General features: G+C 51.1%; 103 protein-coding genes, 2 pseudogenes and 1 riboswitch (2 of these 106 only partly in view). Of the genes and pseudogenes, 55 read left to right on the top strand and 50 right to left on the bottom strand.

Going from position 1 to position 115,343, the window contains the following annotated elements; all coding sequences use genetic code 11:
* Together EO763_RS15815 and EO763_RS15810 are read left to right on the top strand one after the other, a co-directional pair.
* Positions 1–894, top strand: partial view of an AEC family transporter gene (locus tag EO763_RS15815; protein WP_161529538.1) — the 3' portion only. It extends 66 nt beyond the left edge of the window; the window shows 894 of its 960 coding nt (coding positions 67–960); its start codon lies beyond the left edge, outside the window; it ends in the stop codon at positions 892–894.
* A 44-nt stretch (positions 895–938) separates the two neighbouring features.
* On the top strand, positions 939–1,163 hold the full coding sequence (locus EO763_RS15810) for a zinc ribbon domain-containing protein (RefSeq protein ID WP_161529537.1): 225 nt from the start codon (positions 939–941) through the stop codon (positions 1,161–1,163).
* A 4-nt stretch (positions 1,164–1,167) separates the two neighbouring features.
* Here the strand turns inward: EO763_RS15810 and EO763_RS15805 are convergent, their stop codons facing one another.
* The 3 genes from EO763_RS15805 to xseA all read right to left on the bottom strand — a co-directional run bounded on the left by EO763_RS15805 (position 1,168) and on the right by xseA (position 4,190).
* The gene (locus EO763_RS15805) at positions 1,168–1,527 is read right to left on the bottom strand and encodes a protealysin inhibitor emfourin (protein ID WP_161529536.1); all 360 of its coding nucleotides are present in this window, start codon (positions 1,525–1,527) and stop codon (positions 1,168–1,170) included.
* A complete protein-coding gene (locus EO763_RS15800) occupies positions 1,524–2,567 on the bottom strand; it encodes a M4 family metallopeptidase (RefSeq protein WP_161529535.1) in 1,044 nt (347 codons plus the stop codon). The genes EO763_RS15805 and EO763_RS15800 overlap by 4 nt, the downstream gene beginning before the upstream one ends.
* 228 nt (positions 2,568–2,795) lie before the next feature.
* Positions 2,796–4,190 (bottom strand): exodeoxyribonuclease VII large subunit, encoded by a 1,395-nt coding sequence (gene xseA, locus EO763_RS15795; protein ID WP_161529534.1) that lies wholly within the window; start codon positions 4,188–4,190, stop codon positions 2,796–2,798.
* Between the two features lie 171 nt (positions 4,191–4,361).
* Here xseA and guaB point away from each other — a divergent pair, with 171 nt between their 5' ends.
* Together guaB and guaA are read left to right on the top strand one after the other, a co-directional pair.
* The gene (gene guaB / locus EO763_RS15790; protein ID WP_146043546.1) at positions 4,362–5,828 is read left to right on the top strand and encodes an IMP dehydrogenase; all 1,467 of its coding nucleotides are present in this window, start codon (positions 4,362–4,364) and stop codon (positions 5,826–5,828) included.
* A gap of 118 nt (positions 5,829–5,946) precedes the next feature.
* Complete coding sequence (gene guaA, locus EO763_RS15785) at positions 5,947–7,524, top strand: glutamine-hydrolyzing GMP synthase (RefSeq protein WP_039545443.1); 1,578 nt, start codon at positions 5,947–5,949, stop codon at positions 7,522–7,524.
* Positions 7,525–7,639: 115 nt separating this feature from the next.
* Here guaA and EO763_RS23660 read toward each other — a convergent pair.
* Positions 7,640–7,809: pseudogene (locus EO763_RS23660) on the bottom strand (helix-turn-helix domain-containing transcriptional regulator); the annotation flags it as partial.
* A 130-nt stretch (positions 7,810–7,939) separates the two neighbouring features.
* On the opposite strand from EO763_RS23660, the gene EO763_RS15775 reads away from it, so the two are divergent.
* From EO763_RS15775 to EO763_RS15765, 3 genes are all read left to right on the top strand, one after another.
* On the top strand, positions 7,940–8,209 hold the full coding sequence (locus EO763_RS15775; protein WP_161529533.1) for a type II toxin-antitoxin system TacA family antitoxin: 270 nt from the start codon (positions 7,940–7,942) through the stop codon (positions 8,207–8,209).
* A gap of 3 nt (positions 8,210–8,212) precedes the next feature.
* The gene (locus tag EO763_RS15770) at positions 8,213–8,704 is read left to right on the top strand and encodes a GNAT family N-acetyltransferase (protein WP_161529532.1); all 492 of its coding nucleotides are present in this window, start codon (positions 8,213–8,215) and stop codon (positions 8,702–8,704) included.
* Between the two features lie 236 nt (positions 8,705–8,940).
* Positions 8,941–9,156, top strand: coding sequence for a helix-turn-helix domain-containing protein (locus EO763_RS15765; RefSeq protein WP_161529531.1), 216 nt, complete (start codon positions 8,941–8,943; stop codon positions 9,154–9,156).
* Positions 9,157–9,254: 98 nt separating this feature from the next.
* Here EO763_RS15765 and EO763_RS15760 read toward each other — a convergent pair whose 3' ends face one another.
* Together EO763_RS15760 and EO763_RS15750 are read right to left on the bottom strand one after the other, a co-directional pair.
* Complete coding sequence (locus EO763_RS15760) at positions 9,255–9,818, bottom strand: YcxB family protein (protein WP_161529530.1); 564 nt, start codon at positions 9,816–9,818, stop codon at positions 9,255–9,257.
* Positions 9,819–9,892: 74 nt separating this feature from the next.
* A pseudogene (locus EO763_RS15750) lies at positions 9,893–11,043 on the bottom strand (IS630 family transposase).
* A gap of 310 nt (positions 11,044–11,353) precedes the next feature.
* Between EO763_RS15750 and EO763_RS15745 the strand changes: the two are divergent.
* Positions 11,354–12,127, top strand: a complete 774-nt coding sequence (locus EO763_RS15745) for a DUF3750 domain-containing protein (protein WP_161529529.1) — start codon at positions 11,354–11,356, stop codon at positions 12,125–12,127.
* Between the two features lie 16 nt (positions 12,128–12,143).
* Here EO763_RS15745 and EO763_RS15740 read toward each other — a convergent pair whose 3' ends face one another.
* The gene (locus EO763_RS15740) at positions 12,144–13,046 is read right to left on the bottom strand and encodes a LysR family transcriptional regulator (protein ID WP_039492394.1); all 903 of its coding nucleotides are present in this window, start codon (positions 13,044–13,046) and stop codon (positions 12,144–12,146) included.
* Positions 13,047–13,259: 213 nt separating this feature from the next.
* On the opposite strand from EO763_RS15740, the gene EO763_RS15735 reads away from it, so the two are divergent.
* From EO763_RS15735 to EO763_RS15725, 3 genes are all read left to right on the top strand, one after another.
* On the top strand, positions 13,260–13,646 hold the full coding sequence (locus EO763_RS15735) for a VOC family protein (RefSeq protein ID WP_161529528.1): 387 nt from the start codon (positions 13,260–13,262) through the stop codon (positions 13,644–13,646).
* Between the two features lie 73 nt (positions 13,647–13,719).
* A complete protein-coding gene (locus tag EO763_RS15730; RefSeq protein ID WP_167521846.1) occupies positions 13,720–14,487 on the top strand; it encodes a sulfite exporter TauE/SafE family protein in 768 nt (255 codons plus the stop codon).
* Between the two features lie 195 nt (positions 14,488–14,682).
* Positions 14,683–15,501, top strand: coding sequence for a hypothetical protein (locus tag EO763_RS15725; RefSeq protein ID WP_161529527.1), 819 nt, complete (start codon positions 14,683–14,685; stop codon positions 15,499–15,501).
* A gap of 254 nt (positions 15,502–15,755) precedes the next feature.
* Here the strand turns inward: EO763_RS15725 and adhP are convergent, their stop codons facing one another.
* From adhP to ahr, 3 genes are all read right to left on the bottom strand, one after another.
* On the bottom strand, positions 15,756–16,766 hold the full coding sequence (adhP, locus tag EO763_RS15720) for an alcohol dehydrogenase AdhP (protein WP_161529526.1): 1,011 nt from the start codon (positions 16,764–16,766) through the stop codon (positions 15,756–15,758).
* Between the two features lie 227 nt (positions 16,767–16,993).
* Positions 16,994–17,917, bottom strand: coding sequence for a GGDEF domain-containing protein (locus EO763_RS15715; RefSeq protein WP_161529525.1), 924 nt, complete (start codon positions 17,915–17,917; stop codon positions 16,994–16,996).
* Between the two features lie 153 nt (positions 17,918–18,070).
* Positions 18,071–19,090, bottom strand: coding sequence for an NADPH-dependent aldehyde reductase Ahr (gene ahr, locus EO763_RS15710; RefSeq protein ID WP_161529524.1), 1,020 nt, complete (start codon positions 19,088–19,090; stop codon positions 18,071–18,073).
* A gap of 305 nt (positions 19,091–19,395) precedes the next feature.
* A riboswitch (TPP riboswitch) is annotated at positions 19,396–19,492 on the top strand.
* A 36-nt stretch (positions 19,493–19,528) separates the two neighbouring features.
* On the opposite strand from ahr, the gene thiM reads away from it, so the two are divergent.
* The 3 genes from thiM (at position 19,529) to psiE (ending at position 21,710) form a co-directional block, all read left to right on the top strand.
* On the top strand, positions 19,529–20,323 hold the full coding sequence (thiM, locus tag EO763_RS15705) for a hydroxyethylthiazole kinase (protein WP_161529523.1): 795 nt from the start codon (positions 19,529–19,531) through the stop codon (positions 20,321–20,323).
* Complete coding sequence (gene thiD, locus EO763_RS15700; RefSeq protein WP_161529522.1) at positions 20,320–21,123, top strand: bifunctional hydroxymethylpyrimidine kinase/phosphomethylpyrimidine kinase; 804 nt, start codon at positions 20,320–20,322, stop codon at positions 21,121–21,123. The genes thiM and thiD overlap by 4 nt, the downstream gene beginning before the upstream one ends.
* Positions 21,124–21,302: 179 nt before the next feature.
* A complete protein-coding gene (gene psiE, locus EO763_RS15695; RefSeq protein WP_010305490.1) occupies positions 21,303–21,710 on the top strand; it encodes a phosphate-starvation-inducible protein PsiE in 408 nt (135 codons plus the stop codon).
* A gap of 28 nt (positions 21,711–21,738) precedes the next feature.
* Here the strand turns inward: psiE and yegS are convergent, their stop codons facing one another.
* The 8 genes from yegS to mdtD all read right to left on the bottom strand — a co-directional run bounded on the left by yegS (position 21,739) and on the right by mdtD (position 30,567).
* A complete protein-coding gene (yegS, locus tag EO763_RS15690; RefSeq protein WP_010305487.1) occupies positions 21,739–22,638 on the bottom strand; it encodes a lipid kinase YegS in 900 nt (299 codons plus the stop codon).
* Positions 22,639–23,052: 414 nt separating this feature from the next.
* Positions 23,053–24,414, bottom strand: coding sequence for a prephenate-dependent tRNA uridine(34) hydroxylase TrhP (gene trhP / locus EO763_RS15685; protein ID WP_039492358.1), 1,362 nt, complete (start codon positions 24,412–24,414; stop codon positions 23,053–23,055).
* Between the two features lie 211 nt (positions 24,415–24,625).
* On the bottom strand, positions 24,626–25,585 hold the full coding sequence (locus tag EO763_RS15680) for a glutathione S-transferase family protein (RefSeq protein ID WP_161529521.1): 960 nt from the start codon (positions 25,583–25,585) through the stop codon (positions 24,626–24,628).
* 171 nt (positions 25,586–25,756) lie between these two features.
* Entirely contained in the window at positions 25,757–26,308 is a 552-nt protein-coding gene (locus tag EO763_RS15675; protein WP_161529520.1) for a GNAT family N-acetyltransferase, read from the bottom strand.
* 54 nt (positions 26,309–26,362) lie between these two features.
* Positions 26,363–27,007, bottom strand: a complete 645-nt coding sequence (locus EO763_RS15670; RefSeq protein ID WP_425281349.1) for a Vat family streptogramin A O-acetyltransferase — start codon at positions 27,005–27,007, stop codon at positions 26,363–26,365.
* 30 nt (positions 27,008–27,037) lie between these two features.
* Complete coding sequence (gene baeR / locus EO763_RS15665; RefSeq protein WP_161529518.1) at positions 27,038–27,766, bottom strand: envelope stress response regulator BaeR; 729 nt, start codon at positions 27,764–27,766, stop codon at positions 27,038–27,040.
* Positions 27,767–27,791: 25 nt separating this feature from the next.
* Positions 27,792–29,159: an envelope stress sensor histidine kinase BaeS gene (gene baeS / locus EO763_RS15660; protein WP_161529517.1), complete on the bottom strand. Its 1,368-nt coding sequence runs from the start codon at positions 29,157–29,159 to the stop codon at positions 27,792–27,794.
* A 7-nt stretch (positions 29,160–29,166) separates the two neighbouring features.
* On the bottom strand, positions 29,167–30,567 hold the full coding sequence (gene mdtD, locus EO763_RS15655) for an MFS transporter (protein WP_161529516.1): 1,401 nt from the start codon (positions 30,565–30,567) through the stop codon (positions 29,167–29,169).
* A gap of 195 nt (positions 30,568–30,762) precedes the next feature.
* On the opposite strand from mdtD, the gene EO763_RS23310 reads away from it, so the two are divergent.
* Positions 30,763–31,122 (top strand): hypothetical protein, encoded by a 360-nt coding sequence (locus EO763_RS23310; protein WP_167521826.1) that lies wholly within the window; start codon positions 30,763–30,765, stop codon positions 31,120–31,122.
* Positions 31,123–31,385: 263 nt separating this feature from the next.
* On the opposite strand, the gene mdtC is transcribed toward EO763_RS23310, so the two are convergent.
* From mdtC to EO763_RS15635, 4 genes are all read right to left on the bottom strand, one after another.
* Positions 31,386–34,466 carry a multidrug efflux RND transporter permease subunit MdtC gene (gene mdtC, locus EO763_RS15650; RefSeq protein ID WP_161529515.1) on the bottom strand — a complete coding sequence of 1,027 codons (3,081 nt, stop codon included), beginning with the start codon at positions 34,464–34,466 and terminating at the stop codon, positions 31,386–31,388.
* Positions 34,463–37,585 (bottom strand): MdtB/MuxB family multidrug efflux RND transporter permease subunit, encoded by a 3,123-nt coding sequence (locus EO763_RS15645; protein ID WP_161529514.1) that lies wholly within the window; start codon positions 37,583–37,585, stop codon positions 34,463–34,465. The genes mdtC and EO763_RS15645 overlap by 4 nt, the downstream gene beginning before the upstream one ends.
* Positions 37,585–38,820 carry an MdtA/MuxA family multidrug efflux RND transporter periplasmic adaptor subunit gene (locus EO763_RS15640; RefSeq protein WP_161529513.1) on the bottom strand — a complete coding sequence of 412 codons (1,236 nt, stop codon included), beginning with the start codon at positions 38,818–38,820 and terminating at the stop codon, positions 37,585–37,587. Before EO763_RS15640 ends, EO763_RS15645 begins: the two co-directional genes overlap by 1 nt.
* A 246-nt stretch (positions 38,821–39,066) precedes the next feature.
* Positions 39,067–40,257, bottom strand: coding sequence for a NupC/NupG family nucleoside CNT transporter (locus tag EO763_RS15635; RefSeq protein WP_029368774.1), 1,191 nt, complete (start codon positions 40,255–40,257; stop codon positions 39,067–39,069).
* Between the two features lie 387 nt (positions 40,258–40,644).
* Between EO763_RS15635 and EO763_RS15630 the strand changes: the two genes are divergently transcribed.
* A complete protein-coding gene (locus tag EO763_RS15630) occupies positions 40,645–41,610 on the top strand; it encodes an aldo/keto reductase (RefSeq protein WP_161529512.1) in 966 nt (321 codons plus the stop codon).
* Positions 41,611–42,061: 451 nt separating this feature from the next.
* Here EO763_RS15630 and EO763_RS15625 read toward each other — a convergent pair whose 3' ends face one another.
* The 6 genes from EO763_RS15625 to EO763_RS15600 form a co-directional block, all read right to left on the bottom strand.
* Positions 42,062–42,403, bottom strand: coding sequence for a glucose PTS transporter subunit EIIB (locus EO763_RS15625; RefSeq protein ID WP_010301002.1), 342 nt, complete (start codon positions 42,401–42,403; stop codon positions 42,062–42,064).
* Positions 42,404–42,553: 150 nt separating this feature from the next.
* Positions 42,554–44,614, bottom strand: a complete 2,061-nt coding sequence (locus tag EO763_RS15620) for a beta-galactosidase (protein WP_161529511.1) — start codon at positions 44,612–44,614, stop codon at positions 42,554–42,556.
* A gap of 39 nt (positions 44,615–44,653) precedes the next feature.
* A complete protein-coding gene (locus EO763_RS15615; RefSeq protein ID WP_161529510.1) occupies positions 44,654–45,871 on the bottom strand; it encodes a glycoside hydrolase family 53 protein in 1,218 nt (405 codons plus the stop codon).
* Positions 45,872–45,906: 35 nt separating this feature from the next.
* A complete protein-coding gene (locus tag EO763_RS15610) occupies positions 45,907–46,755 on the bottom strand; it encodes a sugar ABC transporter permease (protein WP_161529509.1) in 849 nt (282 codons plus the stop codon).
* Positions 46,756–46,767: 12 nt separating this feature from the next.
* Complete coding sequence (locus EO763_RS15605) at positions 46,768–48,084, bottom strand: carbohydrate ABC transporter permease (RefSeq protein ID WP_161529508.1); 1,317 nt, start codon at positions 48,082–48,084, stop codon at positions 46,768–46,770.
* Positions 48,085–48,171: 87 nt separating this feature from the next.
* Positions 48,172–49,404: an extracellular solute-binding protein gene (locus EO763_RS15600; RefSeq protein ID WP_039492333.1), complete on the bottom strand. Its 1,233-nt coding sequence runs from the start codon at positions 49,402–49,404 to the stop codon at positions 48,172–48,174.
* Between the two features lie 492 nt (positions 49,405–49,896).
* Here EO763_RS15600 and EO763_RS15595 point away from each other — a divergent pair, with 492 nt between their 5' ends.
* Positions 49,897–50,979 carry an ABC transporter ATP-binding protein gene (locus EO763_RS15595; protein WP_161529507.1) on the top strand — a complete coding sequence of 361 codons (1,083 nt, stop codon included), beginning with the start codon at positions 49,897–49,899 and terminating at the stop codon, positions 50,977–50,979.
* 512 nt (positions 50,980–51,491) lie between these two features.
* Here EO763_RS15595 and EO763_RS15590 read toward each other — a convergent pair.
* Positions 51,492–52,799 (bottom strand): maltoporin, encoded by a 1,308-nt coding sequence (locus EO763_RS15590; RefSeq protein WP_161529506.1) that lies wholly within the window; start codon positions 52,797–52,799, stop codon positions 51,492–51,494.
* Positions 52,800–53,283: 484 nt separating this feature from the next.
* Positions 53,284–54,294, bottom strand: coding sequence for an HTH-type transcriptional regulator GalR (gene galR, locus EO763_RS15585; protein ID WP_029368336.1), 1,011 nt, complete (start codon positions 54,292–54,294; stop codon positions 53,284–53,286).
* A gap of 464 nt (positions 54,295–54,758) precedes the next feature.
* Here galR and galT point away from each other — a divergent pair, with 464 nt between their 5' ends.
* Both galT and galK read left to right on the top strand, forming a co-directional pair.
* Positions 54,759–55,799, top strand: coding sequence for a galactose-1-phosphate uridylyltransferase (gene galT, locus EO763_RS15580; RefSeq protein ID WP_161529505.1), 1,041 nt, complete (start codon positions 54,759–54,761; stop codon positions 55,797–55,799).
* A 9-nt stretch (positions 55,800–55,808) separates the two neighbouring features.
* Complete coding sequence (gene galK / locus EO763_RS15575) at positions 55,809–56,972, top strand: galactokinase (protein ID WP_161529504.1); 1,164 nt, start codon at positions 55,809–55,811, stop codon at positions 56,970–56,972.
* A gap of 79 nt (positions 56,973–57,051) precedes the next feature.
* Here the strand turns inward: galK and mgtE are convergent, their stop codons facing one another.
* Positions 57,052–58,530 carry a magnesium transporter gene (gene mgtE / locus EO763_RS15570; protein ID WP_161529503.1) on the bottom strand — a complete coding sequence of 493 codons (1,479 nt, stop codon included), beginning with the start codon at positions 58,528–58,530 and terminating at the stop codon, positions 57,052–57,054.
* Between the two features lie 220 nt (positions 58,531–58,750).
* Here mgtE and EO763_RS15565 point away from each other — a divergent pair, with 220 nt between their 5' ends.
* Positions 58,751–59,200, top strand: a complete 450-nt coding sequence (locus tag EO763_RS15565) for a MarR family winged helix-turn-helix transcriptional regulator (RefSeq protein ID WP_010300970.1) — start codon at positions 58,751–58,753, stop codon at positions 59,198–59,200.
* A 186-nt stretch (positions 59,201–59,386) separates the two neighbouring features.
* The gene (locus tag EO763_RS15560) at positions 59,387–59,812 is read left to right on the top strand and encodes an organic hydroperoxide resistance protein (protein ID WP_010285606.1); all 426 of its coding nucleotides are present in this window, start codon (positions 59,387–59,389) and stop codon (positions 59,810–59,812) included.
* Between the two features lie 272 nt (positions 59,813–60,084).
* Here the strand turns inward: EO763_RS15560 and EO763_RS15555 are convergent, their stop codons facing one another.
* The 4 genes from EO763_RS15555 to ppk1 form a co-directional block, all read right to left on the bottom strand.
* A complete protein-coding gene (locus tag EO763_RS15555; RefSeq protein ID WP_010300967.1) occupies positions 60,085–60,300 on the bottom strand; it encodes a YfgG family protein in 216 nt (71 codons plus the stop codon).
* Positions 60,301–60,534: 234 nt separating this feature from the next.
* Entirely contained in the window at positions 60,535–60,723 is a 189-nt protein-coding gene (locus tag EO763_RS15550; RefSeq protein WP_039492322.1) for a YjfB family protein, read from the bottom strand.
* 231 nt (positions 60,724–60,954) lie between these two features.
* Entirely contained in the window at positions 60,955–62,490 is a 1,536-nt protein-coding gene (ppx, locus tag EO763_RS15545) for an exopolyphosphatase (protein ID WP_039492320.1), read from the bottom strand.
* The gene (gene ppk1 / locus EO763_RS15540) at positions 62,490–64,562 is read right to left on the bottom strand and encodes a polyphosphate kinase 1 (protein WP_161529502.1); all 2,073 of its coding nucleotides are present in this window, start codon (positions 64,560–64,562) and stop codon (positions 62,490–62,492) included. The genes ppx and ppk1 overlap by 1 nt, the downstream gene beginning before the upstream one ends.
* A gap of 217 nt (positions 64,563–64,779) precedes the next feature.
* Here ppk1 and EO763_RS15535 point away from each other — a divergent pair, with 217 nt between their 5' ends.
* The 4 genes from EO763_RS15535 to EO763_RS15520 all read left to right on the top strand — a co-directional run bounded on the left by EO763_RS15535 (position 64,780) and on the right by EO763_RS15520 (position 70,218).
* Entirely contained in the window at positions 64,780–66,948 is a 2,169-nt protein-coding gene (locus EO763_RS15535) for an ABC transporter permease subunit (RefSeq protein WP_161529501.1), read from the top strand.
* Positions 66,945–68,591: a phosphate ABC transporter permease PstA gene (pstA, locus tag EO763_RS15530; protein WP_161529500.1), complete on the top strand. Its 1,647-nt coding sequence runs from the start codon at positions 66,945–66,947 to the stop codon at positions 68,589–68,591. Before EO763_RS15535 ends, pstA begins: the two co-directional genes overlap by 4 nt.
* Before the next feature lie 15 nt (positions 68,592–68,606).
* Entirely contained in the window at positions 68,607–69,422 is an 816-nt protein-coding gene (gene pstB, locus EO763_RS15525; RefSeq protein WP_161529499.1) for a phosphate ABC transporter ATP-binding protein PstB, read from the top strand.
* Between the two features lie 232 nt (positions 69,423–69,654).
* Positions 69,655–70,218, top strand: a complete 564-nt coding sequence (locus tag EO763_RS15520) for a YolA family protein (protein WP_161529498.1) — start codon at positions 69,655–69,657, stop codon at positions 70,216–70,218.
* Positions 70,219–70,263: 45 nt separating this feature from the next.
* Here EO763_RS15520 and EO763_RS15515 read toward each other — a convergent pair whose 3' ends face one another.
* Positions 70,264–70,731, bottom strand: coding sequence for a hypothetical protein (locus EO763_RS15515; protein WP_161529497.1), 468 nt, complete (start codon positions 70,729–70,731; stop codon positions 70,264–70,266).
* 381 nt (positions 70,732–71,112) lie between these two features.
* On the opposite strand from EO763_RS15515, the gene EO763_RS15510 reads away from it, so the two are divergent.
* Complete coding sequence (locus tag EO763_RS15510) at positions 71,113–71,550, top strand: helix-turn-helix domain-containing protein (RefSeq protein WP_010280336.1); 438 nt, start codon at positions 71,113–71,115, stop codon at positions 71,548–71,550.
* Between the two features lie 92 nt (positions 71,551–71,642).
* Here the strand turns inward: EO763_RS15510 and EO763_RS15505 are convergent, their stop codons facing one another.
* From EO763_RS15505 to ppiB, 6 genes are all read right to left on the bottom strand, one after another.
* Positions 71,643–73,010 carry an L-serine ammonia-lyase gene (locus EO763_RS15505; protein ID WP_010280332.1) on the bottom strand — a complete coding sequence of 456 codons (1,368 nt, stop codon included), beginning with the start codon at positions 73,008–73,010 and terminating at the stop codon, positions 71,643–71,645.
* 340 nt (positions 73,011–73,350) lie between these two features.
* Positions 73,351–74,640: an HAAAP family serine/threonine permease gene (locus tag EO763_RS15500; protein ID WP_161529496.1), complete on the bottom strand. Its 1,290-nt coding sequence runs from the start codon at positions 74,638–74,640 to the stop codon at positions 73,351–73,353.
* 513 nt (positions 74,641–75,153) lie between these two features.
* Positions 75,154–76,224 (bottom strand): 5-(carboxyamino)imidazole ribonucleotide synthase, encoded by a 1,071-nt coding sequence (gene purK / locus EO763_RS15495; RefSeq protein WP_161529495.1) that lies wholly within the window; start codon positions 76,222–76,224, stop codon positions 75,154–75,156.
* Entirely contained in the window at positions 76,221–76,730 is a 510-nt protein-coding gene (purE, locus tag EO763_RS15490; RefSeq protein WP_010300924.1) for a 5-(carboxyamino)imidazole ribonucleotide mutase, read from the bottom strand. The genes purK and purE overlap by 4 nt, the downstream gene beginning before the upstream one ends.
* 179 nt (positions 76,731–76,909) lie before the next feature.
* Complete coding sequence (lpxH, locus tag EO763_RS15485) at positions 76,910–77,632, bottom strand: UDP-2,3-diacylglucosamine diphosphatase (protein WP_161529494.1); 723 nt, start codon at positions 77,630–77,632, stop codon at positions 76,910–76,912.
* Between the two features lie 10 nt (positions 77,633–77,642).
* The gene (gene ppiB, locus EO763_RS15480) at positions 77,643–78,137 is read right to left on the bottom strand and encodes a peptidylprolyl isomerase B (RefSeq protein WP_010280320.1); all 495 of its coding nucleotides are present in this window, start codon (positions 78,135–78,137) and stop codon (positions 77,643–77,645) included.
* 421 nt (positions 78,138–78,558) lie between these two features.
* On the opposite strand from ppiB, the gene EO763_RS15475 reads away from it, so the two are divergent.
* Positions 78,559–78,990, top strand: coding sequence for a DoxX family protein (locus tag EO763_RS15475; protein ID WP_039492306.1), 432 nt, complete (start codon positions 78,559–78,561; stop codon positions 78,988–78,990).
* 306 nt (positions 78,991–79,296) lie between these two features.
* Entirely contained in the window at positions 79,297–80,682 is a 1,386-nt protein-coding gene (gene cysS, locus EO763_RS15470; protein WP_161529493.1) for a cysteine--tRNA ligase, read from the top strand.
* A 90-nt stretch (positions 80,683–80,772) separates the two neighbouring features.
* On the opposite strand, the gene ybcJ is transcribed toward cysS, so the two are convergent.
* The 3 genes from ybcJ to EO763_RS15455 form a co-directional block, all read right to left on the bottom strand.
* Entirely contained in the window at positions 80,773–80,985 is a 213-nt protein-coding gene (ybcJ, locus tag EO763_RS15465; RefSeq protein WP_010307422.1) for a ribosome-associated protein YbcJ, read from the bottom strand.
* A 36-nt stretch (positions 80,986–81,021) separates the two neighbouring features.
* Positions 81,022–81,885, bottom strand: coding sequence for a bifunctional methylenetetrahydrofolate dehydrogenase/methenyltetrahydrofolate cyclohydrolase FolD (gene folD / locus EO763_RS15460; RefSeq protein WP_161529492.1), 864 nt, complete (start codon positions 81,883–81,885; stop codon positions 81,022–81,024).
* 313 nt (positions 81,886–82,198) lie between these two features.
* Positions 82,199–83,746: a sensor domain-containing diguanylate cyclase gene (locus tag EO763_RS15455; RefSeq protein WP_161529491.1), complete on the bottom strand. Its 1,548-nt coding sequence runs from the start codon at positions 83,744–83,746 to the stop codon at positions 82,199–82,201.
* 551 nt (positions 83,747–84,297) lie between these two features.
* Between EO763_RS15455 and EO763_RS15450 the strand changes: the two genes are divergently transcribed.
* The 8 genes from EO763_RS15450 (at position 84,298) to arnF (ending at position 93,149) form a co-directional block, all read left to right on the top strand.
* Entirely contained in the window at positions 84,298–85,464 is a 1,167-nt protein-coding gene (locus EO763_RS15450) for a nucleotide sugar dehydrogenase (protein WP_161529490.1), read from the top strand.
* 219 nt (positions 85,465–85,683) lie between these two features.
* Positions 85,684–86,832 carry a UDP-4-amino-4-deoxy-L-arabinose aminotransferase gene (arnB, locus tag EO763_RS15445; protein ID WP_161529489.1) on the top strand — a complete coding sequence of 383 codons (1,149 nt, stop codon included), beginning with the start codon at positions 85,684–85,686 and terminating at the stop codon, positions 86,830–86,832.
* Positions 86,825–87,808: an undecaprenyl-phosphate 4-deoxy-4-formamido-L-arabinose transferase gene (gene arnC, locus EO763_RS15440; RefSeq protein WP_208851961.1), complete on the top strand. Its 984-nt coding sequence runs from the start codon at positions 86,825–86,827 to the stop codon at positions 87,806–87,808. The genes arnB and arnC overlap by 8 nt, the downstream gene beginning before the upstream one ends.
* Positions 87,805–89,805: a bifunctional UDP-4-amino-4-deoxy-L-arabinose formyltransferase/UDP-glucuronic acid oxidase ArnA gene (arnA, locus tag EO763_RS15435; RefSeq protein ID WP_161529488.1), complete on the top strand. Its 2,001-nt coding sequence runs from the start codon at positions 87,805–87,807 to the stop codon at positions 89,803–89,805. Before arnC ends, arnA begins: the two co-directional genes overlap by 4 nt.
* Positions 89,802–90,695: a 4-deoxy-4-formamido-L-arabinose-phosphoundecaprenol deformylase gene (gene arnD / locus EO763_RS15430; RefSeq protein ID WP_161529487.1), complete on the top strand. Its 894-nt coding sequence runs from the start codon at positions 89,802–89,804 to the stop codon at positions 90,693–90,695. Before arnA ends, arnD begins: the two co-directional genes overlap by 4 nt.
* 17 nt (positions 90,696–90,712) lie before the next feature.
* Positions 90,713–92,419 (top strand): 4-amino-4-deoxy-L-arabinose lipid A transferase, encoded by a 1,707-nt coding sequence (locus tag EO763_RS15425; protein WP_161529486.1) that lies wholly within the window; start codon positions 90,713–90,715, stop codon positions 92,417–92,419.
* Positions 92,416–92,757, top strand: coding sequence for a 4-amino-4-deoxy-L-arabinose-phosphoundecaprenol flippase subunit ArnE (gene arnE / locus EO763_RS15420; RefSeq protein ID WP_039492288.1), 342 nt, complete (start codon positions 92,416–92,418; stop codon positions 92,755–92,757). The genes EO763_RS15425 and arnE overlap by 4 nt, the downstream gene beginning before the upstream one ends.
* Positions 92,757–93,149, top strand: coding sequence for a 4-amino-4-deoxy-L-arabinose-phosphoundecaprenol flippase subunit ArnF (gene arnF, locus EO763_RS15415; RefSeq protein WP_161530417.1), 393 nt, complete (start codon positions 92,757–92,759; stop codon positions 93,147–93,149). The genes arnE and arnF overlap by 1 nt, the downstream gene beginning before the upstream one ends.
* A 17-nt stretch (positions 93,150–93,166) precedes the next feature.
* Here the strand turns inward: arnF and EO763_RS15410 are convergent, their stop codons facing one another.
* The 3 genes from EO763_RS15410 to EO763_RS15400 form a co-directional block, all read right to left on the bottom strand.
* Positions 93,167–94,237: an ABC transporter ATP-binding protein gene (locus EO763_RS15410; RefSeq protein WP_161529485.1), complete on the bottom strand. Its 1,071-nt coding sequence runs from the start codon at positions 94,235–94,237 to the stop codon at positions 93,167–93,169.
* A 2-nt stretch (positions 94,238–94,239) separates the two neighbouring features.
* Entirely contained in the window at positions 94,240–95,817 is a 1,578-nt protein-coding gene (locus EO763_RS15405) for an ABC transporter permease (protein WP_161529484.1), read from the bottom strand.
* A gap of 155 nt (positions 95,818–95,972) precedes the next feature.
* Positions 95,973–96,989 (bottom strand): iron ABC transporter substrate-binding protein, encoded by a 1,017-nt coding sequence (locus EO763_RS15400; RefSeq protein WP_161529483.1) that lies wholly within the window; start codon positions 96,987–96,989, stop codon positions 95,973–95,975.
* Between the two features lie 498 nt (positions 96,990–97,487).
* On the opposite strand from EO763_RS15400, the gene EO763_RS15395 reads away from it, so the two are divergent.
* Entirely contained in the window at positions 97,488–97,811 is a 324-nt protein-coding gene (locus EO763_RS15395; RefSeq protein ID WP_010280285.1) for a PTS sugar transporter subunit IIA, read from the top strand.
* Positions 97,812–97,900: 89 nt separating this feature from the next.
* On the opposite strand, the gene EO763_RS15390 is transcribed toward EO763_RS15395, so the two are convergent.
* Positions 97,901–98,341, bottom strand: a complete 441-nt coding sequence (locus EO763_RS15390; RefSeq protein ID WP_208852015.1) for a (R)-mandelonitrile lyase — start codon at positions 98,339–98,341, stop codon at positions 97,901–97,903.
* Positions 98,342–98,619: 278 nt separating this feature from the next.
* Between EO763_RS15390 and EO763_RS15385 the strand changes: the two genes are divergently transcribed.
* From EO763_RS15385 to EO763_RS15345, 10 genes are all read left to right on the top strand, one after another.
* The gene (locus EO763_RS15385) at positions 98,620–99,513 is read left to right on the top strand and encodes a LysR family transcriptional regulator (RefSeq protein WP_161529482.1); all 894 of its coding nucleotides are present in this window, start codon (positions 98,620–98,622) and stop codon (positions 99,511–99,513) included.
* Positions 99,514–99,654: 141 nt separating this feature from the next.
* Positions 99,655–100,128, top strand: coding sequence for a hypothetical protein (locus tag EO763_RS15380; protein ID WP_161529481.1), 474 nt, complete (start codon positions 99,655–99,657; stop codon positions 100,126–100,128).
* A gap of 40 nt (positions 100,129–100,168) precedes the next feature.
* Positions 100,169–100,558: a hypothetical protein gene (locus tag EO763_RS15375; RefSeq protein ID WP_161529480.1), complete on the top strand. Its 390-nt coding sequence runs from the start codon at positions 100,169–100,171 to the stop codon at positions 100,556–100,558.
* Between the two features lie 488 nt (positions 100,559–101,046).
* Positions 101,047–102,183: a D-alanyl-lipoteichoic acid biosynthesis protein DltD gene (locus EO763_RS15370; protein ID WP_161529479.1), complete on the top strand. Its 1,137-nt coding sequence runs from the start codon at positions 101,047–101,049 to the stop codon at positions 102,181–102,183.
* On the top strand, positions 102,180–102,302 hold the full coding sequence (locus EO763_RS23770) for a hypothetical protein (RefSeq protein ID WP_280117240.1): 123 nt from the start codon (positions 102,180–102,182) through the stop codon (positions 102,300–102,302). The genes EO763_RS15370 and EO763_RS23770 overlap by 4 nt, the downstream gene beginning before the upstream one ends.
* 10 nt (positions 102,303–102,312) lie before the next feature.
* The gene (locus tag EO763_RS15365) at positions 102,313–103,431 is read left to right on the top strand and encodes a membrane-bound O-acyltransferase family protein (RefSeq protein ID WP_039532454.1); all 1,119 of its coding nucleotides are present in this window, start codon (positions 102,313–102,315) and stop codon (positions 103,429–103,431) included.
* Positions 103,428–104,861 (top strand): AMP-binding protein, encoded by a 1,434-nt coding sequence (locus EO763_RS15360; protein ID WP_161529478.1) that lies wholly within the window; start codon positions 103,428–103,430, stop codon positions 104,859–104,861. The genes EO763_RS15365 and EO763_RS15360 overlap by 4 nt, the downstream gene beginning before the upstream one ends.
* A 16-nt stretch (positions 104,862–104,877) precedes the next feature.
* Positions 104,878–105,099, top strand: coding sequence for an acyl carrier protein (locus EO763_RS15355; protein WP_010300175.1), 222 nt, complete (start codon positions 104,878–104,880; stop codon positions 105,097–105,099).
* A gap of 230 nt (positions 105,100–105,329) precedes the next feature.
* Positions 105,330–106,208, top strand: coding sequence for a TauD/TfdA family dioxygenase (locus EO763_RS15350; protein WP_044206730.1), 879 nt, complete (start codon positions 105,330–105,332; stop codon positions 106,206–106,208).
* A 20-nt stretch (positions 106,209–106,228) separates the two neighbouring features.
* Positions 106,229–107,644 (top strand): FAD-binding protein, encoded by a 1,416-nt coding sequence (locus EO763_RS15345; RefSeq protein WP_244322004.1) that lies wholly within the window; start codon positions 106,229–106,231, stop codon positions 107,642–107,644.
* A 358-nt stretch (positions 107,645–108,002) separates the two neighbouring features.
* Here the strand turns inward: EO763_RS15345 and EO763_RS15340 are convergent, their stop codons facing one another.
* Positions 108,003–108,254, bottom strand: a complete 252-nt coding sequence (locus tag EO763_RS15340; RefSeq protein WP_244322003.1) for a hypothetical protein — start codon at positions 108,252–108,254, stop codon at positions 108,003–108,005.
* A gap of 350 nt (positions 108,255–108,604) precedes the next feature.
* Between EO763_RS15340 and EO763_RS15335 the strand changes: the two genes are divergently transcribed.
* The 8 genes from EO763_RS15335 to EO763_RS15300 form a co-directional block, all read left to right on the top strand.
* Complete coding sequence (locus EO763_RS15335; RefSeq protein WP_015841087.1) at positions 108,605–108,832, top strand: hypothetical protein; 228 nt, start codon at positions 108,605–108,607, stop codon at positions 108,830–108,832.
* Positions 108,833–108,884: 52 nt separating this feature from the next.
* Positions 108,885–109,703 (top strand): nucleotidyltransferase domain-containing protein, encoded by an 819-nt coding sequence (locus tag EO763_RS15330; protein ID WP_161529476.1) that lies wholly within the window; start codon positions 108,885–108,887, stop codon positions 109,701–109,703.
* A gap of 260 nt (positions 109,704–109,963) precedes the next feature.
* Positions 109,964–110,566, top strand: a complete 603-nt coding sequence (locus tag EO763_RS15325) for an HAD family hydrolase (protein WP_161529475.1) — start codon at positions 109,964–109,966, stop codon at positions 110,564–110,566.
* Between the two features lie 6 nt (positions 110,567–110,572).
* Positions 110,573–111,877 (top strand): nucleotide sugar dehydrogenase, encoded by a 1,305-nt coding sequence (locus tag EO763_RS15320; RefSeq protein WP_161529474.1) that lies wholly within the window; start codon positions 110,573–110,575, stop codon positions 111,875–111,877.
* A 193-nt stretch (positions 111,878–112,070) separates the two neighbouring features.
* On the top strand, positions 112,071–113,138 hold the full coding sequence (locus EO763_RS15315) for an SPASM domain-containing protein (protein ID WP_161529473.1): 1,068 nt from the start codon (positions 112,071–112,073) through the stop codon (positions 113,136–113,138).
* Positions 113,135–113,596 carry an NUDIX hydrolase gene (locus EO763_RS15310; protein WP_161529472.1) on the top strand — a complete coding sequence of 154 codons (462 nt, stop codon included), beginning with the start codon at positions 113,135–113,137 and terminating at the stop codon, positions 113,594–113,596. Before EO763_RS15315 ends, EO763_RS15310 begins: the two co-directional genes overlap by 4 nt.
* On the top strand, positions 113,593–114,771 hold the full coding sequence (locus tag EO763_RS15305; RefSeq protein WP_161529471.1) for a hypothetical protein: 1,179 nt from the start codon (positions 113,593–113,595) through the stop codon (positions 114,769–114,771). The genes EO763_RS15310 and EO763_RS15305 overlap by 4 nt, the downstream gene beginning before the upstream one ends.
* On the top strand, positions 114,764–115,343 hold the 5' portion of the coding sequence (locus EO763_RS15300) for a DegT/DnrJ/EryC1/StrS family aminotransferase (RefSeq protein ID WP_161529470.1). It continues 572 nt past the right edge of the window; only the first 580 of its 1,152 coding nucleotides appear in the window; the start codon lies at positions 114,764–114,766; its stop codon lies beyond the right edge, outside the window. The genes EO763_RS15305 and EO763_RS15300 overlap by 8 nt, the downstream gene beginning before the upstream one ends.

The following is a 115,343-nucleotide window of genomic DNA, read 5'->3' as shown; positions in this document are numbered from 1 at the left end:
GGTATCGCGTTACGCAAACTCAATCTGCTTAATGATGCGTTTTGTGATACCGCTATGCGGCTTGTATTCAATCTTTCTCTTCCCTGTCTGCTGTTTTTTAGCGTTGCAGGCAACCACCAATCTTTCGCAAGTCAGTGGCCGTTGGTGGTTTATGGAACGATAGGAACATTAGCGACATTTCTGTTACTGGAAATCGCGGCGGTGCGCTTAGTTAAAGACCCAAAGGAACGTGGCATTTTTGTACAAGGCGGGTTCCGTTCTAATACGGGTGTGATGGGGTTGGCTTTTGCGATGAGTGCTTATGGCGATGAAGGTGTCGCTATCGGTTCTCTGTATCTGATGGTGACGGTGATTATGTTCAACGCGCTGTCTGTTATTACGTTAACACGCAGCTTGCAGCGGCAATCGCCTGAACAGAAGATTCCGGTAAGCCAACTGCTGCGGGGTATTGTGACAAATCCGCTGATTATCGGTCTGCTTCTTGGCGCGGCCTATGGGCAAAGCCAACTGCCGATGCCTGGCGTCATTAAGCAGACCGGTGGCTTTATTTCCTCAATGGCGTTACCGCTGGCGCTATTGTGTGCCGGAGCCAGTCTGGAGTGGCGCAGTATGTTCCGTTCGTCCAATGTGGCTGTGCTGGCTTCGGTGGCGAAGATATTGGTTGTGCCGGGGTTGCTCACGTTGGGTGGATGGCTGGTTGGATTTCGCGGTGTTGAGCTGGGGATTATCTTTCTGTTTTCCTCAACGCCAACCGCAGCAGGTAGCTATGCAATGACTCGTGCGATGGGCGGAAACGCCACGCTGGCAGCGAATATTATCGGATTGACGACGGTTGGCGCGTTTTTCATGATTGCTATTGGGTTGTACGTGCTGCGTTCACTCGGTGTTATTTAATGTCTGACACCGCTTGTTATTGATAGCAAAATGGAGGAGAAAAGATGGATGTGCTTTGTCCTGATTGTCACCACGTGATGCTGTGGCAACCTGATGGTTCGTTCCGATGTGAAGAGTGCCAACAGCGTTATCTGCGTGAGGCCGCGTGCCCTGAGTGTAAGCACTCGCTTCAGGAACTGAAAGCCTGTGGTGCGGTGGATTATTTTTGCCAGCAGCACGGGATGGTTTCCAAACGGCGAGTCGTGTTCAGCTACGCGCTTGCCGATTGAATCATTACTTAATCAATGGTGACTCCTGTACGCCGTTGCGCCACAGTTCAGTCAGCTCCGGTGGCGCACGCTCTTCGGGGATCAGCAGGATGACATTGGTATATTGATTCTGTTGCGGTTGGCTGTAGCTGATGTGGATACGGTAATAGAACTGGTCGCCACGCCCAGGGCCGTCGGGTTCGCCGGGTTCGCGAGCCTGAGGAAAGGCATGACGGATCGCGTTACAAATACGCTCCCGTTCGGATGGCGGTACGCTGGCGAGCGCGAAGCGTCGCGGCCCCGCCAGCTTAGGGATAAAGGCAAATCCCCCTTCACGCGCTAGCTCGATGATTGCATCGTCGTTGAGCGCCGGCAGCGTCTTCATAGGAACTCCTGCCGAACCTCCACGCCCACGGTTTCCCACGACTGCTGGACGATGTCAGCAACAGTGTGGTTAAAACGCTTAGCGGCATGTTGAATGGTATGGCGCGCGAAAATTTCGAAATCCGCATTTTGCGGCAGCGTTTTATCACACAGCGTGTCGTACCAGATGCGACCCGCTTTTTCCCATGAATGGCCGCCTAGCGCGATGGCCGCCAGATAGAATGCCCGGTTGGGGATGCCTGAATTCAAGTGTACGCCGCCGTTGTCTTCACGGGTATTCACATACTCGTTCATGTGAGAGGGCTGAGGGTCAATACCAAGAAGCTCATCATCATACGCTGTGCCCGGATGAGACATCGACCGCAGCCCCATGCCGTGAATGCCATCAGCCAGAAGCTCGGCACCGATAAGCCAATCGGCCTGCTCAGCGGTTTGCCCCAAATGATACTGTTTGACCATGGAGCCAAAGACATCGGACAGCGATTCATTTAGCGCACCGGACTGGCGGAAATAGATCAGACCCGCTTCGTTTTCGGTTATGCCGTGAGTGAGTTCATGTGCGACCACATCAAGCGCAATCGTGAAGCGATTAAAGATTTTGCCGTCGCCATCGCCAAACACCATCTGCTGCCCGTTCCAGAAGGCATTCTGATAATCCTGACCGTAATGCACCGTGCCGGTTAGCGACAGCCCCTCGGCGTCCAGCGAGTTGCGTTGAAAAATCTTCCAGAAGAAGTCGTAAGTGACGCCCAGATAGCTGTAGGCCTCATCTACGGCGATATCGCCTTTGCTGGGTTGACCTTCTGCGCGCACCAGCTTGCCGGGCAGTTGTTGTTGCTGTTCGGCATCGTGAATGCTGCGATTTGCCTGTCCGGCGGGTAATTTCTCATGGGGTTCCGGGCGCGGATTGTGGCTGACCATTAATGACTGAACGTGCATCAGCGTTTGTTGCGCACAGTGGCGCTGCTCGTCTGTGCCGTTTGCGATAATACGATGCAAAATGTAAGGGGGGATCACGCTACAAATCGGTCTGGACTTCATACCTCATCTCCTTGAAAACGCTCATCAGGGGTAACACAGACGATCAACAAAGCTCACTATCTTTATCCACTTCTTTCGCCACGCGGAGGCTAGTAACCCATGCAGTGAAAACGGTGAATATGAATTAGTGAACTGGAAATGAGTATAGTTCAGATGCCAGGGGGTAAGAATGGGGGATCGCCGTTGTTTTAGGACAAATCCCCATTCATGCATTTTATGCTGTTCACGTTATTTTTGCGTCTGGGATGAGGATTTTCGCCGCTTTTTCGCGGAATTTGGATTCGGAACCAGCGTCGTGACCTGACTTTCTACCCAGCCGTCCTGTAAGCGAGTTTTCAGTGTTTCGCCGGGGGAAATTTGTGCGAGGTTTTTCAACACTTTACCGTCCGGATCTGTGGTGACGTTATAGCCGCGTGCCAGCGTCGCCAGCGGGCTAACGCCTTCCAGTCGTGAACAGGCGATGCCCAGCTTCTGCTTGTTCTGATTCAACTGACGTTCTACTGCGCTTTGCATCTGATAGCTAAGCTGCTGCAAACGCTGCTGCGCACGATGAATCCGGGTCTGCGGCTGCTGTTGCATCAGGCGCTGTTGTAAGCGTTCACTTCGGCGCGAGGTCTGCCGAAGCTGCTGCTGCATGGCGTCATCCAGCCGCTGACGCAGTTTAACTAACTGTGCCTGCTGGCGTGCCAGCCGCAGTTGCGGATGCTGCTGCTGTAAGCGGTGGTGCAGACGGGTAAAGTCCCGATTGCGCTGGGCAAGGTAATAATCCATCGCCATTTCCAGCCGCTGACGCTGGGACTGTATCTGACGCAATAGCTCAAGTTGGTTACGACTCACTAACTCGGCAGCAGCGGACGGCGTGGGCGCGCGCAGGTCGCCGACGAAATCGGCGATGGTGACATCGGTTTCGTGGCCGACGGCGCTGACGATAGGAATACGGCTGGCGAAAATCGCGCGGGCTACCCGTTCGTCATTAAAACTCCACAGATCTTCCAGTGAACCGCCACCGCGCCCGACGATTAACACGTCACATTCATCCCGCTGGTTAGCCAGCTCAATAGCGCGAACAATCTGTAGCGGCGCTTCCGTGCCTTGCACCGACGTGGGATACACGATCACCGGCAGCGACGGATCGCGGCGCTGTAACACCTGCAAGATATCGTGCAGGGCGGCACCGCTGGCTGACGTAATCACGCCGACCTGTTTGGCGGGAGAGGGAAGCACTTGCTTAAACTGTTGGTCGAACAGCCCTTCGGCGGCGAGACGCTGCTTGAGCTGCTCAAACTGCTGCTGTAGCAGGCCATCGCCAGCGGGCTGCATGCTTTCCGCCAGCAACTGATAGTCACCACGGGGTTCGTAGAGCGTAATGCTCGCCCGAATCAGCACTTGCTGACCGTTTTGCGGGCGGAACGTTACTTTACGGTTGCTGGTACGAAACATCGCGCAGCGCACCTGTGCACGTTCGTCTTTCAGCGTGAAATACCAATGGCCGGATGAGGGCTGAGAAAGGTTGGAGATTTCGCCGGAGAGCCAAATCTGGCCCATTTCCATTTCCAACAGTTGTCTAACCGTCTGATTCAGGCGGCTAACGGTAAAAATTGCAGAGGAGGGAAATTGAGACATTGTGAGCCAGATCAAATTTTAAAACAGTCACTTAATTGATCGATACTACCTACCTGAAACAGGTAATCAAGCATTTTAGTAAAATAATGCTGGAGGCAACCGATTACGCTCTGTATAATGCCACGGCAATATTTTATCTATTCTTACATCCACCTTGGTGAGATATTGCCCATGCTACGTATCGCTAAAGAAGCACTGACGTTTGATGACGTCCTCCTGGTTCCCGCTCATTCTACTGTTCTGCCTAACACTGCCGATCTGTCCACGCAGTTGACGAAAAACATCCGCCTGAATATTCCTATGCTGTCCGCAGCGATGGATACCGTTACCGAATCCGGCCTGGCCATTGCGCTGGCGCAGGAAGGCGGTCTGGGCTTTATTCACAAAAATATGTCCATTGAGCGTCAGGCTGAAGAAGTTAGCCGCGTGAAAAAACACGAAAGCGGCGTAGTGGTTGATCCACAAACCGTGACGCCAGAAACCACACTGCGTGAAATGAAAGAGCTGACCGAGCGCAACGGCTTCGCTGGCTATCCTGTTGTGGCAAAAGACAACGAACTGGTCGGTATCATCACCGGTCGTGACGTGCGCTTTGTTACCGATTTGGAAAAACCGGTTAGCGCGTTCATGACGCCGAAAGCGCGTCTGGTCACCGTCAAAGAAGGCGAAGCGCGTGACGTTGTGCTGCAAAAAATGCACGAAAAACGTGTTGAAAAAGCGCTGGTGATTGACGACCAATTCCACCTGATCGGCATGATCACGGTAAAAGATTTCCAGAAAGCAGAACGTAAACCGAACGCATGTAAAGACGAACACGGTCGTCTGCGCGTAGGCGCAGCGGTTGGCGCGGGTGCAGGTAACGAAGAGCGTGTTGATGCGCTGGTTGCCGCAGGCGTTGACGTCCTGCTGATCGACTCCTCACACGGCCATTCCGAAGGCGTATTGCAGCGTATTCGTGAAACGCGCGCTAAATACCCGAACCTTGAAATCATCGGCGGTAACGTGGCGACAGGCTCTGGTGCGAAAGCGCTGGTCGAAGCGGGCGTGAGCGCAGTGAAAGTCGGTATCGGCCCAGGCTCTATCTGTACGACGCGTATCGTGACTGGCGTGGGCGTACCGCAGATTACGGCTATCTCTGATGCGGTTGAAGCGCTGGAAGGCACGGGCATTCCGGTTATCGCCGACGGCGGTATCCGCTTCTCCGGCGACATCGCTAAAGCCATCGCGGCAGGCGCAGCCTGTGTCATGGTCGGTTCTATGCTGGCGGGTACGGAAGAATCCCCGGGTGAAATCGAACTGTATCAAGGCCGTTCATTCAAATCTTATCGCGGCATGGGTTCACTGGGCGCAATGTCCAAAGGCTCATCAGACCGTTACTTCCAGACCGATAACGCCGCCGACAAACTGGTGCCGGAAGGTATCGAAGGCCGCGTAGCCTATAAAGGCCGCCTGAAAGAGATCGTTCACCAGCAGATGGGCGGCTTGCGCTCTTGCATGGGCCTGACCGGTTGCGCCACTATCGACGCACTGCGCACGCAGGCTGAGTTTGTACGCATCAGCGGTGCGGGCATTCAGGAAAGCCACGTTCACGACGTTACCATTACTAAAGAGTCACCGAACTACCGTATGGGTTCATAAGGTGATTTAATGCCATAAACCCTGTACTATTTTGCGCCGCTCTGCCTTTGAATGAGGCGGAGCGGTTAGCTGGGTTTACTTTTCGCTTTTGTCTTTTGCTTTTTGGAACATGCTCCTCATGACTCAAAACATTCATCAACACCGCATTCTTATTCTGGATTTCGGCTCACAGTACACGCAACTGGTTGCACGTCGCGTGCGTGAACTGGGCGTTTACTGTGAACTGTGGGCATGGGATGTCACGGAAGCACAGATTCGTGGGTTTAATCCGAACGGGATCATCCTGTCCGGCGGCCCAGAAAGCACCACCGAGTTTGGCAGCCCGCGTGCGCCAGAATACGTTTTTAATGCTGGCGTACCAGTATTAGGCGTGTGCTATGGCATGCAGACGATGGCGATGCAGTTGGGTGGCCACGTTGAAGGTTCCAACGAGCGTGAGTTTGGTTATGCGCAGGTAGAAGTGAAAACGGATAGCGCGCTGGTGCGTGATATTCAGGATGCGTTGAGCGCCGCAGGCGCACCGCTGCTGGATGTCTGGATGAGCCACGGCGACAAAGTAACGGCGATCCCAGAAGGGTTTGAGACCGTTGCCAGCACCGATACCTGCCCGTTTGCCATCATGGCTAACGAAGAGAAGCGTTTTTACGGCGTGCAGTTCCACCCAGAAGTGACGCACACCCGTCAGGGCCAGCGTATGCTGGAGCGTTTTGTTCTTGATATCTGCCAGTGTGAAGCGTTGTGGACGCCAGCCAAGATTATCGACGATGCGGTGAACCGTATTCGAGAGCAGGTAGGCAACGATCACGTGATTTTGGGCCTGTCTGGCGGCGTGGATTCTTCTGTTACTGCAATGCTGCTGCACCGTGCGATTGGCGATCGTCTGACCTGCGTGTTTGTTGATAACGGCCTGCTGCGTCTGAACGAAGCCGATCAAGTTCTGGAAATGTTCGGCGATCAGTTCGGTCTGAACATTGTTCACGTGGCGGCGGAAGATCGCTTCCTGAGCGAACTGGCGGGTGAAGATGAGCCGGAAGCCAAGCGTAAAATTATCGGTCGCGTGTTCGTTGAAGTATTCGATGAAGAAGCCAGCAAGCAAGAACAAGTGAAATGGCTGGCGCAAGGCACCATCTACCCAGACGTAATCGAATCCGCGGCTTCTGCCACTGGCAAAGCGCACGTGATCAAGTCACACCACAACGTGGGTGGCCTGCCGAAAGAGATGAAACTGGGTCTGGTTGAGCCGCTGAAAGAGCTGTTCAAAGACGAAGTACGCAAGATCGGTTTGGAACTGGGGCTGCCATACAACATGCTGTATCGTCACCCGTTCCCGGGCCCAGGTCTGGGCGTGCGCGTGCTGGGTGAAGTGAAGAAAGAATACTGCGACCTGCTGCGTCGTGCGGATGCGATCTTTATCGAAGAGCTGCACAAAGCCGACCTGTACAACAAAGTCAGTCAGGCATTCACCGTCTTCCTGCCAGTTCGTTCCGTGGGCGTGATGGGCGATGGCCGTAAATACGATTGGGTTGTTGCGCTGCGTGCGGTAGAAACCATCGACTTTATGACCGCGCACTGGGCACATCTGCCATACGACTTCCTTGGCCGCGTCTCCAACCGCATCATCAACGAAGTCGACGGTATCTCCCGCGTTGTTTATGACGTATCGGGTAAGCCACCTGCGACGATCGAGTGGGAATAAGCCTGCGTCTGAAATAGCGTTGTGCTAAACAGTAAAAAATACATCTAAACCCGCGTAACTGCGGGTTTTTTTACGTCTGACTACGTATTTCTACGTGATCGAGCTACTGATATTTTTAATTATGATGAGTATGGGGAATAAGCCGAACGCCCGCGGCTCTGGTGATTTCGGTGAGTGTCGTCAGCGTTGGGTTGCCATTTGCAGACAATGTTCTGTATAGCTGTTGGCGAGACAGTCCCTATTTTTTGGCTATTTACCCACCCCATCACGCGCTTCAACGACACGGCTGCAAAGTAGTCTTCATGAGATGGATGTTTCGGGATTAGACAGATTTAAGTGGTGACAAATCATCCAACCACAAACGGTGGCGCAATCTTTTTCTGTACGGTAAAATTACGTACAAAAGGAGGCCACTATGACTACTACTGCTCGTTTAGATCTTCGGTTGAATGCTCACGATAAAGAACGCATCACTAAGGCTGCCGCATTACGTGGTATCGCTGTTTCTGCATTTGTGCGTGATGCGGTGTTGCGTGAAGCGGATACCGCCATTGCCGCAGATACCGCTGTTACGCTTTCTGAGCAAGAATCTCGCCGTTTCTTGGCTACGTTGAATCAGCCATTTTTGCCTAATGATCGTTTGCATAAAGCGATGGAAGGGGCTGCCAATTTGATGAAACGCTAACCTATGGCTCTGATATTTTCATTGTTGGACGGCCGCCGCCATGACCGTTCAAGTTTTTCTTGTGGTGTTTTGGCTCTTGATGATTATCTACAAAAGCGAGCCTCGCAACATCAGCGTGATGGAATCGCTACGACTCATATCCTGCTCGATGAGTCTCAGCCTACCTGTATTCTGGGCTACTGCTCATTGTCCGCAGCACACTTATATTTGCACGAGCTCAGTGAAAATGACCGTAAGCGACTGCCTGGATATCCAGTGCCTGCTATGCGTATGGGGCGTTTGGCGGTATCGACTGCTGAACAGAAGAAAGGTTACGGACAACTTTTGCTTGGACATGCTGTGAATATGGCGTTATCTGTGCGTAATACGATGGGTGTGCGAGTGCTGATTGTTGATGCGAAAGATGCACGGGCTGCTGCTTTTTATGAGGAGTACGGTTTCCGAAAAACAGCTAGCGAAGCGTTGACATTGTATCTACCAATATCGAACGGCTAGGTGAGTGCAATTATCCCCACGGAATGTGAAGTGACTCATACTGCTACTTCCTGATATATAGGCCTGCCTGTAGAAATCTAATCCCCCGCGTTTCCCCTAAAACGCAATAGCGCTTTAGCGAGTCATAAGCTAACACCTTAAATATGTGACTCATCGTCCGTGGTCTTACTCATCACAAAGCGCGATCCTACCCACACGGAAATCAAAATGGTTTTTGATAGGTGGAGGGAAATGGAATGAATCACACTGACTGGCACCCGGCGGATATTATCGCGGGATTACGGAAGAAAGGGACGACGCTGGCGGCGGTTTCCAGAGCGGCGGGGCTGGCGTCATCCACGCTGGCGAATGCGCTCACCAGACATTGGCCGAAAGGAGAACGCTTGATTGCCGAAGCGATGGAGAAAAAGCCGGAAGAGATTTGGCCATCGCGTTATTCAGGCGTGAAGTGAGGGTTGGGAGTAGGGGAGATAAACGAGAAAGCGCCACTCATGGATGGCGTTTTGTTTACATGGCTCAGCCAGATGACAACGTCATGCTGAGAGCACCGCTATGATGCTAATTTTGGGCTACCCATTCTTTCCTCAATAAAAAGAATGAGTGACTCAGCTTCTTTTTTATCAGAAAAACCACGCAGAGAAATAGGGATAGCAATCATATTATCAACGATTAAAAATAGATAATCGTCGATTTTATTGATGTGAGAAATCGCGTGCCATTTATAGCAGCTGTGTGAGCTTTCCGTTTCTCCGTAGATGCCATCATCGTTTATTGTTATTTTTAACTCTGCTGGAAATACCCCTGAAGGATAGCTTTCTATTTTGCTAGTGAGTAATGAAAGTAAAATGGAAAGTACGGCTAGTGAAGCCGTAAGGTAAGAAAATAATTTTATGATCGGGTGGGCTTCGCGTTCGTTGGATAAGAAAATGATCGCCAGTAATATAAAGAGAGAACAAATTAACAAAACAGATGAAAGCATTAACAGAGAATTAATTATCCTGTGCTTATAACTCTTTCTTTTTTCATTCCAGCTGGATATCGACTTAATAACCTTTTCATAGTCGTTTTGTGTTAACGTCTGATGAATAATGAATTCTTTATTGTCTTTTTCCATTTTTTTGCGATCTCTGTTGTCTATTCAATATTATATTCACATCGTGGATGGATAATGTCTATACCCAATAAACCTCAAGATGCAGGTTTGAGCACCTGAAAGCGATCGTGGATTCTGGATGTCAGCGAGTCCGCTATTTCTGGCAGCGTGGTTGAGAAAAAACTGAATATCGCATTCCGAAAATCGCGCGTGTTTTCAAAATATGCCCTAAATAATTCGAGTTGCGTGAAGGCGGCAACTGCGCGAATCCCCAGGAGCTTACAGCAGTAAGTGACTGGGGTGAGTAAGGGCAGCCAACGCACAAGCAGCTTGAAGTATGACGGGTATAGCGATTATTCCGTGCATGCTCATTCATCACTTTCCATAAGCGCTCTATCGCATTCAGATTCGGACTGTAAGGCGGTAAATAGTGAAGCTCTATATTCACGACAAAAGCCCAGTCTTTAATCAATTGGGTCCGGTGATAACCCGCTCCGTCCAGTATCACATGGATTTTCTGCCGATAATCGGGGTAACGTTTACGTATCTCTATGAAAAAAAGAGCAATGTTGTAGTCATTAATCGTTTTGTCATCGTGAATAACCGTGTTGCCAATATCGCTAAGATTCAGCGCACCCAGTATACTCAGACGGGTTCGGCTTCCCGTTGTTTTCACTGACTTTTTATGTCCTTTCCGTATCCATCCATAACTGAGCTTTGTCGCCTGTGTCGGATGCACTGCATCGATAAACAGAATCGGTTCATTACCTGCCGTTTTCTTTAAATTTTCATAATATTCAATGAACTGCTTCTGTTTTTGCTCACTGAATTTATGGGGTATACCCACTGGTTTTTTGTAAGTGAAACCCTGACGGTGCAGCCACTTGTTCATGCCGGGAATGCTGAACCGGATAGCCCAGCGCTGTTCAACATACGCCACGATATCGCGAGTATGATGGAACAGATGCAGAGATAACTGACTGATGAGGTTTGCTGTTTGAGTGGCGCTGAGCATGCTGTTAGAGCCACCGTTTTCAGGCTTGAGTTTGCGGGTGTTGACGTAATCGTTGATATGCTGGTTTACCGTCGTTTCGTGCAGACGCAGAGCCTGCGCAATCATCGCAGAAGTCCAGCCTTCTGAGGCAAGAAGGACGGCTTTAATGCGGTCACGAACACGGCCATCACGAGTGGTGTCATGAAGGTGCTCAAGTTCGGCTTTCTGTTCGTCGGTAATAAATATCTTCATAGTGGATGAGCTTGATCTTCTCGCCACATAAAATCAAGCATCTTCAATGATCACGGGTATAGTTCGTTTATTTTAGGTTTATTTTCAATAGATCCTCGCATTAAAACGAACGTTGCATAAAACGCGTTGAGACGGTTGTCGTCGCACCCACATAACGTAAAAATAGGTCAATATTTCACCCAGTGCTTAACCTAACCGCCAACTGGCGGTAAACTGACGGAATGATTTTTTGAGCGATCTTTACTGTGGGCGCTCGCTCTTGCATGCGTATCGATTCCGTTCCATCTTTTTTCAGTGAGCTATCTGGCCTATGACGTACCTCAAATTCTTGGGGATTGGGTTTATTTGTGTGCTGTTGCTGTCTTTTTGGCAAAGCTGGGCGCAGTCAACGCGTAACGGCGAAACGTTTAATGGGCAAAGCTGGTGGTCTGCCAAACGTGATTCTTCCGGCTTGGCGCCGAACCCTGTGCAATTTCGCCAGACTGCCGTCGTGCAGGTTTATGCTGCGCCGACTTACGGCTGGCGTGGGCTGGTGGCGGTACACCCGTGGATCATTTTCAAGAACGCAGGGGAAACCCAATATCGCCGTTATGAAGTCGTGAGCTGGGGGAGCGATAACGTCGTCCGTCTTAACCGTTCGGTGGCCGATGCGTATTGGTATGGTGCGAAACCGAAGCTCTTGGTAGAGCACCGTGGCAACAACGCGGAAGCGATGATTCCACAGATTGAAGCTGCGATAAAAAGCTATCCGTGGCCGAATACCTATCACGCCTGGCCGGGGCCGAACAGCAATACGTTTCTGGCACACATTGGCCGCGAAGTGCCCGCGCTCAAGCTGGATATGCCAGCTAATGCCATTGGTAAAGATTACCGTCCGATCACGCGCCCAGTGGGGCTGTCGCCATCGGGAAGCGGCGTGCAGATCTCGCTGCTGGGCGTGCTGGGTATCACGATGGGTATTGAAGAGGGAATTGAGGCCAACATTCTGGGGCTGAGCATGGGCGTGGATATGAACCCGCCCGCGCTGCGTTTACCCTTTGTTGGCCGCCTCGGCTATGAAAAAACGGGTAGCGAAGAGGGCTGAGGCTCGCGCTTCACCTTTACGCGCCGCATTGTCGCAGGTGTGTCAGCAGATTGGCGACTTCGGGTTGTAATGTCGCGCCGGATTTCACGCCCAGCCAGAGCTGGCGTGAAGCCCACTCGTCAGTGAGACTGATGGCGCGTAACCCGGTGCCGAGCATTCCAGGGCGAATTGCTCCTTCCGGCAAGACGCTGATCCCCAGTCTTGCTTCGATCATGCGACAAATGCCGTCAAAGCTGCTGACCTGCACCCGCAGGCGCAGCACTCTCCCCAGCTGATCCGAGGCATCTTTCAGCTGTTTCAGCAACGAGCTGCCGTTATTGAGGCCGACGTAGTCGTAGCCCAGAGTGTCGTTAAAGCTGACTTCTGGCCTTGCGGAAAGCGGGTGCTGGGGCGGAACGAGTACGACAAGCTTGTCCTGACGATAAGGAATCTTCTCGACCCCCTGTGAGCCGACATTGTCAGCGAAGATGCCGATATCGGCTTCTCCCATCACGAGTGCTGTCACCACGGTCTTACTGAGCTTTTCCTCCAGGTTAATACGAATAAGCGGCCGAGCGAGAAGGAACGACGCCAGATCCTGAGGAAGAAACTGAATAATCGCCGAGGTATTCGCCCACATGTGTATGTGGCCGCGCACGCCAACGGCGTAGTCGTTCATTTCACTCGCCATACGCTCGACGTTGCTCAACACATTGCGCGCGTGATTTACCAACTCCTTACCGGCTGGGGTTAACGTCAGGCCGCGCGGCATTCGAATAAACAGCGCACAGTCCACGGTGCGCTCCAGCTCGGTGATACGCTTGCTCAGGGCTGAAAGCGTAGTGTGGAATTTTTCTGCGGCTTTGGTCAGGCTGCCGGTTTGAGCAACCTGCAAAAAGATACGGAGAGACTGGAGGTCAAAGTGCGTCGGGTTAATCATGGTGTATCGAGAGTCCTCAGCAGAGCTGGAAAACGGCACAAGAGCTGGCAGTTTGATTCCGCGCAGCATGTTGGCACATGTCTTATGTCAGGCTGTAAGTTAACACAACCGAAGGTTTTCTTGGTAGGAAAGGGTCATTGACTATTCAGGGATTATCAAAAGACCGCGTTACTCCTAGGATGTGAGAAATGTCGTTCATGATAGGACTTATCAATGTCATTTATCGATCATATTGATCACCTTGTATTGACCTGCGTTGATCTCTCAGCGACCCGGTATTTTTATGTTCATGTGTTGCAAATGCGGGAGGAAACGTTTGCGAATGAGCGCGTTGCTTTTCATTTTGGTCATCAAAAAATCAACGTGCATCTGCGCGGAGCCGAGCATGAGCCCAAGGCTCATCTGCCCGTTCCTGGCTCGCTCGATCTGTGCTTTATTGCGTCGGTGCCGCTGGAGCAGGTTATGGATCATCTGGCACGCTGTCGCTGGCCAATTAGCGAAGGACCGGTGATGCGAACGGGTGCAACGCAGCCAATCCGTTCTCTCTATCTGCGCGATCCCGATCTTAATTTGATCGAAATCGCGGAATATTTACCCTAAAACCATTGTCTGCCTACCGGCCTGAAACGCGGTTCTCCAGATAGTCTTGTCATATATAGGTCATGCATTTTTTATGTTTAGCTTAATGATGTTCAGCGATATTTTGTTGTGTTTGCTTTTGGGGGTCGGGCTGGGATTTTGCGGAGGAATGCTGGGGATTGGCGGTGGGCTGATCGCGATTCCGGTTCTGGGCGTGCTCTTCGGCATGGATCAGCATATGGCACAGGGAACTGCGCTGGTGATGATTACGCCTAACGTGCTGATTGGTTTTCTACGCTATCGCCAGCGTAACCGCATTGATACGCGGGTGGCGTTGACCATGTGTGCTTTCGCGACGGGGTCCGCTTACCTTGCGGCTCACATCGCTTCATCGATTGATGTTCACAATCTCCAGCGTGCCTTTGCCACTTTCCTGCTGGTGTTGGCGGCGTTCTATATGTGGCAGTGGTATAACAAGAAGCGCAGCCAAACATCGGAAATTGTGCTGTCGACCAAATACCTCCCGCTGCTCGGCGTCGCAAGCGGATTTATGTCCGGTATTTTTACCGTCGGCGGCGGTCTGGTGGTGGTGCCAGTGTTGGTTACGCTGTTTGCCTTTGCGCAAACGCAAGCACAGGGCATGGCGTTGATACTCGTTGTTCCGGGCGCATTGGCGGCGCTGCTATCCTACTCGCAGGCGGGGAACGTTGACTGGGGTATTGGTTTACCACTGGCGTTGGGCGGGATCTTTAGTGTTTCCTGGGGCGTGGCTTTAGCACACAAGCTGCCAGTTGTTTACCTGCGTGGGGCGTTTTGTCTGATGCTGATCGGCGTGGGAATCACTATGCTGGTGCTGAAATAACAGGGTGATCCGCCCTACTTATCGCTTTTAATTCCTACCTATTCAGCCTAAAGTTTTCAGCGATTTCTCCGTTGATAGGTAGGAAGCCATGCGGTCAGACTGTGATTCCTTTCAGATTTCTGACCGCTGCTGGAACGGCCCGAGTGAAGCAGGGTTGCGTCCTCTCTGAAGTCCAATCTGAATAAGGCGTGATGTATGAGTCTCGTGAGCTATCTAGGAAAGCAAACTCTCGGTGTACTGGCGGGGTATAAGCAGGATGGCATGGTCATCCATATTTGCGGCGTCTATCCCAATGCGGATAACAGCCTGCGCGTTTTTTTCCCACACGGGCATGAGTTTGCCGTTGGCGATCTGGCAACTATCCACCTTGATAATCGCTCCGGCGTTGATGAATTTGATGCCAATATTCAGGTTTATCGTGCTTCTTACAAAGGGCGTGTCATCGTCAGCGACGGAGATTGGGTCGTGCTGGAACCGCGAGAGTGTCAGCTCCTGCACGGTTTCACGCCCGTGCTGGATATCCGCGAACCGGGCTATCAGTTTCCACAAGACGATCGCCCGTTGATGCCGGTGCCCTTGACGCCAATGGTTGATTTTCCACCGACGGAAAAGCAGGATTTCTCCAATAAGGTCGGTGTACTCATTACCATGGCCGCCGAACAGCCGCATACTACGGTGCTGGCATTCCTGTCGTCCGTGGATAACGATATCTTCCTGATTACGTTCCCCGAGACCTTTAAATCTCAGTTGCTCAAACGTAATCCACACTGCTTTTTTGCGATGGATGAACGCAGTCATTACACCTTCGAGCGAGCCATTGAATGGAACTACACCATTATTGAAGGGGAAGCGTTTATTATCGCGCGTGATAATCCGCTCTATGAAAAAGTACGCCATGAATTCGTCACCAAGAACCCGTGGGAAATCGCCTTCTTCACGCGTCCTGACGTCGAGGTTTACCATATTAAAAGTAAACAGCTCGTGTGCCCCGGTAATACCCAAACGCTTAACTGATACTAAAGAATGAACGGGATAGCGTTGCGCTATCCCGTTTTATACCCGTCATACTTCAAACTACATACATGTGCGTTGGCTTCTCTTACTCACCCCCTGTCACTTACTGGTGTAAGCGCCTGAGGATTCACGCGGTCGCTGCGTTATTCGGCCTTGTGGCCTCAGCACTTTGGGGCCAACGCTTTGCGTTGTTCAAAACGCTAACGTTTTGTTCTGTAATTTGAATTAGTTAGGGTATATCAGTAAACCTCTGCTTACATTGACAGGTCGATCACCATACGGCCAGTGATCTTTCCGCCTTTCATTTCAGCGAAAATGGCGTTGATGTCTTTCAGCGGGCGGCGGGTTACTTTCGGTTTAACTTTTCCTTCGGCTGCAAACTGGAAGGCTTCTTTCAGATCTTCTCGCGTGCCCACCAGCGACCCCAACACCTGAATACCATCCAGCACCAGACGTGGAATGTTCAGATCCATGGATTCCGGTGGTAGGCCGACGGCAACAATGCGTCCACCTGCGCGAACGGAATCTACTGCGGAGTTAAATGCTGCACGGGCGACGGCAGTGACCACGGTCGCATGTGCGCCACCTACTTTTTCCTGAATGATTCTGGCGGCATCTTCTTTGGCTGGATTGATGACCAGATCTGCACCTACCTCTGTAGCAAAGGCCAACTGTGCATCGTTCACATCGATAGCGATGACTTTCGCGTTAAAGACATTTTTGGCGTATTGCAGCGCCAGATTGCCTAATCCGCCCAGACCATAAATGGCGATCCACTGTCCCGGCTTGATTTGCGAGACTTTCACCGCTTTGTACGTTGTTACGCCCGCGCAGGTAATACTGCTAGCAGCGGCAGAATCCAGGCCATCTGGTACTTTTACCGCGTAATCGGCAACGACAATGCACTCTTCAGCCATTCCACCATCGACAGAATAGCCAGCATTTTTCACCGCGCGGCACAGGGTTTCGTTACCGCTATTACAATATTCGCAGTGGCCGCAACCCTGATAGAACCAGGCTACGCTGGCGCGATCGCCGGGTTTTAGCGATGTGACACCCGGACCTACTTCTTTAACGATACCGATACCTTCATGGCCGAGGGTGATGCCGGTAACATCGCCAAAATCACCGTCTTTGACGTGCAAGTCAGTGTGGCACACGCCACAGCATTCCATTTTTAGCAGGGCTTCACCATGCTGGAGGGGGCGCAGTTTCTTATCCTGAATCTCAATGGAATGATCTTTCGTAACAATGGCTGCTTTCATTAGTCTTCCTTTTACTGAATGTGTTGTGGATTATGATGTGTTTCGGTTCTACCTATAAAAGAGTACACGGTGGTTAGCGAGTTAATTAATCAGGAAGTGTTTAATTTTGTTACAGGGTGATAGCTGAGTAGGCGATGGCTCGCAGTGGTGGGAATGAATAGAGTTTATGATGAGTCAGAGAGGACGGCGCGTCCATGCGGCCGTGTTGTGGGGATAAGAGGGGCGGGCTACAGGGTTTTTTCTTTCGGTTCCCGAGTCCATTCAACCTTGCCTTTACCCGTGCTTTTGGCCTGGTAAAGTGCAACATCCACGCGCTTCATAAAGTGTTCAGTGGGTTCCTGAGGCTGTTTCTTACCCGCCCCAATACTGACAGAAAGATGATGCCTATTTTTAATTATGATTTTGTTCGCATTTTTTAATACTTCTCTTGCCAGCTTCTCTGCCCGAGCCTGTGTCCCGGCATACAGAATAATCGCGAATTCTTCGCCACCTATTCGGGTTGCGACGACTTCACTATTATCGAAACGGGAAAGAATATGGCCAAATTTACTTAATATTTCATCGCCTTTCGTATGACCATATTTGTCATTGATGACTTTGAAATTATCGATGTCGATAATAAATAAATAGGGTGTTTTCGTTTCGAGTTTTTTTAATTCGTTAATAAAAAACCGACGATTAGGAAGTTGCGTGAGTTCATCGCTAAATGACTGTATTCTGGCTTCGACGTACTTATTGTTGATTTGCTGTATCAGGTTATAAACACCAAATCCAACGCCAAACATACCAATAATTTTCAGTAAATCCTCAACGTAATATCCAATAAATTTAGTCTGATAAACAAACTCATCCATAAAATCAAACGTGGCGGAGCATATCCATACGTGTAACCCGAGGCGAATGGATAAGGCCGAAGTGTGATTAAGTGATATTTTACTGGTACACGATAAGATAAAAAAAAGAAAAATCAGTGCGATCGCATCGGTATAAAACCCAGGATTGTTGTGCAACTGCTCCTGAAAATCTCGATGCTTTAAGAACAGGACATTAAATATAACGATCAGCGCTGACGATAATAGGGCGAGCCTTACCGGGCAAGATGTCTTCTTGTTTTTATCAATGAAATCATGATCATATTGTTTAAAAGGCATCGCTCACCTCCTCTTGTATCACCTTTTAATCCTATCATGAAATAGATTGAATAGATTCAGTATTATGCTAACCGGTGGTGTACTCCAGAAGATGGTGTAGGGCGGACTGATTCTGCAAAAGCAGACGCCTGATTGATCAGGCGTCTTTACCGATTAAAAATCGGCTTTCAGTACCACGCGGTAGCGGGCTTTGCCGTCACGTACGTGCTGGATGGCATCATTGATTTTCGACATCGGGAACAGTTCCGTCTGCGGTTTCACGTTGGCACGCGAGGCGAGTTTCATCAGAGAACGCAGCTCATGCGGTGAGCCGGTAGAAGAACCAGAAACGCTGCGGTCGCCCGCGATAAGCGTGAAAGCTGGAACGCTGAATGGCTTCATCACCGCGCCGACGGTATGGAACTTCCCGTTATAGGCGAGCGCATTGAAGTAGGGCTGCCATTCCAGATCGACGCTCACGGTGTTGATGATCAGATCGAACTGGCCTGCCAGTGCGGTCAGCGCCTGCGGATCGCGGCTGTTGACGACCTTATCGGCACCCATCGCCAGCACTTCTTGCTCTTTGGCCGGGTTGGAACTGAATGCTGTGACTTCACAGCCCATCGCGTGCAGGAGCTTAATCGCGATATGCCCCAGGCCACCGATACCGATCACGCCGACGCGGCTGGTTGCGGTGACATGGTGCATTAACAGCGGTTTGAAGACGGTGATGCCGCCGCACAGTAACGGACCCGCCGATTCGATATCAATGGAATCAGGAAGCGGGATAGCCCACTGCCAGTTCGCGCGAATCTTATTGGCAAAGCCGCCTTTATTCAGGATGGTCGGCACGCTGCCTTGCTGACAGTTAGTTTGACTGCCGCTGATACAGGCATCGCAGTGCCCACAGCTGCGAGCCGTCCAGCCAATCCCGACGCGCTGACCAATCTTTAATCCTTTGCTTTTCGCCGCGTCACCCAGCGCGTGTACACGGCCAATCACTTCATGCCCGGCAACCAGCGGATAGCTCGACATCCCCCATTCGTTATCGATCATTGAGAGATCGGAATGGCACACGCCGCAGTAATCAACCACGACTTCGACGTCTTCCGCTTGCAGTTCACCCGCATCAAACTCATACAACTCCAGCGCTGCGCCTGCTTCCGGTGCGGCATAACTCTTTATCATCGTCATCACAATTTCCTCAGTATGGGTTTGATTAACCAGTCTAAAGGGTTATGGCATTTTTCTCTATGTCACAACGTGCCTGTGGGTTTTCATTTTGTGTCAGGTGGGAGTCGCGTGGGCGATGGCTTGCTTTACTGGCGTCACTTACTTATGCTGCGAAGCGTAAGATCCTATCCCATTAGGGCTATTTCATTTGCCATTTTGAACTTGGGCAGTGCTCAAAATCCTCACGTACTACGTGTACGCTCCGGTTTCTGCGCGCTGTCCGTGTCCAAACTGGCTGCACCATAACGCCTACTGGGATGGTTCTAATACATGACTCGGGGTGCCCTTCTTTGTGAAGGCTGAGAAATACCCGTACCACCTGATCTGGATAATGCCAGCGTAGGGAAGTCACGGTATGCCCACCGGTAGCCGCCTTCTTCCACGCCGGTTGGGAGACCTATGAACACTCGACCTGCCGACTTTTCTGCCGCTCAGGCAGCAACATCACTAACCCAATTCCGTTCTGCCTCGCCGCTGGTGCACTGTTTGACCAACGATGTGGTGCAATCTTTTACCGCTAATGTGCTGCTGGCGCTGAATGCGTCACCGGCAATGGTGGTCGATCCTGAAGAAGCTGCGCAGTTTAGCGCGGTGGCCGATGCGCTGCTGATTAATGTCGGGACGCTGGAACGTACGCGCGCTGAGGCGATGCGGGCGGCGGTAAACAGCGCACATCAGGCGGGTACGCCGTGGGTGCTCGATCCGGTTGCCGTAGGCGGGTTGACCTTTCGGAGTGAGTTTTGTCGAGAATTACTGGCGTGGAGGCCGACGGCGATTCGCGGCAATGCGTCTGAAATCATGGCGTTGGCGGGCTTAGCCGCACAGGGGCGTGGCGTGGATAGCGCCGATGATTCGCTGACGGCGCTCCCTGCCGCGCGCGAACTGGCTCGGCAAGTGGGGACGATTGTTGCAGTGACCGGCATGGTGGATTATGTCACGGACGGTGAGCGAGATATCGCGGTAACCGGCGGCGATAGCATGATGACGCGGGTGGTTGGCACGGGCTGTGCGCTGTCGGCGGTCGTCGCGGGTTTCTGTTCCTTAGAGGGGGATCGCTTATCCCACGTAGCGGCGGCGTGCTATGCCATGGCGTTAGCGGGGCAGCAGGCAGCTTCGACGTCGCAAGGAACGGGGAGTTTTATTCCCAATTTTCTCGATCGGCTTTATACCCTGTGCGCGGAGGATCTGGCATGAAGCGCATCAATGCGTTGACGATTGCGGGCACCGATCCGAGCGGCGGTGCGGGGATTCAGGCGGATTTAAAAGCGTTTTCTGCGCTGGGTGCTTACGGCACGTCGGTCATTACCGCGCTGGTGGCGCAAAATACGCGTGGCGTGCAGTCCGTCTACCGGATTGAACCGGATTTTGTCGCAGCGCAGCTGGATTCTGTGCTGAGCGATGTGCGTATCGACAGCGCCAAGATTGGCATGCTGGCGCAGACCGATATTGTTGAAACCGTTGCCGAGCGCCTGCGTCATTACGCCGTGCCTTTCGTGGTATTGGACACCGTGATGCTGGCGAAAAGTGGCGATCCGCTACTGGCTCCCGAGGCGGTGGAGTCGATCCGTCGTGAGCTGTTGCCGCTGGTGTCCCTGATTACGCCGAACCTGCCGGAGGCCGCCGCGCTGCTGAATACGTCATCGGCTACCAATGAGCGGGAAATGCGTGAGCAAGGGGAAGCGCTGCTGGCGATGGGCTGTCAGACGGTGCTGATGAAAGGCGGTCACCTCAGTGAAGCGGAAAGCCCGGACTGGCTGTTCAGCCGGCAGGCCGAACCACAGCGCTTTAGTTCCCCGCGTGTGAATACACGCCATACGCATGGTACTGGCTGCACGCTGTCTGCCGCGCTGGCGGCGCTGCGGCCACGTCACGATAGCTGGGGTGAGACAGTGAAGGTAGCGAAGGGCTATTTACAGCAGGCGTTACAGCAGGCCGACACGCTGGAGGTCGGGCACGGAATCGGCCCTGTTCATCATTTCCATCGCTGGTGGTAAAACGCACATGCAACCTGAAGTATGACGGGTATAAGTAAATTGACTTGTACTTTGCGTGACATATTTGCCAGTAATTTCAAATTAAATTAAGCGTATTCGGCATAGACAGTACGCGGTTCGTCCGGTTACTTTGCTGTGAAATCGTGGCGTTAATGTGAAATAGGATGTGGGGATAACATATGGCAGGTTCTGCTCGTAGTGCGATGGCTGCCAAGGCGCTTCAGACGATACTCAATATCGGCCTGCTAGTGCTGGCGACCATTCTGGTGATTTTTTTAGTCAAGGAAACGTTCCATCTGGCGAAAGTGCTGCTGATCTCCAACGAGAAAGATTCCTCCTATCAGCTGATAGAAGGCATTGTGATCTATTTCCTGTATTTTGAGTTCATTGCGCTGATCGTGAAGTATTTTCAGTCCGGTTATCACTTCCCGCTGCGCTATTTTATCTACATCGGCATTACGGCTATCATTCGCCTGATTATTGTCGATCACAAAAGCCCGTCGGATACGCTGATTTATTCCGCGGCGATTCTGCTGTTGGTGGTAACACTGTATCTGGCAAACAGTAATCGCCTGAAGCGGGAATAGTTGAAACAGGAATAATCGAAACGCGCCGCTATTCCAGCAGCGAGCACTGGGGCGGCAGCCGGCAGTGAATCGCTGCGGGAAGCACCTCGATATGGAAACGTTTGGCTGTGAGCGGTTCACCGTCCAGATTAAACGTCATATCGTCCGGGGCGGTAATCTCCAGCCAGGGCAGGGTAGCGGAAATCATGTTCTGGTTTTCGCTGCCGGTAAACCAGGCTTGAAGCATATTCGGCAGCAGCTCTGTTGCCGACAGCACGCTCAGTTCCAGCAACCCATCGTTGATTAGTGCTTCCGGGCAAAGCTGCTGCCCGCCGCCAGCCTGACGACCATTGCCCACCGCGATAACCAGCGTATCCCCCGACCAGTGAAAATCCGGCCCGCGAATCTCACAGCGCTCGGCTTGCAGCATGTCCATGCGAAAGAGCGCGTGTAGTACGTATGAAGCGCTTCCCAGCGCGGCCTTCATCTTGGCCGGTGTCTCGGTGGTGATGCGCGTGGCGAAGCCGCCCGTTGCCATGTTGATGAAGTAATGGCTGTCGTTCACCTTGGCGATATCAATCGCGGTGGCGCGGCCTTTGATCGCCAGCGTCAACGCGTTGTGCATTTCCATCGGAATCTGACAGCTGGTGGCGAAATCGTTGGCTGTACCCAGCGGCACAATTCCCAGACACGGACGCACCGCTTCCGGCTGTACCGCTAATGCGGCGGCAACTTCATTGACGGTGCCGTCGCCACCGGCTGCGATCACGTTATCCGCGTTGAGCTGAATCGCCTCTTCTACATAGCGTTTGGCATCGCCGTATTCCCAGGTTACGCGGACATGCAGCGTATAGCCGTCCTTGCGTAGCTCATCAATGGCCTCGCGAAGTTCTTCATTACCCGCGCTTTTCCCATTCAGAATCAGCAGCGTCACCGGATTTTTTTCCATGGCCTATTTCTCCTAAGCAGGATAGTGGAATTAATAATAGACACTAAATCGGTAGGTAGAAATCAGAAGAGTCAGGGAATGTTTGCGGTAGGGAAATGGGGGGCGTGAGAAAAAGAAAAGCCAGCTCAAGGGAGATTGAGCTGGCCAAGGAGGTGGTTCCTAGTAGTATCACTACGCTTGTTTTTCGTTCTATGTTTTCTCAGCGACGCAATATTAACCACAAGACTGGCGAATTGATGTGATCTGTTTCTAATATTCGTAAAAAACCCCTGAGCTTTGTAACGATACCTTCGCGCGATTGACGTACCGAGTCGCGGTTGAGAAAGGTTGATAATAGGGGGGCATACGATAAGCAAGGGATCGCCTTGTGGGAGGCATTGCCGGATGTACGTGACATCCGGCGCTATTACCAGTTTATTCCGCGTTGGGATTGCGCGTGGTGGTGCCCGGCAGATTGCGCAGCAGCAGTGCGTAATCCAGCGAGACATCGTCCGGCACGGGCAGATAGACGATATGGCCGTTACCCGGTGCCACATCGGTCGGCTGCCCTTTGGTATTCTGCATAGATTCGATGGTGAATTGAATATTGCCGTTCGGCGTCATCATCTCTACGCTGTCGCCGCATGAAAACTTGTTCTTCACCTCGACTTCCGCCAGCCCATCGCGGCGCACGCCGGTGAATTCACCGACAAACTGCTGACGATCGGAAACGGAGTAGCCGTAGTCGTAGTTCTGGTAATCTTCATGCACGTGGCGACGCAGGAAGCCTTCGGTGTAGCCACGGTGCGCCAAGCCTTCCAGCGTTTCCAGCAGCGTCGGGTCGAACGGTTTCCCCGCGACGGCATCGTCAATGGCGCGGCGATATACCTGTGCGGTACGGGCACAGTAATAGAATGACTTGGTGCGGCCTTCGATTTTCAGCGAATGAACCTGCATTTGCGTCAGGCGCTCAACGTGCTGGATCGCACGCAGATCGCGGGAGTTCATGATGTAGGTGCCGTGCTCGTCTTCAAATGCGCTCATGTACTCGCCGGGGCGCAGGTTTTCTTCCAGCATAAAGACTTTGTCGGTCGGTTCGCCGATGCCCAGCGCAGGCTCAACGTTTTTCACCGCGATAGGTTCGTGCTGATGAACGATATTCCCGACCTCATCCTCTTTGCCTTCCTGAACCTTATATTCCCAGCGGCAGGCGTTGGTGCAGGTGCCCTGATTCGGATCGCGCTTGTTGATGTAGCCGGACAGCAGGCAGCGACCGGAATAAGCCATGCACAGCGCGCCGTGAACGAAGATTTCCAGTTCCATATCTGGGACGTTCTGGCGGATTTCTGCAATCTCTTCCAGCGACAGTTCGCGGGACAGAATCACGCGCGTCAGCCCCATCTGCTGCCAGAATTTCACTGTCGCCCAGTTGACCGCGTTGGCCTGAACGGAAAGGTGAACATCCATCTGTGGGAAGTTTTCGCGCACCAGCATAATCAGGCCCGGATCGGACATGATCAGCGCATCCGGCCCCATTTCGATCACGGGTTGCAGATCGCGCAGGAAGGTTTTCAGTTTGGCGTTGTGCGGCGCGATGTTAACGACGACATAAAATTTCTTGCCCAGCTCATGCGCTTCGTTAATGGCTTGCGCCAGCGTCTGATGGTTGAATTCGTTATTGCGCACGCGCAGGCTGTAGCGGGGTTGACCGGCATAAATCGCGTCCGCGCCATAGGCAAAGGCGTAGCGCATATTTTTCAGCGTACCGGCCGGAGAAAGCAGTTCCGGTTTAAACATGGTATCTCTCGATTCTGATCACAAGTCAGGCTGTTCCACGGCGGGAGCAGTAAAAGCGGAGGATTCTAGCGCTAATAGGGGGAAATTGCAGTAGACGACACGAAATGTGGGGCCTTTGTTTGACGTAAATCAATCGTTTGACGTAAATCAATTTTTTTGACCTAAATAAAGCATGGCCTGCCATTAATGGAACAGGCCAGATAAGGCCGTATTAACGCGTGGCGATACGGGATTTCCCGAACGTTTCGCGGTTGTGGAGCTGATATAAATCGACCTGTGGGCCAACCGGCACAATCTGCGTCGGGTTCAGCCAGGCAATACCGTAATAGCCTGCTTTGATGTGCTCGATATTGACCGTCTCTGCGACGCCCGGCCATTGGTACAGTTCACGCAGGTAGTTCGACAGGTTCGGGTAGTCGGCAATGCGCTTCAAATTACATTTGAACGCGCCGTGGTAGGCCACATCAAAACGCACCAGCGTCACAAACAGACGCCAGTCGGCCTCGGTCAGCGTGTCGCCGATGATATAACGATGGCGCCCCAGATGATCGTCCAGTTCGTCCAGCGTGGCGAAGAGCGTGGTGACGGCATCGTTATAGTGTTCCTGCGTTTTGGCGAACCCGGTCTTATACACGCCGTTGTTGACGTTGTGGTACACGGTTTCGTTCCAGCGGTCGATCTCGCTGCGCAGCTCTGACGGGTAGAAATCAAGGTGGTTGCCGGTCAGGTCGTTAAATTCGCTGTTCAGCATGCGGATGATATCCGCCGATTCGTTGTTCACGATGCGGCCTTCTACTCGATCCCACAGCACAGGAACTGATACCTTTCCGGTGTAGTCGGGCACGCTGGCGGTGTACAGCTGGTGCAGGTAGTTTATTTCACCCACATGCTCGCCGGCATCCTGTGGCGTGGCAAATTCCCAGCCGTTATCGGCGATTCGCGGGTTGGCAACGGAGAGGGAAATGATGTTCTCCAGCCCTTTCAGCTTGCGGAAAATCAGCGTGCGCGATGCCCACGGGCAGAGGTAGGAGACAAAAAGCTGGTAACGCCCGGCCTCTGGCACCAGCTCGGTTTGCCGAAATTTGGTTTCTTCGCGGTGGAACGCCCCGTTTTTGATCTCTTCCGCTGCGACATCGCCGTTAACCCATTTGCCATTCACTAAGCCTGACATACACTTTTCCCCTTATCCGTACTGTTGCAGGTGACCCCTGTCCCGCACGGTGTGCGGGGTGATACCCGTTATTATTGTAGGCTTAAAAGAGTAACAGCCTTGGGAAAAGAGAAAATGACAAAATTTTCATTAAGTCAGACAGTATTTTTGACCAGCATGGGAAGGGGCTGGCTAACGCTTAGCCGCCAGCAGGCCGTATAACGCAGAGTCGGACACCTCGCCGTCCACGATCCACCGCTGCTTTAACAGCCCTTCCTGCGTGAACCCCAGTCGTTCCAGCGAGCGGGCTGAGGCCACATTGCGGGGATCGATTTCGGCTTCCAGTCGGCTGAGTCCCGCCGTTTCAAAGGCAAAATCCCGCAGCGCAGAGAGCGCTTCCGCCATATAGCCTTTGCCTTGCGCACTTGCCGCCAGACAGTAGCCGATTTCGGCGCGTTTAGACTCAATCTCAAGGTTGAACAGCACGCAGGTGCCGATCAGCTCGCCGCTCTCTTTGACTTCCAGACCCAGCTTCATGTGCTGCTCGGCGCACAGCGCGCTCCAGTGTTCGTCAATTGCGTCATGTGCCTGTTCGATGTGCTGCCAAGGCGGATGATTCCAGAAGCGCATCACAACCGGGTCGGACATAAAGGCGAATAGCGCAGGTGCATCATCACGATAGAGCGGACGCAGCAGCAGGCGAGGTGTCTCGATTTTGGTGGTTTCGGAAAATAGCGCAGTCATTAGCGTGGGAGCCTCTTCTTCGTGTGGAATGGATTCATGTGGAACGGAAAACGGTTACTCTGGCAGATAGCCAGCTTGCAGTGCCGCCATATCGCCAGCCGCGAGGGCTTCCAGATGACGCGTGATTTTTTCTATCGGCCAGTCCCACCAGCACAGCGTTTCCAGTGCATCGATGACGTCCGGCGCAAAACGGGATTTAAGGATTTTGGCCGGATTGCCGCCAACGACCGTATAAGCGGGCACATCGGCGGTGACCACGGCGCGTGACGCAATGATGGCACCATTTCCAATGCGGATGCCGGGCATGATCAGCGCGTCATAGCCAATCCAGACATCATTGCCGATGAGGGTGTCGCCTTTGTAAGGCAACTCTCCGGGGTGGGGCATCACTTTCTCCCAGCCGTTGCCAAAAATCTGAAACGGGTAGGTAGACAAGCCGGAAAGCCGATGATTGGCCCCGTTCATGATAAATTTTGCGCCACGCGCGATAGCGCAAAACTTACCGATGATTAATTTATCGCCGAGAAACGGATAGTGGTAGAGCACATTTTGCTCGAAATTTTCCGCGCCATCGGGATCGTCATAATAGGTGTAGTCGCCAATTTCGATATTCGGGTTGGTGACAACATTCTTGATGAAACACACTTGGGGGAAACCGGCCATGGGGTAGCGGTTATCAGGGTCTGGTCCGTTCAACATGGTCTCCATAACATCATAAGGCGGTGGGCGTTATACCTCATTACAGGGCGCGGCTTCCCAGCGATAGCCGATGCCGTATACCGTGCGGATAAATGAGGTCTCTTCGTCCAACTGTTCCAGCTTGCGACGCAGGTTTTTGATGTGGCTATCGATGGTGCGGTCGGTCACGACGCGATAATCGTCGTAGAGCTTATCCAGCAGCGCCTCGCGAGAAAACACCTTGCCCGGCTCGGTGGAGAGCGTCTTGAGCAGGCGAAACTCCGCTGGCGTGAGATCGAGATTCTGCCCCAGATAGCTGGCCTGAAAGCCGCTTTTATCAATCAACAGGGCCGTTTCGGTTTTCTCTGCGGCTTTCAGCCCGTCATTTTGCCAGCCGCAGCGGCGCAGCAGCGTTCTGACGCGCACGACCACTTCGCGCGGACTGAAGGGTTTGCAAATATAGTCGTCGGCACCAATTTCCAGCCCCAGCAGGCGATCGATCTCTTCGCTGCGGGCGGTGACCATAATAATCGGCACGTTGGAAAACTGGCGGATGGTGCGACAGAGCGTCAGGCCGTCGCAGCCCGGCAGCATTAAATCCAGCAAAATGAGTGAAGGAGAACGCTGCCGCACCCACTCGACGACATCGTTGCCGTTGGGCAGCCAGTGCGTGGCATAGTCCGCTGCCTGAAGGTAATCCACCAGCAGTTGCCCCAATTTGGGCTCATCTTCGACGATCAGAATCGGTGATGCCATAGCGAAATCGGGTGCGGTTGTCATAGCTCTGCTTATTTAGGTGTGGATCTTAATCAGGTTCGTGCAAGGGAAGCTTGATGGTAATCATCACTCCCCCTAATGGCGAATGTTCAGCATACAGCCGTCCGCTATGCGCCTCAACGATATTATTGCAGATCGCCAGCCCCAGCCCGGAGCCGCCGCTGGCGCGGTTACGCGAACTTTCTGCACGGTAAAAGCGCTCGAAAATCAGCGTGAGCTGCTCGTCGGTCACGCCGGGGGCGCTGTCCTGCCAGATAATCGCCCAGCGTTTATGCTGCTGAACCACCGTAATGGTCAACTGACCCTGCTCATCCGTGTAGCGCAGGCTGTTTTCCAGCAGGTTATTAAATAGCTGGCTGAGCCGGTCCGGGTCACCAAAGACGCCAGCCTGAGTTGGTAACGCGGTGGTGAGCGTAATCTGCTTTTTCTGGAAACGCTCATGAAACGCGGCGATAGCAATATGCAGAATTTGCACCACGTCCACCGCCGTTTTGCGGTAGGCCAGCGCCCCGCGATCGGACAGCGTAAGCTGATGCAGATCGTCCACCAGTTTGGTCAGCGTCGCGACTTCAGACTGGAGCGAATGCAGAGAATTCGAGTCGGGTTTACGTACGCCATCCTGCAAGGCTTCCAGCTCGCCACGCAGCACCGCCAGCGGCGTTCTCAACTCGTGAGAGACATCGGCCATAAACGCGCGACGGGACTGCTCGTTTTTTTCCAGCGTGATGGCAAGCTGGTTGAAATCCTGTGCCAGCCTGCCCAGTTCGTCGTGCGAGCTTGCCGTTACCCGCGTACTGAAATCCCCCGATGCCAAACTGTGCACGCCGTTGACCAGTCGCTTGACGGGGGCGAGCAGGCCACGTGCGGTGAGCCAGGTAGCGATAATCGCGAGCAGCGTCGAGAGTGCGACAATCAGCCAACTGGTGCGCTGTTGCTGTTGATCGAAACTGATATCGGCGTTGCGGGTCAGGCGTTCAACAGGCGAGGCGACAATCCAGCCGACCGTCTGGTTTTGCACCTGAATCGGTTGCCAGGTGCCTTCGTTCGGTATCGGTGCTGGAGATCCAAATAGCTTGCGTTTGCCGGTATCGAGCACCCACAGACGTACGCGTAGCCCTTGCATACTGTTGTCGGTGTCGTTGTTTTGATCCAGCGAGTGCAGCATCTTGAACACCAGACGCTCATTGTTACGCAGGAATGACCAGTTGCCGTGCTGCTGATATTGCTCCGCCAGTGCATCGCGCAGTTGCGTGACCCGCTGTTCGTTGCCGCGCTTAATGTAGTCGATAAAGCCGCGCTCGAAGCTGGCGCGCACGCCCCAGTGCATGGTAATCAGCACCAGCATACAGGTGGCGAAAATCGCGAGGAACAGCTTGGCGGTGATTCCGAATTTCATGACGACCTCACGATTTACGCGGCAGCGTTGACTGCTTGACGCTGTCCATTGGCACGCGATTAAAAATCAACACGGGCAGGGCGATGATAACGATCATGCTGAGATAGGTGTAAATAAACACCAAATGTGTTTCCGCGCCTCCCGCCGCCATATGCGGCTGAGAAAACATCCCCAGCAGAATGCCCGCGATACTCACACCGAGGCTGGTGGACAGCTGCATGGTCATCGACAGCAGGCTATTGCCGCCGCTGGCCAGCGTATCCGGCAGATCCTTCAAGGTCAGCGTGTTCATGGTGGAGAAGCGAACGGCGTTTACCGTACCGAGGAAGAACAGCACAATCGGGATCATCCAGATCCATTTCATTAGCGCAACCAGAGCGAACAGCGCCGTGACCAGAGCCAGCAGCAGCGTGGAGACAATCAGCACGCGGCGGTAGCCGAGTCGGTTGACGACCTGCACCACGATCCGCTTCATTCCCATGCTGCCTAGCACCATTGGCACCATCATGAGTCCGGCATGGAAGGGAGAAAATCCCATCCCCAGCTGTAAAAACAGCGGCGTCATAAACGGCAACATGCCGCTGCCGATGCGGGCCAATAGCCCGCCTGTCAGGCCGATAGAAAAGGTGGATGTGTCGAACAGATGCAAGTTAAATAGCGCCCGTTTGTTGTGACGGGCGTGCAGCCAATAGCTCAATAGCGCGATCAGCCCGACGGCGATCAGGGCGAAAATGGCAATTGGCGGAATGCCCAGACTGCGGTTGCCGTCCAGCGCCAATGTCAGCGTGGCCATCCCAACGGCGAGCCAGAGGAAGCCGCTGATATCGAAGCGTTGGGTGCGCATGGTGTAATTGGGCATCAGGAACCAGGTTGCCAGCGCGCCGATAATGCCGACCGGCAGATTGATGAGGAAAATCCAGTGCCAACTGGCGTATTCCACCAGAAAGCCGCCGAGCGCGGGCCCCATTAATGGGCCAACCTGGCCGGGCAGCGTCACGAATGTCATCGCCGCCATATACTGATCGCGTGGGACGATCTTCATCACTGTCAGGCGGCCTACCGGCACCATCATCGCGCCGCCGACGCCCTGAATGACGCGTGAAATCAGCAGTTCGTTCAGCGTTTCCGAACGGGCGCACAGCAGCGATCCGAGCGTAAACAGCAGAATCGCGGCGAAAAAGATGTTCTTCACGCCGATACGGTCCGCTAGCCAGCCGCTGGCGGGCAGCATCACCGCGACGGTCAGCACATAGGAAACAATCACCGAATGCATATGCAGCGGGCTTTCATTCAGACTCGCGGCCATCGAAGGCAGCGCGGTATTCACGATGGTGGTATCCAACGTCTGCATAAAAAAGCCAAAGGCAACAATCCAGAGCTGCCAGCGGACAGAGGCGGAATTCATCATGTTTCAGATTCCCCCTGATTAAGTGATAAATGGATAGTTGGTGAATACATATGCCGACACCCGATTGTGTAACTTGTTATTTTAGCGAGGTTTCGTGCGCTTAACATTTGTTTTTCTCTGCATGCTTTCTGTATGCGCACGACACAGGGGCGCTCAGTCGCCGCCGCCCTGTGAACCCAGGCTGTTTGGCGGGAAATGATGCCGCTTCGCGGTTCCTTCGTCGTCAATGCTCTCCTGTTCGGACCGCCGCTGACGCGTTTCCGACGCGGCAGCGGCTTTCGCAGCGTCCTGCCGCTCATCCGAGAGGTCATCTCCTCCTCAGCATCATTTACGCCAAGGCGGGAGTTCGTTGCGATCTATATATTTCTTTTCTGTCACTTCGTGTGCTTAACATTTTTTTCTGGCGTAAAAAATTGTACTGAGACGGAAGCTGGCTCACGGGTGAGTGGCATGGACGCCACGAAAGACAGTGCCGCGCCGGACAAAAACGTCTCGACGTTTTTGAACAGCACTTGTGCTGGCCCGAAGGGCGAGCCCCATTTATGGGGCGAGTAAACGCGTCACTGGCGGCCCGTAAAGAGACGGCTTTCGGCGAAGGCACCGCGTAGCGGTACAATTTAGCGCCAAAAGCCAGGGTTCCAAGGGCGACGGCAATTGAGCCGCCCTTGGTCGGGCGCGTTCGGGGCGCTATTAGAAAAACAGTGAACGTTAAGCGCACGAAACCTCTCTAGAAATAACATGTTATTAGGTCTTACCGTTACTCATGTCCAGTCATGATAGTGACAAATCCTGCCGCTCATCCGAGAGTTTTTTTCGCACTAGGAATTCGCTTCCAGTTCTCGTGGGGCTTTGCGCCGAATATTCCTCAGTTTGTCGAAAAACAGATACACCACTGGGGTGGTGTACAGCGTGAGGATTTGACTCATCACCAGCCCGCCGACAATCGTGATGCCGAGCGGTTGGCGCAGCTCCGCGCCGTCGCCGCTGGTCAGCACCAGCGGCAGTGCGCCAAACAGCGCGGCTAACGTGGTCATCATAATCGGACGGAAACGCAGCAGGCAGGCCTGAAAAATGGCGTCCTGTGCGCTTAACCCGTCGCTGCGCTGTGCCACCAGCGCAAAATCCACCATCATGATCGCGTTCTTCTTCACGATCCCAATCAGCAGCATAATGCCAATTAGCGCCACCAGACTAAACGGTGCGCCGAACCACTCCAGTGCCAGCAGCGCGCCCACGCCTGCCGAGGGCAGGGTAGACAGAATCGTCAGCGGGTGCACATAGCTCTCATACAGCACGCCCAGCACGATATACACGGTGATAATCGCTGCCAGAATCAGCAACAGTTGGGAAGACTGCGACTGCTGGAACGCCTGTGCCGTACCGGAGAACTGACCGCGTACCGCTGACGGCACGCCCAGCGACGTCATGGTTCTTTCTATCGCTGCCGTCGCGCTGGAAAGATCGGTGCCTTCCGGCAGGTTAAAAGAGATCGTCGAGGCGGCAGACAGCCCCTGATGGTTCACCGACAGCGGCGCGTTGATCGGCTTCCAACTGGCGAAATAAGAGAGCGGGATAGGCTTACCTTCGTTATTGATCACGAACATCTTGTTCAGTGAACTGACATCCTGCGTGTAGGCGTCGTCCACTTCCATCACCACCTTGTATTGGTTTAACGGCTGGTAAATGGTCGAAATCTGGCGCTGTCCGAAGGCGTTATTGAGCAGTGCGTTAGCGGCAGAAACGCTGATGCCGAGCTGCGCTATCGCATCGCGATCGTAGGTGAGCGCCATTTCTGCGCCTTTATCCTGCTGATCGGAGTTCACGTCGGCCAGCTCAGGCAGTTTGCTGAAAGCAGCACGAATCTTGGGTTCCCATGTGCGCAGTTCACTTAGATCATCAGACAGCAGCGTGTACTGGTATCCCGCGCTCGATTCCCGCCCGCCGATACGAATATCCTGCACCGGCATTAAAAACAGGTTAGCGCCGGGTTCTTTTGCCAGCTTGACGCGTAGGCGGCTGATTACCTGCTGCGCCGATACATCACGTTCGGACAGCGGCTTAAGTGAGATAAACATCGACCCGCTGTTGGTGCGCGATCCGCCGGTAAACCCGTTCACGTTATCCACCGCAGGATCGCTGCTGACAATGGTCATGAAGTTCTGGAGTTTCACCGTCATGGCCTGAAAAGAAATACTCTGATCGGCCTGAATGAAGCCCATCAGCCTGCCCGTATCTTGTTCCGGGAAGAAGGTCTTCGGGATGCTGATATACAGCCAGACGTTGAGCGCGATGGTGCCCAGTAGGAGCAGCAAAACCCAACGTGCATGGTTGAGCACCCATTTCAGCGAGCGCCCATAGCCTTGCTGCATGGCGAGCAGTACACGGTTAAAACCACGGGTGCGCGGCTGGCTACGTTTGGGAACGGCACGTAGCAGGCGGGCGCACAGCATCGGCGTCAGCGTCAGCGAGATCAGCAGCGAAATCATGATCGCAACCGACAGCGTGACGGCGAATTCGCGGAATAACCGCCCCGGCAAGCCATCCATCAGCAGCAGCGGAATGAACACCGCAACCAGCGACAGACTCATCGATAAGACGGTAAACCCCACTTCGCGCACGCCCTGAAGCGAGGCCTGTAGCGGCTTCATGCCGGCTTCGATGTGGCGGGAAATATTCTCCAGCACCACGATGGCGTCATCCACCACGAAACCGGTGGCAATGGTAAGCGCCATCAGCGACAGGTTGTTCAGACTAAAACCGCACAGATACATGGCCGCGAAAGTGCCGATAAGCGACACCGGGACGGCCAGCGCTGGAATGGCGGTTGCACGGGCTGAACGCAGGAACAGGAAGACGACCAGAATAACCAGCGCGACGGCGATAATCAGCGATTGCTCGACCTCCGCCAGCGAGGCGCGAATGGTGGGTGAACGATCCTGTGCGACGTCCAGCTGTATTTCGGCAGGCAGGCTGGCACGTAGCTCTGGCATCGCGGCGCGGATATTGTCTACCGTGGTGATAATGTTGGCATCCGGCGCGCGGCGAATCATCACCAGAATCGCAGGCTTCGAGTTCGCCATCCCCGCGTTACGGGAGTTCTGCACCGAATCTTCTACCGTGGCGACGTCGCTCAGGCGGACGGCGGCCCCGTTGTTGTAATGGATAATCAGCGGCGCGTAGGCATCGGCGGTTTTGAGTTCATCGTTGGTTTGTATCTGCCAGCTTTTCTGGCTGTTTTCCACGTTCCCCAGCGGCTGGCGCACGTTCGCCTGCGCGATAGCCTGCCGTACCTCATCGAGGGAAATACCCTGATTAAACAGCGCCACTGGATTCAGCGCGACGCGCACGGCAGGCAGCGAACTCCCGCCAATGGAGACATCGCCAACGCCTTCCATCTGCGAAATTTTTTGCGACAGCTGGGTAGAGGCAAAGTCGTACAGCTGTCCCTGACTGTAGGTGTCCGAGGTCAGCGTCAGAATCATGACGGGGGCGTCGGACGGATTGACTTTGCGATAGGTCGGGCGGCTGGACATGCCGGATGGCAACAGATTCTGTGCCGCGTTAATGGCCGCCTGTACATCACGCGCCGCACCGTTGATATCCCTGTCGAGATTAAATACCAGAATGACGCGCGTACTGCCGAGCGAGCTGGTGGAGGTCATTTCGCTGACGCCCGCGATCCTGCCGAGTGCCCGCTCCAGCGGCGTGGCGACGGCAGAAGCCATGGTTTCCGGCGAGGCACCGGGCAGCGAGGCGCTGACCGAGATCACCGGAAAATCCACCTGCGGCAGCGGCGACACCGGCAGCAGGCGGAAACCCAATACGCCACAGAGCGCGATGGCCAGCGTCAGCAGCAGGGTGGCGACGGGGCGGTGGATGAACAGGGCGAAGAACTTCACTCGGTTTCTTCCTCCTGACGTGGCGCACGGCGGAATCGCGTCGCCAGACGATCAAACAGCAGGTAGATCACCGGTGTGGTAAACAGCGTCAGGACTTGGCTCATGATCAGGCCGCCGACCATACAGATCCCCAGCGGCTGGCGCAGTTCTGCGCCGACGCCGGTACTCAGCATCAGCGGCAGCGCACTCAGCAGCGCCGCCATAGTGGTCATCAAAATCGGCCGGAAACGCAGCAGACAGGCCTGATAAATCGCGTCATACGGTTTCATGCCCTGTTCTCGCTCCGCCGCCAGCGCGAAGTCGATCATCATGATGGCGTTTTTCTTCACGATTCCGATGAGCAAAATGATCCCGATAATGGCGATCACATCCAGCTCGTTCCCCGCCATCATGAGCGCCAGCAGTGCGCCGACGCCCGCCGTTGGCAGCGTAGACAAGATGGTGATCGGGTGAATAAAGCTCTCGTATAGCACGCCAAGCACAATGTACATCGCGACAATCGCCGCTACGATGAGCCACACGGTGCTGCTCAGCGCTGACTGGAACGCCAGCGTACTGCCCTGAAAACGAGTGGTGATATCCGCAGGTAGGTTCATCTGCTGCTCGGCCTGCGTGATGGCATCAACCGCTTCGCCCAGCGCATAGCCTTTAGCGACGTTGAAGGAGATTGTCGTCGACGGGAACTGATCGATATGGTTGATCGCCAACGGCCCCTGACGCTCTTCAATGGTGGCAATGCTGCTGAGCGGAATGGTTCCGCCGTCGCTGCTGATGAGGCGTACATCGTTCAGCGCGTCCAGACCGGTGTTGTTGGTCGTATCGTGCTCCAGCACCACGCGGTACTGGCTGGCCTGCGTATAGATGGTGGAAACCAGTCGCTGACCAAAGGCGTTGTACAGCGCGCTATCGACCTGTGACATCGTGATGCCCAGACGGCTGGCGCTGTCGCGGTTGACGTTGACGTAGGCGACCGCTGCGCCGTCTTGCCAGTCGCTACTGACATCCTCTAGCTGCGGCAGCTTTTTCAGCTCGGTCATCAGCTTTGGCACCCACTCGCTCAGTTCGTCCAGCGACATCGCCTGTAACGTAAACTGGTACTGCGTGCGGCTAATCTGGGTGTCGATGGTGAGATCCTGCACCGGTTGCAGATACAGCTGAATACCGGGGATCTGGGCGGTTTGCTGTTGCAAGCGACTGATGATCTCTGGAATACGTTCGCTGCGTTCACTGAGCGGTTTCAGGTTGATTTGCAGTCGGCCGCTATTTAGCGCGGCATTCGTGCCGTCAACGCCGATGAACGAGGACACGCTCTCCACCGTCGGATCTTTCATGATGATGGATGCGACGCGCTGCTGGCGGTCGGCCATATTGCTGAACGAGACCGTCTGCGGTGCCTGCACGGTGCCCTGAATGATGCTGTTATCCTGTATCGGGAAGAAGCCTTTCGGGATCCAGATATAGAGCAAAACTGTCAGCAGCAGCGTACCGAGCGCGACGCTGAGCGTCAGCCACGGATGATTCAGCACCTTGCGCAGCCAGACGCCGTAGGCATCAATCAGGCGAGTGAAGAAACGTTCGCTGGCGCGGGTAAAACGGTTCTGTTTACGCAGCGACTGGTGGCTCAGCATTCGTGCGCACATCATGGGTGTTAGCGTGAGCGACACGACGGCGGAAATCAGAATAGATACCGCCAGCGTGACGGCAAATTCGCGGAATAGACGCCCGACGATATCGCCCATAAACAGCAGCGGGATCAGCACCGCGATGAGCGAGAAGGTCAGAGAGATAATGGTGAAGCCGATTTCCCCCGCGCCTTTCAGCGCCGCGTTAAGCGGTTTTTCCCCTTTTTCGATATAGCGGGCGATGTTTTCAATCACCACGATGGCATCATCCACCACGAAACCGGTGGCGATGGTCAGCGCCATGAGCGTCAGGTTATTGATGGAGAAACCGAGAAAATACATCGCGGCAAAGGTGCCAATCAGCGACAGCGGCACGGCAATGCTGGGGATCAGCGTGGCGACGGCGTTACGCAAGAACAGGTAAATCACCATCACGACCAGCGCGATCGCCAGCAGCAACTCAAACTGGACGTCTTTCACCGAGGCGCGAATGCTGGTGGTGCGGTCAGTCAGCGTGGTGACTTCGACAGAGTTCGGCAGGCTGGCTTTTAACGCGGGCAGCATCTTGCTAATGCTGTCCGTGGTCGTGATGACGTTGGCACCCGGCTGACGCTGAACGTTGATAATGATCGCCTGCTGCCGATTCGCCCAGGCACCGAGATGAATATTCTCGGCGGCCTGTTCGATAGTCGCGACATCCTGAAGCCGCACCGGTGCGCCATTCTTCCACGCGACAATCAGCTTGCGGTAATCATCAACGGATTTCATCTGATCGTTGGCGGAGAGCGTGACCGAGCGCGTCGGACCATCCAGACTCCCCTTGGCGGAATTCACGTTGGCGGCGGTAATAGCGGTGCGGATCGTTTCGCTGGTCAAACCGTACGCCGCCAGCGCAGGGGCGTTCAGCCTGACCCGTACTGCCGGACGTTGGCCACCGGCTAATGACACCAGACCGACGCCCGCCACCTGTGAAATTTTCTGCGCGATGCGGTTGTCCACCATGTCCTGCACCTGCGTCATCGACATGGTGCTGGAGGTGACGGCCAGCGTCATAATTGGCGGATCCGCCGGATTCACCTTGCTGTAGGTTGGCGGGTAGGGCAGATCGTTAGGCAGCAGGTTGCTGGCCGCATTGATAGCGGCCTGTACATCCTGTTCGGCGACGTCCAGCGATAGCTCAAGCTGGAACTGGAGTGTGATAACGGATGCGCCGCCTGCGCTCTGCGTCGACATCTGTTTTAGCCCAGACATCTGGCCGAACTGCCGTTCCAGCGGCGCGGTAATCGCCGAGGTCACCACGTCGGGGCTGGCACCGGGATACAGGGTAATGACCTGAATCGTCGGATAATCGACTTCGGGCAGTGCGGACACTGGCAGTGCCCGGTAGCCGATAATACCGGCGAGCAGAATGGCGATCATCAGCAGCGTCGTGGCGACCGGACGCAGGATAAACAGGCGCGACGGGCCACCGCCGCTGGCTGGAACGGTATCCTGCATCAGGATTTCTCCCCAGCGATGGCGGGCGTTTTCTCCGTCAACGCCGAGGGCACGACTTCCACTTTCGCGCCTTCGGTCAGGCGGTCGATACCGTCAGTCACAACCTGAACATTGGCGTCCAGCCCGGCGGTCACCACAACCAACTGGCCGTACTGAATGCTGGTGGTAACCTGACGCTTACTCACTTCATTTTTATCATTCAGAATCCAGACAAAGCGGCCTTCATTGCCCATTTGTACGGCGGCGGATGGCGCGACGACGGCATTTTTCAGCGTGTCGACCTTCATGCGGATATTCACGAACTGGTTCGGGAACAGGGCATCGTCCAGATTGTCAAAACGTGCCTTGAGCTTGATCGTGCCCGTGGTGGTGTCGATCTGGTTGTCCATGCTCAGCAGGATACCCTGCGAGAGTTTCGTTTGATTGGCACGATCCCAGGCTTCTACCACGGGCGGCTGACCTGATTTCTGCGCACTCAGAATCGTGGAGATTTCCGCTTCCGGTACGGTAAAGACCACATTGATAGGGTAGGTCTGCGTAATCACGACAATCCCATTAGTGTCGCCGCTGGTGATGTAATTCCCGACATCGACCTGCTTTAAGCCGATCCGACCGCTGATTGGCGCGGTGATTTTGCTGTAATCCAACTGGAGCTGGGCGCTGGCGACGGCACCTTCATCGGCTTTTAGCGTGCCTTCTGCCTGACGAACGGCGGCGGTCTGCGCATCCAGCTCCTGACGGGAGATCAAATTGGTTTTCACCAGTTGCTGATAGCGTGCTAAATCCTGTTGGGCATTAGCCAGCACGGCCCGATCTTTTGCCAACTGTCCCTGAGCCTGCGTCAGCTCAACCTGAAAAGGACGCGGGTCGATTTCTGCCAGCAGCTCGCCAGCCTTAACCTGTTGCCCTTCCTGAAAGTGTAACGCCATCAATTGCCCGTTCACCCGGCTACGCAGCGTCACGGTGTTGGCCGCCGTCACGGTGCCTAAACCGGACAGATAATAGGGCACAGAAGCGGATTGCGTCATCGCCGCCTGCACAGGGGCCAACGTGCGCATAGCGGCGCGGCGTCCACCGCCACTGGTATTATTTCCCGAATGTGACGTACGGGCGGCGTGCAGTTCACTCGTGCCAGAGGCGGCAGGCGGTGTCTGGGTAAAATGGCGCCAGATCAGGACGGCAATAGCGATAACGGCGGCAAGTACCAGCAGGCCTCGGATACGTTTGGCATTCATAGTGATGGATTACTCTCTCCAGGTTGCGCGGGAAGCACGGCGTAGCCGCATACTTCACGTTGCATGTGCGTTGGCTGTCATACCCAGCACGTTATTAGACCAATGGCCTTATTTTACTAGTTTAAACAAGGGATGCCGGACAAAAATGAAGGAATTATGGAAGATATGTCAGGGTTTGTAGGAAAAAGAATCCGGCAGCACAAGGCTGCCGGATAGAGATAAAAAATTTTATAACGTAGTGAAGGATTACAGCACCAGACCAGCGATAGCGGCGGAAAGGATGCTCACCAGCGTAGAACCGTAAACCAGTTTCAGGCCAAAACGGGAAACCACGTTGCCCTGTTGTTCGTTCAGGCCTTTAATCGCACCGGCAATAATACCGATGGATGAGAAGTTGGCGAAGGACACCAAGAACACAGACAGGATGCCCACGCTGCGCGGAGACAGTTCGCCTGCTACTTTTTGCAGTTCCAGCATTGCCACAAATTCGTTAGAAACCAGTTTGGTTGCCATGATGCTACCAACCTGAAGGGCTTCGTGAGACGGGATACCCATGATCCAGGCGAACGGATAGAACACGTAGCCGAGGACTTCCTGGAAGCTGATGCCAAAAATGGCGCTGAAAATCGCGTTGACCGCAGCAATCAGTGCAATGAAGCCGATCAACATGGCCGCAACGATAACGGCAACTTTGAAGCCTGCCAGAATGTATTCGCCCAGCATTTCAAAGAAGCTCTGATTTTCATGCAGATTACCCAACTGCAATTCCTGCTCTTCACCGACTTTGTAGGGGTTAATCAGCGACAGCACGATGAAGGTACTGAACATGTTCAGAATCAGCGCGGCAACGACGAATTTAGCATCCAGCATAGACATGTACGCACCGACGATAGACATCGAAACGGTCGACATGGCGGTTGCTGACATGGTGTACATGCGTTTTTCGGACATCTTGCCCAGAATGTCTTTGTAGGCAATGAAGTTTTCTGACTGGCCGAGAATCAGTGAGCTGACTGCGTTAAAGGATTCCAGTTTACCCATGCCGTTCACTTTGGACAGAACCGTACCAATCGCGCGGATGATGATGGGCAGCACTTTAATGTGTTGCAGGATACCGATCAGCGCGGAAATGAAGACGATAGGGCAGAGCACTTTAAAGAAGAAGGAAATCAGGTTCTTCTCACTGTTAACCATGTCACCGAATACGAAGTCTGTCCCTTGACCTGCAAATCCGAGTAGTTTGTCGAACAGCGCTGCGACCCCTTTGACTGCGCCTAACCCAATGTCGGAGTACAGGAAGAAATAAGCGAGCAAAATTTCGATGACGAGTAACTGAATAATAAAACGAATACGAATACTTTTACGATCGCGGCAGACAAGCAGCGCCAACGCTGCAACAACAACCAGTGCCAGAATAAATTGCGCGATATGGGACAGGGACATGTGTGCTCCAAATATGAGGCAGGCCTAATTTTCCACGTCATTTTATGTAACGCGTGCATTAAAAATGAGAGGAAGAACGCAAAAAAACAATTATACCTTGGGATTTTATCTAAACTAAATGCTACGTCTCGTTATTCGCACTTTTCTGATCATTCATTATTCTTATTCCACACATACCCGTCATACTTCGAGTTGCATGTGCGTTGGCTGCGTTCAGTCACCCGAATCACTTACCTGAGTAAGTTCATCGGGATTCCTTCGCTTGCCGCCTTCCTGAAACTCGAATTATTTAGGGTATAGAAAACGAACCGCCGTGTTTTACGTTGCAGGCTGGCGGGGCTTTTCATGATGTTTTCTGCATGATTCAAAAGGAGAGTGATTATGTCAGTATCAGATACCACACGTGAGCTTGGACGTTCTGGGGTCGTGGTTCCACCTTTTTCTTTCGGCGGTAATGTCTTTGGCTGGACGGTTGACGAATCGACGTCGTTCAGCCTGCTGGATGCGCTGCTGGCGCATGGGCTGAATTTCATTGATACCGCCGATGTTTATTCGCGCTGGGCTCCCGGCAATCAGGGCGGTGAATCTGAAACGATCATCGGTAACTGGCTGAAAAAAACCGGCCAGCGTGACAAGGTCATTCTCGCCACCAAAGTAGGTATGGATTTAGGTGATGGCAAGAATGGACTGTCTCCCCGTTATATTCGACAGGCGGTCGAGGCCTCATTACAGCGCTTGCAAACTGACTACATCGATCTCTATCAGGCACATACTGACGACAAAGATACGCCGCTGGAAGAAACGCTGGCTGCGTTTGATGCGCTGATTAAAGAGGGCAAAGTGCGCGCGATTGGGGCGTCTAACTACAGTGCGGCGCGTTTTGCAGAGGCGCTGAAAGTCAGTAAAGCCAACCATCTGGCGCGTTATGAAACGCTGCAACCGGAATACAATTTGTACGATCGGCAGGGTTATGAGGCCGCGCTAGAGCCGTTGGTGCGTGAGCAAGGGGTTGGAGTCATTAGCTACTATTCGCTGGCTAGCGGGTTTCTGTCAGGCAAGTATCGTCAGCCGAAGGATGCGTCGAAAAGCGCACGCGGGCAGGGTGTAGTAGAAAAATACCTGAACGAGCGCGGTCACACCATTTTGGAAACGTTGGATAGCGTGGCGAATGCGCATCAGACGACGCCATCGCAGGTCGCGCTGGCCTGGCTGATTGCACGCCCGAGCATCACGGCCCCAATCGCCAGTGCGACGTCGCTGGAGCAGGTCGCAGAACTGGCGGGCGCGACGCGGCTGGTACTACCAGCAGAAGATATCGAGCTACTGGATCGGGCGAGTCGCTATTAGGAAGCGGCTTTCTTCGTCACATTCTATGCAGGCTTGGAGATGGTTTCGTGCGCCATAAATGTCGTGACTTATGATGACCTTGTTGTTATCCGGCGTAAAAAATTATGCATCGGTAGGCTTGACCGCCGAGTGAGCGGCATGGACGCCGCGAAAGCCAGTGCCGCGTCGGACAAAAACGTCAGAGACGTTTTTGAACAGCACTTGTGCTGGCCCGAAGGGTGAGCCCCATTTATGGGGCGAGTAAACGCGTCACTGGCGGCTCGATTAGCGGGCATGAATACCGATGGGACCGCGTAGCGGCATAATTTCCGCCAAAAGCCTAGGGGTCACGGGGCGAGCGGCGTTTGAGCCGCCCCGTGTCGGGCGCGTGCTACGAGGTAGCATGAAAATGACGGTATTATCGCGCACGAAACCGCCCTAATAGTGGCATAAAAGTGACTACCTAAAACCACTACCGCGCTTCTGCTCCATCATCCTCAAACCAGGCGGCTAACTCGCGCCGCAGGTTATCCGACTGGGTGCCGAAGATGGCCTGCACCTGATGGCCGACGATGATCACGCCGATGGCGCCCAGTTTTTGCAAGCTGTCGCTGTTAACCAACCGTAGGCTGTGAACCTCGACCCGCAGGCGGGTGATGCAGGCATCCAGACTGACGATATTTTCTTTGCCGCCAAAGGCGGTTACCAACTGCTGCAAGTTTTCTTTGTCTAGCGGTGAAGCGATTTCAATCTCGGTAATTTGCTTACCCAACATTGATGCGAACAATTTCCGAAAATTGTGAATCTTGCCCATCGTAGTCACCTCTTCGTTTGTTTATCAGCGTGCGTATGATAATGCCGTTCACGTAACATTACTGTTAGGCGAAACACGGTGATGAGGTTCCGTAGGAACGTCTGCACTGTGCTCGCCCAGTAGCGTAATGCTTAACCGCAAGCATGAGCCTTACTGTAGCGCGCGGCGTAGAATCCGGCAGCCGTAGCCTGACAGGTCAATAACCCCTGAAAGCGTGCTGCCCGTCGTCATTTCCTCGTAGGTGGCAGGCAACGCGATCTGTTGCGGTGTTGCGGTGTAGTTCTGTACAAAGATGAACTCACTTTCCCCGTCATCGCGGCGATGAGCGACAATGCCGTAGGGCAGGTCGGTCGGCAGCGCACGCGGTAGATCCAGCGTCTGTATCAGCGTGGTGAAGAAATCACGCTGGAAGGCGAGATCGTTGCGCGACGCGATGTAATAGGCCTGCCCTTTGCCGTGATCATTGACCGTAACGGCCGGACGACCCGCGTAGAAATCGCTGTCATAGGTTGCCAGCGCCCGCGCGCCTTCCAAATGAATTAGCTCGCACAGGTGGGTGACCTGATACGGGCCGACCAGACGTTGCTCGTTACCGTCCAGACCGCTGATGCTGTTGCTTTCATGATCGTACAGCCCATCGATTTCTTCTGCCCAGATCCCCATGATCGGACGCAGCGGGCCAGGGAAACCGTTTTGGTGACACAGATCGGTTTCGTTGACGACGCCAGACCAGTAGGTGGTGACGAAGCGGCCGCCTTGTTTGACGAAGGCATCGACGCGTTCGGCAAAGCCATCGCGTACCATGTAGAGCATCGGTGCGATCACGAGCTGATAACCGCTGAGATCGACATCGGCGTTGATGATATCCACCGCCACGCCCTGTTCCCAGAACGTACGATAATGCTCGGTGACGGTTTTTTCATAGAACAGCCCCGCGTTACGCGGCCCTTGGGCGTTATCCATGGCCCAGCGGCTTTCCCAGTCGAAAATGATGGCGACTTTGGCGTCAACACGACTGCCCGCTACCGGTGCGAGTTTGTTGAGTATGTCACCCAATTCCTGCACTTCACGCCCAACGCGGGTGTCGATATGTCCGACATGATCGACCACGGCACCGTGGAATTTTTCAACGGAACCGCGGCTCTTACGCCACTGGAAATACTGCACGGAGTCTGACCCGTGCGCGACGGCCTGAAGCGAAGACAGGATATGCATGCCCGGCTTTTTCAGTTTGCTGATCGGCTGCCAGTTGGTCAGGCTCGGCGTTGACTCCATCAGGTAGAACGGTTTTCCACCTTTCAGCGTACGCATCAGATCGTGATACATCGCGGTGTAGGCACCCAGCGTGCAGTCATCTTCCGCATTATGCCACAGCGGGTAGCTGTCCCAGGAGACGAAGTCGATCACCTTCGCCAACTGCCAGTAGTCGTAATCATAGAAGTATTCCATGAAGTTCGTCGTCGTTGGCAGAGACGGATTTTCGGCTTTTAGCGGTGCAATTTCGGCGGCACAGAAATCGCTGACCTGTGAGGTGTTAAAGCGTTTCCAGTCTAGATTCAGGCCGTGAATAGACATTTCACCGATGGGCGACGGGGGTTCTAACTGTGACCAGTCGGTGTAGGTGTGGCTCCAGAAGGTACTCCACCACGCTTTATTCAGTGCGTCTATCGTGCCGTAGCGCGCTTTCAGCCAGTTCTGGAAAGTGCTGCGGCAGGTATCGCAGTGGCACTCGCCGCTGTATTCGTTGGAAATATGCCAGCCGATCACCGCAGGATGGTGCGAGTAACGCTTTGCCAACTGGGTGTTGATTTGTTTTACTTTCTCGCGATAGTTCGGCGAGCTCAGGCAGTGGTTGTGGCGACCGCCGTGCAGCGCCTGCACGCGGTTGCTGCCTACGCGCAGTACGTCTGGGTATTTCTGCGATAGCCAAGCTGGGCGTGCGCCGCTCGGTGTCGCCAGAAAAACAAAGATACCGTTGGCATACAGCGTGTCGAGGATGCCATCCAACCAACCAAATTCGTAGCGCCCTTCTTCCGGCTCAATCCCAGACCAGCTGAAAATACCCACGGACATGACGTTGCACTGGGTCTGCTTCATCATCTCAATGTCTTTTTCCAGAACCTCTGGGTCGTCCAGCCATTGGTCAGGGTTATAGTCTGCGCCGTGCAGCAGAACAGGCACTTTGCTGCTTAGCGGGGGGAATTTGAACATCGTTCTCTCCTAAACGGGTTGTCACGCTCTGAATACGGTTTACGGCTTAAACGCTTTGATGGAAGGCAGTACGTTGCCTTTGCAGTCGAACAGCGCCTGATTTTCCCGCGCGTTGCCTTCTTTCCATTCGTCGTTGTTGTATTTCATACCCGCTTTCGTGGCCCAGGTTGCGCCGGGGGTAGGCAGCCAGATTGGCTCCCAATAGAAGACGCCTTTACCACGCTGATTGGGGACGTTGATGACGCTTTGCATCAAATCGTGCAGGTAATTGGCCTGACCCTGAACGGAAGCGGGGTAACCGCCGGCATCCAACTCTTTTTGCTGGAAGCTGTTTTCCGCGTTATCGCAGTTTTCCAACGTGTAAGCATAGGCGGCTTCAACCACGATGATGTCTTTATTGTAGCGTTTGGTGACGTCGTTCATGTTGTACTGCAACGCGCTGATGGGGCCGTTCCAGTAGGTGTAGAATGAGGCACCGATGACGTCAAACGGGACATTACGTTTGACGATTTCATCGAACCACCAGATAAAGGTATCGTTTTTGGTGCCTTCCGCCAGATGCAGCATGATCTTGACGTTATTCGCGCCCTGTACGTCCTTCACGCCCTGAATACCGGCTTTCAGCATCGCCGCGAGGCGATCGAATTCGCCGCCACCCTGACCCCAACTTTTTCCTTCCGGCCACAGCATTCCGCCGTTCAATTCGTTACCGATCTGCACCATATCCGGCATGACGCCCGCTTTCTGGAATTCGCTAATCGTGGCCTTGGTGTAGTCATGTACGGCAGTCGTGAGCTGCGCTGCGTTTAGGCCAGACCAGGCTTTGGGCTTGTTCTGGTGGGCCGGGTCGGTCCAGAAATCGCTGTAGTGGAAATCCAGCAGTATTTTCATTCCGTTCGCTTTGGCGCGTTTAGCCAGTGCCAGCGTGGTCGCCAGATCGTTGTTACCGCCGCCGTAACCATTGCCCGCTGCATCTTTCGGATCGTTCCAGATGCGCAGACGGATATAGTTAATGCCGTTCTCTTTCAGGATCAGCATGGCATCTTTCTGTTTGCCATGTTCGTCATAAAATTTTCCGCCGTGCTTTTCCACCTCGTTCAGCATGGAAATATCCGCGCCTTTAATGAAATCGGCAGGGACGTTCGTCAACTTATTGATCGTCACATTCTCTGCGGCATACAGGGTTTGCGGCAGGGATAAGGTCAACAGGCCAGTTGCCAACATGGCGGCCATCAGTACGCGTTTTTTCATTTTCATTTTACGTTCCTGGAATAGGTACAGATGTTGAGTTATTACCCTTTGGTTCCGCCTGAGGTCAGGCCGGAGACAAAGTACTTTTGCAATGAAAGATAAAGAATGGCGACCGGTACCGCGATCAGCACGGCTCCAGCGGCGTAGGTGGTGTAGCTGGCTCCCATCTTCTGCGAGACCAGGTTGTACAGCCCGATGGGCAGCGTGTACTGATCCGGCGTGCGCAGGATGGTGCTGGAGAGAATGAAGTCGCCCAGCGGGCCGGTAAACGAGAACAGGGCGATCACTGCGATGATCGGTTTGGACAGCGGCATGATGATCTCGATAAAGATGCGAAAGTTGCCTGCGCCGTCCATACGTGCGGACTCATCCAGATCTTTCGGAATGGCATCCAGATAGCCTTTCATCAGATAGGTATTCATCGGGATCATGCCGCCGACGTAAACCAGCACCAGTGCAATATGGCTGTTCACCAGCCCCAGCATCTGCGCCAGTACGAAGATGGCGATCAGCGCGGAGAACTGCGGGATCATCTGCAACAGTAGAAACAACATCAGCCCACTCTGGCGGCCGCGAAAGCGGAAGCGAGAGAAGGAATATGCAGTGAAGCTGACGCTGACGAGCGTCAGAATCATGGTCAAGAAGCTGATTTTCATCGAGTTCCAGTACCATGCCGCGTAGTCAATCTGGCCGTTAAACAGCTCCTCATAGTGAATAAAGGAGAAGTTATCCGGGATGATTGAGGTGTTGAGCAGGCTGTTGCCGGGGTTCAGCGACGCGCCAACCGTCCAGATCAGTGGATAAATAATGATGACTGCCACGATCGTCAGCAGCAGGTAGGTCAGGCTGATTTTGATAAAATTCTGGCGTTTAACGCTGTGTTTTTTCATCTGCGCGCTTTCCTATGCCATGTTGTCTTGTTTGAAGGAATTGGTGGCGCGGAACTGCCACAGCGCGACGCCCACGACAAAAATCGACAGCAGAATGGTGATGCTGGCTGCGATCGCATACTGGGAAGAAGACATGGTCAGCTTATAAATCCAGGACACCAGAATATCCGTCCCGCCCGCGTTGGAGCCGATCACCGCCGGTCCGCCGTTGTTGAACAGATAGATGATGTTGAAATTATTAAAGTTGAACGTGTACTGCGTGATGATGATTGGTGCAATGGAGTAGAGCACCAGCGGCAGCGTGATGGTGGTCAGCTTGTACCAACTGCTGGCGCCGTCAATGGTTGCGGCTTCGTACAAATCGTCAGGAATCGCCTGCAATACGCCTGTCGTCATGGCGAACACAAACGGGAAACCTAACCAGGTTTGCATCAAAATCAGCGCGGTTTTGGTCCAGAACGGATCGGTCATCCACGCTTTAGGCTCAATCCCTAATGCGGCCAGAATGCCATTATTAATCACGCCAAACGTTTCGTTAAACATCCCCGCGAAAACCAGAATAGTGACGAAACCCGGCACCGCCCACGGCAGGATCAGGATGGTGCGGATCAGCGGTTTGAAACGCAGGCCCTTCTGGTTCACCAAAATCGCCAGCAGGATGCCTACGGCGCACTGGAGTGTGGTCGCAATCAGCGTCCAAATCACCGTCCATTGCAGCACGTCAAAGAACGTTGAGCGCCAGAGATCGAGCCGGAAGATGTTGATAAAGTTCGTCATCCCTACCCAATCGACCAGCTTGGCGGGTGGCGTGTGATAGAGGTTGTAATTGGTAAAGGCAATGGAAAAGCCGAAAATAATTGGGAAAACCACGACAAAGACCAACAGGATGAAGCCAGGCGTGATCATCAGATAAGGGAAGCCTTCGCTCAGCAGCATCTGATATTGCTTTTTCACGCTGTTCAACGGCAGACCTTTATCGCGTCTGGCACCGCACGCGTAGGCATCGCGCAGGCTCAAATAGTAAACGCCAACGCCAAAAGCGGCGACGATCACGCTGATAATGCCTTTTGCCAGCAGAAAAATAGAGTGATCGCGCGGCAACTCAGTGCCCAGCGTGATGAGCCCCCAGGCGCCGTTGCGCAGGAAATCATGGAATATGCCGATGAAGCAGGCCATGACGATAAAGAAAAGTGCGCCTTTGACGAACTGGCGATTATAAATCTGTCCAAGTCCGGGGACGATCGCCAGCAATACAGCCGTTCTGGCGTGGCGACATCCTCTCTCTTGTGGCGTAAGGCCGCTGGCGTTGACGGTCACATCTACCTCCATTTTCTTAAAACATGGGTATCCCTCACATCCCGAAACCGATTGGGGAGAAATAAGGGATCCCATGTTGACCCACGGTGGTGCGGGGGATTACTGGTTACTGTGGTTAGCTTCGATCTGCATTTTGATAATCTTCACGGCAGATTCCAGCGCCGCTTTGGTGTCCTGCTTGCCCGTTACGCTCAGTTGCAGCGCGCTGTTCGCAGGTGTCCAGACTTCCTGCATTTCCGGTACGCTCGGCATAGGAACGGCATAGCCAGACTGGATCGCGACAGCACGGGATTTTTCGTCATCCTTAATCAGCGGATCGTCAACCAGCGCCGCGATAGGTGGGATTTCACCGGTTAACTGGAAGCGAATTTTGGCGTACTCAGGCTGATTGATGAACTCAATGAATTTCTGCGCTAGCGCTTTGTTTTTAGAGTAGGTGGAGATGCTGTAGCCTTTCACGCCCAGCAGCGAACGCGGATGCTCGCCGTTTGGCAGCAGCGGCAGTGGGGCTACACCATAGTTTACGCCCGCGTTTTTGTACGGCTGGAACGCCCACGGACCGGTAATCACGGCAGCGGCTTTTTTCTCGGTAAACAGGGAATCGATGGCGTTAGCGCCGGTTTCACCGACGATGCCCGGTGGGAACAGGCCATCGGCATAGAATTTCTTGATGTAGTTGACGGCATCGATAGTGGCTTGTTTATCCAGACCGATGTCTTTTACGTTTGGTGAACCGTTGCTGTTCTGCCCGAAAATGTAGCCACCCATCCCGGCGATGACGCCATAGGCGTAATAAATTTCATCAAACTTCGCCAGCAGGCCATAGCGGCCTTCCGCACGTTGCTGTTTGGAGAAGGTGAACAGATCGTCAAATTTTTCCGGCGGCTGTGGCATCAGGTCTTTGTTGTACACCAGCACGGTGGTTTCAACCGCTTTCGGCACGCCGTACAGCTTACCGTTATAGGTTTGTGCTTCCAGCGCTGGTTTGGTGAAACTCGACAGGAACGTCTGATCCAGCTTCAGTTCGCTGATCAATCCCTGAACGACGGCGGTACCCACCTGATCGTGTGGCATCACGATCACATCTGGGCCGATTCCTGCTGGGCCATCCAGACGGAGTTTCTCAATCTGCTGCGCGTAGGGCGTTTCCAGTACTTTTATTTTGACATTATTCTGTTTTTCAAAGGCTTTGATCGCCTCGGCGATGCCGTCGGATTTCTTGATATCTTCCCATACCAGAAGTTCTTTGTCGGCTGCCAGCGCTGATTTGCTGAGTACGCCGGTGATACCCAGTGAAATCATAATGACGGTGGCCAGTGTTTTCATTTTCATCATTAGTCCTCAAAGCCCTGGTGGGCCCATCATGGTAGGAAATCGTCGCGTACTTTCCGCTTTCGCCGTTTTTGCTGTCTCTGTGCGATGTTGGTGTAACGTTACATCACACGGCAGTACACCGCAGGGAATGGGGCATCTAACAGTACACGTTTTTTGGCGATCGTCGCTGTGTGGTGCTTGACGCTTTATTACGCGTTTTCCACAAACTAGGATAACGGTTACACCAATGGCGATTACATTAAGCAGAGTGCGCCACGTCTGCCAGCGAAACATGTAAAGGCTGTGATCTTATGCACAAAAGTAACCCCCTGTTTGTGCAAACGGTTACACCATGCTGTTATATTGCAATTATGACCAGCGTGCAGGTAAACCTGGCCGGATGCTAATGCATCTCGAAGGGCTACCGAGCCATTTTGAGTCGACGACCACTGGGCCGTTGTGACTCAGCGCTTATATCCTGAAAAGCAAAATTATCAAGAGGTTACCGTTATGGCGTCGATCCAGTTGGATAGAGTGAGTAAGCATTTTGGCAAAACGATTACGCTTCACGATGTGAATCTGACGATTGCGGATGGAGAGTTCGCCGTTTTTGTTGGGCCGTCTGGCTGTGGTAAGTCGACGTTGCTGAGAATGATTGCCGGGCTGGAAGATGTCACGGGCGGTGAAATCATGATTGATGAGGCAGTGGTGAATGATGTTGCCCCTGCTCACCGTGGTGTGGCGATGGTGTTCCAGTCTTATGCGCTGTACCCGCACATGACCGTCGCTGAGAATATGGGCTACGGCCTGCGCGTGAATGGCGTCCCGAAAGACCAGATTAAGCACCAAATCGAGATGGTGGCGAAGACGCTGCAACTGTCTCACCTGCTGGAGCGTAAACCGAAAGAACTATCCGGTGGGCAGCGCCAGCGCGTGGCGATAGGGCGTGCTATCGTGCGTAACCCGAAAGTGTTCCTGTTTGATGAGCCGCTGTCGAACCTGGATGCAGAGCTGCGCGTGGATATGCGATTGCACATTGCCAAACTGCATCAGGAATTGAAAACGACGATGATCTACGTGACGCACGATCAGGTCGAAGCCATGACGCTGGCCGACAAAATCGTGGTCATGAATTACGGCAAAGTCGAGCAGGTCGGATCGCCGATGGAGCTTTATTATCATCCCGTTAATCAGTTTGTCGCGGGCTTTATCGGCTCGCCAAAAATGAATTTCCTGCCTGCGCAGGTTATCGATTGGACGCCGGATAGCCTGACGGTGAATGTTGCCGAGCAGTTGCAGCTTGAGCTGCCGATTCGCACTGGCGAACTGACCGTTGGCAGCACGATAACGCTGGGGCTGCGGCCGGAACACGTGTCACCGGAAGGTGAGGGGATACCTCTGTCATTCGGTTGTGAAGTCGTCGAACGTTTAGGTAACAGTACCTACCTGTTCGGACAATGCTGTGGCATCGATAGCTTCAAACTTCTGCTGGCGGGCGACAGTGCCTTCAAGCCTTATGAACATATTGAGGTCTTCTTCTCCCCGAATAACTGTCTGGTGTTCAACGCCGATGGCCTGCGTATCAGTGAGTAGTTAAGTTTTTGAATCGCTTGATCTGAATAGCAAAACCCCTACTAAACAGCGCCCGCGAAGGGCGCTCAACCTTAATTGCTGCTGATAAAATCATCTGTCTCTCAATATTCCGCTGTTTTGGGTTTCTCTGGCGTAAAAAATTGCGCTGAGGTGGGCGTGGCCGTCGGGTGAGCCGCATGGATGCGGCGAAAGGCAGTGCCGCGTCGGGAACGCGTCACTGCCGGTCCGAATATCGGCCACGAACGCCGAAGGCATCGCGTAGCGACGCAATTAGCGCCGAAAAGCCAGTGGTCAAGGCGCTGCGGCGATTGAGCGCGCCTTGTCGGGCGTGTGGTGAAATCACAGATTTGCTCGGTAGTTAACACGCACGAAATTTTCGCACTACCACACAGGATGCAGTGAACATTTTACAGCGGATACCATCCGCAACAGAAAAAGGCTTTCCGTAGAAAGCCTTTTGGGAAACGCCCGACGGGAATGATGGGCCCGTCGAGCTGAGGGTTAGTGCGGTATTACCACCAGGCTTCTGCCTGAATGCCGAAGTTCACTGCATTGCTGCGAGCGTCGTTGAAGGTGTTGCGGTTTTCATTTCCACGGTTTTGGTAAGACACGAAGAAGCGCAGTTCCGGGCGTGTCATCATGGGAATATCGGCGGTGAAGGCGTGTGCCAGCGTGTATTTCTCACCACTGTATTTGGTTTCTGTACCCGCTTTCCAGCTATCTTTTTTCTGATATGCGCCGGCTTCCAGATAGGTTTTTTGGTTCTTGGTCCAGACATATTGGCCGCGACCTACCGCAGACAATAATTCTGTGCTGTCGCGCCAGCGGCTGATTTCATCCGCTTTACCGTAGGTCAGAACATGGCTAAGAGAAATATTATCAGTGATTGGTAGGTCACCGGTCTGAATGACGCGGTAGCCTTTGGCGCTGTCGTTGATGCTCCAGACGTCATACCAGCCGCCGCCCTGATCGACCATGTTGTGCGCCAGCCCTTTGTCGGCATATTGCAGCACCAGTTTCTGGTTAGATTTGAGGCCGGAGAAGTAGTGGCTGAGCTCGCCAGTGATCATCATCGAATTTTTAGGATCGAATTTTTGCCCTTCCGCGAGGAAGATATTTTTCTGCGTGTCCGCTTCATTTGGCATCGCGTAGGAGATACCGAACTCCGTCCACGCGCCGTCCCACGGTTTCCAGCCTGCATAGCGTGCGTCCAGATAGTTGATATTCAGATCGTCGTAGGTATCTGTTCTGCTTTGACATTCCTGACTGTTAATGCTGTTGCTACAGTCGACGTTCATGTTTTCAGCATCGGCACGGATCCAGGCAAAAGAGAACGCGCCTTCGCCCGCTTTGACGTTTTCGATCCCGGCACCCGCACCGGAGATATTCCAGTATTTGGTATCGATGATGTGCAAGTCATGACGCTGATAGTAGCGTTTCCCCGCCCAGACCGTGGCATCCGGCAGTCCAGGTACAAAGCCTTTTGCCTGAAGGTTTAACTGGCGCAAACCAAACTCGGCATCGTCATTTTTTGTCGTTTCATTATCGTTCGAGCCATTGGAGAACATGGAAATCATGCTATCGAAGTAAAACGTTTTCCCATTTTCGTTATACAGCTGCTGCCCTAATTGGATTTCGCCGTAGGTGTCATCTTCGTTACCTAATCTTCCCACATAACTTTTATCGGCTGCCTGTTGTTTTCCGTGGTTTGATGCACCCACGCCAGAACGGAAGTATCCTGAAAAATCAACAGAATAAGAAGGGGATGCCAGCATTGCCAAACTCAGCGCAATGGATGTTGTCAGCAGTTTTCTTTTCATAATATACCTTTCGCTTATTCGGGTAAGAATGTGGATGTTCCAAATAACATGACGTGAACGGAGGTAAAACGTTTCCACTCATGGCGAAGGATTATGGGGGAATAAAATGGCGTGTGACATGATTGTTCTCACAAAATACAAAAGAGTTACACCAATATTTACACTGATGTAACGATGTTACTGGTGGTGTTTTGATTATTTATCAGCGCTGGAGCGGTGTTATTCGCTGCGTAATGATGTGTAACTGGTTACACGTTTTTCTGGCGCGTCTAAAATGCAGCATAAAATTTTTTTATGTCAGAATCGGTGGCGTTACATAAAAGGAGTGATGCGATGCCGAGTAGGAAACATTTTTGGAATAGAGGGAAAGGAGGTCAGTTAAAAGGAAAGCGCAAACAAGGGGTGAGGTCAGAAGGCAATGATGTCGCTACCTGCCTGATGCAAATGAGTATTGCGTCAGGCAAGCGACATTGGTGAAAGGCGACTACTTCTTACGGGCCGGGGGACTCACCGAATGGCGGCGTACCAGCGTCGGGCTAAACATATTCGTGGTTTCACTGAGCTGTTTACCGTGAGATAGCGCGATGGCTAATTCTGCGGCCTGAATTGCCATGGCGGAAACCGGATAGTGCACGGTGGTCAGGCGAGGGCGGAGGTAGCGAGCGATCAATACGTCATCAAACCCAATCACCGACATATCCTGCGGTACGCTGATGCTGTTATCACTCAGGACAGAAAGCGCGCCTGCGGCCATGGAATCGTTGTAACACACGACTGCCGTCATGTTGCCGCCCCGACTCAGGAGTTCCATCATGGCCGATTCGCCGCCCACCTCGTCTGGCGAGGCGCGGGCAATGAGACGTTCATCCCGTGCGATGCCGTGCTCTTGCAGCGCATCCACATAGCCTTGCAGGCGGTCGGCGGAGTCGGAAATTTGGTGATTAGAGCAGAGAAAACCGATCCGCTGATGTCCTTCCTGAATTAAATGACGTGTTGCCAGCCAGGAGCCGTAGCGATCGTCGAGTGCAACGCAGCGGTTTTCATAACCGGGTAAGGTGCGGTTGATGAGCACCATATCAGGAATGTGACTCATCAGCGCCGCCAACTCCTCATCTGAAAGCATTTTTGCATGCACGATCAGCCCCGCGCAGCGGTGGCGAATTAGCTGCTCAATGGCTTTCTTTTCCTGCTCGGCATTGTGGTAGCCGTTACCAATCAGCAGGAAGTTTCCCGTTGCCTGAGCAATTTGTTCGACAGATTTAACCATCGTCCCGAAAAAGGGATCGGATACGTCTGCAACAACCAGTCCCATGGTTTCTGCACTCTGGTGTGCGAGCGCTCTGGCATTGGCGTTCGGATGATATTGCAACTCCGCCATGGCCTTGTGTACGGCTTCCCTTGAGGCGGTACTGGCTTTGGGCGAGTTATTAATCACGCGCGAAACCGTAGCGACTGATACACCTGATAGACGAGCAACATCCTTTATTGTGGCCATTGGCATTCCTGAGCGGTCAAATGCGTGGTGAGGCGGACCGCAGCCTAACGCACACGTTAAAAGAAAAAATCGATTACTTATATTTATAAATGTACAGGTTTTTGGGGGATGTTACCTATCCGACCACCTTTCCTTTTTGATCCAGACCGTACTTATGTGATCGCTATCAACAATCATCGGTCATTTCTCTCTTCCAAAATACCATTTCGGGGTTTAAATTTAGGGTAACCGATTACACTTATATGGTGACTGAAAGATAGCTGGCTATCTTTATTCAGCATTATTACAGCTATTTTATCCATGCCATATAGTGAAACTGATTACATTAAGGGGTTTTTCTGGCTGAGTTTACAGACAGACCTGATGCCTCTCTGAGATCTCTGACGGACTGTTAGCGCCATACAATGGGTTGCGGATGGTGCCGCGGTTGTACCGAATTTGTGTTTTGTATTGAGGAATAGCTTATGCAGTTTGAGCCGACTGAACATCCGCATCGCCGTTTTAACCCGCTGAAAGGCGAATGGATTCTGGTTTCTCCGCATCGTGCCAAGCGCCCCTGGCAGGGGCAGCAGGATGAACCGGATTGTGCCACGCCGCCACCTTACGATCCGACCTGCTATCTGTGTGCGGGCAATAAACGCATTACTGGCGATATCAACCCGCACTATCAGGGCACCTTTGTTTTTACGAATGATTTTTCGGCTCTGATGGAGGACACGCCGGAAGCACCGTCGGGCGACGACGAACTTTTCCGCGTGCAGCAAGCCCGTGGCGTCAGCCGTGTCATCTGTTTTTCCCCCGATCATAGTAAAAGTCTGCCACAGCTTTCGCTGCCAGCGCTGAAAGCGGTGATCGATACGTGGAGCGATCAGACTGAAGAGCTGGGCAAGCGGTATCCGTGGGTTCAGGTCTTTGAGAATAAAGGGACGATGATGGGGTGCTCCAATCCCCATCCGCACGGGCAGGTTTGGGCTAACGATTTTCTGCCGAACGAAGTACAGCGTGAGGATGAGCAGCAGCGAGACTATTTCTCTCGTCACGGTTCGCCTCTACTGCTGGACTACGTTCGCCGCGAGCAGGCTGACGGTTCGCGCATCGTGGTGGAAACGGAACACTGGTTGGCGGTTGTCCCTTACTGGGCCTCGTGGCCGTTTGAAACACTGGTGCTGCCCAAGTTCGCCGTACAGCGGTTGCCACAGCTAAATGACGTTCAGCGTGACGATCTGGCGCTGCTCCTGAAAAAGCTGACCAGCCGTTACGACAATCTGTTCCAGTGTTCATTCCCCTATTCGATGGGGTGGCATGGCGCGCCGTTCAAGGGTGATGACATCGCACACTGGCAGCTGCATGCCCATTTTTATCCCCCGTTATTACGTTCCGCCAGCGTGCGCAAATTTATGGTCGGCTATGAAATGTTGGCTGAGGCACAGCGTGATCTGACGGCAGAGCAGGCCGCTGAACGTTTACGCAGCGTGAGTGATATCCATTTTCGTGAGCAAATTTGAGGTCATTTTATGAGCCGTATTGATTCTCTACGTCAGTTAACCGAGTCTGTTTTTGTCCGATTATTTGGCTATGCGCCGCACGCGGCTATTCAGGCTCCCGGTCGGGTCAACCTGATTGGTGAGCACACCGACTATAACGATGGCTTTGTCTTGCCTTGTGCTATCGATTACCAGACGGTGGTCAGCGCGGCGGTACGTCAGGATGGCATCGTGCGGGTGGTAGCGGTGGACTTTGACAACCAGCAGGATGAATTCGATCTCGCCAAAGAGATCGTGCCTCACCCGGACTATACCTGGGCGAACTATATCCGTGGAACGGTGAAATTTTTGCTGGCGCGTGGCCTGCCGCTCACTGGCATGGATATGGTTGTCTCCGGTAACGTGCCTTCTGGCGCAGGGCTAAGTTCATCGGCCTCGCTGGAAGTGGCTATCGGGCAGACGTTCAAAGAGCTGAACGATCTGGACATCAGCCAGTTGGATGTGGCCTTGAACGGTCAGCAGGCAGAAAACCATTTTGTTGGTTGTAGCTGCGGCATTATGGATCAGTTTATTTCCGCTCAAGGGCGTGTCGGTCAGGCGCTGTTGATCGACTGCCGCTCTCTGGAAGGGCGTTCTGTACGTATGCTCGACGGCGTTGACGTGCTGATCGTGAATTCCAACGTGCGTCGTGGGCTGGTGGACAGCGAATACAACACACGTCGCCAGCAGTGTGAAGCCGCGGCGCGTCACTTTAACGTCAAGGCGCTGCGCGATGTTTCACTGTCGCAGTTTGAAGCGGGAATCGAGGGGCTGGATCCGGTAGCGGTACGCCGTGCGCGACATGTTATTACCGAGAACCGCCGTACGCTGGAAGCGGCCGATGCGCTGGCGCGTCAGGATGCACACCGTTTGTTTACGCTGATGGCGGAATCGCATGTCTCCATGCGCGACGATTTTGAAATTACCGTGCCGCCGATCGATGCGCTGGTGGAACTGATTCAGGAGTATGTGGGTGAGCGAGGCGGTGTACGTATGACAGGTGGCGGTTTCGGTGGCTGCATTGTCGCCCTTATCCCCTCGGCGCTGACAGACGAAGTCAAACAGGTGATTGAACGTGAATATCCGGCGCGTACCGGCCTTCAGCCGTCCATCTATTTGTGTCAGGCATCCGGCGGTGCAGGCCGTGTGAGTTAAGTTCAGGTTGGGAAAGGTGAGCGAAAAGGGCTTTGATTAAAGCCCTTTTTACATTTCATGTGTTTTACATTGCATATGTTTAAGGCAGCAGGAACAGCGTCGCCAGCCCAAGGAAGATAAAGAAGCCGCCGGTATCCGTGATCGCCGTAATCATTACGCTGGAGCCGATGGCTGGATCGCGGCCGAGTTTCATCATGATTAGCGGAATAGCGACGCCCATCAGCGCGGCGAGCAGCAAGTTCAGCAGAATCGCCAGCATCATCACGCCACCCATCGCGGCGCTGCCATAGAGTAGGAAGGTTACCAGGCCCATAATCGTGCCCCATATCACTCCGTTTACCAGCGCAACACCTAATTCTTTAAGCAGCAGGTACGATTTCTTGCCGTGTTCAAGCTGATGCAGCGCCAGTGCACGTACAATCATGGTGATCGTCTGGTTGCCGGTATTTCCGCCGATACCGGCAACAATCGGCATGAGCGTCGCTAGCGCCACCAAATGGGACAGAGTATGTTCGAACAGGCCGATGACGCGCGAGGCAATGAGCGCCGTACAAAGGTTGATGGCCAGCCACGCCCAGCGATTGCGGAACGATTTATACACGGGTGCGTAGACATCTTCAGAGGGCGTTAACCCCCCTGAACGCCGCAGGTTGCTGTCGCTTTCCCGGTTCACGACGTCGAGGATATCCTCAATCGTCAGGCGTCCCATGAGTTTCCCTTTGCTATCGACCACGGCGCTGGAAATTAAATCGTAACGCTCAAAAGCCCCTGCGGCTTCTTCGATTTTATCTTCAGGCTGGAACCGCAACGGCTGATCGTCCATGACGTCAGTAACCAGAGCATTAGGCGAATGGAGCAGAATGTTGGCCAGTGATAGCTCGCCGATCAGCGTGTTCTTGCGATCGGTAACAAACAGTTTATCAGTGGAATTGGGGATTTTTTTGCGATAGCGCAGATAGCGCTGTACGGCCGCGAGCGTGACGTCGGCGCGCACGGTGATGAGCTTGAAATCCATCATGTGGCCGAGGCAGTCTTCATCATAATTGATGGCGGCGCGTAACTGCGCGCGCTGCTTCGGCTCAAGCGAAGTCAGTATTCTGCCCAGCAGATGGCGGGGGACGAGGCGAGATAGCTGAGCCTGCTCATCAACATCCAGTATCCGAACCGCTCTCAGGATTTCTTTGTCCTGCATATCGCCGATCAGATCGTCAGAAATGCTATCAGAGGCCTCAATCAACACGCGGCCGCGCTTCTCTATGGGGATAAGCCGCCAGAGCGCAAGCCGTTCATCCTGCGGTAAGGACTCCAGCAGGTCAGCAAGGTCAGCGGCATGCAGCCCGATGATAAGCTCGCTAATTTCTGCGGTTTGATCGAGCAGGATGCTTTTTTCTCGCAACCTGATTTTGTTATTTAATGCAGCATTGTCGCCCAACGTTGCGTTATTGCCTGTTGTAACGCGCGGTTGCCGGTTGATAATGTCTTCAACCAGTTCTTTATTTTCCAATAGCAGAAGGGAGATACGGCGTCGGAGGTCGGTAAGTTTTTTTACACTCGACATAATGTTTTATGCTCGATCTGTTTTTTATCCGTGTTTTATTAAATGTAGCTCAGAATCAGTAGATTAAGAATAGGATTACTGGCGAATTGCTGCCTGAAAGGTGTGCGATAGCGCACCCAGGCGTATTTTTTATGAAAAATTTTACCTAACGAGTTATTAAATCGCTTGCTACTTAGTTTTTGGCGATATACAGTCAGTTCCAGAAACGTAACAGATACTGATGGCAGAGACGATGAACGACAACGCTTACAAACTGGATGGGCAACTGTGCTTCGCACTGTATTCAGCCAATCTGGCGATGAATAAACTGTATCGTCGTTTGCTGTCTGAACTGAATCTGACCTATCCCCAATATCTGGTGATGCTGGTGCTGTGGGAGCGTGATGGTTTGACGGTGTCTGAGCTGGGCGAGCGTTTGTATCTCGATTCCGCCACGCTAACGCCGTTGCTCAAGCGGTTACAAAGCGCGGGCTTAGTGGTGCGTAATCGGGGAACCGAAGATGAGCGTCAGGTGCTGATCGGGTTAACTGAAGCTGGGCGAGCACTTCAGCAACAGGCACGAGCGATTCCTGAAAGCGTGTTTTGCGCGACGGAATGCCACCTTGACCAGTTGCAGACGATCAAAAAAGATTTAGAGACGCTGCGTAAGAATCTGATTGGGCACCTTTGAAGATACTCGCGGTTGCCTTGGGCATCCGAAGCCTGTCAGACAGCGTCACATTTGCTAAGTAGCCTGTTTTTAAGTGTTTTGTTTTAAGTTTCTAAGTAGTGCGCGATTTAATTTTTCGCTATTTAATTGGGCCTGAGTAGCATCTATACTGCCTTAGGTCATTCCTTAACTGTCTGGAGTCACATTATGTCTATTGAAAAAGTATTATACGTTGCTCATGCTCAAGCTACCGGTGGTCGTGATGGTCGTGCAGTGTCTTCCGATAAAGCGGTTGATATTAAATTGACGACCCCACGTGAGCTGGGTGGCGCAGGCGGTGAAGGGACGAACCCAGAGCAGCTGTTCGCTGCGGGCTATTCTGCCTGTTTCCTTGGCGCGATGAAGTTTGTCGGTGCGCGTGAGAAAATTGCTGTCCCTGCTGATACCACGGTAAACGGTAGCGTAGGTATCGGTGCCATCCCGACAGGATTTGGTATTGAAGTCGAACTGAAAATTTCTCTGCCGGGCCTGGATCGTGCCGTGGCCGAAGATCTGGTGCAGAAAGCTCACATCGTTTGCCCATATTCCAATGCAACGCGCGGCAACATCGACGTGACCCTGACTATCGTCTAAGTCCGTTTTGAAGCAAGTGCATTACTAGTTGATGAAAACGATTGATTGATGAAAACGGTGGCTGCGAAGATTCGCACTGCCGTTTTTTTATGACGGACATCCTCGTCCGTCACCCTTCGGGCCGTTGCTACGCAACGTTGAAAAACGTTCCCGACGTTTTTTATTGGTACGGCATCACTTGAATGGGCAACGGCGTGAATGACAGGTACAAGAATACGAAGACAATAAAGCCTGATAAAAAAAGAGAATATAAGGAACGGGTTGGTTAAGCGCTACTCTTTCTGATTGACGAGTACGTTGGCAGGAAGCAGTAATTGTTCAGCACGCTGCTGCTGTTTGTCTTGGTGATGACCAAACGCGGTGATGGTGGAGTAAGCAAAACGGCCTAAAAGAATGATGAAGCTGATGAGTAAAACGGCACGGGCGATCCGAGAGCCACTTCGTCGCGGGCGTATCGATAATCGTCGTTTGTGGGTAAGCGTGGACATTACCAGTTAATCCTCTGTGAAAGCGAACATTCGCTGTTGTTTATTTAGGCACAAGCAGTAGGGGAGGTCAATCTACCTCAGTGAAAAAGATGATGGTCGATCCGGTTTTCGCACGTTCGGTGCAAGGAGAAGGGGGATAAACCCGCGTGAAGAGGAAAGAGCATAAAAGGGACAAAGGGAATCAGTAAAAAACCCGCTCAAAAACGGATAAGCGGGTAGTGTGGTACAAGGGGATTACGCCGTGGTATTGACGTTACGCCCAATTGCCGGATTTGCTGGCAGAGGGGGTAATGCCTGTAAAATACCTAAAGCAACAGCCTCTTGGCTATCGAGCGCTTTTTTCAGCACAAGCGCACTGGCCTCACTGCTGGTACGCAGGTTGCTGAGGTCGGTAGCGAGTGATGCAATCTGTGATACATCCATTTCACTCTCCTTAACACTGAGTTGGATTGATATCTGGTATGGAAAGGAAGCGCCCCTTTCCGCCGAGCTTGCATGATGTTGGCGAAAATTCTCGCCAGCCATCATTTGGGTATCGGCCCCATCTCTGTAAACTTTACGTTAACCGGCTTTCACCGGCCAGCCAAGTTGCACATTTTTGCGCCACTTTACTGTTCGGCGTAGGCTCGGTTTTCCACGTAACATTTTCATCAATCAGGCTTTCTCTTCCTCAATCATCAGCTTCCAGCCGGTGACATCCTGCCAATATACCTGTTCCCGTTCCAAATCCAGCTGTACTAGCGTGTTGTTGGTAAAGAAGTCGCGTGGGAACGTCAGCGTCCAGTAGTTATCATCGGTATGCAGCTGTAATGATTCCGGCGTTGTTGTTGCCTGACGCTGGTTATTCAACAGTGTGGCAAGGCGCAAGAGCTGCATCATGGGCAAATACTGTTTCTTTTTGAACAGGTTCAACCGCGGCAACTCTTCCAGCTTGATCGCTTTACGGTGCAACCGCACGATCATGGACAGCACAAGCTGCTGTTCCTGATTGAAGCCGGGCAGATTGGTATTTTGCAGAATGTAAGCGGAATGACGGTGCATGCCGCTATGGTTAATGCCCAATCCAACCTCATGCAGCATGGAAGCCCAGTTCAAAATAGCCTCAAGCTGTGGATGCACCAGATTAGGATTTTGCTCTGCCCACTGCGCATAAAGCTGCTGCGTGGTTTCCCGCACGCGTCGCGCCTGCTCACGGTCGATATTGTAATGGGTCGCCAGGCTCTGCGCGGTACGGATACGAATATCCTGATGGCGGAAACGCCCTTCCATTTCGTACAGTACACCTTCGCGCAGCGCACCATCAGACAGACGTAACTCTTTGATCGCCAATGCATCGAAAATACCACACAGAATAGCCAGACCGGGCACCAGCACCGACTGACGGTCTTCGGACAACCCCGGCAGACTCAGCGCTTTGAAGTGCTTAAACTGCAAGATCTGCGTGCGTAGCATTTCCAGCCGCTCAGGCGTAATCAGGCCATCTTTCTCTCCCATCTCCACCAAAATTTCATGCGTGGCTTTGATCGTTCCAGACGCGCCGAGGGCGAATTTCCAGCCATATATACGGTATTCCCAGGACAGCGTTTCCAGCTTTTGCGCGGCGGCCAACCGAGCGCGCTTGAAGTTGGCTTCGCTAATTTCACCATTTGGGAAAAACTGCTGTGCGAAGCTGACGCACCCCATACGACGACTTTCCACCAGCATCGGCTCGAAATCCTCACCGATAACCAGCTCTGTAGAACCGCCGCCGATGTCGATGACCAGCTTGCGGCCTTTTTCCGGTTGCGTATGCTCCACGCCCATAAAGATCAGGCGGGCTTCTTCATGGCCGGAAATGATCTCTATCGGATAGGGAATGATATCCGCCGCGCGGCGCAAAAATTCCTGCGCGTTAGCCGCCTGACGCAGCGCGTGCGTTCCGACGATGGACACGTTCATTGCTGGGAAGCCTTGCAGGCGTTCAGCAAATAGCGCCAGACAGCTCAGGCCGCGTTGAATAGCTTCTTCGCTGAGCATGTTTTTGCTGTCCAGCCCGTCGGCCAGGTGCACCCGCTGTTTTAAACGTCCCAATACCTGAAGCGCACCGTTTACCACGCGTGCGATCACCATGTGAAAACTATTGGAACCCAGGTCGATAGCCGCGAATTCTTGCGGCTTTATCTCGGTTTTTTCATTGTTCGTTAACGGCATTATTCAGACTTATCTCCAGGTTGTTCCAACGCCTTGATGTAGTCGTAAATGGCATTTTGCGCGCGTACTTTACGCTTGTTGCCGCGTGAGACATAGCGGTTGCTCGATTCTTTATCAATGACACGGGCTTTTACCGTATCGCTGAACAGAATATCCAGCGTCTCCAGCACGCGGTTTTTCAAAATGGGATCCAGAATTTCCACAGCGACTTCAATGCGATAATCAATGTTGCGTGTCATCCAGTCTGCGGAAGAGAGGTAGACTTTCTTATCTCCGCCGTTGTTGAAGACATACACCCGATCGTGTTCCAGATAGCGGTCAAGAATACTGATGACCTGAATATTTTCGCTGATCCCCGGCAAATTAGGGATCAGCGAACACATGCCGCGTACCAGCAGATTGATTTTTACGCCCGCAGACGAAGCCTTATACAGCTTTTCTGCCAGCCCCTTATCCACCAGATTATTTACCTTAAGCGTAATGCCTGCATCACGATTCGCCAGCGCGTTTTCGATCTCGGTATCGATCAGTTGGTAAAGCTTGTCGCGGGAATTTTGCGGTGACACCAGCAGGTGCTCGAAGCTGACCGGACGGTAGGGGTTTTCAATGAAGTTGAAGACGCGACGGACTTCGTTGGTAATGCGTTCGTCGGCGGTCAACAGCGAGTAATCCGTATACAGGCGGGCGGTTTTCTCGTTGAAGTTACCGGTGCCGATGTGCGCGTAACGCACGATGTTTTCCCCTTCGCGACGGGAAATCAGGAACAGTTTGGCGTGAATCTTCAGCCCAGGCACCGAGAAAATGACGTGCACGCCCGCTTCCGTCAGGCGCTTAGCCCAATGGATGTTTGCCTCTTCGTCAAAGCGTGCCTGTAGCTCTACCACGACCGTCACTTTCTTACCGTTGTGCGCCGCATGGATCATTGAGGTAATGATGCGTGAGTCTTTGGCGACGCGGTAAATATTGATTTTGATGGACAGCACGTTAGGGTCGAAAGAAGCTTGTCGCAGCAGTTCCAATACGTGCTCGAAGGTGTGGTACGGGTAATAGAGCAGAACGTCGCGCTCACGGATCGCATCAAACCCATTGCGAAAATTGTTGAACCCAGTGTGCCGCAGGCGGGGCAAGGGTTTGTTGACCAGATTGGCGCGTCCGACGTTCGGGAAAGAAATAAAGTCTTTGAAATTATGATAACGACCGCCGGGGATAACGGAGTCAAAAGAAGAGATCCCCAGTTTCTCTTGTAGCATCGCGACCATGGCATCCGGCATGTCGCGCTGATACACAAATCTCACCGGCTCGGCGGTTAAGCGCTGCTTCAGGCTAGAAGACATCAACTCCAACAGGCTGGATTCCATTTCCGTCACCAGATCGTATTCTGCATCGCGCGTCATCTTCATGGAGTACGCGTTCAGCGCATCGTAATCAAAGAAGCCCTTGAAGATATCATCCAGACAGTAACGCAGAATGTTATCGATGAGAATCATGGTCTTACGGCGGCGCGGCGCTTCCGCTGGCAGGTTGACGAAGCGAGGTATTTTATCCGAAGGAATTTCCAGCAGGGCATAATTGATCTCATTGCCACGAATAATCTCGACGGCAAGATAGGTATAGTTATCCTTCAGGAACTCCACCAGATTGGTTTCGTTAAAGATGAGTATTGGCGTGATGTGCGGGCGCAGATATTGCCGGAAGTAGTCCCTCAGCCACTCTTGCTGATTAGGGGAAACCTGACGCTCGTTGACCAGAAAAATTTGGTTACGCGCCATCTCCAGCAGCAGCTCGTTGTACAGACTATCGAAAATTTGATCGGTTTTTAGTACGCGCGCCTGAATTTTGCCTAAAAGGTGACGCAGATTACCGTCCAGACCTTGTTCTTCGTTAATCAGAATGCGTCTTTTCAAGTCGGCAAAACGGACTTTATAAAATTCATCAAGGTTGCTGGAGTAAATGCCAAGAAAGCGCATGCGTTCGATTAACGGATTGCTTTTATCTGCTGCTTCCTGAAGTACTCGTTCATTAAAGGATAACCAACTTAATTCTTTCTCTATGTAGAGTTTGTCCTGACCCATTGTCACTCCGCTCAACTCATGTACTGAAGGTTCATCCAATATTCATACCCTTCCTCTATGAGGATAGGGTACAACAACATTATGGCGTGTTGATGACGATAAAATCTAATTCATAGACAGACTTACCATTGTCATATTATGGGCGTAAAGGCAACATATGCTACCCGCAATACGTTAGCAACACGACTCTGGCGGCTTCACTCTAACGGCGAGAATAATGGTAAACACAGGCAACACATCACAGTATCGGGATCGTCGGCGAGCGTGGATCGATCGTTTCGTTCACCGCATTGTTGCGGGCAGCGGGCTGCTGGTGCTGGCTATGCTGTTGTTAATCTTCTTCTATCTACTGTATGTAGTGACGCCACTGTTCCTTTCCCCCACCGTTAACGGCCAAAAAACGGTGCAACGCCACAATGCGGAGCCGTCGCTGGCGCTGGGGCTTAGCGACAACGGGCAAATCGGTTTTCGCATCGATAGTCAGGGCTATGGCGAGTTTATTCCGTTTGCGGAAAACCAGCCTATGTCGCGTATTCAACTGGTGCCTGCGCTGAGTTTGTTGGCGCAAAGCCAAGGTGAGCGACAGGTTTATGCCCTGAGTCAGCCTGATGGCCGTCTAATTTTCGTTCAGCCTGTGTTATCGCGTACGGAAAACCGTTCTCCTGTCTGGGATTATCCGCTGGGTGAGCAGGCGTATTCGCTTGGGTTACCTGCGCAGCCGTTGCGTCATCTGGCAGTGGCTGCGGTGGGGGAAAAGCATGTCGTTGTTGCGGCGATCGGGCAGGAAAATGCCTTGATTATTGCCGATGTTGATAAAAATGGCGTGCGGCAACGGGCGCAGATTACGCTTCCGGCGGGTACGATTAGCCAACTGCTGCTGACGCCGGACGGGCAGCAAGTGTATTTGCTCAGCGGTAAGACATTAACGCTGTGGCAAGTGGGAGCGAACGCGCTGACGCTGCGGGAAGAGCGACAGTTACAACTGGTGGAACCGCTGCATCTGGCGTTGTTGTCCGGTGGACGATCGCTGCTGGTGCAGGCTGCTGACGGGCGGATTAGCCAATGGTTTGAGGTTCCGGGCGAAAAGGGTGCGACGCTGACGGAGATTCGCGAGTTTCCGCACGTTGTGGGCGAGTCGGTGTTGTTGGCAACGGAGGCGCAGCGACGAGTATTTGCCACATTGAACGCGCAGGGTGAACTGTCGCTGTTTGCCAGTAAACAGTCTCATGCGCTGCTGACGCAGACGCTACCGACCTATGCACAAACGCTGGCATTTTCGCCTCGCGGTTCTGCCATCTTGGTTGAAACGGCGCAGGGCTGGCATCGCTATCAGGTTGATAACCCGTATCCCGATATTGGCTGGCGCGGGCTGTGGCAAAAGCTGTGGTACGAGAACTACCCGGAGCCTGCCTATATTTGGCAATCCACGTCTGCGGACGACAGCTATCAGGCCAAATTCAGCATGATGCCGCTGATGCTAGGCACGATGAAAGCGGCGATTTACGCCATGCTGTTTGCGACTCCGCTGGCGCTGTCCGCGGCGATTTATACCGCCTGCTTTATGTCGCCGACGCTGCGACGCTGGATTAAACCCACGCTGGAAATCATGGGCGCGCTGCCGACGGTGGTTGTCGGCCTGATAGCGGCCATCTGGCTGGCCCCGCATTTTGCGACGTATTTGTCCGCGATTCTGGTCATGCCGATTTTATGGATGCTGGCCGTGCTCGGCTGCGGCTGGCTGATTGAGTGCCTGCCAGCGCGCTGGCGCGTCCGTTTCCCTGCGGGCTGGGACGTGCTATTCCTCATCCCCACGATCTTGCTGACATTTGTGGTCGGCTGTTGGCTTGCGCCACGGATGGAGATCTGGGTGCTAGGGCAGCCGCTGTACCAGTGGTTAGGTGATGATTTTGTGCAGCGTAATACGCTGGTGGCGGGCGTTGCCCTCGGCTTCGCGCTGATCCCGCTGATTTTTTCGCTGGCGGAGGATGCCTTGTTCAGCGTACCGGCTCGTTTAAGTCAGGGATCGTTGGCGCTGGGGGCGACGGCGTGGCAAACCCTGTGGCGCGTTGTGCTGCCGTCCGCCAGCGCTGGGATTTTCGCCGCGTTGATGCTGAGTTTTGGTCGTGCCGTGGGGGAAACCATGATTGTGCTCATGGCGACGGGCAATACGCCGATTATGGATGAAGGTCTGCTTCAGGGGCTGCGTTCGCTGGCGGCGAATATTGCCATTGAAATGCCGGAAGCGGTGACGAACAGCGGTCACTATCGGGTGCTGTTCTTAACGGCATTAACGCTGTTTGTTTTCACGTTCATCGTGAACACGCTGGCTGAAACTATCCGGCAGCGCTTACGCCAACGCTACCGTGATGAAGGAGAAAACGCGTGAAGCGCTGGTTCCGTTCGGGAAGGCCCTGGGTGTGGCTGACCGCATCGTCCATTTCCATTAGCTTGCTGGCGATGCTGGCAATCATCGTGCTGCTGGCGGGACAGGGCATGCGCTATCTGTGGCCGCAGCCCGTTTGGTTGCTGACGTTGCAACCTGAACACGGTGCGCAGCGTGCGCTGATAGGGGAAATTTATGCGGAGCAGACGCTTTCGTCCCAACAGTTAGAACAGGCCGGTTTGTCCTCTTCGTCCGGGGACGCTGAAACCCGCTATTTGATCAAAATTGGCCAGCGTGAAATTTATGGACAGAGTTTCCGATCCCTGCTGTCGCGTGACATTGTCCGCTTTGATAAACCTGCTGATATTCTGGTGTTGAAGCGGACGAACAATGGCACGGCCTATGGTTATCTGGCTGGCATGCTGGAGGGCGGGCAGTCGCTGGTGGCGACGGATCTCCCTGCCACCTTACAGCATCGCATCGAGCAGGTGCAGGGGTTGCTGGCGAAGACTCAGGCCATCCGCATGGGGGAGATGGCGAAGATCAACCAGCAGTTTGAAACGCTGCGGCTGGAAGAGAAAAAGCGGCAGCAGGCCAAGACGCTGGATAATCAGGCGTTAGCCCGTCTTCAGGCTGAACGTATTGAACTGCAACGCCGCTTCGATGAGCTGTCGCGTCAGTTAACCTCACTCAATATGGACATTAATCGCGATACCGTACAGCTACGCGATGCGAATGGCAGCGTCCATCTTATTCCGCTCAGAGACATTGAACAGGCCTGGTTCCCTAATGCGATGAACCTGTGGGAAAAAGTCAGCCACTGGGGCGAGCAGGCGAAATTCATGCTGGTGCACTATTCGCCGGACAGCAACAGCGCTGGCCACCTTTTTCCCGCCATTTTTGGCACGGTGCTGATGGTGGTGCTGATGTCTATTGTCGTGATGCCGTTGGGCGTGATCGCCGCGGTTTATCTGCATGAGTACGCGGGGGAAAACAGCTTAACGCGCTGGGTGCGGATTGCCGTGGTCAATCTGGCTGGGGTGCCTTCCATTGTTTATGGCGTATTCGGGTTAGGCTTTTTTGTTTATCTCATCGGCGGCACGCTGGACCAGCTGTTCTATTCCGAGGCGCTGCCGAATCCGACGTTTGGGACGCCGGGGCTGCTGTGGGCGTCACTGACGCTGGCACTGCTGACGTTGCCAGTGGTGATTGTGGCGACGGAGGAAGGGCTGTCGCGCATCCCAATGTCCGTGCGCCACGGTTCATTAGCGCTGGGAGCGACCAAAGCCGAAACGCTGTGGCATGTTGTGCTGCCGATGGCGGTTCCCGCGATGATGACGGGCTTGATCCTCGCTGTAGCGCGTGCCGCGGGGGAAACCGCGCCGCTGATGTTGGTTGGCGTGGTGAAGTCGGTGCCGGTTTTACCGGTGGATGACATTTTCCCTTATCTGCATCTTGAGCGAAAATTTATGCATCTGGGATTCCAAATCTACGATCTGGCGTTCCAAAGCCCGGATGTGGAAGCGGCAAGACCGCTGGTGTACATCACCGCACTGCTGCTGGTGTTGATTGTGGTTGGGTTGAACCTTGCGGCGATAGGGATTCGCCATGTTCTGCGTGAGAAATATCGTTCGTTATCACTTTGAAAGTAGGATGAAGTTATGGGATTTATGACACAAAAGGAGATGGCACCGCTGCCTGATGTTCATCAACTGAGTGATGAGCAGACGACGTTAACCGTGGAACATCTGAATCTTTACTATGGCGACAAGCAGGCACTGAACGATATTTCGATTCGTATTCCGAAGAATCAGGTAACGGCGCTGATCGGCCCGTCAGGCTGTGGCAAATCCACGCTGTTACGCTGCTTTAATCGTATGAACGATCTGGTGGACGACTGCCGCACCGAAGGCGATATCAGGCTGAATGGGATGCCTATCAACGACTCGCAGCTGGATGTTGCCACGTTGCGCCGTCGGGTGGGGATGGTTTTTCAACGACCGAATCCGTTTCCCAAGTCGATCTATGAAAACGTGATTTATGGCCTGAGATTACAGGGGCTACGCGATCGCCGTTTTCTGGATGATGCCGTTGAGCGTGCGCTACGTGCGGCGGCACTTTGGCATGAGGTCAAGGATCGATTAAGCGACAACGCGCTGACGCTATCCAGCGGGCAGCAACAGCGTTTGGTGATCGCCAGGGCGATTGCTATTGAGCCGGAAGTGTTGCTGCTGGATGAGCCGACCTCCGCGCTTGATCCCATTTCGACTCTGGTTGTCGAGGAACTGATGGGAACGCTAAAGCAGCATTTCACTCTGGTGCTGGTGACACACAACATGCAGCAGGCGGCTCGCGTGTCGGATTACACCGCGTTTATCAATCAGGGCAAACTGATCGAATACAATCGTACGGACGATCTATTTACCTCTCCGACACAGCGCCGCACAGAGGATTATATTACTGGGCGTTTTGGTTAGAATCGTACTTAAATAATAGAATGCAATATCATTTCTATGCGTATCATTTTATTATGAATGGCAATGATATTGCGAATATTTTTAAACTTTTCATAAAAATAAATAACTGATTAATTATTATTTTTTTAATTTAAAAATTTTTATTTTTTGTGATTTAATTACTGAAAAAAATAAAATTTTGATTCATATTTTATATGCAGCGATTGGCTGTGTTTAAATGGAATTACTCAGGATGAGAAAGAAAATATATATTGGCGTTGCATTCAGTATGTTGGTTAGTGTGATGTTTCCGGTTTATTCTCAGGCTCAGGAAGAGCCAGTGGCGGAGGTAATTACAGCATTCGACTCTCCCCTTCTGGAGAACCCAACATCTGCAAATGAATCCTTTTCTCAGGACTATAAGCCTCTTAGTGCGCCAGCGCCTGCATTGAGTTCTGTCTATGTCTATGCTGTGGCGTCAACACAGAATGGTGGAGCCTGGGAATATATTGGCCCAAATAAACTTGCGACAACTCAGGATCATGGCGGAGCGCAACTGCGAATTGCAGTGCTGGAAGTGGGCTATGGTAATAACCGCTTTGGCTGGGTGAATGGTACGCAAAAGAGTCCCTATCAGGTTAATGGCGTCTGTGTCGTCGGTGGTTATTATACCGAGTCATGCCCTGTAGGTTCGACTTATGTGGGATGGATGGCTTATTTCAATGGCGATGGCATGCAGTCAGGTCCTTTCCGCTATCAATCTACTTCGACTAATGCACCTTTTAGAACGCTTAGTACTTCACTGAATATTCGATAATACCGCCTTCTCAACAGGTTCTCTTAAAAGAGAACCTGCTTTTCATTATGCCTTCACGCTAATCGGCGTGTAACTAAGTTGTGCTAGTTTATCTAATACTGATTTTTGCTGTTCTGCATGTAAATGCTCGCCGCGTGATAGCGAACCGCTTATCCCATTTTTTAGCATTTGTATAAAATTGATTTTCCGATTGGGGTCGGTGGAGGAGACATCGTCAACAGGAGGATGCAAAATTAGCAGTGCCGCCATACCGATTTCCAGACTTTCTTCAAATGACATATCGCCGGAGGCGGTGAGCTCTTTTGTCGCATCAATCGCTTCCTGTGGCGTCATATTGGAAAAATCATAACGCTTGCTTGACTGAATCGTTGAAGGGGGATTAGTCGTAGTGGAAACTGAATGGAGGTTTGGCTTTGATGTGTTGCCACTGAGTGAAAACGCATTTTCCGCAGATTCCTTACGGTTCACCGAGGGGACTGAGTAGTTGATACTATTAAGGTTCGTGATGCTCATTATGGAAGTTCCTTTCCTATGGGATTGAGGTTCAATAGTAGAGAATCAGCGTACGGTGCAATCGTACGAATATGGAATAAAGTTTACCTTAATTTATGTGTTTTTATTTATTATTCGCGATCTAAAATTTACATTGTTATTTTAATCATATAAATCAAATGGTTAATTTTTTTGATGATTTATTACTGATTTTAATTATTCAATTAAGTAATGTTTTGAACTAAAAGTAATCAGTGCTGATAGTGAGATACAGTGGTCTCCTTGTCAGTGTGTATCGACCATAAAAAAATTATGGATACCGTTCATCAATTGTCCGTGCCATTTGAAAAATTGATGATAAAATGCGCGCAAATTTTTTGACTCTGGCAAGTGGCGGGTAAGATGAAATTCAGCACCATGAACGAAGGCGAAATTATTACCGAATTGTGCCGGAGAATAAAAGACTCCAGAATTCAGCAACGTCTATCGCAGGTCGATCTTGCCGAGCGGGCGGGGTTGGGAATCGCGACGATCAAGCGTGCGGAAATGGGCGAATCCATTACGCTCAGCAGCCTGCTCTCCATTTTGCGCGGGTTAAATCGTCTGCATCAGATTGAAGGCGTGCTTTTCGATGCCGAAGTGGAATCCTTCCATGCGCAGATCAGCGGTGAGAAAAAACAAACGCCGCTGCGTATCAGAAAGAAAGCCGCCACGTTTCCTGCCAAAGCGCTCACCAAGCATGAAAATATCAAAAAACCTGCTAACAGCACCGTGGACTGGTACATCGCGGCGGCTGAAAACAACATTGTCTGGTCGCTGCCTGAAAGCGATAAAAAATAAAGGGCTAATGCGAAACCATACGCATTAACCCCTGATTGTCGCGTTAATCTGCCGAGAATTTAACGCGACAAGGCTGTATCCCCTGCTATTTCTTACTCACACAGCACGACTTTAATCGCCAATCCCCCGCGAGACGTTTCACGGTACTTGGCGTTCATGTCTTTGCCAGTTTCATACATGGTTTCAATGACCTTATCCAGCGATACACGTGGTTCGCTGGTGCGGCGCATTGCCATTCTGGCGGCGTTGATCGCCTTCACGGAGGCAATGGCGTTGCGTTCAATGCACGGCACCTGAACCTGACCCGCTACCGGGTCGCATGTCAGCCCCAGATTATGCTCCATACCAATTTCCGCCGCGATGCAGACTTGTTCAGGATTCGCGCCGAGTAGCTCAGCCAGACCGGCTGCGGCCATCGAACAGGCCACGCCGACTTCTCCCTGACAGCCTACTTCCGCACCGGAAATAGAGGCGTTCATTTTGTAGAGCATGCCGATAGCGCCGGATGCCAGGAAGTAGCGTAGGTAAGATTCTGGGGTGACGGGTTGAACGTAGCGATCGTAATAGGCCAGCACGGCGGGAATAATGCCGCACGCGCCGTTAGTTGGTGCGGTGACGACGCGTCCACCAGCCGCATTTTCTTCCGACACGGCCATCGCGAACATGTTCACCCAGTCCATCGCATCCATCGGGTCGTTAGAAAAGCGATCGTTGATGAACAACAGGCGATGCAGCGCTGATGCCCGACGGGGAACGCGTAATGGGCCGGGCAGCACGCCTTCCGTATTCATGCCGCGATGCATACAGTCCTGCATGGTTTTCCATACGTCGGCAAAATAATGCTCAAGCGCTTCCCGACCATGCATCGCAATCTCGTTTTTCAGGACGATGGCGGATAAAGACAGGCAGTGATCGTGACAGTGTTGCAGCAACTTCTGGGCAGAAAAGAACGGGTAGGGCGCGCTTTCCTCTGCCAGATTGGGTTTGCCGAAGTTTTCCTGATCGACGACGAACCCGCCACCGATGGAGTAATACGTTTTGCTATAGACTAACTCTTGCTGGTTATAGGCGCGAATGGTCATGCCGTTTTCATGCAGCGGCAGGTTTTCCGGCTGGAAACGCAGGGAGGATTCCAGCGGGAAGCTGACCTCATACTGACCGTTGAGCATCGGCAGGCGCTGAGTGTCTTTCACCTGTTGAATAAACGCCGGAATACTATCGATATTTACGCTATCTGGCAGATTACCCGCGAGCCCCATAATGATAGCGATATCGGTGTGGTGCCCTTTCCCCGTAAGGGAAAGTGAGCCGTAAATATCAACGACAATACGTGTCACCGATGAGATAAGTGCGCGGTTCACCAGATCGTCGGTGAACATTTTACCCGCTTTCATTGGGCCGACAGTATGAGAACTGGACGGGCCGATACCGATTTTGAAGATATCAAATACGCTGACCATAGCGATTTCCTTGAAAAAAAACGCCGGATACCCGTCATACTTCAAGCCGCATGTGCGTTGGCAATACTCGGCTCATCTCTGAGCCTTGCCCTGAAGGGCCGCCGCAAGCGGCGTTCAAATCAGCTAAGCCGATTTGTCCTCACTCACCCCAGTCACTTACTTGAGTAAGCTCCTGGGGATTGATGAACCTCATTTATGAGGTTCACCCTTCGGGTCAGTGCTAGCACTGTTCAAATCGGTCTAAGACCGATTTGTCGTGTGGTTACCGCCTATCTGCAACTCGAATTATTTAGGGTATGACTAGAAAACAACGTGCCGGCGTTAAATTAGGGTGGGGGGCTTACAGCAGATCGCGCAGGCTGTAAACGATGGCGGAAATAGCGATCAGTCCCATCAGGGTGACAAAGACGTTGCTGATGTGGCCGCTGTATTTCTTCATCGCTGGGACTTTCTGGATGGCGTACATCGGCATCAGGAACAGCAGGCACGCGATAATCGGGCCGCCCAACGTTTCGATCATGCCCAGAATGCTTGGGTTCAGCGTCGCGACAATCCAGGTGGTGATCAGCATGAACAGCGCAGTGATGCGGTTCAATTTGGTGTTGGAAATAGTTTTGCCTCTGCTGCGCAGGGATTTCACGATCATGCCGTTAAAACCTTCGCCTGCACCCAGATAGTGACCCAGGAACGATTTAGAGATCGCGATGGTGGCAATAACTGGTGCCAGATAGCCGATTACCGGGTTGTTAAAGTGGTTCGCCAGATAGGACAGAATAGAAATGTTCTGTGTTTTCGCTTCCATCAGCTCAACTGGAGAAAGGCTCAGTACGCAGCTGAAGACGAAGAACATCACGGTCAACACCATCATGATGTGGCTGTAAGACAGAATGCGTGAGCATTTTTGCTCTGCGTCATCGCCATATTCTTTACGTTTGGCAACGGCGAAAGAGGAGATGATTGGTGAGTGATTGAAGGAGAAAACCATCACCGGAATAGCCAGCCATAATGTCGCCAACAGACCGTTGCCCGTGACGCTGGAACTCAAAGAAATGTTTTCAAAAACAGAGGTGTTCCAGTTCGGAATTAAATAAATCGCCAGCAACATCAGCACGGCAACAAACGGGTAAACCAGAATACTCATGGCCTTAACGATCATCGCTTCACCGAAGCGGACAATAAACATTAATCCGAGAATCAATATTAATGACAGCAGGGCACGTGGCGGAGAAGGCAAGTGCAATTGGTGAGTAATAAAGCTATCTACCGTATTGGTGATGGCGACGCTATAAACTAATAGGATCGGATAAATAGCGAAAAAATAAAGCAAAGTGATTAATTTACCTGCACCAACGCCGAAATGTTCTTCAACGACTTCGGTAATATCTTCGCCACCTTTCTTGCCGGATAATACAAAGCGGCATAATGCACGGTGAGAATAATATGTCATCGGGAAGGCAATCAGTGCCATGATAATTAACGGAATTAATCCACCAATACCGGCATTGATAGGTAAGAATAACACGCCAGCGCCGATGGCCGTGCCATAGAGGCCCAGCATCCAGACGGTGTCGCTTTTACGCCATCCTGAAGCCTGTTCTAACACCTGGCTGCTATCTTGAATGGTGCTCATATACTGATTTCTCCTCGGTGAACATATTACCCGTTACAAGGGTATTGCCACATGATGTGGATTATAAAAATTACAGTATCGGCAAGTTGCCGTTACGGAGTTTAAAAAACGAACGAGACATGTTGCTAATTATGTCAGTAGGTCAATACTGTTTTGTGGCGGCATTCTATATCGTGGTGGTCAGCGAATAATATTGAGGCGATCACAGAAATGAATTGACGGGAAATATTTTAATAAATTTTCGCGCAAATTAAAATATCAATCTTGATACTTTATTTTAAATATTTTTAACGGCTCGTTATTGATACTTTATTTAATTGCTGAGTGATGAGAAATGAACGATAAATAAAATAAAGGGCAGATGAAATAATAAACGCAATTTTGCTGATGTCACGCGTAATGATGGTTTTTCTCTTTTGTCGACGTATCGATGGTGCGGTTCCTGTTGTTGCATCACCTCAGACGAGAGTTATCCGGCAGATTGCAACCTGCCGGATAACGGTCACCGATCTGTCAGGTCGTGAGTTTTTCTTCTGCCCATGCCAGACCGCTGTGGTATTCCTCGGGTAAGAGAGGTGCCAGCGATTGCAGCGTGCGTTGCAACTGTGCGGTGTCCGACGACGGTAGATTGAGGTGTCCCACTTTGCGGCCAGGACGAACGTCTTTCTCATACCAGTGCAGGTGTACCAGCGGCAGCGCCAACCAGTCGATATTTACGTCAGTGCCGATCAGATTGACCATCACCGACGGCGTTTCGACAACCGGTACTGGCAGCGGCAAGTCCAGAATAGCGCGCAGGTGCAATTCAAACTGGCTGATCGACGCACCATTTTGCGTCCAATGCCCGCTATTGTGTACACGTGGAGCCAACTCGTTAATGAGCAGGTGGTCGCCGACAATAAAGCATTCCATCGCCATCACCCCCACATAACCCAGCGCATTCATTATTGCGGACAGCATCTGTTCGGCCTGCTGTTGCAACTGCGGATCGGGTTGAGGGAAAGCCACGCTGGTGCGCAAAATGCCGTCTTGATGCAGGTTATGAGTGAGCGGGTAGAACACGCACTTGCCGTGCGTATTGCGTGCACCCACCAGCGAAACTTCACCGGAAAAATTAATGCCTTGCTCAACGATGCACTCGCCGTAGCAGTCAGCGGGCAGCGTCTGTTGTTCGCCATCGCGCAAGCGCCACTGCCCACGACCGTCGTAACCGCCGACGCGGCGTTTAACGATAGCGAGTTCACCTAATGAGGCAAAGACGTGTGGCCATTCGTCGGCGCTAGCCAGCAGTTGCCAAGGTGCGGTTGCCAGATTCAGCGAATCCAGCAGCTGCTTTTGCGTCAGGCGATCGGCCAGACGTGGGAAAATATCGCGGTTCGCAAACGCCGTGTGCTCGGCCAACTCGCGGGTGAGGGCGGTTTCCGGCCAGCGTTCGATCTCGGCGGTAATGACACTGTTATGAAACGGAACCGATTCCGGCTCAGCATCCAGTCCCACTGGATAAACCGCAATGCCTAGCGGTTCACCAGCCTGACGCAGCATTCTGCCCAACTGACCATTGCCTAATACGCAGACCGGTTTCATGCCTCCTCCCGCGGATCGGGATGAGAAAGCACATCATCGGTTTGCGCCTGACGCCAGTCTGCCAGTCGGGTAGCGATGTCTTTGTCGTGCAGGGCGAGAATTTGTGCGGCCAGCAGAGCCGCATTCGCTGCGCCCGCTTTGCCAATCGCCAACGTGCCGACCGGAATACCGCGAGGCATTTGGACGATGGAATACAGGCTGTCTACCCCGCTCAGCGTTGAGCTTTGTACCGGCACGCCAAGTACAGGAACCAGCGTTTTTGCTGCCAGCATACCCGGCAGGTGTGCTGCGCCGCCTGCGCCCGCGATAATCACATCAAAACCGTTCTGTGCCGCTTGCTCAGCGAAACTGAATAGTTTGTCCGGCGTCCGGTGTGCGGAAACGACTTCGGTGTGAAAAGGAATGTTCAGCGTGGTGAGGATTTCCGCAGCAAACTGCATGGTGGCCCAGTCACTCTTTGAACCCATGACGATGGCAATTTTAGCCGGGGCAACGTTGGATGACATGCCTGTAATGCTCCTGTGATTGTACGTGTTCGTGACGCGTTCGCGTCGGGCCAGACAGGGAGGGTCTGGCGTTGAGGGCGTAGAGCATATCATGCCATTATGGCGAGGAAAACGGTTGCGTATGCGGAAATGCTGGGGGAATAAGGCGAGAGGCCGTTAAGTCAATGGCAGGAAACGCATTAAAATGGGAAGGAAATCAGTTCGATATTTTGTGGCGTGACCTTAATCATCGACCCTTCTTCATGCCAGGCTCCGAGAACGGCGCGACGACCAGACGATTCACCGAGAGCGACCTGATGAATGGCCGGACGGTGCGTGTGACCGTGGATCATCGTCTTCACCTGATAATGTCGCAAACGTTCAAGCACGGCGTCGTGATTGACATCCATAATCTGCTGCGACTTCTTCTGGTTTTCGTGCTGGCTGGTTGCCCGCATCTTCGCCGCAATTTTCATACGTAGCGACAGCGGTAATAGCAGGAAGAGTCGCTGAATAAATGGGTTGTGTACCCGACGGCGGAATTGCTGGTAATGCCGATCGTCAGTGCACAACGTATCGCCATGCAGAATGAGAATCTTTTGGCTGTAGAGATCGAGCACCGTTTCTGTCGGTAGCAGCGTCATTCCACTCTGCTTGGCGAAACGCTTACCGATCAGGAAATCACGGTTACCGTGCACGAAATAGCAGGGAATGCCGCGCTGATGTAAGGCATACAGTTCCGTGGCGACAGTCGCATGCAGTGGCTGAGGATCGTCGTCACCTATCCAGGCGTCGAACAGGTCGCCAAGTATGTACAGCGCATCGGCATGGAGCGCGTCATGGCGTAAAAAACGCAGAAAACCGGCGGTAATCGCCGGTTCATGAACACTTAAATGCAGATCGGCAATGAACAGCGTTGCCATGCAGGTCGGATTATTCGCTGACCGTTACGTGGGTAATCACCACGTCTTCTTTCGGTACGTCCTGATGCATGCCGCTGCGGCCAGTAGCCACGCCTTTGATTTTATCAACAACGTCCATGCCTTCGGTGACTTCAGCGAAGACGCAGTAGCCCCAACCATCGGCACGCTCTGAACGGAAGTTCAGGAAATCGTTATCAACGAGGTTGATAAAGAACTGGGCAGTCGCAGAGTGCGGATCGTTGGTACGTGCCATCGCCAGCGTGCCACGGGTATTTTTCAGGCCGTTGTTGGCTTCATTTTTGATTGTCGCATTGGTTTCTTTCTGATCCATGCCGGGAGCGAAGCCACCGCCCTGAATCATAAAACCATTAATCACGCGGTGAAAAATCGTGTTGTCATAAAAACCGCTGCGACAGTAGTTCAGGAAGTTTTCTACGGTAACCGGCGCTTTGTCTGCAAACGTGTTAATAACGATATCGCCGTGGTTGGTATGAAGCGTAATCATAATAATGAACCCTAGATAGCCTTAGTGATTAAGAGTGCAGTTCACAAAAGACGGTGAACAACAAGAGCGCTGTTATAGCACAACTGGTCGATTGAGTCAGTACTTCGCTATTGCCGTACAGGTGTTGGCGGTTGGATGGATGAGAAAATCGTATAAAAAGGTTTACTACTCTGATTTTGGTAGGCGTCAAATAATATGTGCACTTAGGAATAGTGCGCAATAAGGTGTTAATCAGGCAATAGGGACTTTTAAAAACAAATAAATTGATCAAAATTTCAAATAACAGTTAATTAATTTGAATGAGATTTTTGTTGCCCCAGATCAATGTTTTGCGTAATCAACGTGTTCTTTTTTTGTGGCTCAGATTAATCTGAGAGTAATTCTTATTCTTCATAAATAACTCTAAAGAGATAGGTGAACTATGCTGGGTATTCTGGATAGTGTTAATCGTTTATTAGACAAACCGGATTTTGGCAAACTGTTTTTGCGCGTATCTTTCAGCGTTTTGATGCTGTTTCATGGCTGGCATAAGGTACACGGTGGAATCGGTGCCATTGAAGGCATGCTGGCCTCGGCAGGGCTCCCTGCTTTTGTTGGTTACGGTGTCTATGTCGGAGAAGTCATCACCCCGATTCTGATGATTCTCGGGATTCTTACACGTCCTTCTGCGCTGATCTTCTCTTTCACAATGGTGGTGGCGACATTACTGGTTCACCCTGGTGGTTTCGTCACGCTGGCCAAAACCGGTGCCTGGGGTGTTGAAGGTACGGCGGTGTTCTTCTTTGCGGGCATCGCAATTGCCCTGCTCGGCAGCGGAAAATATTCTGTGATGTCCAACCCGCGCTGGCGTTAATGGTTTTTTGTCGGCGGATTGCTTTTGTCAGTCATCGCCAATGATGTGAAATGGCCCGGATTTTCCGGGCCATTTCATTTTTATCCTTTCTCGCCGATTCCCTCTTCTTATTAACCTTGCAATACAGTAGGGTTCAGGTTTCAATACGCTGTTGGGGTGTAAACCCTGAATACATTGATATTACTGACGCTAGCAGCGAATGTGATTGACCTATCGTGTGAACACGATGTCTTTGTTAAGACCACGTTTTTGTGAAGCCCATTTTTTTGTGAAAACCATTTTTTATAAAAACACTGGAACGCCCTGATGCTAAAGATTTTTAATACGCTGAGTCGCCAAAAAGAGGAATTTAAACCCATCCACGCCGATCAGGTGGGAATGTATGTGTGTGGCATCACCGTTTATGACTTATGTCATATCGGTCACGGGCGTACTTTCGTGGCGTTTGATGTAGTGGCGCGGTATTTGCGGTATCTGGGATATTCACTGAAGTATGTGCGTAATGTCACCGATATTGACGACAAGATTATTAAACGTGCGATCGAAAATGGGGAAACCAGCGACCAACTGACGACCCGTATGATTGCAGAGATGCACGCCGATTTTGATGCGTTGAATATTCTGCGCCCGGATGCTGAACCGCGTGCGACGCACCATATTGCCGACATCATCGAAATGGTGGAAACGCTGATTGCCCGTCGCCACGCCTATGTCGCGAGTAATGGTGATGTGATGTTCTCCGTTGATACCGCGCCGGGCTACGGCGTGCTGTCTCGTCAGGATCTGGATCAGTTGCAGGCTGGCGCGCGCGTTGAAATTACCGAAGTGAAGCGTAACCCGATGGACTTCGTGCTGTGGAAAATGTCCAAGCCGGGTGAGCCTCACTGGTCCTCTCCGTGGGGAGAAGGGCGCCCTGGCTGGCACATCGAATGTTCTGCCATGAACTGCAAACAGCTGGGCACGCATTTTGATATTCACGGCGGCGGTTCAGATTTGATGTTCCCGCACCACGAAAATGAGATCGCGCAGTCCAGTTGTGCACACGACGGCTCGTATGTGAATTACTGGATGCACTCCGGCATGGTGATGGTTGACCGCGAAAAGATGTCAAAGTCGCTCAATAACTTTTTCACCGTACGTGATGTGCTGGCGTATTACGATCCGGAAACCGTGCGTTACTTCCTGATGTCAGGCCATTATCGTAGCCAGTTGAACTACAGCGAAGACAACCTGAAACAGGCGCGTGCAGCGTTGGAACGTTTGTATATCGCGCTGCGTGGAACGGATGCTGGCGTTGCGGCGCATGGCGGTGACGAGTTTGAAGCCCGCTTCCGTGAAGCGATGGACGACGATTTCAACACGCCGGAAGCCTATTCGGTACTGTTTGATATGGCACGTGAAGTTAACCGCCTGAAAACGGAAGATGTACAAGCGGCGAACCAGCTGGCATCGGCACTGCGTAAACTGTCCGGCGTGCTTGGCCTGTTGGAGCAGGATCCTGAGCAGTTCCTGCAAAATGGCGCGCAGGTGGATGACGATGAAGTGCAAGAAATCGAAGCGTTAATCCAGCAGCGTAAAGATGCGCGTGCGGCGAAAGACTGGGCGCTGGCGGATCAGGCTCGCGATCGCTTGAATGACATGGGGATCGTGCTGGAAGATGGCCCGCAGGGAACGATCTGGCGCCGTAAATAACGCTTTCTTCTCGTTATACTCCTTCAGTAAATAAAAAAGCCCGCGACATGAATCGCGGGCTTTTTTTCGCCATGATCGACGCCGTCAGGGTTACTCGGTCACTTTTACCGTTTCGCCATTGAACTGAACGGTTTGCCCGGCAACGATTTTGCAGCGCTTGCGTGTTTCCGTCTGGCCGTCAACGGTCACGTCGCCTGCGGCGATAGACAGTTTGGCTGCTGCGCCACTTTCGCTCCAGCCCAGCAGTTTCAAGAGATCGCACAGTTCAACGTGTGGATGCTTTTCGAGATTAAAGGTTGCCATAAATTCCTGTTTATCGGTGTTTGACCTTATCGCCAATTATTCGGCGTGGTCATGATACTCTTCGCACGCCTGTAGCGTGTTTTGGATCAGTGTGGCAACGGTCATTGGGCCGACGCCGCCCGGTACGGGGCTGATGTAAGATGCTCTTTCCTGCGCCGTTTCAAATTCCACATCGCCGACCACTTTGCCGCTTTCCAGACGGTTAATCCCCACGTCCAGCACAATCGCGCCCGGTTTAACCCATTCGCCGGGGATAAAGCCCGGTTTACCGACCGCGACAACCAGCAGATCGGCGTTTTCAACATGGTGGCGCAGGTTTTTGGTGAAACGGTGCGTGACGGTAGTCGTGCAGCCAGCCAGCAGCAGTTCCAGACTCATCGGACGGCCAACGATATTGGACGCGCCGACGACAACGGCATTCAGCCCGAAGGTGTCGATATTATAACGCTCCAACAGCGTGATGATGCCGCGTGGCGTACAGGCTCGCAGCATGGGCGCGCGCTGACACAGACGACCCACGTTGTAAGGATGGAAGCCATCCACATCTTTACTGGGTGCGATTCGTTCAATCACCTTGGTGTTATCGATGCCTTCCGGCAGCGGAAGCTGAACCAAAATACCGTCAATTGTCTGGTCGGCGTTGAGCTGGTCGATAAGCGCCAACAGCTCAGATTCCGTTGTGGTGATGGGTAAATCATAAGAGCGGGAAATAAAGCCGACTTCTTCACACACCTTGCGCTTGCTGGCGACATAAATCTGTGACGCTGGATTCTCGCCGACCAGCACAACAGCCAGACCCGGCGCGCGTTTTCCTTCTGCTAAACGCTGCGTGACTCGTGCGGCAACTTCGTCTTTGACCTGCTGCGCAATCGTTTTACCATCAATAATCTTTGCTGCCATCTGAGAAAAGACCCATCAATTTGAAATAGGGGGAGATGGCCGCTATTTTGTCAGAAGCTGCGTGCGCTGTCAGGTATTGCATCAACATTAATTGTATCTATACCCGTCATACTTCAAGTTGCATGTGCGTTGGCTGCGTTCACTCACCCGAATCACTTACCGGAGTAAGTTCATCGGGATGAAATGAGAGACATCCTGTCTCTCACCGGAGGCCAGCCGCTGGCTGGTCAAATTCGTTCCCGACGAATTTGTCCCTCGCTTGCCGCCTGCCTGAAACTCGAATTATTTAGGGTATATGCTCCAATTGCTCTCGCTATTCACTCACCTCGAACCGGTTTTTACCGCCACGTTTGGCGCGATATAGCGCGGCATCGGCAATATCGATAACGGACGACGCCGCTGGTGGCGAGCTATCGGCGCAGAATACGTAGACACCGGCGCTAATGGTGACGATTTTTTCCGGGAATAGCGTGGTTTCATGCGGGATCTTTTCTTCGCGCACTAAATCCAGCGCACGCTGAGCAAGCGCCGCCGCGCTTTGTTTATCAGTCTCGGTGATAATGATAGCGAACTCCTCACCGCCATAGCGGGCGACCAAATCTTCGTGACGCCTCAGCATATTGCTCAGGATGTTACCAATTTTGCGCAGGCACTCATCGCCCGCCACATGCCCATAATGGTCGTTATATTTCTTGAAAGCGTCGACGTCGATCATGATCAGCGCGATACACAGCTGCTTCTCTGCAGCCTGCAATAGAGTTTGTTGCAGGAAAATATCGAACTGGCGGCGGTTGGCTAACCCCGTCAGGCCATCGAACAGCGCCAGCGTTTGCAGCGTGTGGTTAACCGACGTGAGTTCATCACGCACGATGGTCAAATCGATCTGATTTTTCAAATTCATACGAATTTGCCTCAGCACGATCAGGCCGAGCAGGGTAATAGTGAACAGCAGGATTAAGGTAATGACACCGTAGACCAGACTGTCTGTTTTCCATTTATCGAGCACTAGGTTGAGATCGTAACCTGCGGCAATGACGATAGGATAGCGCTTCAGGCGCGTATAGCCGTAGATGCGTTCGATATGATCGATGATAGAGACGAATGTCGCTGTTCCGCTTTCGGACTTTTTCAGGTGTTCTGCAAACAGTGGGCCGTTGGACACATTACGGTTGACGTAGGAATCGTCATAAGGCCGACCATACAGAATACGACCATCGGAAAGCAAAATGGCGAGTACATCCATGTTCCCCATGGAATAGTAGCCGTAATACTGCTTGAAATAGTTTAGTGAGAGCGTGGCGAGCAAGACGCCGTCAAAACTGCCGTCTGATTTATTGATACGCATAGAAACAGGGATAATCAGATCGCCAGTAGAACGGCTCTGAATCACGCTGTCGATGTGCATAGTCTGGCTGACGTTGTTCTGGTGATATTTGAAATACTCTCTGTCGGCGTTATTGGCATTGGCGGGTTTTGCTATGCCGGAGTTCACTACCCATTCGCCTTTGTCGTCGTAAATGAAGATGCCATGCAACTGCGGTAGCGCCGCTTTACGGCTTTTTAGAATATCGCCCAGACGGTTCAGTTGCTCGGGGGATTGACCATCCTGCTCGATACGCTCTTGTAAATCCTGTAGTAGGATGTCGACTTGTAAAAAAGTATCTTCGGCATGGCGTGCCAGCGAAAGAGACAGGTTTTTAGCGTTTCGCTCGGTGGAATCGATAAGCTGTTGGTGAGAATTGAAGACTGCCCATCCGTTCAGCGCCACTACTGCGGTGATGATGAATAACATAAAGATGATCATCAATTTTTGCAGCGGCATTTGATACTGGTTGGCCTTGTCACTTGTGCTGACCTTCATTGTCCTTCCCATCCTTAGCCAAAGAAATGACTGATGATTAGTGTAGACGTTTCTGCCAGTTGCGCTGTTATTGATGAGGTTTGCTTATGATTTTTTGCCGATTTTTATCGAATAATAAATCGCTTTGATAAAACGTAACCTATCTACATATCTTATCCATGTACCATTGATAAAGACGTTAAAATAAACATGTGTCATCGTGTTTATTTTCCAAAATCGTCTAAGATAAATAACGTTGTGTTACAGAATTTCATAAAAATTTGTTTTCATGCTAAGTATTAAGCAATGTCACAAGGCGTAAGGGGATCTTTATTTATCATTAAACACGCTATGTTTAATTTTCGTTTAACTGGAATTGCTAATGATAAGGGCATTGTGCTTCTGACGTTATCGATGGATAAGGAAAATGCGTATTTGTGAATGATGGTGACGCACCGTGGGAGTGAAACAAGAAATAAATTGACATGTTACGCCTCTATTCAGATGAAAAAAGAAGAAAGATACTGCGGAGAAATAGGTTTTTTAGCCAGTGATGAAATCAAGAGCCCTTCATGAAAATAGCGATTAGCGGAACGGGATATGTCGGTTTATCGAATGGATTATTATTAGCGCAGCAACATCAGGTTGTGGCGTTGGATATTGTGGCTGAAAAAGTGGCGTTATTGAATCAACGAAAATCGCCGATTAATGACGCCGAGATTGAGTGTTTTTTACAACATGAAACGCTGAATTTTTCCGCTACGCTGGATAAGTATGAAGCGTACACCGATGCGCAGTTCGTGATTATCGCGACGCCGACTGATTACGATCCGCAAACCAACTATTTCAACACATCGTCAGTAGAAGCGGTTATTCGCGACGTTCTGGTGATTAATCCGCAGGCGATTATGGTGATTAAATCGACAGTGCCTGTTGGGTTCACCGAGAAAATCAGCCAACAGTTGGATACGGATAACATCATTTTTTCGCCCGAGTTTTTGCGTGAGGGAAAGGCGCTGCACGACAATCTTTATCCATCACGGATTGTGGTGGGTGAACGGTCAGAAAGGGCAAGATTTTTCGCTAACTTATTGATGGGATGTGCATTAAAAAAAGATATTCGCGTGTTGTTTACCGACCCGACAGAGGCAGAGGCCATAAAATTGTTTGCGAATACCTTCCTGGCGATGCGCGTGGCCTACTTTAACGAGTTGGACAGCTATGCCGAATCACTGGGGCTGAATACTCGGCAGATTATTGAGGGAGTGTGTCTCGACCCTCGTATCGGCGATTACTACAACAATCCTTCTTTCGGCTATGGCGGCTACTGTTTACCGAAGGATACTCGGCAGCTTTTGGCCAATTATCGTACCGTACCGAATAACCTGATCAAGGCTATCGTGGACGCTAACCATACGCGAAAAGACTTCATTGCCGACACGATTATTCGTCGCCATCCGAAAACCGTCGGCGTCCACCGTCTCATCATGAAAGCAGGATCGGATAATTTTCGCTTCTCCTCCATTCAGGGCATTATGAAAAGGATAAAAGCGAAAGGAATCAATGTGGTAATTTACGAACCTGGAATTGATGATGATGATTTTTTAGATTTCCCTATCATTCATCAACTCGACTGTTTTAAACAGCAGTGTGACATTATTATTACCAATCGTTATGCCGATGAATTAAAAGATGTGATGGGGAAAGTCTATACGCGAGACTTATTTGGCGAAGATTGATTTCTTGCTGTAAATCAATAAATCGATATTTTTATTCGGCTATTCGCGAAAAGTTCATTTTTGCATTGTAATTAGTTATGTCTTTTTGCTGTTTTTGTCATGTCGTGCCGTTTATCTGTAGTTTTAGGATTGTCGCAATAAATTAAGGTTGGCTTAAGGTTTCATTATTTAGACTGCTGAATAATGATTTCTCGCCATTATTTATTTTGGGAATACATTATGACGGATTTTTTGCCTTTTTCCCGCCCGAACATGGGCGAAGAGGAAATTGCTGCCGTGGCTGAAGTATTACGATCCGGCTGGATAACCACGGGGCCGAAATGTCAGCAGTTAGAGCAGGCGTTTTGCCAGCGAATAGGGTGCCGACAGGCGATAGCGGTCAGTTCGGCGACGGGCGGGATGCACGTCACGCTGATGGCGCTCGGTGTCGGCTTCGGCGACGAGGTGATTACGCCATCCCAAACCTGGGTTTCAACCGTCAATATCATCACACTCTTGGGCGCGGAACCAGTGATGGTAGACGTAGATCGGCATACGCTGATGGTGCGACCGCAGGATATCGAGGCGGCCATTACACCGAAGACCAAAGCCATTATTCCCGTGCATTATGCCGGTGCGCCTGCCGATCTGGATGCGCTGCGTGCACTCAGTGAACGCTACGGCATCCCGCTGGTTGAGGATGCGGCGCACGCCGTGGGTACGCAATATCGCGATGCGTGGATCGGCGCGAGCGGAACCGCCATTTTCTCGTTTCACGCGATTAAAAATATCACCTGTGCGGAAGGCGGCATGGTGGTGACGGACGACGAGGCTCTCGCCGAACGACTACGCAGCCTGAAGTTTCATGGGCTAGGCGTGGATGCGTTCGACAGGCAGTTACAAGGGCGCAAACCGCAGGCCGAAGTGGTGACGCCGGGGTTTAAATACAATCTGGCGGATATCAATGCAGCGATTGCGCTGGTTCAACTGGACAAACTCCCGGCAATCAACGCCCGCCGTCAGCAGCTTGCGGCGCGCTATCTCACCCAACTGCGTTCGCTGCCGCTCCAGCCGCTGGCCGTGCCTGACTATCCCCATCTGCACGCCTGGCATCTGTTTATGGTACGCGTAGATGAAACGCAATGCGGCATATCGCGTGATGATTTGATGGCGGCATTACAGGCGCTTGGCATTGGCACCGGGCTGCATTTCAGAGCGGTGCATACGCAGAAATACTACCGTGAGCGCTATCCCCATTTGCACCTGCCGGCAACGGAATGGAATTCGGCATCGCTGATGACATTGCCGTTGTTCCCCGATATGCAGGACAGCGATGTCGATCGCGTCGTCGCGGCGTTAACCTCGATTTTGGAGTCTGTTCGTGATTGATGACATCAAAAATGTTTCTATTGTGATTCCCGTTTATAACGAAGAAGAGAGCCTGCCGGCACTGATCGAACGCACGCTGGCAGCCTGTCGGCAGGTCGGTAAACCCTGGGAGATCATTCTGGTTGATGACGGCAGCAGCGATCGTTCGGCGGATCTACTGACCGAAGCGGCGAGTGACCCAGAAAAGCACATTATTGCCGTGCTGTTGAATCGCAACTATGGCCAGCATTCGGCCATCATGGCGGGATTCCAGCAGGCGGTAGGCGACGTGGTGATCACGCTGGATGCCGATTTACAGAATCCGCCGGAAGAAATTCCGCGACTGGTGGAGTACGCCGCGCAAGGGTATGACGTGGTCGGCACCGTGCGGGCAAACCGGAAGGATTCACTGTTTCGCAAACTGGCCTCGAAAACCATCAACATGATGATCCGGCGTTCAACCGGGAAATCGATGGTGGATTACGGCTGTATGCTGCGCGCGTATCGTCGTCACATTGTCAGCGCGATGCTGCGCTGCCACGAACGCAGCACCTTTATTCCTATCCTTGCCAATACCTTCGCCCGGAAAACCATCGAGATCGATGTGCTGCACGCCGAGCGCGAATTCGGTACGTCCAAATACAGCTTTCTGAAGCTGATTAACCTGATGTACGACCTGCTGACCTGCCTGACGACGACACCGCTGCGCATACTCAGCCTGATTGGCAGCGTCGTTGCGCTGTCGGGATTCCTGCTGGCGCTGCTGTTGATCGGCCTGCGTCTGTTCTTCGGTGCGGAATGGGCGGCAGAGGGCGTGTTCACGCTGTTTGCCGTGCTGTTCATGTTTATCGGCGCACAGTTCGTCGGGATGGGGCTATTGGGGGAATACATCGGCCGTATCTATACCGATGTCCGTGCCCGACCACGCTATTTTGTGCAAAAAACAGTGAGTGCGGCAACGCCACTGACCACCAGCTTACGGGATGAAGAAGAATGAAAGCGATCGTATTTGCCTACCATGATATCGGCTGCGTCGGTCTTGAGGCGTTAAAGCTCGCGGGCTATGAGATTCAAGCCGTGTTCACACACAGCGATGCGCCGGGCGAGAACCACTTCTATGCGTCGGTGGCGAAAGCGGCCGCCGAGATGGACGTGCCGGTGTTTGCACCGGAAGACATTAACCATCCGCTCTGGGTGAACCGCATTCGGGAACTGGCACCGGATGTTATTTTTTCCTTCTATTATCGCACGTTATTAAGCGATGACATTCTCCAGTTGCCAGCGTTTGGCGCATTCAATCTGCATGGTTCACTGCTGCCGCACTACCGGGGACGTGCGCCAGTGAACTGGGTGTTGGTGAACGGTGAAACGCAGACGGGCGTGACGCTGCACAAGATGGTTTCTCGCGCTGATGCGGGCGATATCGTTGCCCAGTCCGTGGTGGCGATTGACGAGGAAGACACCGCGCTGACGCTGCATGGAAAATGCCGTACCGCCGCTGCCACTTTGCTGGCGCAGCAATTACCGCTGATCCGCTCGCGTGAGATTACGCTGACGCCGCAGGATGAAAGCCGGGCCAGCTATTTCGGACGTCGCACGGCGGCAGATGGGCTGATCGACTGGCACAAAAGCGCCCGTGAGATTAACAACCTGATCCGCGCGGTGACGGAGCCGTATCCGGGCGCGTTTACGTTTATTGGTGAGCGCAACGTGACGATTTGGCGCGCTCGTGTTGTAAAGGACAAGATCGGTGGTGAGCCGGGCGCGATTATCTCGACGTCGCCGCTGGTGGTGTCCTGTGGTAAAGACGCACTTGAGATCGTCAGCGGACAGAGTGAGACCGGGCTGTATATGTCTGGCAGCCGACTGGCGGCGGAAATGGGCATGGTGCCGCAGGCGCGACTGGGTAACCTCGCCAGCCGTGTGCAGCGACGCCGCACGCGCGTCCTGATCCTCGGCGTGAACGGTTTTATCGGTAACCATCTGACAGAACGCCTGCTGCGTGACGATCGCTATGAGATCTACGGGCTGGATATCAGCTCGGATGCCATCGCCCGTTTTCTTGGCGATCCGCGTTTCCATTTTGTGGAAGGCGATATCAGCATCCATAACGAATGGATCGAATACCACATCAAGAAATGCGATGTCATTCTGCCGCTGGTGGCGATTGCCACGCCGATTGAATACACCCGTAACCCGCTGCGCGTGTTTGAGCTGGATTTTGAAGAGAACCTGAAAATCGTGCGCGACTGCGTGCGCTACAACAAACGCATCGTTTTCCCGTCCACCTCAGAAGTGTACGGCATGTGTGATGACAAAGAGTTTGATGAAGACACCTCGCGCCTGATTGTCGGGCCGATCAACAAGCAGCGCTGGATTTACTCCGTATCCAAGCAGTTGCTGGATCGGGTGATCTGGGCCTACGGCGCGAAAAACGGCCTGCGTTTCACGCTGTTCCGTCCGTTTAACTGGATGGGGCCGCGTCTGGATACGCTGGATGCGGCACGTATCGGTAGCTCCCGTGCCATTACTCAATTGATCCTTAATTTGGTGGAAGGATCGCCAATCAAGCTGGTGGATGGCGGGGCGCAGAAACGCTGCTTTACCGACATTCACGATGGTATTGAAGCGCTGTTCCGTATTATTGAAAACCATAACGGCCAGTGTGACGGCCAGATCATCAACATCGGCAATCCGCATAATGAAGCCAGTATCCGCGAACTGGGCGAAATGCTGCTGACCAGCTTTAATGCGCACCCGCTGCGCGATCGCTTCCCGCCGTTCGCCGGATTTATTGATGTGGAAAGCAGCAGCTATTACGGCAAGGGCTATCAGGACGTGGCGCACCGCACGCCAAGCATTCGTAACGCTAAACGCCTGCTGGCATGGGAACCAACGGTGAAGATGGAGCAAACCGTCGCGGAAACGCTGGACTACTTCCTGCGTACCGTTGACCCCCTGCAATCAGACAACGCCACGGATGCACAGAGATGACGCGTGTTGGCCTGCGGATAGATGTCGATACCTGGCGCGGTACGCGGGACGGCGTGCCTGCGCTGCTGGATGTGCTGGCAGAGTTCGATATTCAGGCGAGTGTCTTTTTTAGCGTCGGGCCGGACAACATGGGGCGTCACCTGTGGCGTCTGCTGCGTCCACGCTTTTTATGGAAGATGCTGCGTTCCAACGCGGCCTCGCTCTACGGCTGGGATATCTTGCTGGCCGGTACGGCGTGGCCGGGGCGTCATATCGGCGCACGGTTTGGCTCGTTAATCCGCCAGACGCACGACGCAGGCCATGAAGTCGGGCTACATGCCTGGGATCATCATGGCTGGCAGGCGAATGTCGCCCGCTGGTCGGATGCGCAACTAGCTGCGCAGTTCCGTGAAGGAATGGACGCGCTGACATCGATTCTGCCATCGCCGGTGCGCTGTTCCGCTGTGGCGGGCTGGCGAGCCGATCCGCGTGTTGTAGAGATGAAGCAGCGCTGGAATCTGGACTATAACAGCGACTGCCGCGGCACTCGACCTTTCCGACCACGCCTGAAAAATGGTGATTTGGGTACCGTGCAGATCCCAGTCACATTGCCGACCTACGATGAAGTCATCGGCGAACGCGTGAGTGACGACGAATTTAACGACTTTATTCTTGAGGCGATCCAGCAGGATCGCGGCGTGCCGGTCTACACCATCCATGCGGAGGTTGAAGGTGGTGCGAAGCTGGTGTTGTTCCGTCAGTTACTGCTTCGCGCCCGTCAGCAGCACATCGAATTTTGTCCGCTTTCCTCATTGCTGCCTGATGACCGAGCCACGTTGCCCGTCGGGCGGATTGAACGCGCGCCGTTTCCTGGGCGGGAAGGGTGGCTTGGTGTGCAAACGGAAGAATAAATCAAGCAGGAGATAGCATGGAAAAAGGCATGATAAGGCTGAAAAGCACCATGATATTGGTGCTATTTGCTTTGCTCTACCTGTTGCCGCTTAACGGTCGCTGGCTGTGGTCGCCGGACGAAACGCGCTATGCCGAAATCAGCCGCGAGATGCTTCAGCGTGGCGATTGGATCGTGCCGCATTTGCTGGGTATTCGCTACTTTGAGAAACCCGTTGCGGGCTACTGGCTGAATAACATCAGTCAGTGGTTATTAGGTCATACCAATTTTTCCGTGCGTTTTGCCTCGGTATTTTCTACCGGGTTGAGTGCGCTGCTGGTGTTCTGGCTAGCGATGCTGCTGTGGAAAAACCAGCGTACCGCGCTGTTGGCGGCGACGATCTATCTGACATCGCTGCTCGTGTATGGTATCGGCACGTACAGCGTGCTCGATCCGATGGTGACGCTCTGGATGACGGCGGCGCTGTTCAGCCACGTGCTGATTCAGCGTGCTACGCTGACGCGTGAGCGGCTCGCGGCTTGGGGGCTGATGGGACTGGCCTGCGGCATGGGATTTATGACCAAAGGCTTTCTGGCGCTGGCCTTGCCGGTCATCAGTGTGCTGCCGGTGGCGCTGGCCTTGCCGGTCATCAGTGTGCTGCCGGTGGCGCTGGCGCAAAAGCGGATTAAGGAATTGCTGCTGTTCGGGCCGCTGGCGATTGTCGTCGCGGTATTGCTGAGTGCGCCGTGGGCGCTGGCGGTGCATACGCGAGAAGCCGATTACTGGCATTACTTCTTTTGGATTGAACATATCCAGCGTTTTGCCGAAGACGATGCGCAGCATAAAGCGCCGTTCTGGTATTACCTGCCCGTTTTAATTCTCGGGACGTTCCCTTGGCTGGCGCTGCTGCCGGGCGCGTTGCGTAGCGGCTGGACGGAACGGAAGGCGTACCCGGAGCGGTTCCTCCTGCTGTGCTGGATGGTGATGCCGCTGCTGTTTTTCAGCATCGCTAAAGGTAAGCTGCTGACCTACATTCTGCCGTGCTTTGCACCGCTGGCGCTGTTGATGGCGGCGTGGCTTTCCGGGCTGGCACCCACAATTCGCGAACGAGTATTGCGCATCAATAGCTGGCTCAATATTGCCTTCGGCAGCGTGCTGGCGCTCGCTGTTGCGGCACTTGGCCTCGGCATCATCGTGCCGCATTTCTATCAGTCGGGAGAAGGGCTGACCATCGTCTCGGGGATTGTCTGTTTTATCGGCTGGGTGATCTTTGCCGCTGTCAGCCTGAAAACGCAGCGGGCGTGGGGCTATCTGGTCGCGGGCTGTCCGTTATTTCTGGCGCTGCTTGTTGGCGGGAGTATTCCGGCGAGCGTGGTGGATTCAAAGAACCCCCAAACCTTTATTCGTAGCCATCAGCCGTTGCTGCAAGACAGCCGCTATGTGCTTAGCGACGAGGTGGGGCTGGCCGCCGGACTAGCGTGGGAGTTGAAGCGTAGCGATATCACGTTATTTAAGGTGCGGGGCGAGCTGAACTATGGGCTGAACTATGCCGATTCTGCTGATCGCTTTGTCGATGAAGGGGCTTTTCCAGCCTGGCTTGCCGAGAAACGGCGTAGCGGAAATGTCGCGCTGGTGCTGAAGATCGACCGTGACAGCGATGATGAGTATCGCAATCTGCCTGCACCTAATCAGTTGAGAAAATCGCACCGTTACGTGCTGCTGTTTTATAGGCAGGTAGCGCCATGAGTTATCTATTGGTTGCCATTGTCTGCCTGCTGACCAGTTTAGGGCAACTGTGCCAGAAACAGGCGGTGGAGTGCTGGCGGCGTTTACCGACGCATCGACGCCAGCGCGTGACGCTGGGATGGCTGATGGTGGCGGCCTTGCTGCTCGGCATCGGGCTGCTGTTGTGGCTTGTGGTGTTGCAGCATCTCCCGCTCGGTGTGGCGTATCCGCTGCTGAGTATCAATTTTGTTCTGGTCACGCTGCTGGCGCACTACGGGTTTGGTGAGCGTGTGGATAGGCACCACTGGTGGGGCATTGCGCTGATTGTCACCGGTATCTATCTGATGCAGGGGGGATGATGGCGAAAAGAGGCTATATCTGGGCGATTATCAGCATTGTGCTAGCCAGCACCGCGCAGGTGTTAATGAAAAGCGGTATGCTGGCGCTGCCGAGCATTTCCTTCGCGCACTGGCCGTCGCTCAGCTCGTTGGTAGCGGGCTGGCCTGCGGTTGCGGTGCTGGTCGGGGGGATTTGCTACGGGCTGTCGATGGTGTGCTGGTTCATGGTGCTACGCTATTTGCCGTTAAGCCGCGCCTATCCGCTGATTAGCTTAAGCTACGCAGTGGTTTATCTGGCGGCGGTTTTCCTACCGTGGCTGAATGAACCGATGAGCCTGCGTAAAACCCTCGGCGTCCTGATTATTCTGCTGGGTGTCTGGCTGGTGAGTCGTAACGCACAGGCGGTGCGTTAAGCCGCCTGCGAAGGTGATTATTGACTGAAAACGTGTGCCGCACCGTTCACGCTCAGGCTGACCTGCTGGCCGACGGCAAAAGCGGCGTGGCTGACGGTTTTCAGTTCAATGATACTGGCATCTGCGCGGTGGACGTGCAGAGTCAGCGTGGAAACAAAGCCGGAAAAATCAACTTTACGGATGGTCGCGCGAATCGTCGCGGCGCTATTGACTTCAACGCTATCAACCTCAACGTTATCAACCCCTGCATCCTGAATCACAATCTGCTCCGGTCTGAGCATGATTCTTGCCTTCCCGTTTACTGCTGGATGATCCACCGCGATACGCCCAAGCAGGCAGTCAGCCCGACCGCCGTCAATCTGCGCATCGAGAATCAGCGTTTCGCCGAGGAAGGTCGCGATGTCCTCACTGTTAGGCTGGTGGTAAAGCGCCCACGGCGAGCCGGATTGCGACAGCTGGCCATCACGCATGACAACAACCCGATCGGCAAAGGACAGCGCCTCTCCCTGATCGTGAGTTACCAGAATCGATGCCACGTTAGCCTGCTGCAAGACGTCCATCACCGCTTTACGGGTGGCGGCACGCAGGCCGGTATCCAGCGCGGAAAACGGTTCATCCAGCAGCATCAATGCAGGGCGCTGCGCTAGCGCGCGAGCCAGTGCGACACGCTGCTGTTGACCGCCTGAAATTTCATGCGGTGAGTGCTTCCGCAAATGCGCCGGAAGGGAAACCAGCGCCATCAGCTCATCTACGCGCTTTTGCTTTTCCGCCTTCGTGCCTTTTAGCCCAAAGGCGATGTTGTCCGCGATGCAGAGATGCGGGAACAGCGCGCCGTCCTGCGGTACGTAGCCGATTCTGCGCTGATGGGCAGGAACGGACAGCCCGTTATCGCAGAGCGTCTGCCCATTTAGCGTGATGATGCCGGTATCCGGTTTTTCAAATCCGGCAATCAGGCGCAGCAGTGTGGTTTTCCCCGAGCCGGACGGACCGACAACCGCGGTGCGGCGGCTGTTTTCTAGCGTCAGATGAATGTCAGACAGCACGGTGTGCCCGTTAAAGCTTTTACTGACGCGATGAAGTTCCAACATGATTACCGCCCCGCCATTTTTTGTGATTGCGTGTAGAGAAACCAGGTCCACGGCAGCGACAGTAGGACCAGAATAAGTGCGTAGGGTGCCGCCGCAGGATAATCGATCTCACTGGTGAGTGCCCAAAAGCCGGTCGCCAGCGTGCGGGTGCCGTTGGGAGCCAGCAGCAGCGTGGCGGTCAGCTCGTTAATGATCGCCAGAAAGACGAGCGTTGCCCCGGTTGCAACGCCGGGTGCCGCGAGCCGAATGGTCACGGTCATTAACGTCTGCAACGGCGAACGCCCCAGACTGGCTGCAACCTGCTCCAGTTCTACCGGTGCCTGTGCGATACCCGCGCGTAGATTAACCAGCGCCCGTGGCATAAACATCAGCAGATAAGCCAGCAACACGGTAAATTCGGTCTGATAGAGCGGCCTGATGAGGTGAATGGTGGTAGTCACCAACGCCAGCGCAACGACGATACCCGGCAGAGAGCTGGTGATGTAATTACACCCTTCCAGAAACCGAAACAGGCGGCTGGGGTGGCGGATTGTCAGCCAGGCCATCGGGATCGCGGCGAGCGTTGTCAGGGCGGCCCCGCTCAGCGCCAGCGTCATGGTTTGGCGAAAGGCATCAAGCAGTTCGCGGCGTTGCCACACCTCCCAGCCGCCAAACCACAGCCAGCGAAACAGCGTAATAAAAGGCACGCCGAGTGTCAGCACGACCAGCGCTGTCAGTAACAGCAGAGCCAGTAACCACGGAAGCGGCGACAGGCGTACTGGCGTGACAACCTGCGGCGCGCCAGAGCCGACATGGGCATAGCGCGTAACACCGCGCACGCGGGCATCCGCACACAGCAGAAACAGACACAGCAATGCCAGCACGCCAGCCAGCATGTTGGCCGCGGGGCCATTAAACGTTGACTGAAACTGATCGAAAATCGCGGTAGTAAAGGTATCGAAACGGATCATGGCAAACAGGCCATACTCCGCCAGCAGATGCAGCGCAATCAGCAGCAGCCCGCCGCCAATAGCCAGCTTTAGCTGCGGCAGCACCACGCGGAAAAACACGGTAATAGGAGGGACGCCCAGCGTAGCCGCGACATCTTCCAGCGCCGGGTTAAGGCGTCGCAGCGTTGCGGCGCAAGGTAAATACAGAAACGGTAAATAGGCGACGACGGATAAAAACACGCCAGCCGGCAGGCCATGTAGACCGGGCGCCGCGCTGATCCAGGCATAGCTCTGGACAAATGCGGGGATCGCCAGCGGCGCGGTGAGCAGCAGTGACCACAGGCGTCGGGCAGGCAGAGTCGTGCGCTCTGTCAGCCAGGCCAGCAGCACGCCCAGCACCGTACAAATCGGCAGCGTCAGAACCACCAGCAGCACCGTATTTGTCAGGAGTTCACCGACGCGTGGGCGGAAGAGCAGGGCGCGGGCCGTTTCCCAGCCGGTATCAATGCTAACGCCAATCACAAAGCCCAGCGGAACAAATCCCAACAGGGATAGCGTCAGGGCGACGATCGTAAGTAGCGCGGCGGGCTTGCGTAATGGCGGAGAGGGGGCGGTGAACGTGGTGGTTTCGCTATAGCTAACGTTTGTCATACGGCCTGTAGCTGCCTCGTCAAGACGGTATTTTAAGACGGTGAAGCCGCGCTGAGCGGGCATTCGGGTGAAGATTCGTCAGGACGCGAACGCCCTGACGAAAGGGGCTGTCGTTACAGCCTCTGTATTACAATCCACGCGTTAAGAACGATGCGTTACAGCAAGCCAGCTTGCGTCATCAGATCCACGACTTTTTTGCTGTTGAGCTTGGCGGCATCGACTTTTGGTGCATCCAGATCTTTCAGCGGAACCAGTTTGTCATTTGAGGCTGCGTTAACGCCAACGGCATATTCAAACGCATTGTTGGTACGCAATACCTCTTGACCGGATTTGCCCGTAATCCACTTAATAAAGGCCTGTGCTTCTTTTGCATGCTTGCTGGATGCCAGTACGCCGCCGCCTGAAATGCTGACGAACGCGCCCGGATCTTTATGCTTGAAGTAGTACAGCTTCGTGTTGTTACTGTTTTCGCCGGTTTTAGCCTGATCGACAAAACGGTAATAGTGATAGATCACGCCGCTATCAATTTGGCCCGCGTTCACAGCCTTCATCACCGTGCTGTTGCCTTTGTAGGCGGTGAAGTTCTCTTTCATGCCTTTCAGCCATTCTTGCGTGGCTTTCTCGCCCTTCAGCTCCAGATAGGCGCTGACGATGGCCTGAAAATCTGCACCGGATGGGGACGCCGCCCAGCGGCCTTTCCATTCTGGCTTCGCCAGATCGGCTAAGGATTTCGGCAGTTGAGCGTCGGTAAATTTGGTCGGATTGTAGACAAAGACGGTGGAGCGTGCGGCAATTCCGATCCAGCGGCCGTGGGACGGACGATAGTCAGACGGCACCTGAGCGAGGGTGTCTTTATCCAGTGGAGCAAAGAGATCGGCATTATCGACCAGCACCATCGACGGTGAGTTTTCAGTCAGGAATACATCGGCAGGGGACGATTTCCCTTCCTGCACCAGTTGGTTGCCCAATTCGGTGTCGCTGCCATTGCGCAGTGTCACCTTGATGCCGGTTTCTTTGGTAAAACCATCAACCCAGGATTTCACGAGGTTTTCATGTTGGGCATTGTAAATCACAATCCCTTCATCGTTTTCTGCTGCAGTTGCCGATGCGCTGAGAGCCAAACCGGAAGCGAATAAAACGGCAGAACTCAGTAATCCAAAACCAAGCTTCATATTATGTACCCTTATCAATACCTGTCGTGTTTGCGTATTGCTGGCCTACATGCGTTCCCCACGCCGCTCACGATAGCCATGCTATTTGGCGACACAGGACGGGGTGTAGTGGCAGTCGGAAAAGAATTCTACATATCGGTAATAATAATGATAGTTATTATTATTTCGCTTTCTTAAGGTTAAATTAAGGTTCCGGTGAATGTGATATTTCGGGCATCACTTTATTTCAACGCGTGTCGCAGTGTGAATGTGTATAAATCTATCGCCTAAAAAGCAGGCTGACGCTTCTGTGAAATTTATTTCATCGGAAATGAGACATAACGTCATGATTTACAGAAACAAATACTGATTCATCATCTATATTTACTGTGCAGGCTGTGAGTAGCGATACAACAAATGCACCGTATTTGCTTCGGTGTCACGTGCGCTTGTCTGCAATTTGGGGTTAATTGACCGACAAAAAGGTGACACAGCAACTGATATTCGGGGGATGGAAAAATGGATGTAGAAACGCGGATGATTGAGCTTATCGTTAAATCTGGCGAAACACGTTCCTGCGCAATGGAAGCACTGAGATCCGCTCGTCGAGGGGAGTGGGATCACGTCGATGAACTATTAAAAATGGCGGCGGTGGCGCTGAACCGGGCGCAATTGATCCAGACCGGATTTATTGGCAACCAGAGTAAGGAAAAAGCCAATATCGAACTTATTGTTGTACACGCACAGGATCACCTGATGAATGCGATGCTGTGCCGTGAGCTGGCTGAAGAGATTATTGAACTCAGAAAAGAGGTCTCTGGCGTCAATCTCCACATGCGCTAACCGCATCGTTGAGCAAAGGAAAAAGCCATTCAGTTTCACACTGAGTGGCTTTGCTGTTTCTACCCTTTGCCGATTTTTTCCTTATGGTGCTACTTCCCGTTTTCGTACTGCTCGTCGCTCACTTTTTCCAGCCAGTCGACTGGGCTGCCGTTAAGTGACTCGGCAATGGCAATGTGCGTCATCGCGGTTTGTGCCGTCGCGCCGTGCCAGTGTTTTACGCCTTCGGGTATCCAGACGATATCACCCTGATTGATCTCCTGAATGTCGCCCCCCCATTCCTGAAGCCAGCCCCGACCCTGCGTGACGATCAGCGTCTGGCCGAGCGGATGGGTATGCCATGCGGTGCGTGCGCCGGGTTCAAAGGTGACCGTCGCGCCGCCAACCTGAGCGGGGGCGGTGCCCTGAAAGGGCGCATCAATACGAACATTGCCGGAAAAATAGCTTTCCGGGCCAGGCTGGGACGGGTGTGAACCACTGCGGGTAATTTTCAATTTTTCCTCCCTTTCGGCAATCGCAGCTGAGGCTAACATGGATAACATCACGGCAGAGGCAGCAAGCCATTTCACTTTTTATGACGGACATCCTTGTCCGTCACCCTGCGGGCTGTCGCAAGCGATGTTGAAAAACATTACTGCGATTTATGAGAGAGCACCAGAGGGCAAAACCAGCAAGCGGCTATGAATTATATTCATTAATTGCGCCGCGTAATGCGGGCGTTATGTCCCGCTGTTGATTTTCAGCGTAGCTTAATTAGCGATTGATCGTTTCACATGGGCATCATTCATGACACCACTCTTTGGATACTCTGATGTTAAAAGAAAATTTTAATGACCTCATTTCATTCCTTGTGGTGGCAAGAGAACGCAGTTTTACCAAAGCGGCGGCGAAGCTCGGGCTTTCTCAGTCGGCACTAAGCCATTCAATTCGCGGCCTTGAAGAACGGCTTGGCGTGCGGTTGCTGACCCGAACCACGCGGAGCGTCGCCCCGACGGAGGCGGGAGAGAAGCTGGCACATAGCCTCGGCCCGCACTTCGCGGATATTGAAAGTGAGCTGGTGGCGCTGGGCGACATGCGCGAGCGGCCTGCGGGGAATATTCGTATTACGGCAGGGGAGCATGCGGTTGATTCGGTATTATGGCCGGTGTTAAAGCCATTTTTGGCGAATTACCCCGATATTAACGTCGAAATTACGATGGATAACGCTTTAGCCGATATCGTTCTCGGCCGCTTTGATGCGGGTATTCGCCTGGGTGAACAGGTGGAGAAAGACATGATCGCCGTGCGTGTCGCACCGGAAATGAGCATGGCGGTGGTCGGTTCCCCGAACTATTTCGCACGCAATCCGGCCCCCGCGACGCCACAGGATTTACAGCATCACCGCTGTATTAACATGCGTCTGCCGACGATGGGCGGTATCTACGCGTGGGAATTTGAAAAAAACGGTCGGGAAATCAAGGTACGTGTTGAGGGACAACTGACCATGAATAGCCTGCGTCAGCGGATCGACGCGGCACTCATCGGGCTTGGTCTGGCCTATGTGCCGGAAGATTCGGTGCGAGATGACATTGCCTGCGGGCGCCTGATTCGGGTGCTGACGGAATGGTGCCCGCCATTCCCAGGCTACTACCTGTATTATCCCAGCCGCAAACAGCATACCACCGCCTTTTCACTGTTTGTGGAAGCGCTGCGCTACCCGCGTTAGCAGCTACGCGGCAGTGATTTTAATGGCATTTCCCCTCCGGTCAAAAAATATGGTGATTATATTCTTGAACATGATGTACTTCATGTTGTAATGTTATCTTATGAATAACGACAGCGTATAGACTAGAATGGAGTGATGATCATGGAACCTATCACGAACGAATCCCAGTGCATTGAAAATATTGAAAAATTCAACGATGAACTTGTGTCGTCAACCGACCATAAACTCTATGATTACCTGCCTTATTTTCGGGCCTGGTACGCCTATAAATCACAGGATGGCTGGCTTCTTGCACCGAGCAAATATGTCGGCTATGCAGGGATGGATAGAGACAAATACATTCAACATCTGGACAGCCTTGATGGGCGAACGTCCGAAAGTAATCTATCGCGCTTCTCCGTTGCCGCAGAAGGAAAAGAAAAAGAGCTTCTGATGGGGAAGGTTGCTGAGCTGTTGTCTTCATTTGGTAAATTGCCGAATAAGTTGCTGAGAGTCTCAGTGATGAGAAACAGCAGCGTGGCTGATGAAGAAAATAGCACCATTGATGCCATTGTGACGATGATAAATTCACTACCGCCTTATATGAGTCAGGCGATTAAAAAGCGGTTGAGATAATCGGCTCTGCTACCACATCTTGAATATTCAAGGAAATGAAATGTGCTCTGATAATAATGAAGCGCCTTTAGATATTTTTTCCGGTGAGTTTAGCATGAGCGACGATACCTGGACGCTTGATGCTGTGCGGTGGGTTTTTGTTGAGAAGAAAAAAATTATTGCCAGCCTGAAAGGGAAAATGAGTAGCGGCCCATTTAATGCAGAAATAACTTTATTTTGGCGAGAAGATGTCGGGCGTTATTCTGATAAAGGAGGGAAGATAGCCTATCGTAATTTCTGTTCTAATTATAAATATAATGATTTCTCATTGGAAGTTAGACAGTTAGATATTTATATAGAAGAAGATATTTGTGTCATAAAAAAAGCAACGTGGGGTGAGAATGGGCGTACGTATTCATTCTATGGTGAGTTGGAGCGGATGGGGGCGTGATGGAAATAGCGATAACCACGCACGATAGAAAAGGAATATGCAAATAGCACTACTCGCGGCCCACTAGCGTGTAGTTTTGGCATCCTGCCATGTTACATTGCTCTAAATCGAATCCGCCGTACAAGAGGGGAGGTTGCGCTCTGATTGTTATTTATAGTGGCAAGCGCTCCTGACCCTCCATTATCCCAACACTCACTTTAAAACTGGGAATCGGCGGTGCCCAGAGGCTCAAACTATGGATCTTTCCCCCTCATATTCAGACCGCGTAAGGGCGAATGAATGGCAGAGAACTCTTCTCCTGTCTCGATCTCGTGGGGCGCGTCAGCCTTATTCTGTGACGGACATAAACACTGTACATACCGTTACACAGCAACGCTCATCATCTAGGATAAGCCTAGTATATAATCCAAAAATACAGGGATCGATTTACTGTGAAGATAAAAATTCACAAATTTCAAACAATAAATATTATGTAGCCTTACTTTATAATGAAAATCAAAAATACTCTCTGCTTACATATCCTGATGGCTACCCTTGCCATCCTGTTTCTTAGCGTTCCCCCGCTGGTGAAAAGCATTGATCCGGCGCTGACATTCCAGCCACTGATTAACACAATGGAAGGGACGACAAAGGAACAAAAGGAAAAAATGGCCACCATTTCCCATGCGTTACAGGGGAATGCCATTTTCTTTCTCGGGGCTTCAGAGGTCTCGACCTCTGAAGACGAACATTACGCTGTATATAATTACTTTAATAACCAGCTACATCGTCCGGTCGTGGCGTATGGCGATAGCTATGTCGATAGCGTCACGCATTTTTTACTGCTCTCGCGCTTTAAAAACGATCTTAACGCGAACAGTAAGGTTGTTTTGCTGCTCGCGCCCGATAGTTTTTATTCAGCCGGTATTCCCCCGGCCATTTTTGCCAACAATTTCCCTGCACCTGTTTTTAATCCGCTGATGAAGAATGAGCGGGCGCGTCCCTTTTTAGTCAATTATCTACAACATATCGATAAAGAAGAGATAAGCCATTTAACCTTCGGCCAAATGAAGGTCTATGGCTGGGATCCGCAAATTATCTGGCAGGAAGTGAGTTATCAATTTGCTAATTTCTGCGAGCTGATAAAAAACGACTGGCTGGCGATGCTACATATTGTCCCCCAGTCTGCACAACCGTGGCCTCAGCAGCCAACCTCCAACATGACTCCAGACTGGAATCGCGAGTTGGCGCAGGCTCATGTGCTGAACCAGTCCCGCCAGCAAAGCGCAGAGACATTGTGGATGGATAAAACTGTGTTTGCAGACGATCAAACGCCGGAAGAGTGGGATAACGCACCGATTGTTCCGGCGCAGATGGAAGCATTACGGGCGACGATCCAACTGCTGAAAGCGCGTAATGCCCAGTTTGTGGTCATTGTCGATCCGATTAATCCGTGGGCGATTAATAACTCCCAGAAATTCCAGCCAGTCGACAGCCAGATCAGGTCGATGCTGGAAGAAAATCAGGTTCGTTATTTTGATATGTATGCGCAGCCTTATCAGAACGGCTGGAATTGGGATCGCCTGCATCCCACTGAATCGGCATGGGTCGCGATGGATCAATTTATTGCAGAGAGTTTTAAATGATGAAAACCGCCATTCGCCTTTTTTTCCTTTATCTCTTTCTGGCAGTCACCATTGCCGCGTGGACCTCTGTTGATGAAAGCATGAGTTTAAAAGTGCATTTTGAATATCAAAAATTCTGAAGGATGAATGATGTACAGCTCCGGAATGTTTTTTTTCCTTCTATTTTCATCAGCATTATTGTTTGCGCTGGTTAATCGCGTATTCAGTTATCGGCTGACGTATTTATCCGCCTTTTCCGTATTGGCGGTATTCGGCTGGGGATATATTTTCCAGGGGGATTATATTGTTCCCGTGGCCGTGTTCCTGAGCTTTTATGTTCTCGTCACCTTAAAAGAGAAAGGTTGGTTAAAAACCTGGCAAGCGGTCAGCCTGACGCTGCTGCCGTTGTTTTTGGTGAAATTACACCTCAACAACCACTGGGGCATGATCGGCCTGTCCTTTATGACCTTCCGCGCCATTGATGTGCTGCTTTATCGCAGCAAAAAAGATGGTCATAACGTCCTGCATTACTTCTGCTACCTCTTTATGCCTTTTATTATTCTGGCTGGCCCGATGTATCGCTGGCGGACATGGGTTAATGACATTAATAAACCGGTCTTCATCATTACTCGTGAGCAGTTTTTAGTGGCGATGGAGCAAATTTTTACCGGTATTATCCAGAAGTTCCTATTCGCTATGCTGATTAATAACCTGGTGATTGAGTCGTGGAGCCATCGCCCGTTTACATTAAGCGTGGGTGTCGTGATGTCGCTGGCCTACAGCGCCTACCTTTATTTTGATTTTGCCGGTTACAGCAATATGGCTATTGGGGCAGGGCGCTTATTTGGCCTGAACATCCCAGCGAACTTCAATATGCCTATTCTGGCGAAAAACCCGCAGGACTTCTGGCGACGCTTCCACATCAGCCTGTCTGAATGGCTGAGGGATGTGGTCTTTATGCCAATTTATATGAATCTGATGAAGCTCGACTTTTTCCGACAGAACAAAACATTGGCGCAGAATATTGGCATCTTCTGCACCCTGTTTTGTATGGGGGCATGGAACGGGCTCGAACGACACTATGTCATTAGCGGTGCGCTGTTTGGCGCCATTTCCGTTGCTCACAACATGTTGCAGTGGTCAGCTAAACGCAGCCCGGCGCTGAGCAGTTGTCTACATCATCCGGTTATTGTGTTCATCGGTCGCATTCTGACGCTGGCAAGCGCCGCGGCCTCCCTCTACATCTTTAGCGGAATGTCTCCTCTATGAACCTTCACTCAGAGCTTCAGGAACTGCAAGATTTCCTCCGGGCGGCATTACTCGACCCCGCGAACCCAGATCAGTTGGCGATTAGCGGAAGCGATGACGCGATGACCTGGCAACAACTCTCTGTCGCCGTTACCGACTGGTCGGATCGCTATCAGCATTGTCAGCAGCCTGCTGGCTCGCCGGTTGTGTTGTACGGACATCAGCAGGCGGAGTTTGCCGTGGCAATCTATAGCTGCTTGCTGCACAACATTCCGTATATCCCAGTGGATTGCATCTATCCACAGGAGCGGCTTAACGAGATTTGTCATCTGGCGAGCGCCCCTTATTATTACGATGTGGTGACCAGGCAGTTCATTGCTACCGGTGAGGCGGGGCAGGCGCTGGTCGAGCAAGATCTCGCCTATATCATGTTCACCTCCGGCAGCACCGGAAAACCCAAAGGGGTGCAGATTGGGCGTGAAAGCCTGTGGCATTTCATGAAATGGGTGCGCGAGGACTTTGCGCTGCCTGACGTGCCGGTGCTGATGAACCATGCGGTGTTCAGCTTCGATCTCTCTCTGATCCCGCTGCTGGCGAATCTGGCAACTGGAGGGCACATCGTTCTGAATGCGAAAGAGGATATCGCGGCAGAAAACTGGCTCGACCGCCTGAAAGACAACGGCGTTTCCGTCTGGGTTTCAACGCCCTCTTTCGCCTACCAGAGGCTGCTGTCTCCCCAGTTCAACAGTGAATATTTACCTGAACTCAACGTCTTCGTGTTCATTGGCGAAGTGCTGAACAAAGCGCTGGTAAAACAGTTACGCCGTCGCTTCCCGCATGCCAAAATTCTCAACTCCTATGGCCCAACGGAAGCCACTATCGCGACCACCGTCATAGAAATCACCGATGAAATCCTGCACAGTGAAAACGACCTGCTGCCAGTTGGCGCGATGATGCCGGACTCCAGAATGGAAATTACGTCTGAGGGCGAGCTGATTATTTGGGGCAAAAACGTGATGCGTGGCTACCTCGGGCTCGCGAAAGAGAATGCGGAAAAACTGCTGCATCGGGAGAGCGAAGCGTTCCGGGGCTACAGAACCGGCGACTTGGGCTACGAAGACGGGTTGCTGTACTGTCAGGGCCGCAATGACAGCCAGATCAAACTGAATGGCTACCGCATTGAAATCAACGAGATTGAAAATCGCCTGCTGGCGATATCCGACATCAGCGAGGCGGTTGTTTTGCCGTTGATGAAATCGGGTGGTGGCGTTCTTCGCATCGCCGCGTTCTGCGTGACGAATTTAGCGCCAGAAGCAATTAAAACGTCGCTCTCGAAGGTGATTCCGCCCTACATGGTGCCTTCCCAAATTATTATCAAAGATGCGTTGCCGCTTAATCCTAACGGCAAGATTGACCGTAAACTGCTGGACACCCATGCCCGCACGATCTAATTACCCAGGAAAAATGATGGAACAAGAAATACTCGCGCTGTTTGAAAAGATCTTATCCCGTAAAGTGGGCTTTAACGATGAGCTGATTGAGTCCGATATTCTTGACTCTATTCTGGCAGTCGATCTGGTGCTGGAAGTGCAGGACGTTTACGGCTGCGTGATCCCACCGACCGAAGTCGCCACCGTTCTGAAGACCCCTGCGGATTTGGCTCGTTACATTGAAGAGAACCGCGGCTAAGCCTGAAACAGCGACGGCTTTTGCGACTGTTAAAGACCCCGGATAGGTTTATCTGGGGTTTTTTAATTGGGGGGGTATCAAGGTCTATTATCTATTGGTGAAAAGAGGAGGGCAGTGATTCTCTATTCAAACCCTCCTAATTATTAAAATTGTATCCGTGGTGTTGAATATTTGTTGCCGATATTATCTGAAAAGATCTTTCAGCGATGGATAATACACGGAGAAGTAAAATGGACGCATTCACTTTAGAAGATCGATTTGATTATTATCCTTTAACCCATTCCCAAGGGGAAACCTGTCATTTTGGTGTACGTATTGAGCCTAAACAATCAGGCGTACATATTGGCGAGTTATCACCTAACTGGCTGCGTACACTGGTAGAAAATCAGCAATTAGTCATACTGCGGGGCTTTGATAGCTTTGTGAGTGCAGAAAATTTAACAAAATACTGTTCCGCTATTGGCGACATCATGCAATGGCCATTTGGCGCGGTGTTAGAACTGGTTGAACAACCCGATGCTACCGACCATATTTTTGCTAACAACTACGTCCCCCTGCATTGGGACGGGATGTACCTGAAAACCGTGCCTGAACTACAAGTTTTTCAATGCGTATCAGCCATTGGCGAAGATCAGGGAGGGCGCACCACGTTTTCGAGTACCACTGCGGCGTTACGCCTGGCATCACCCGAAACCAAAGCATTGTGGCAACGTGCAACAGGTCAATATCAGCGTGCAGTCGAGCTATACAGCAGTACCGCGCTGGCCCCTATCATAGAACAACATCCCTACCGCACTTATCCCGTCATTCGTTTTTGTGAGCCGCCGATTGCTGGTGATAAAGCGTTTTTGAACCCATCAACTTATCATTTTTCAGGCATTGAACCTGAAGAACAAGAGCAATTACTTAGCAGCTTGCAACACGCCTTATATGATCCACGGGTTTATTATGCTCATCAGTGGCAAAGCGGCGATATTGCGATTGCAGATAACTACTCGTTATTACACGGTCGTGAATCTTATTCGAGTCAAAGTGGCCGCCATCTACGCCGTGTGCATATTCATGCTAAACAACCACTGAATAACCCACATTTGGTGCAACCGTCATGAAACCACAAGATGTTGATCTCATGATTATCGGTGCGGGGCCTGTTGGTCTAGCCTGCGCCTATCTTGCTCAGCTGTCAGGTTTAAGTACCGTCATTATCGATAAATCACAAGGGCCGCTCACGGTAGGCCGCGCTGATGCGTTAAACGCGCGCAGCTTGCAGCTGTTTGAAATTATCGATTTATTCGATGAGCTTTATCCCTTGGGCAAACCCTGCAATACCAGTTCAGTCTGGTCAAAAGGCAAATTTATCTCACGCCAGTCCACATGGTGGGATTCCTTACAAGGCTGTTTTCACAAGCATTTTTTAATGATTGGTCAGGCTTATGTGGAACACGCGCTCGATAATAAGCTCACCGAACTAAATCATGGCGTACGCCGCAATACCTCTGTGCAAGATATTGTGCTGGAGGAAGACGGCTGCCTCACCACGCTTTCCAGCGGTGAGGTCGTTCGCTCCCGGTATTTGATTGGCGCAGATGGGGCACGATCGTTTGTGCGCCAACACTTTGCTATCCCGTTTGAGATCACTCGACCACAGATTACCTGGGCAGTGATTGATGGCGAAATAGAAACTGATTTCCCAAAAGTACCGGAAATTATTGTTTTCCAGACAGAAACCGCCGATGTCGCCTGGATACCACGTGAAGGTAAGATTGATCGTTTCTATATCCAGATGGAAAGTGAGGATTTCACGCAACAGCAGGCGATAGATAAAATTAACCATGCTCTGCAACCACACCGCCTGTATTTCAAATCGATTGAGTGGTACTCACAATTCTCGGTTAAAGAGTCTGTCGCAGAACACTATAGCCTTGAAAATAAATTATTTATCGCTGGTGATGCTAGCCATATTCACTCGGTAAATGGTGGGCAAGGGTTAAATACTGGGTTGGCTGATGCATTTAACCTCATCTGGAAAATGGCGATGGTTACTCATCATCATGCGCCCCAGACGCTGCTACACACTTACGAAACAGAGCGAAAAGCGGTCGCGCTGGAAGTCGTAAAAACGTCAGCGGAACTCGTGCGTTCAACCAAAACCTCAGAGACAGGCACCCATGCCGATGATTATGTAAAGATTGTCGAAAAACGCTCGGGTTACATCACAGGTATGGGCGTGCGCTATGGAACCGAGGTGAGTGTTGGCGAAAGGCTGCATGATTTTATGTGGAGGGATTCTCAATCTGGTCAGACAGGCAGAATTTACTCACAGCTAAATTATCGCAATTACAGTTTGTTCATCATTGGCACGGCAACTGTACCTGCATCATTGCCTGATATCGTCAATGTTCTGCACGTTGAAACGGGAAGTAGCCCCTATTCCGATCAATACCTGTTAGTTCGGCCAGATGGCTATATAGCGGCCACTGCTCCTCTCGACCAACCTTCCGCGATCGGTCATTACTTCAGTGACTGGCAAGCATCAGCAGTATAAACTCCGCTGGCTCAGTGCAGATTGCACTGAGCCTATTTTCCTCTGTCGTGCAAAGTGAAATAGACCTGGACGCATCACAAGGCAGGAACGTCTGGTTATGCATTGTGGGAAATAACGAAGTTTATGAACTAAACAAGTGCAGGGGATACCCTGCATTCATTTTTCATCAAACTATGTGAATAACTTCCCTAATCCTAAGCAGACTGCAATGGCGATGACGAAATGAATGGTTTTTTCATTCCACGGAGCATATCCAACTAATAAAATATAGATGATACAAAGAAAGGATATGCTGAAAAGAACAAATATGATGTTTTTAAATAAAAAATATGCCGATTTTTTTAAGAGTTTAAGCATATCATTTCATCCGGTATTCAACTTTATCAATCAGATTGCTAAACATACCTGCGCCATAAGTTCTGCTCATCTTTATCGCTTCAACCAATGGCTCGACTTGATCTTCGAAAAGAAGATCTAAGCCATCTCTTCTTAGCTCTGAATAAACTTCAGGATTCTGCTCTCTCAACGACTGGGATCTATATATTTTTCTACCCACCATTCCACCTAATAGCAATACATAATACACCATTGCGGTAGATACTTTTGACATATTACCAATGCGCTTGGATGTGGTTATCTCAGCCTGATAAACAATAAATCCATTGCCCATCAACTGAATTAAAATGCATAAATATTGAAATAATTATCACACTAAGAAATGAAATTATTTAGTAACATATTGCAATATATAAGCTCTATTTATAAAGCCTTAGAGATTATCAACCTAAGTAAGGTTGTTTATAATGCTGATTTATAAGCATTTAATTTTGTGAATTATTTTTATACAAACGTTCACCTTTTAAAAATTTATGTAATTCCACAATCGGAGTATGGTTATATAACTGCGTGAGTTTGCAGTTAAAACACATATCCAAACAATATGTAACAAGGAGTGAGTACATGAAAAACATGAATATTGCATCAGGTATGATTGGTGCTGGGATAATTGGTGGATTGGGATTGGCTGCTTTTAGTGCTTCAGCTAGTGTAGATACAACGTCAAGCAAAACAGCAACTCAGGTTGCTCCTGTACAAACTGAACAAACACAAGATAAAACGGCATCAAATAGCAAAAAAGTAGAGATCAAAGAAGCGACTCTGGCTTGTATGGCATGTTCAAACATTTAATGGAATAAACCAAGGGGGAGGGAACTCCTCCTTTTTTAAACAAGGATATGTCATGCAAGGATATTTAAATAAAAGTATTTTGCTCGAAAATTTAGAGAAATATTTAAAAAAAAGGAGCGTATTATTAGCTGAAGTTGTTGAAAAAATTAAAGCTAATGTAAAGTGTAATGTTGCATATCTAGGTGGTTCTATAGTTTATGGAATAAATAATATTTACTCAGATATAGATATATTGGCTATTGTAGATGATAGCTATAGCCACTTACCTGCTCAGTTGACACAATTTGAGATAAAAGGAGTAAGAGTCGATTGTCGGACCATATCTACCAGTAAACTAAAATCTGTAATAGACAACATACAAAAAAAAGCAGATATAATTGCAGATAATAAAAATCCTTTCAGGATTGGTTTAAGAAATGATGAGCATGAAGCTTTGGATAGAATATCAAATGGGATATGTTTACATGGGAAAGAGTTCAAGTATAAAAATTATGATGATTCGCTATCACTAATATTAACCTTCGATAGAATCAATGACTTTTTCGGCATATATCAAGATGTTGTAGGAGCACTACTATCAGGGCATCGATATTATGCATATACGCGCATAAATGAATGCGCAGCAAAATTGGTTGACATATTCTTATCAAGTAAAAATTATATAAATCCTTCTGTTAAGTCCAGGGTATTGGTGCTTGAAAGATTTTATCCAGATGACGCTATCACATTATGGTACAAATCAATTCTGGAAAATATAAGTATATTAAAAACTTCAGATGGTGAGATGCGTAATCACTTAAGAAAAATGAATTCAATGATTATTGATTTGCAATTAGAAAAATTAAAAATGATAGAGGGATATCATGGATAGTCAATACTATATCATGGAGGTGGATGTAAGAGTTGTAATAATAAATACTACTGAAGTTGTTGTTCAAAAAATGAACTCAATGTCAATGGATTCAAAATGCGTCATATTGAAGAGCGAACGATGCATTGAATTAATTAAGTACCTGATGAACTCACACTCTTACTTAGAAATAAATCAGTGTTTTAACGCGAATATTCAAAATTTAAATGATGTTATGATGACACTTATAAAATACAACATCCTTACTATAGGGCAAAGAAATGTTGTTCTTTAGTGAAATTTTAATTTTTTGGGGGTTATTTGTTTTTACTCCACCAAATTATACTAACACTTTTCCCTGTTCGCCAATCCCTTTCATACAAAATGGGATGTCAGAGAATTGGTCATATTTCGAAGATCATGAAAATAGTCAATATGAAAGAGTTGGTTATGATTTTGACGATACTATTTTAATATCCCAAAATGGTAGCGTAATAGATGGCAAACCAATGTTAAATTTTACTATTGTGAAGCAATTACTTTTAGATATTAAACTTAAACGGAAGGTTTACTTAATTTCAAATAGGAATGAAAAGCAAAGAGGTGAAATTATAAATTTAATGAGAACTATTGTTTCTCCGCAAGCTTTAATTAGTATTAATATAATACTTCTTGGTGGCACGAATGAACTGAAAGCTAAATACATAGAAAGCAATAAAATAGATGTTTATTATGGTGACTCAGATTCAGATATGGTATACGCAATAATGGGTGGAGCCAAACCTATCAGGGTATTAAGAAACACTATCTCTAAAGATAAACACGGCGCAAACATTGGCATCTTTAAAGAATTTATTATGGGGTGCTCGCAGAGAGCAAGTTGAGGATTTATGGGAGAGAATAGAATAGGAAGTCATATTGTTGCAGTTATTGGGTTGGGCTATATAGGCTTACCTGTAGTTTGTGAGTTTTCTAAATACTTCAATGTTATAGCCTATGATTGCAACCGAACCAGAGTTGAACAGCTGAGTAACAATATAGACTCAACTGGGACAAATTCATACAGATGTAGGAATGAGAAAAACATAAAATGGACTAATGATGAGTATGACCTTGAATTGGCTGATTTTTTTATAGTTTGCGTTCCTACACCTGTCGATATAAACAACAAACCAGACATAACATGTCTGATAAAAGCAACAACAACTGTTGGTCATTATCTAAGAAAAAATAGCATAGTTGTATATGAGTCTACTGTATCGCCGGGAACAACTGAAGAAGTATGCCAACCACTTCTTGAAGAATACGCGAAACTGAAATCTGGAAAAGATTTTTTTATTGGATTTAGTCCTGAAAGATTGTGCCCAGGGGATGATCTTCACTCCTTAGTAAATACAGATAAAATTGTATCATGTGCTCATGAAAACGGATTGCAGAAAATTTTTATGGTATATAAGCATGTGTATAAGAAAGGAATACACAAAACCTCAAGCATTAGAAGTGCAGAGGCCGCTAAAATATTAGAAAACATACAAAGAGATGTTAATATTGCATTAATAAATGAAGTGCATGAGGTTTTTCAAAAAGATAACATAGATACTTATGAAGTTATACGTCTAGCTTCAACAAAATGGAATTTTGGGAAATACTTTCCCGGTCTTGTTGGAGGACATTGCATAAGTGTTGATCCATATTATTTTATTGATTATGCAAATAAATCCGGGCATCCTGTTCCACTAGTAAGCGTATCGAGGAAGATTAATGAGGATAAAAAAGACATTATCATTGAGAAAGTCAATTCATTCATAAAAAATAATAAAATTACGAACCCTAAGATTGCCATCTTTGGAGTTACGTATAAAGAGAACTGTACAGATACGAGAAATTCAAAATCTTTATTGATGTACCAATCCCTTGTTAATAGTGGGTATGAAGTGCATTTAAATGATATTAAACTACTGAACAAATCGAAATGCATTACTAATTACGATATAAATATCACGTCGGTTGAAAATATATCTGGCTGTGATGTTCTTATCATTTGTGTTGCTCATAATGAGTATAAAAAAATGATTCTTTCAGACTATAAAAAAATCATTAATAATGAGTCTTTGATTATAGACATGAAAAATGTAATCAATGAAAAGCTAAATTTACAACTCTCTGAGCATAAGATTAAGTTAATTAAAGGATAACAAATGATAAGCTTAAAGGATTTGATTAGAAATGACCTTCCAGGTAATTTTAATGAGGCATACAATCTCTATAAAAGAAAAGAACTGGTGCTTTGTAACCTAAACGGAATTATAGTACCACCTTATGAAATTCTTATACACCCATCGAGTTACTGTAACTTAACTTGTCAGTGGTGTATTGGAGAGCATATACATGTCGAGAGCAGCGATGATATGGAGCCTCATTTTGTACCAAAAAAAAAATGAGTCTATATTGCCGAATATTCTTCATGATGAAAGTGCATTGCTTGCAGTTGTAGAAAATATACTTTCGTATAAAAAGACAGTTAAAACTGTCATTGACGGCATACAAATCGATAAAGTCTTTAGTGTAGAGAATTTTAGTTTTTCAGGTATTACAGGGGAACCTTTGGTAGCTAAAAAATCGATTATCTCAGCTATCAGAAAAATAACATCAAAAGGTAAACGAACTGGTATGTTTACTAACGGATTAAAAATCTCATCAGATTGTTGTGATGTATTATCTAGATTGTCTTATATCAATATAAGTGTTGATGCAGGAAGTAACTCAACTTATAATAAACTCAAGTGTTCAGGACGAAAATATCAAAGCTCAGATCTCGATAAAGTTTTTTCAAAAATCTACCTTTTAAATCAATTTAAAACTCTTAACGCTACCAGCCTTGAAATTAATTGTTCCTGTATATTATACCCAGAGAATTATCGTGAAATCTATACACTCGCCTCAAAATTAAAAAAATTAGGAGTGTCGAACTTAAGGTTAAAAAAAGATATTTATGGTGAGAAGGTTTTAAATGAAATCGAGAGAAAAGAATGTCTTGAGTTAATAGAGAGAATCAAATGTGATCTTGAAGATACATCATTTAAACTAATTACTGTACACGATTTGAATAATCAAAAAGAGCAATTACAGGATTTTAGCTCCTGTCTGATTTCTAAAATGATGGCAGCGGTAGGTTCTGATGGTATGTTGTATCCGTGTAATTATCACCCGAGACCAAATGGATACGCATTAGGAAATCTCGTGGAGAACTCACTTGAGGATATTTGGGAGTCACAATACCGAGCAAATATCGATAAACAACTTCCCTGCATATGCCCGTCAGTATGCGATCCATTCAAAACCAGGTCGAATAGACTATTTGATAGATTAGAAAATGAATACAAGACTAATGACCCAAAATTAATTCATGAATTTTTTCATGAATCCGAGACTATTTTTGGAGGTAAGTTAAAATGAGACAACCAGCACAAGTACTAGTAGTACCATTCAAAATTACTAAAGGTGAATTATTATTAGCAATTTTAAAGCGTCACGATATGGACATGTGGCAGTGGGTTGCAGGTGGAGTTGAAGAAAATGAGTCTATACAACAAGCAGCTTTAAGAGAATCCCAAGAGGAGCTTGGAGTTCTCTGTAGTGATTTAAAAATCATTACATTAGAGTCAAAATGCTCTATCCCTAAGATATATTTCGATGGAAATGAAAACTGGCCTAAAGATAGATTTACTGTCACTGAGCATTCTTTTGCAATTGAGATACCTGCAAATCAGGAACTTTCTTTAAGTTTAGAACATTCTAGTCATCAGATTATTAAATACTCCGAACTGTGTAATTTCCACACATGGGACAGTAATCGTACAGCTGCATGGGAACTTCACCAGAGATTATTAACTACTGGAGTTATTACACGATGAGAGGCTACCCATCCTTGCCCGTAAAAGCTTTTTTTGATGGTTTTGAATGGAAAAGTGGTGGGTGGATTTTTAAACAAATAGATAAGAGTGGGAATTTTGTTATTGAGTTTAATAAAACTGCTGAAAAAAGTAACTTTTTGGCAATTTCAAGTTTTATAAACACACATGCTCATATTTCACATCTCCCAAGATATAGCAATCAATGCGGTTCAGATGTTTTGGAAGGAAAACCTAACATAGGTGGGGTATCTTTTACTGATAATGTTTTCAATTCTTCAAATGATTGTACTATCAATGGTGTTAATATTGTTTGCTCTAGTATTAGGCCTGAAAATATAAATGATCTCCTTAGTGTATATAATGACTTACCCATTAATGTCGTACCATTTATAAGTGTTAAACATTATCATGACAAAAAATTAATTATATTAAAACTAAATGAGATTATTAGGTTTTTTGAAGCGTACAATATACCAATTAGACCTGCCATTATAATTCACTCGTTATATAACATAACAGAAGATGACTTGGCTTTTTATTGTGAATACTCCTTGAAAAATCGGATTGTTATTAGTATTCATCTGTTTGAGTGGGAGGGGGAGTTATTATTTTATCAGAAACCATATGCTGATTATAACGACAGCATTTATTTAAGAATGAAACGTAATTGGCAGTCTATAAATTTGGATAATTGCTTGGTTAAAATCCTCAATAACAAGTCCTTAATGAAAATTCTTGTTCATTGCAGTTACATCCCCAAAGAATTGTTAAGCATAAATTGTAATGATAGTACATTAATTACTCTTTGCCCCTCATCATGTATAAGGCTTAACAATCCAGTTTTACTACCGATGGACTTCAATAATATTGCTATAGCTACCGATGGCTATTACACAAACATGGGTTATAATCTAATCAATGAGTTGAAAGTTTATAATGTTACATCGCGAGTTCGTAATAACTATTATGAAGCGAATGCTCTTTTATCTAGCATTACGGGTAATCCACAAAAATTCATAATTCATTCTGGTTTAATAACAAGCAGAAAACTAATTCATAACTTCAGGAATTTGAATTTTTTTAAAAAAACATCTGGTTATATACCTGATGGTTTTATTGGTGCTGATTTTATTAACTATAACGATAGCTATCAAAGGTTTTTTTATTATGAATGAATTTATGTGTTTTGGTGAACCGAATATCGGTTGTAACATTGACGACGAATTTGTTGATAGGTATATTAACCAACTATCAAGCATTATGAAGAGTAAAAGCTTTTCTGCAAATTCATTGATTGAAAAATTTGAGAGGAAATTTTCTTTTACTTTTAATGAAGCAAACTTTTCACTCATAACAAATGCAACCACCGCGTTAGAGTTAGCCTTGTATGTTGTAAAACTTGAGTCAGGTTTTGCACATGTTGTGACTCAAGCCATTGGTTTTTTCGGCGTGCACTCTATGGTATTAAGTCGTGGATATTCTTTGACATTATGTGATGTGCAAAAAACTTCTTTTGACTTCGATTATTCCGAGCTAGAAAAAAAACTACTTAATGGCGCAAATGTGATTCTAGTCACTCATATGAACGGGATCCCTGTAAATATGAATTCAGTAACAGATATTGCAAAAAATGTTTCCCACATAACAAAAAGGAAAATATGGATAATAGATGATCTTTCAAGGAGTTTAGGTGCTAAAATTGATTCTTGTAATATTTCTACATTTAGTGATTTTTCCGTATTTTCAT

Source organism: Pectobacterium odoriferum, assembly GCF_009931295.1.
In the GTDB taxonomy this organism is placed as follows: Bacteria; Pseudomonadota; Gammaproteobacteria; order Enterobacterales; family Enterobacteriaceae; genus Pectobacterium; species Pectobacterium odoriferum.
Note: the sequence above shows the minus strand (reverse complement) of the source record. Positions and strands in the feature narration are given on the sequence as shown.

Excerpts from the sequence above, each read along its gene's own strand:
- EO763_RS15810 (WP_161529537.1), top strand. The coding sequence starts at position 939 with ATGGATGTGCTTTGTCCTGATTGTCACCACGTGATGCTGTGGCAACCT.
- EO763_RS15805 (WP_161529536.1), bottom strand. The coding sequence starts at position 1,527 with ATGAAGACGCTGCCGGCGCTCAACGACGATGCAATCATCGAGCTAGCG.
- EO763_RS15800 (WP_161529535.1), bottom strand. The coding sequence starts at position 2,567 with ATGAAGTCCAGACCGATTTGTAGCGTGATCCCCCCTTACATTTTGCAT.
- xseA (WP_161529534.1), bottom strand. The coding sequence starts at position 4,190 with ATGTCTCAATTTCCCTCCTCTGCAATTTTTACCGTTAGCCGCCTGAAT.
- guaB (WP_146043546.1), top strand. The coding sequence starts at position 4,362 with ATGCTACGTATCGCTAAAGAAGCACTGACGTTTGATGACGTCCTCCTG.
- guaA (WP_039545443.1), top strand. The coding sequence starts at position 5,947 with ATGACTCAAAACATTCATCAACACCGCATTCTTATTCTGGATTTCGGC.
- EO763_RS15775 (WP_161529533.1), top strand. The coding sequence starts at position 7,940 with ATGACTACTACTGCTCGTTTAGATCTTCGGTTGAATGCTCACGATAAA.
- EO763_RS15770 (WP_161529532.1), top strand. The coding sequence starts at position 8,213 with ATGGCTCTGATATTTTCATTGTTGGACGGCCGCCGCCATGACCGTTCA.
- EO763_RS15765 (WP_161529531.1), top strand. The coding sequence starts at position 8,941 with ATGAATCACACTGACTGGCACCCGGCGGATATTATCGCGGGATTACGG.
- EO763_RS15760 (WP_161529530.1), bottom strand. The coding sequence starts at position 9,818 with ATGGAAAAAGACAATAAAGAATTCATTATTCATCAGACGTTAACACAA.
- EO763_RS15745 (WP_161529529.1), top strand. The coding sequence starts at position 11,354 with ATGACGTACCTCAAATTCTTGGGGATTGGGTTTATTTGTGTGCTGTTG.
- EO763_RS15740 (WP_039492394.1), bottom strand. The coding sequence starts at position 13,046 with ATGATTAACCCGACGCACTTTGACCTCCAGTCTCTCCGTATCTTTTTG.
- EO763_RS15735 (WP_161529528.1), top strand. The coding sequence starts at position 13,260 with ATGTCATTTATCGATCATATTGATCACCTTGTATTGACCTGCGTTGAT.
- EO763_RS15730 (WP_167521846.1), top strand. The coding sequence starts at position 13,720 with ATGTTTAGCTTAATGATGTTCAGCGATATTTTGTTGTGTTTGCTTTTG.
- EO763_RS15725 (WP_161529527.1), top strand. The coding sequence starts at position 14,683 with ATGAGTCTCGTGAGCTATCTAGGAAAGCAAACTCTCGGTGTACTGGCG.
- adhP (WP_161529526.1), bottom strand. The coding sequence starts at position 16,766 with ATGAAAGCAGCCATTGTTACGAAAGATCATTCCATTGAGATTCAGGAT.
- EO763_RS15715 (WP_161529525.1), bottom strand. The coding sequence starts at position 17,917 with ATGCCTTTTAAACAATATGATCATGATTTCATTGATAAAAACAAGAAG.
- ahr (WP_161529524.1), bottom strand. The coding sequence starts at position 19,090 with ATGACGATGATAAAGAGTTATGCCGCACCGGAAGCAGGCGCAGCGCTG.
- thiM (WP_161529523.1), top strand. The coding sequence starts at position 19,529 with ATGAACACTCGACCTGCCGACTTTTCTGCCGCTCAGGCAGCAACATCA.
- thiD (WP_161529522.1), top strand. The coding sequence starts at position 20,320 with ATGAAGCGCATCAATGCGTTGACGATTGCGGGCACCGATCCGAGCGGC.
- psiE (WP_010305490.1), top strand. The coding sequence starts at position 21,303 with ATGGCAGGTTCTGCTCGTAGTGCGATGGCTGCCAAGGCGCTTCAGACG.
- yegS (WP_010305487.1), bottom strand. The coding sequence starts at position 22,638 with ATGGAAAAAAATCCGGTGACGCTGCTGATTCTGAATGGGAAAAGCGCG.
- trhP (WP_039492358.1), bottom strand. The coding sequence starts at position 24,414 with ATGTTTAAACCGGAACTGCTTTCTCCGGCCGGTACGCTGAAAAATATG.
- EO763_RS15680 (WP_161529521.1), bottom strand. The coding sequence starts at position 25,585 with ATGTCAGGCTTAGTGAATGGCAAATGGGTTAACGGCGATGTCGCAGCG.
- EO763_RS15675 (WP_161529520.1), bottom strand. The coding sequence starts at position 26,308 with ATGACTGCGCTATTTTCCGAAACCACCAAAATCGAGACACCTCGCCTG.
- EO763_RS15670 (WP_425281349.1), bottom strand. The coding sequence starts at position 27,007 with ATGTTGAACGGACCAGACCCTGATAACCGCTACCCCATGGCCGGTTTC.
- baeR (WP_161529518.1), bottom strand. The coding sequence starts at position 27,766 with ATGACAACCGCACCCGATTTCGCTATGGCATCACCGATTCTGATCGTC.
- baeS (WP_161529517.1), bottom strand. The coding sequence starts at position 29,159 with ATGAAATTCGGAATCACCGCCAAGCTGTTCCTCGCGATTTTCGCCACC.
- mdtD (WP_161529516.1), bottom strand. The coding sequence starts at position 30,567 with ATGATGAATTCCGCCTCTGTCCGCTGGCAGCTCTGGATTGTTGCCTTT.
- EO763_RS23310 (WP_167521826.1), top strand. The coding sequence starts at position 30,763 with ATGATGCCGCTTCGCGGTTCCTTCGTCGTCAATGCTCTCCTGTTCGGA.
- EO763_RS15645 (WP_161529514.1), bottom strand. The coding sequence starts at position 37,585 with ATGCAGGATACCGTTCCAGCCAGCGGCGGTGGCCCGTCGCGCCTGTTT.
- EO763_RS15640 (WP_161529513.1), bottom strand. The coding sequence starts at position 38,820 with ATGAATGCCAAACGTATCCGAGGCCTGCTGGTACTTGCCGCCGTTATC.
- EO763_RS15630 (WP_161529512.1), top strand. The coding sequence starts at position 40,645 with ATGTCAGTATCAGATACCACACGTGAGCTTGGACGTTCTGGGGTCGTG.
- EO763_RS15625 (WP_010301002.1), bottom strand. The coding sequence starts at position 42,403 with ATGGGCAAGATTCACAATTTTCGGAAATTGTTCGCATCAATGTTGGGT.
- EO763_RS15620 (WP_161529511.1), bottom strand. The coding sequence starts at position 44,614 with ATGTTCAAATTCCCCCCGCTAAGCAGCAAAGTGCCTGTTCTGCTGCAC.
- EO763_RS15615 (WP_161529510.1), bottom strand. The coding sequence starts at position 45,871 with ATGAAAATGAAAAAACGCGTACTGATGGCCGCCATGTTGGCAACTGGC.
- EO763_RS15610 (WP_161529509.1), bottom strand. The coding sequence starts at position 46,755 with ATGAAAAAACACAGCGTTAAACGCCAGAATTTTATCAAAATCAGCCTG.
- EO763_RS15605 (WP_161529508.1), bottom strand. The coding sequence starts at position 48,084 with ATGGAGGTAGATGTGACCGTCAACGCCAGCGGCCTTACGCCACAAGAG.
- EO763_RS15600 (WP_039492333.1), bottom strand. The coding sequence starts at position 49,404 with ATGAAAATGAAAACACTGGCCACCGTCATTATGATTTCACTGGGTATC.
- EO763_RS15595 (WP_161529507.1), top strand. The coding sequence starts at position 49,897 with ATGGCGTCGATCCAGTTGGATAGAGTGAGTAAGCATTTTGGCAAAACG.
- EO763_RS15590 (WP_161529506.1), bottom strand. The coding sequence starts at position 52,799 with ATGAAAAGAAAACTGCTGACAACATCCATTGCGCTGAGTTTGGCAATG.
- galR (WP_029368336.1), bottom strand. The coding sequence starts at position 54,294 with ATGGCCACAATAAAGGATGTTGCTCGTCTATCAGGTGTATCAGTCGCT.
- galT (WP_161529505.1), top strand. The coding sequence starts at position 54,759 with ATGCAGTTTGAGCCGACTGAACATCCGCATCGCCGTTTTAACCCGCTG.
- galK (WP_161529504.1), top strand. The coding sequence starts at position 55,809 with ATGAGCCGTATTGATTCTCTACGTCAGTTAACCGAGTCTGTTTTTGTC.
- mgtE (WP_161529503.1), bottom strand. The coding sequence starts at position 58,530 with ATGTCGAGTGTAAAAAAACTTACCGACCTCCGACGCCGTATCTCCCTT.
- EO763_RS15565 (WP_010300970.1), top strand. The coding sequence starts at position 58,751 with ATGGCAGAGACGATGAACGACAACGCTTACAAACTGGATGGGCAACTG.
- EO763_RS15560 (WP_010285606.1), top strand. The coding sequence starts at position 59,387 with ATGTCTATTGAAAAAGTATTATACGTTGCTCATGCTCAAGCTACCGGT.
- EO763_RS15555 (WP_010300967.1), bottom strand. The coding sequence starts at position 60,300 with ATGTCCACGCTTACCCACAAACGACGATTATCGATACGCCCGCGACGA.
- EO763_RS15550 (WP_039492322.1), bottom strand. The coding sequence starts at position 60,723 with ATGGATGTATCACAGATTGCATCACTCGCTACCGACCTCAGCAACCTG.
- ppx (WP_039492320.1), bottom strand. The coding sequence starts at position 62,490 with ATGCCGTTAACGAACAATGAAAAAACCGAGATAAAGCCGCAAGAATTC.
- ppk1 (WP_161529502.1), bottom strand. The coding sequence starts at position 64,562 with ATGGGTCAGGACAAACTCTACATAGAGAAAGAATTAAGTTGGTTATCC.
- EO763_RS15535 (WP_161529501.1), top strand. The coding sequence starts at position 64,780 with ATGGTAAACACAGGCAACACATCACAGTATCGGGATCGTCGGCGAGCG.
- pstB (WP_161529499.1), top strand. The coding sequence starts at position 68,607 with ATGGGATTTATGACACAAAAGGAGATGGCACCGCTGCCTGATGTTCAT.
- EO763_RS15520 (WP_161529498.1), top strand. The coding sequence starts at position 69,655 with ATGAGAAAGAAAATATATATTGGCGTTGCATTCAGTATGTTGGTTAGT.
- EO763_RS15515 (WP_161529497.1), bottom strand. The coding sequence starts at position 70,731 with ATGAGCATCACGAACCTTAATAGTATCAACTACTCAGTCCCCTCGGTG.
- EO763_RS15510 (WP_010280336.1), top strand. The coding sequence starts at position 71,113 with ATGAAATTCAGCACCATGAACGAAGGCGAAATTATTACCGAATTGTGC.
- EO763_RS15505 (WP_010280332.1), bottom strand. The coding sequence starts at position 73,010 with ATGGTCAGCGTATTTGATATCTTCAAAATCGGTATCGGCCCGTCCAGT.
- EO763_RS15500 (WP_161529496.1), bottom strand. The coding sequence starts at position 74,640 with ATGAGCACCATTCAAGATAGCAGCCAGGTGTTAGAACAGGCTTCAGGA.
- purK (WP_161529495.1), bottom strand. The coding sequence starts at position 76,224 with ATGAAACCGGTCTGCGTATTAGGCAATGGTCAGTTGGGCAGAATGCTG.
- purE (WP_010300924.1), bottom strand. The coding sequence starts at position 76,730 with ATGTCATCCAACGTTGCCCCGGCTAAAATTGCCATCGTCATGGGTTCA.
- lpxH (WP_161529494.1), bottom strand. The coding sequence starts at position 77,632 with ATGGCAACGCTGTTCATTGCCGATCTGCATTTAAGTGTTCATGAACCG.
- ppiB (WP_010280320.1), bottom strand. The coding sequence starts at position 78,137 with ATGATTACGCTTCATACCAACCACGGCGATATCGTTATTAACACGTTT.
- EO763_RS15475 (WP_039492306.1), top strand. The coding sequence starts at position 78,559 with ATGCTGGGTATTCTGGATAGTGTTAATCGTTTATTAGACAAACCGGAT.
- cysS (WP_161529493.1), top strand. The coding sequence starts at position 79,297 with ATGCTAAAGATTTTTAATACGCTGAGTCGCCAAAAAGAGGAATTTAAA.
- ybcJ (WP_010307422.1), bottom strand. The coding sequence starts at position 80,985 with ATGGCAACCTTTAATCTCGAAAAGCATCCACACGTTGAACTGTGCGAT.
- folD (WP_161529492.1), bottom strand. The coding sequence starts at position 81,885 with ATGGCAGCAAAGATTATTGATGGTAAAACGATTGCGCAGCAGGTCAAA.
- EO763_RS15455 (WP_161529491.1), bottom strand. The coding sequence starts at position 83,746 with ATGAAGGTCAGCACAAGTGACAAGGCCAACCAGTATCAAATGCCGCTG.
- EO763_RS15450 (WP_161529490.1), top strand. The coding sequence starts at position 84,298 with ATGAAAATAGCGATTAGCGGAACGGGATATGTCGGTTTATCGAATGGA.
- arnB (WP_161529489.1), top strand. The coding sequence starts at position 85,684 with ATGACGGATTTTTTGCCTTTTTCCCGCCCGAACATGGGCGAAGAGGAA.
- arnA (WP_161529488.1), top strand. The coding sequence starts at position 87,805 with ATGAAAGCGATCGTATTTGCCTACCATGATATCGGCTGCGTCGGTCTT.
- arnD (WP_161529487.1), top strand. The coding sequence starts at position 89,802 with ATGACGCGTGTTGGCCTGCGGATAGATGTCGATACCTGGCGCGGTACG.
- EO763_RS15425 (WP_161529486.1), top strand. The coding sequence starts at position 90,713 with ATGGAAAAAGGCATGATAAGGCTGAAAAGCACCATGATATTGGTGCTA.
- arnE (WP_039492288.1), top strand. The coding sequence starts at position 92,416 with ATGAGTTATCTATTGGTTGCCATTGTCTGCCTGCTGACCAGTTTAGGG.
- arnF (WP_161530417.1), top strand. The coding sequence starts at position 92,757 with ATGGCGAAAAGAGGCTATATCTGGGCGATTATCAGCATTGTGCTAGCC.
- EO763_RS15410 (WP_161529485.1), bottom strand. The coding sequence starts at position 94,237 with ATGTTGGAACTTCATCGCGTCAGTAAAAGCTTTAACGGGCACACCGTG.
- EO763_RS15405 (WP_161529484.1), bottom strand. The coding sequence starts at position 95,817 with ATGACAAACGTTAGCTATAGCGAAACCACCACGTTCACCGCCCCCTCT.
- EO763_RS15400 (WP_161529483.1), bottom strand. The coding sequence starts at position 96,989 with ATGAAGCTTGGTTTTGGATTACTGAGTTCTGCCGTTTTATTCGCTTCC.
- EO763_RS15395 (WP_010280285.1), top strand. The coding sequence starts at position 97,488 with ATGGATGTAGAAACGCGGATGATTGAGCTTATCGTTAAATCTGGCGAA.
- EO763_RS15390 (WP_208852015.1), bottom strand. The coding sequence starts at position 98,341 with ATGTTAGCCTCAGCTGCGATTGCCGAAAGGGAGGAAAAATTGAAAATT.
- EO763_RS15385 (WP_161529482.1), top strand. The coding sequence starts at position 98,620 with ATGTTAAAAGAAAATTTTAATGACCTCATTTCATTCCTTGTGGTGGCA.
- EO763_RS15380 (WP_161529481.1), top strand. The coding sequence starts at position 99,655 with ATGGAACCTATCACGAACGAATCCCAGTGCATTGAAAATATTGAAAAA.
- EO763_RS15375 (WP_161529480.1), top strand. The coding sequence starts at position 100,169 with ATGTGCTCTGATAATAATGAAGCGCCTTTAGATATTTTTTCCGGTGAG.
- EO763_RS15370 (WP_161529479.1), top strand. The coding sequence starts at position 101,047 with ATGAAAATCAAAAATACTCTCTGCTTACATATCCTGATGGCTACCCTT.
- EO763_RS23770 (WP_280117240.1), top strand. The coding sequence starts at position 102,180 with ATGATGAAAACCGCCATTCGCCTTTTTTTCCTTTATCTCTTTCTGGCA.
- EO763_RS15365 (WP_039532454.1), top strand. The coding sequence starts at position 102,313 with ATGTACAGCTCCGGAATGTTTTTTTTCCTTCTATTTTCATCAGCATTA.
- EO763_RS15360 (WP_161529478.1), top strand. The coding sequence starts at position 103,428 with ATGAACCTTCACTCAGAGCTTCAGGAACTGCAAGATTTCCTCCGGGCG.
- EO763_RS15355 (WP_010300175.1), top strand. The coding sequence starts at position 104,878 with ATGGAACAAGAAATACTCGCGCTGTTTGAAAAGATCTTATCCCGTAAA.
- EO763_RS15350 (WP_044206730.1), top strand. The coding sequence starts at position 105,330 with ATGGACGCATTCACTTTAGAAGATCGATTTGATTATTATCCTTTAACC.
- EO763_RS15345 (WP_244322004.1), top strand. The coding sequence starts at position 106,229 with ATGATTATCGGTGCGGGGCCTGTTGGTCTAGCCTGCGCCTATCTTGCT.
- EO763_RS15340 (WP_244322003.1), bottom strand. The coding sequence starts at position 108,254 with ATGTCAAAAGTATCTACCGCAATGGTGTATTATGTATTGCTATTAGGT.
- EO763_RS15335 (WP_015841087.1), top strand. The coding sequence starts at position 108,605 with ATGAAAAACATGAATATTGCATCAGGTATGATTGGTGCTGGGATAATT.
- EO763_RS15330 (WP_161529476.1), top strand. The coding sequence starts at position 108,885 with ATGCAAGGATATTTAAATAAAAGTATTTTGCTCGAAAATTTAGAGAAA.
- EO763_RS15325 (WP_161529475.1), top strand. The coding sequence starts at position 109,964 with ATGTTGTTCTTTAGTGAAATTTTAATTTTTTGGGGGTTATTTGTTTTT.
- EO763_RS15320 (WP_161529474.1), top strand. The coding sequence starts at position 110,573 with ATGGGAGAGAATAGAATAGGAAGTCATATTGTTGCAGTTATTGGGTTG.
- EO763_RS15315 (WP_161529473.1), top strand. The coding sequence starts at position 112,071 with ATGTCGAGAGCAGCGATGATATGGAGCCTCATTTTGTACCAAAAAAAA.
- EO763_RS15310 (WP_161529472.1), top strand. The coding sequence starts at position 113,135 with ATGAGACAACCAGCACAAGTACTAGTAGTACCATTCAAAATTACTAAA.
- EO763_RS15305 (WP_161529471.1), top strand. The coding sequence starts at position 113,593 with ATGAGAGGCTACCCATCCTTGCCCGTAAAAGCTTTTTTTGATGGTTTT.